Source organism: Kitasatospora purpeofusca (assembly GCF_036010405.1).
GTDB lineage: Bacteria > Actinomycetota > Actinomycetes > Streptomycetales > Streptomycetaceae > Kitasatospora > Kitasatospora purpeofusca.
In genome coordinates this window covers 3,262,058-3,376,358 of the sequence record NZ_CP108561.1, presented here as the reverse complement: position 1 = coordinate 3,376,358, position 114,301 = coordinate 3,262,058, and the positions used below count along the sequence as shown (strand labels likewise).

Annotated in this window: 109 protein-coding genes, 1 other RNA gene and 5 pseudogenes (2 of these 115 cut by a window edge); 47 read left to right on the top strand and 68 right to left on the bottom strand. The window is 70.1% G+C overall.

Annotated features, from left to right (window positions below; translation table 11 throughout):
* A protein-coding gene (lanL, locus tag OG715_RS14665) for a class IV lanthionine synthetase LanL (RefSeq protein ID WP_266269192.1) crosses the window boundary here: on the bottom strand, nt 1–515 show its 5' end (the start). It extends 2,953 nt beyond the left edge of the window; only the first 515 of its 3,468 coding nucleotides appear in the window; its start codon is at nt 513–515; its stop codon lies off the left edge, out of view.
* Nucleotides 516–1,137: 622 nt separating this feature from the next.
* Between lanL and OG715_RS14660 the strand changes: the two genes are divergently transcribed.
* From OG715_RS14660 to OG715_RS14650, 3 genes are read left to right on the top strand one after another with little or no spacing between them, the layout of a single operon-like run.
* Complete coding sequence (locus OG715_RS14660; RefSeq protein WP_266269191.1) at nt 1,138–1,974, top strand: Nif3-like dinuclear metal center hexameric protein; 837 nt, start codon at nt 1,138–1,140, stop codon at nt 1,972–1,974.
* Nucleotides 1,975–1,997: 23 nt separating this feature from the next.
* Complete coding sequence (locus OG715_RS14655; protein WP_266269190.1) at nt 1,998–2,741, top strand: zinc ribbon domain-containing protein; 744 nt, start codon at nt 1,998–2,000, stop codon at nt 2,739–2,741.
* Between the two features lie 4 nt (nt 2,742–2,745).
* Nucleotides 2,746–3,903, top strand: coding sequence for a bifunctional RNase H/acid phosphatase (locus tag OG715_RS14650; protein ID WP_266269189.1), 1,158 nt, complete (start codon nt 2,746–2,748; stop codon nt 3,901–3,903).
* 108 nt (nt 3,904–4,011) lie between these two features.
* Here the strand turns inward: OG715_RS14650 and yaaA are convergent, their stop codons facing one another.
* Nucleotides 4,012–4,797, bottom strand: a complete 786-nt coding sequence (gene yaaA / locus OG715_RS14645; RefSeq protein WP_266269188.1) for a peroxide stress protein YaaA — start codon at nt 4,795–4,797, stop codon at nt 4,012–4,014.
* A 41-nt stretch (nt 4,798–4,838) separates the two neighbouring features.
* Nucleotides 4,839–5,312, bottom strand: coding sequence for a DUF3995 domain-containing protein (locus OG715_RS14640; RefSeq protein ID WP_266269187.1), 474 nt, complete (start codon nt 5,310–5,312; stop codon nt 4,839–4,841).
* Between the two features lie 175 nt (nt 5,313–5,487).
* Between OG715_RS14640 and OG715_RS14635 the strand changes: the two genes are divergently transcribed.
* The 3 genes from OG715_RS14635 (at nt 5,488) to rnpB (ending at nt 8,931) form a co-directional block, all read left to right on the top strand.
* Nucleotides 5,488–6,990 (top strand): RNB domain-containing ribonuclease, encoded by a 1,503-nt coding sequence (locus OG715_RS14635; protein WP_266269186.1) that lies wholly within the window; start codon nt 5,488–5,490, stop codon nt 6,988–6,990.
* A 45-nt stretch (nt 6,991–7,035) separates the two neighbouring features.
* Nucleotides 7,036–8,520, top strand: coding sequence for a DHA2 family efflux MFS transporter permease subunit (locus tag OG715_RS14630; RefSeq protein ID WP_266271673.1), 1,485 nt, complete (start codon nt 7,036–7,038; stop codon nt 8,518–8,520).
* A 13-nt stretch (nt 8,521–8,533) separates the two neighbouring features.
* Nucleotides 8,534–8,931: RNase P RNA component class A (gene rnpB / locus OG715_RS14625), an RNA gene on the top strand.
* A gap of 309 nt (nt 8,932–9,240) precedes the next feature.
* Here the strand turns inward: rnpB and OG715_RS14620 are convergent.
* Nucleotides 9,241–10,929, bottom strand: coding sequence for a DUF6119 family protein (locus OG715_RS14620; protein ID WP_266269185.1), 1,689 nt, complete (start codon nt 10,927–10,929; stop codon nt 9,241–9,243).
* A 169-nt stretch (nt 10,930–11,098) separates the two neighbouring features.
* On the opposite strand from OG715_RS14620, the gene OG715_RS14615 reads away from it, so the two are divergent.
* The 5 genes from OG715_RS14615 (at nt 11,099) to OG715_RS14595 (ending at nt 21,138) form a co-directional block, all read left to right on the top strand.
* On the top strand, nt 11,099–12,832 hold the full coding sequence (locus OG715_RS14615) for an N-6 DNA methylase (protein WP_266269184.1): 1,734 nt from the start codon (nt 11,099–11,101) through the stop codon (nt 12,830–12,832).
* Nucleotides 12,829–14,859 carry a type I restriction-modification system subunit M gene (locus tag OG715_RS14610; protein ID WP_266269183.1) on the top strand — a complete coding sequence of 677 codons (2,031 nt, stop codon included), beginning with the start codon at nt 12,829–12,831 and terminating at the stop codon, nt 14,857–14,859. The genes OG715_RS14615 and OG715_RS14610 overlap by 4 nt, the downstream gene beginning before the upstream one ends.
* 190 nt (nt 14,860–15,049) lie before the next feature.
* A complete protein-coding gene (locus OG715_RS14605) occupies nt 15,050–16,189 on the top strand; it encodes a restriction endonuclease subunit S (protein ID WP_266269182.1) in 1,140 nt (379 codons plus the stop codon).
* Nucleotides 16,190–16,200: 11 nt separating this feature from the next.
* Complete coding sequence (locus tag OG715_RS14600; protein WP_266269181.1) at nt 16,201–19,422, top strand: type I restriction endonuclease subunit R; 3,222 nt, start codon at nt 16,201–16,203, stop codon at nt 19,420–19,422.
* A 75-nt stretch (nt 19,423–19,497) separates the two neighbouring features.
* The gene (locus OG715_RS14595) at nt 19,498–21,138 is read left to right on the top strand and encodes a protein kinase domain-containing protein (RefSeq protein WP_266269180.1); all 1,641 of its coding nucleotides are present in this window, start codon (nt 19,498–19,500) and stop codon (nt 21,136–21,138) included.
* Between the two features lie 856 nt (nt 21,139–21,994).
* Here OG715_RS14595 and OG715_RS14590 read toward each other — a convergent pair.
* Nucleotides 21,995–22,904, bottom strand: a pseudogene (locus tag OG715_RS14590) (IS5 family transposase).
* 469 nt (nt 22,905–23,373) lie between these two features.
* Between OG715_RS14590 and OG715_RS14585 the strand changes: the two are divergent.
* Nucleotides 23,374–24,516 carry a hypothetical protein gene (locus tag OG715_RS14585; RefSeq protein WP_266269179.1) on the top strand — a complete coding sequence of 381 codons (1,143 nt, stop codon included), beginning with the start codon at nt 23,374–23,376 and terminating at the stop codon, nt 24,514–24,516.
* Here the strand turns inward: OG715_RS14585 and OG715_RS14580 are convergent.
* Nucleotides 24,510–25,022 carry a hypothetical protein gene (locus OG715_RS14580; RefSeq protein WP_266269177.1) on the bottom strand — a complete coding sequence of 171 codons (513 nt, stop codon included), beginning with the start codon at nt 25,020–25,022 and terminating at the stop codon, nt 24,510–24,512. The two genes, OG715_RS14585 and OG715_RS14580, sit on opposite strands and share 7 nt — an antisense overlap.
* Before the next feature lie 63 nt (nt 25,023–25,085).
* Between OG715_RS14580 and OG715_RS14575 the strand changes: the two genes are divergently transcribed.
* From OG715_RS14575 to OG715_RS14560, 4 genes are all read left to right on the top strand, one after another.
* Nucleotides 25,086–25,718: a hypothetical protein gene (locus tag OG715_RS14575; RefSeq protein ID WP_266269176.1), complete on the top strand. Its 633-nt coding sequence runs from the start codon at nt 25,086–25,088 to the stop codon at nt 25,716–25,718.
* On the top strand, nt 25,715–28,816 hold the full coding sequence (locus OG715_RS14570) for a hypothetical protein (RefSeq protein WP_266269175.1): 3,102 nt from the start codon (nt 25,715–25,717) through the stop codon (nt 28,814–28,816). The genes OG715_RS14575 and OG715_RS14570 overlap by 4 nt, the downstream gene beginning before the upstream one ends.
* Entirely contained in the window at nt 28,813–30,096 is a 1,284-nt protein-coding gene (locus OG715_RS14565; RefSeq protein WP_266269173.1) for a hypothetical protein, read from the top strand. Before OG715_RS14570 ends, OG715_RS14565 begins: the two co-directional genes overlap by 4 nt.
* Before the next feature lie 332 nt (nt 30,097–30,428).
* On the top strand, nt 30,429–31,265 hold the full coding sequence (locus tag OG715_RS14560; RefSeq protein ID WP_266269172.1) for a class I SAM-dependent methyltransferase: 837 nt from the start codon (nt 30,429–30,431) through the stop codon (nt 31,263–31,265).
* Nucleotides 31,266–31,276: 11 nt separating this feature from the next.
* Here OG715_RS14560 and OG715_RS14555 read toward each other — a convergent pair whose 3' ends face one another.
* The gene (locus OG715_RS14555) at nt 31,277–32,017 is read right to left on the bottom strand and encodes a phytanoyl-CoA dioxygenase family protein (protein ID WP_266269171.1); all 741 of its coding nucleotides are present in this window, start codon (nt 32,015–32,017) and stop codon (nt 31,277–31,279) included.
* Nucleotides 32,018–32,447: 430 nt separating this feature from the next.
* Here OG715_RS14555 and OG715_RS14550 point away from each other — a divergent pair, with 430 nt between their 5' ends.
* A complete protein-coding gene (locus tag OG715_RS14550) occupies nt 32,448–33,221 on the top strand; it encodes a TauD/TfdA family dioxygenase (RefSeq protein ID WP_266269169.1) in 774 nt (257 codons plus the stop codon).
* 190 nt (nt 33,222–33,411) lie between these two features.
* Here OG715_RS14550 and OG715_RS14545 read toward each other — a convergent pair whose 3' ends face one another.
* Entirely contained in the window at nt 33,412–34,782 is a 1,371-nt protein-coding gene (locus OG715_RS14545; RefSeq protein WP_266269168.1) for a transcriptional regulator, read from the bottom strand.
* A 329-nt stretch (nt 34,783–35,111) separates the two neighbouring features.
* On the opposite strand from OG715_RS14545, the gene OG715_RS14540 reads away from it, so the two are divergent.
* The 3 genes from OG715_RS14540 to OG715_RS14530 are packed head-to-tail and all read left to right on the top strand — an operon-like array spanning nt 35,112 to nt 39,577.
* Entirely contained in the window at nt 35,112–36,533 is a 1,422-nt protein-coding gene (locus OG715_RS14540) for a putative PEP-binding protein (RefSeq protein ID WP_266269166.1), read from the top strand.
* Between the two features lie 32 nt (nt 36,534–36,565).
* On the top strand, nt 36,566–38,035 hold the full coding sequence (locus tag OG715_RS14535) for a Gfo/Idh/MocA family oxidoreductase (protein WP_266269165.1): 1,470 nt from the start codon (nt 36,566–36,568) through the stop codon (nt 38,033–38,035).
* A gap of 30 nt (nt 38,036–38,065) precedes the next feature.
* On the top strand, nt 38,066–39,577 hold the full coding sequence (locus OG715_RS14530) for a glycosyltransferase family 4 protein (RefSeq protein ID WP_266269163.1): 1,512 nt from the start codon (nt 38,066–38,068) through the stop codon (nt 39,575–39,577).
* A gap of 186 nt (nt 39,578–39,763) precedes the next feature.
* Here the strand turns inward: OG715_RS14530 and OG715_RS14525 are convergent, their stop codons facing one another.
* From OG715_RS14525 to OG715_RS14450, 16 genes and pseudogenes are all read right to left on the bottom strand, one after another.
* Nucleotides 39,764–41,086, bottom strand: a complete 1,323-nt coding sequence (locus OG715_RS14525; RefSeq protein WP_266269161.1) for a UDP-glucose dehydrogenase family protein — start codon at nt 41,084–41,086, stop codon at nt 39,764–39,766.
* 148 nt (nt 41,087–41,234) lie between these two features.
* Complete coding sequence (locus OG715_RS14520; protein WP_266271860.1) at nt 41,235–41,441, bottom strand: hypothetical protein; 207 nt, start codon at nt 41,439–41,441, stop codon at nt 41,235–41,237.
* A 52-nt stretch (nt 41,442–41,493) separates the two neighbouring features.
* Nucleotides 41,494–41,643 (bottom strand): annotated as a pseudogene (locus tag OG715_RS14515) (HIT domain-containing protein); the annotation flags it as partial.
* Nucleotides 41,644–41,645: 2 nt separating this feature from the next.
* The gene (locus OG715_RS14510; protein WP_266269160.1) at nt 41,646–42,986 is read right to left on the bottom strand and encodes an NUDIX hydrolase; all 1,341 of its coding nucleotides are present in this window, start codon (nt 42,984–42,986) and stop codon (nt 41,646–41,648) included.
* Nucleotides 42,987–43,285: 299 nt separating this feature from the next.
* The gene (locus OG715_RS14505; RefSeq protein ID WP_266269159.1) at nt 43,286–45,211 is read right to left on the bottom strand and encodes an ABC transporter ATP-binding protein; all 1,926 of its coding nucleotides are present in this window, start codon (nt 45,209–45,211) and stop codon (nt 43,286–43,288) included.
* Nucleotides 45,212–45,444: 233 nt separating this feature from the next.
* Nucleotides 45,445–45,933 carry an NUDIX domain-containing protein gene (locus tag OG715_RS14500; protein WP_266269158.1) on the bottom strand — a complete coding sequence of 163 codons (489 nt, stop codon included), beginning with the start codon at nt 45,931–45,933 and terminating at the stop codon, nt 45,445–45,447.
* A gap of 65 nt (nt 45,934–45,998) precedes the next feature.
* Nucleotides 45,999–46,583, bottom strand: coding sequence for an AAA family ATPase (locus OG715_RS14495; protein ID WP_266269157.1), 585 nt, complete (start codon nt 46,581–46,583; stop codon nt 45,999–46,001).
* The gene (locus OG715_RS14490) at nt 46,580–47,020 is read right to left on the bottom strand and encodes an NUDIX hydrolase (protein WP_266269156.1); all 441 of its coding nucleotides are present in this window, start codon (nt 47,018–47,020) and stop codon (nt 46,580–46,582) included. The genes OG715_RS14495 and OG715_RS14490 overlap by 4 nt, the downstream gene beginning before the upstream one ends.
* 307 nt (nt 47,021–47,327) lie before the next feature.
* Nucleotides 47,328–49,223, bottom strand: a complete 1,896-nt coding sequence (locus OG715_RS14485; protein WP_266269155.1) for a glycoside hydrolase family 15 protein — start codon at nt 49,221–49,223, stop codon at nt 47,328–47,330.
* A 31-nt stretch (nt 49,224–49,254) separates the two neighbouring features.
* Complete coding sequence (locus OG715_RS14480) at nt 49,255–49,740, bottom strand: TIR domain-containing protein (RefSeq protein ID WP_266269154.1); 486 nt, start codon at nt 49,738–49,740, stop codon at nt 49,255–49,257.
* Nucleotides 49,737–50,687 (bottom strand): helix-turn-helix transcriptional regulator, encoded by a 951-nt coding sequence (locus OG715_RS14475; protein WP_266269152.1) that lies wholly within the window; start codon nt 50,685–50,687, stop codon nt 49,737–49,739. Before OG715_RS14475 ends, OG715_RS14480 begins: the two co-directional genes overlap by 4 nt.
* 76 nt (nt 50,688–50,763) lie before the next feature.
* Nucleotides 50,764–51,009: a hypothetical protein gene (locus OG715_RS14470; RefSeq protein WP_266269150.1), complete on the bottom strand. Its 246-nt coding sequence runs from the start codon at nt 51,007–51,009 to the stop codon at nt 50,764–50,766.
* Nucleotides 51,006–51,521 carry a helix-turn-helix transcriptional regulator gene (locus tag OG715_RS14465; protein ID WP_266269149.1) on the bottom strand — a complete coding sequence of 172 codons (516 nt, stop codon included), beginning with the start codon at nt 51,519–51,521 and terminating at the stop codon, nt 51,006–51,008. Before OG715_RS14465 ends, OG715_RS14470 begins: the two co-directional genes overlap by 4 nt.
* Before the next feature lie 30 nt (nt 51,522–51,551).
* Nucleotides 51,552–53,090: a Mur ligase domain-containing protein gene (locus OG715_RS14460; RefSeq protein WP_266269147.1), complete on the bottom strand. Its 1,539-nt coding sequence runs from the start codon at nt 53,088–53,090 to the stop codon at nt 51,552–51,554.
* 85 nt (nt 53,091–53,175) lie between these two features.
* On the bottom strand, nt 53,176–54,285 hold the full coding sequence (locus tag OG715_RS14455) for a type I glutamate--ammonia ligase (RefSeq protein WP_266269145.1): 1,110 nt from the start codon (nt 54,283–54,285) through the stop codon (nt 53,176–53,178).
* 64 nt (nt 54,286–54,349) lie between these two features.
* On the bottom strand, nt 54,350–55,330 hold the full coding sequence (locus OG715_RS14450; RefSeq protein ID WP_266269143.1) for a hypothetical protein: 981 nt from the start codon (nt 55,328–55,330) through the stop codon (nt 54,350–54,352).
* Between the two features lie 250 nt (nt 55,331–55,580).
* On the opposite strand from OG715_RS14450, the gene OG715_RS14445 reads away from it, so the two are divergent.
* Nucleotides 55,581–56,915 carry a helix-turn-helix domain-containing protein gene (locus OG715_RS14445; protein ID WP_266269142.1) on the top strand — a complete coding sequence of 445 codons (1,335 nt, stop codon included), beginning with the start codon at nt 55,581–55,583 and terminating at the stop codon, nt 56,913–56,915.
* Here OG715_RS14445 and OG715_RS14440 read toward each other — a convergent pair.
* The 4 genes and pseudogenes from OG715_RS14440 to OG715_RS42405 form a co-directional block, all read right to left on the bottom strand.
* The gene (locus tag OG715_RS14440; RefSeq protein WP_266269141.1) at nt 56,893–58,509 is read right to left on the bottom strand and encodes an alpha/beta hydrolase family protein; all 1,617 of its coding nucleotides are present in this window, start codon (nt 58,507–58,509) and stop codon (nt 56,893–56,895) included. The genes OG715_RS14445 and OG715_RS14440 overlap by 23 nt on opposite strands.
* A gap of 323 nt (nt 58,510–58,832) precedes the next feature.
* Nucleotides 58,833–59,516: a RibD family protein gene (locus tag OG715_RS14435; RefSeq protein WP_266269140.1), complete on the bottom strand. Its 684-nt coding sequence runs from the start codon at nt 59,514–59,516 to the stop codon at nt 58,833–58,835.
* A 42-nt stretch (nt 59,517–59,558) separates the two neighbouring features.
* Entirely contained in the window at nt 59,559–60,614 is a 1,056-nt protein-coding gene (locus tag OG715_RS14430; protein ID WP_266269139.1) for a DNA-binding protein, read from the bottom strand.
* Between the two features lie 183 nt (nt 60,615–60,797).
* Nucleotides 60,798–60,974: pseudogene (locus tag OG715_RS42405) on the bottom strand (helix-turn-helix transcriptional regulator); the annotation flags it as partial.
* A gap of 184 nt (nt 60,975–61,158) precedes the next feature.
* Here OG715_RS42405 and OG715_RS14425 point away from each other — a divergent pair.
* From OG715_RS14425 to OG715_RS14365, 13 genes are all read left to right on the top strand, one after another.
* Nucleotides 61,159–61,299: a hypothetical protein gene (locus OG715_RS14425; protein ID WP_266269138.1), complete on the top strand. Its 141-nt coding sequence runs from the start codon at nt 61,159–61,161 to the stop codon at nt 61,297–61,299.
* Nucleotides 61,300–61,312: 13 nt separating this feature from the next.
* Nucleotides 61,313–62,503: a cupin domain-containing protein gene (locus OG715_RS14420; RefSeq protein WP_266269137.1), complete on the top strand. Its 1,191-nt coding sequence runs from the start codon at nt 61,313–61,315 to the stop codon at nt 62,501–62,503.
* Nucleotides 62,500–63,345 (top strand): aldo/keto reductase, encoded by an 846-nt coding sequence (locus OG715_RS14415; RefSeq protein ID WP_266269136.1) that lies wholly within the window; start codon nt 62,500–62,502, stop codon nt 63,343–63,345. Before OG715_RS14420 ends, OG715_RS14415 begins: the two co-directional genes overlap by 4 nt.
* A complete protein-coding gene (locus OG715_RS14410) occupies nt 63,326–64,174 on the top strand; it encodes a hypothetical protein (protein WP_266269135.1) in 849 nt (282 codons plus the stop codon). The genes OG715_RS14415 and OG715_RS14410 overlap by 20 nt, the downstream gene beginning before the upstream one ends.
* A 3-nt stretch (nt 64,175–64,177) precedes the next feature.
* Nucleotides 64,178–65,008, top strand: a complete 831-nt coding sequence (locus OG715_RS14405; protein ID WP_266269133.1) for a hypothetical protein — start codon at nt 64,178–64,180, stop codon at nt 65,006–65,008.
* 52 nt (nt 65,009–65,060) lie between these two features.
* Nucleotides 65,061–65,780: a class I SAM-dependent methyltransferase gene (locus OG715_RS14400; RefSeq protein ID WP_266269132.1), complete on the top strand. Its 720-nt coding sequence runs from the start codon at nt 65,061–65,063 to the stop codon at nt 65,778–65,780.
* A gap of 541 nt (nt 65,781–66,321) precedes the next feature.
* The gene (locus OG715_RS14395) at nt 66,322–67,452 is read left to right on the top strand and encodes a radical SAM protein (protein ID WP_327064143.1); all 1,131 of its coding nucleotides are present in this window, start codon (nt 66,322–66,324) and stop codon (nt 67,450–67,452) included.
* Nucleotides 67,449–68,255 (top strand): aldo-keto reductase family protein, encoded by an 807-nt coding sequence (locus tag OG715_RS14390; protein WP_266269130.1) that lies wholly within the window; start codon nt 67,449–67,451, stop codon nt 68,253–68,255. The genes OG715_RS14395 and OG715_RS14390 overlap by 4 nt, the downstream gene beginning before the upstream one ends.
* Nucleotides 68,256–68,373: 118 nt before the next feature.
* The gene (locus OG715_RS14385; protein WP_266269128.1) at nt 68,374–70,086 is read left to right on the top strand and encodes a carbamoyltransferase family protein; all 1,713 of its coding nucleotides are present in this window, start codon (nt 68,374–68,376) and stop codon (nt 70,084–70,086) included.
* The gene (locus OG715_RS14380) at nt 70,083–70,889 is read left to right on the top strand and encodes a hypothetical protein (protein WP_327064142.1); all 807 of its coding nucleotides are present in this window, start codon (nt 70,083–70,085) and stop codon (nt 70,887–70,889) included. Before OG715_RS14385 ends, OG715_RS14380 begins: the two co-directional genes overlap by 4 nt.
* Before the next feature lie 114 nt (nt 70,890–71,003).
* Entirely contained in the window at nt 71,004–71,450 is a 447-nt protein-coding gene (locus tag OG715_RS14375; RefSeq protein WP_266269124.1) for an NUDIX hydrolase, read from the top strand.
* A gap of 439 nt (nt 71,451–71,889) precedes the next feature.
* Complete coding sequence (gene serS, locus OG715_RS14370; protein WP_266269123.1) at nt 71,890–73,176, top strand: serine--tRNA ligase; 1,287 nt, start codon at nt 71,890–71,892, stop codon at nt 73,174–73,176.
* 149 nt (nt 73,177–73,325) lie between these two features.
* A complete protein-coding gene (locus tag OG715_RS14365) occupies nt 73,326–73,895 on the top strand; it encodes an HD domain-containing protein (RefSeq protein ID WP_266269122.1) in 570 nt (189 codons plus the stop codon).
* On the opposite strand, the gene OG715_RS14360 is transcribed toward OG715_RS14365, so the two are convergent.
* The gene (locus tag OG715_RS14360; RefSeq protein WP_266269121.1) at nt 73,883–74,356 is read right to left on the bottom strand and encodes an NUDIX hydrolase; all 474 of its coding nucleotides are present in this window, start codon (nt 74,354–74,356) and stop codon (nt 73,883–73,885) included. The genes OG715_RS14365 and OG715_RS14360 overlap by 13 nt on opposite strands.
* Complete coding sequence (locus OG715_RS14355) at nt 74,340–75,113, bottom strand: XRE family transcriptional regulator (protein ID WP_266269119.1); 774 nt, start codon at nt 75,111–75,113, stop codon at nt 74,340–74,342. The genes OG715_RS14360 and OG715_RS14355 overlap by 17 nt, the downstream gene beginning before the upstream one ends.
* Before the next feature lie 95 nt (nt 75,114–75,208).
* Between OG715_RS14355 and OG715_RS14350 the strand changes: the two genes are divergently transcribed.
* Together OG715_RS14350 and OG715_RS14345 are read left to right on the top strand one after the other, a co-directional pair.
* Nucleotides 75,209–75,907 (top strand): HAD family hydrolase, encoded by a 699-nt coding sequence (locus OG715_RS14350; RefSeq protein ID WP_266269118.1) that lies wholly within the window; start codon nt 75,209–75,211, stop codon nt 75,905–75,907.
* A 53-nt stretch (nt 75,908–75,960) separates the two neighbouring features.
* Nucleotides 75,961–76,479 (top strand): GNAT family N-acetyltransferase, encoded by a 519-nt coding sequence (locus tag OG715_RS14345; protein WP_266269117.1) that lies wholly within the window; start codon nt 75,961–75,963, stop codon nt 76,477–76,479.
* 402 nt (nt 76,480–76,881) lie between these two features.
* Here OG715_RS14345 and OG715_RS14340 read toward each other — a convergent pair whose 3' ends face one another.
* From OG715_RS14340 to OG715_RS14330, 3 genes are all read right to left on the bottom strand, one after another.
* Nucleotides 76,882–77,505, bottom strand: a complete 624-nt coding sequence (locus OG715_RS14340; RefSeq protein WP_266269115.1) for an HAD-IA family hydrolase — start codon at nt 77,503–77,505, stop codon at nt 76,882–76,884.
* A gap of 214 nt (nt 77,506–77,719) precedes the next feature.
* Nucleotides 77,720–78,979 (bottom strand): MAB_1171c family putative transporter, encoded by a 1,260-nt coding sequence (locus OG715_RS14335; protein ID WP_266269114.1) that lies wholly within the window; start codon nt 78,977–78,979, stop codon nt 77,720–77,722.
* Nucleotides 78,980–80,122: 1,143 nt separating this feature from the next.
* Nucleotides 80,123–80,998 (bottom strand): helix-turn-helix domain-containing protein, encoded by an 876-nt coding sequence (locus OG715_RS14330; protein WP_266269113.1) that lies wholly within the window; start codon nt 80,996–80,998, stop codon nt 80,123–80,125.
* Nucleotides 80,999–81,542: 544 nt separating this feature from the next.
* On the opposite strand from OG715_RS14330, the gene OG715_RS14325 reads away from it, so the two are divergent.
* The 9 genes from OG715_RS14325 (at nt 81,543) to OG715_RS14285 (ending at nt 88,529) form a co-directional block, all read left to right on the top strand.
* The gene (locus tag OG715_RS14325; RefSeq protein WP_266269112.1) at nt 81,543–81,857 is read left to right on the top strand and encodes a transcriptional regulator; all 315 of its coding nucleotides are present in this window, start codon (nt 81,543–81,545) and stop codon (nt 81,855–81,857) included.
* Nucleotide 81,858: 1 nt separating this feature from the next.
* Nucleotides 81,859–82,908, top strand: a complete 1,050-nt coding sequence (locus tag OG715_RS14320; RefSeq protein ID WP_266269111.1) for a hypothetical protein — start codon at nt 81,859–81,861, stop codon at nt 82,906–82,908.
* On the top strand, nt 82,908–83,615 hold the full coding sequence (locus OG715_RS14315; RefSeq protein ID WP_266269110.1) for an ATP-binding protein: 708 nt from the start codon (nt 82,908–82,910) through the stop codon (nt 83,613–83,615). Before OG715_RS14320 ends, OG715_RS14315 begins: the two co-directional genes overlap by 1 nt.
* Before the next feature lie 109 nt (nt 83,616–83,724).
* Complete coding sequence (locus OG715_RS14310) at nt 83,725–84,297, top strand: WhiB family transcriptional regulator (RefSeq protein WP_266269108.1); 573 nt, start codon at nt 83,725–83,727, stop codon at nt 84,295–84,297.
* Nucleotides 84,294–85,358 carry a DUF2637 domain-containing protein gene (locus tag OG715_RS14305; RefSeq protein WP_266269107.1) on the top strand — a complete coding sequence of 355 codons (1,065 nt, stop codon included), beginning with the start codon at nt 84,294–84,296 and terminating at the stop codon, nt 85,356–85,358. Before OG715_RS14310 ends, OG715_RS14305 begins: the two co-directional genes overlap by 4 nt.
* An 83-nt stretch (nt 85,359–85,441) precedes the next feature.
* Nucleotides 85,442–85,666: a hypothetical protein gene (locus tag OG715_RS14300; protein WP_033817820.1), complete on the top strand. Its 225-nt coding sequence runs from the start codon at nt 85,442–85,444 to the stop codon at nt 85,664–85,666.
* Between the two features lie 179 nt (nt 85,667–85,845).
* The gene (locus OG715_RS14295) at nt 85,846–86,271 is read left to right on the top strand and encodes a MobC family plasmid mobilization relaxosome protein (RefSeq protein ID WP_266269106.1); all 426 of its coding nucleotides are present in this window, start codon (nt 85,846–85,848) and stop codon (nt 86,269–86,271) included.
* The gene (locus OG715_RS14290) at nt 86,268–88,016 is read left to right on the top strand and encodes a relaxase/mobilization nuclease domain-containing protein (protein ID WP_266269104.1); all 1,749 of its coding nucleotides are present in this window, start codon (nt 86,268–86,270) and stop codon (nt 88,014–88,016) included. Before OG715_RS14295 ends, OG715_RS14290 begins: the two co-directional genes overlap by 4 nt.
* 114 nt (nt 88,017–88,130) lie before the next feature.
* Nucleotides 88,131–88,529: a hypothetical protein gene (locus OG715_RS14285; RefSeq protein ID WP_266269103.1), complete on the top strand. Its 399-nt coding sequence runs from the start codon at nt 88,131–88,133 to the stop codon at nt 88,527–88,529.
* 59 nt (nt 88,530–88,588) lie between these two features.
* On the opposite strand, the gene OG715_RS14280 is transcribed toward OG715_RS14285, so the two are convergent.
* The 10 genes from OG715_RS14280 to OG715_RS14235 form a co-directional block, all read right to left on the bottom strand.
* Nucleotides 88,589–88,945 carry a hypothetical protein gene (locus OG715_RS14280; protein ID WP_266269102.1) on the bottom strand — a complete coding sequence of 119 codons (357 nt, stop codon included), beginning with the start codon at nt 88,943–88,945 and terminating at the stop codon, nt 88,589–88,591.
* Nucleotides 88,946–88,984: 39 nt separating this feature from the next.
* Entirely contained in the window at nt 88,985–89,215 is a 231-nt protein-coding gene (locus OG715_RS14275; protein ID WP_266269101.1) for a hypothetical protein, read from the bottom strand.
* 26 nt (nt 89,216–89,241) lie between these two features.
* Entirely contained in the window at nt 89,242–89,472 is a 231-nt protein-coding gene (locus tag OG715_RS14270) for a MarR family transcriptional regulator (protein ID WP_266269100.1), read from the bottom strand.
* 101 nt (nt 89,473–89,573) lie between these two features.
* Nucleotides 89,574–89,903: an esterase gene (locus OG715_RS14265; RefSeq protein ID WP_266269099.1), complete on the bottom strand. Its 330-nt coding sequence runs from the start codon at nt 89,901–89,903 to the stop codon at nt 89,574–89,576.
* Between the two features lie 94 nt (nt 89,904–89,997).
* A complete protein-coding gene (locus tag OG715_RS14260; RefSeq protein WP_035800215.1) occupies nt 89,998–90,210 on the bottom strand; it encodes a hypothetical protein in 213 nt (70 codons plus the stop codon).
* Between the two features lie 56 nt (nt 90,211–90,266).
* Nucleotides 90,267–90,542: a hypothetical protein gene (locus tag OG715_RS14255; protein ID WP_266269098.1), complete on the bottom strand. Its 276-nt coding sequence runs from the start codon at nt 90,540–90,542 to the stop codon at nt 90,267–90,269.
* On the bottom strand, nt 90,542–90,925 hold the full coding sequence (locus OG715_RS14250; protein ID WP_266269097.1) for a hypothetical protein: 384 nt from the start codon (nt 90,923–90,925) through the stop codon (nt 90,542–90,544). The genes OG715_RS14255 and OG715_RS14250 overlap by 1 nt, the downstream gene beginning before the upstream one ends.
* A 97-nt stretch (nt 90,926–91,022) precedes the next feature.
* Nucleotides 91,023–91,385 carry a hypothetical protein gene (locus tag OG715_RS14245; protein WP_266269096.1) on the bottom strand — a complete coding sequence of 121 codons (363 nt, stop codon included), beginning with the start codon at nt 91,383–91,385 and terminating at the stop codon, nt 91,023–91,025.
* 138 nt (nt 91,386–91,523) lie between these two features.
* Nucleotides 91,524–91,991: a hypothetical protein gene (locus OG715_RS14240; protein ID WP_266269094.1), complete on the bottom strand. Its 468-nt coding sequence runs from the start codon at nt 91,989–91,991 to the stop codon at nt 91,524–91,526.
* Nucleotides 91,992–92,035: 44 nt separating this feature from the next.
* Nucleotides 92,036–92,383 carry a DUF317 domain-containing protein gene (locus tag OG715_RS14235; RefSeq protein ID WP_266269093.1) on the bottom strand — a complete coding sequence of 116 codons (348 nt, stop codon included), beginning with the start codon at nt 92,381–92,383 and terminating at the stop codon, nt 92,036–92,038.
* A gap of 196 nt (nt 92,384–92,579) precedes the next feature.
* Here OG715_RS14235 and OG715_RS14230 point away from each other — a divergent pair, with 196 nt between their 5' ends.
* The gene (locus OG715_RS14230; protein WP_266269091.1) at nt 92,580–92,843 is read left to right on the top strand and encodes a hypothetical protein; all 264 of its coding nucleotides are present in this window, start codon (nt 92,580–92,582) and stop codon (nt 92,841–92,843) included.
* A 9-nt stretch (nt 92,844–92,852) separates the two neighbouring features.
* On the opposite strand, the gene OG715_RS14225 is transcribed toward OG715_RS14230, so the two are convergent.
* From OG715_RS14225 to OG715_RS14105, 25 genes and pseudogenes are all read right to left on the bottom strand, one after another.
* Entirely contained in the window at nt 92,853–93,596 is a 744-nt protein-coding gene (locus OG715_RS14225) for a helix-turn-helix domain-containing protein (RefSeq protein WP_266269090.1), read from the bottom strand.
* On the bottom strand, nt 93,593–94,441 hold the full coding sequence (locus tag OG715_RS14220; RefSeq protein ID WP_266269088.1) for a DUF317 domain-containing protein: 849 nt from the start codon (nt 94,439–94,441) through the stop codon (nt 93,593–93,595). The genes OG715_RS14225 and OG715_RS14220 overlap by 4 nt, the downstream gene beginning before the upstream one ends.
* Before the next feature lie 19 nt (nt 94,442–94,460).
* Nucleotides 94,461–95,309 (bottom strand): DUF317 domain-containing protein, encoded by an 849-nt coding sequence (locus tag OG715_RS14215; RefSeq protein ID WP_266269087.1) that lies wholly within the window; start codon nt 95,307–95,309, stop codon nt 94,461–94,463.
* A 17-nt stretch (nt 95,310–95,326) separates the two neighbouring features.
* Nucleotides 95,327–96,118, bottom strand: coding sequence for a DUF317 domain-containing protein (locus tag OG715_RS14210; protein WP_266269086.1), 792 nt, complete (start codon nt 96,116–96,118; stop codon nt 95,327–95,329).
* 114 nt (nt 96,119–96,232) lie between these two features.
* The gene (locus OG715_RS14205) at nt 96,233–97,054 is read right to left on the bottom strand and encodes a winged helix-turn-helix transcriptional regulator (RefSeq protein WP_266269084.1); all 822 of its coding nucleotides are present in this window, start codon (nt 97,052–97,054) and stop codon (nt 96,233–96,235) included.
* Between the two features lie 15 nt (nt 97,055–97,069).
* Nucleotides 97,070–97,918 carry a hypothetical protein gene (locus tag OG715_RS14200; RefSeq protein WP_266269083.1) on the bottom strand — a complete coding sequence of 283 codons (849 nt, stop codon included), beginning with the start codon at nt 97,916–97,918 and terminating at the stop codon, nt 97,070–97,072.
* On the bottom strand, nt 97,915–98,574 hold the full coding sequence (locus tag OG715_RS14195; RefSeq protein WP_266271672.1) for a hypothetical protein: 660 nt from the start codon (nt 98,572–98,574) through the stop codon (nt 97,915–97,917). Before OG715_RS14195 ends, OG715_RS14200 begins: the two co-directional genes overlap by 4 nt.
* Nucleotides 98,574–99,092 (bottom strand): hypothetical protein, encoded by a 519-nt coding sequence (locus OG715_RS14190; protein WP_266269082.1) that lies wholly within the window; start codon nt 99,090–99,092, stop codon nt 98,574–98,576. Before OG715_RS14190 ends, OG715_RS14195 begins: the two co-directional genes overlap by 1 nt.
* Nucleotides 99,089–99,829: a glycosyl hydrolase gene (locus OG715_RS14185; RefSeq protein ID WP_266269080.1), complete on the bottom strand. Its 741-nt coding sequence runs from the start codon at nt 99,827–99,829 to the stop codon at nt 99,089–99,091. Before OG715_RS14185 ends, OG715_RS14190 begins: the two co-directional genes overlap by 4 nt.
* Nucleotides 99,826–100,416 (bottom strand): DUF4913 domain-containing protein, encoded by a 591-nt coding sequence (locus OG715_RS14180; protein ID WP_266269079.1) that lies wholly within the window; start codon nt 100,414–100,416, stop codon nt 99,826–99,828. Before OG715_RS14180 ends, OG715_RS14185 begins: the two co-directional genes overlap by 4 nt.
* Before the next feature lie 143 nt (nt 100,417–100,559).
* Nucleotides 100,560–101,264 carry an HAD family hydrolase gene (locus OG715_RS14175; protein WP_266269078.1) on the bottom strand — a complete coding sequence of 235 codons (705 nt, stop codon included), beginning with the start codon at nt 101,262–101,264 and terminating at the stop codon, nt 100,560–100,562.
* A 28-nt stretch (nt 101,265–101,292) separates the two neighbouring features.
* Entirely contained in the window at nt 101,293–102,504 is a 1,212-nt protein-coding gene (locus tag OG715_RS14170; protein WP_266269077.1) for an MFS transporter, read from the bottom strand.
* A 159-nt stretch (nt 102,505–102,663) separates the two neighbouring features.
* Complete coding sequence (locus OG715_RS14165; RefSeq protein WP_266269075.1) at nt 102,664–103,677, bottom strand: DNA cytosine methyltransferase; 1,014 nt, start codon at nt 103,675–103,677, stop codon at nt 102,664–102,666.
* Nucleotides 103,673–103,861: pseudogene (locus OG715_RS14160) on the bottom strand (DNA cytosine methyltransferase); the annotation flags it as partial. The pseudogene OG715_RS14160 and the gene OG715_RS14165, both read right to left, overlap by 5 nt.
* Nucleotides 103,858–104,472 carry a hypothetical protein gene (locus OG715_RS14155; RefSeq protein WP_266269074.1) on the bottom strand — a complete coding sequence of 205 codons (615 nt, stop codon included), beginning with the start codon at nt 104,470–104,472 and terminating at the stop codon, nt 103,858–103,860. The pseudogene OG715_RS14160 and the gene OG715_RS14155, both read right to left, overlap by 4 nt.
* Nucleotides 104,469–105,665 (bottom strand): DnaB-like helicase N-terminal domain-containing protein, encoded by a 1,197-nt coding sequence (locus OG715_RS14150; RefSeq protein ID WP_266271671.1) that lies wholly within the window; start codon nt 105,663–105,665, stop codon nt 104,469–104,471. Before OG715_RS14150 ends, OG715_RS14155 begins: the two co-directional genes overlap by 4 nt.
* Nucleotides 105,665–105,898, bottom strand: coding sequence for a hypothetical protein (locus tag OG715_RS14145; RefSeq protein WP_266269073.1), 234 nt, complete (start codon nt 105,896–105,898; stop codon nt 105,665–105,667). The genes OG715_RS14150 and OG715_RS14145 overlap by 1 nt, the downstream gene beginning before the upstream one ends.
* A gap of 168 nt (nt 105,899–106,066) precedes the next feature.
* On the bottom strand, nt 106,067–106,558 hold the full coding sequence (locus tag OG715_RS14140) for a hypothetical protein (RefSeq protein WP_266269072.1): 492 nt from the start codon (nt 106,556–106,558) through the stop codon (nt 106,067–106,069).
* Nucleotides 106,555–108,346 (bottom strand): annotated as a pseudogene (locus OG715_RS14135) (type IV secretory system conjugative DNA transfer family protein). The gene OG715_RS14140 and the pseudogene OG715_RS14135 overlap by 4 nt, the downstream one beginning before the upstream one ends.
* 95 nt (nt 108,347–108,441) lie before the next feature.
* Nucleotides 108,442–109,086 (bottom strand): hypothetical protein, encoded by a 645-nt coding sequence (locus OG715_RS14130; RefSeq protein WP_035800249.1) that lies wholly within the window; start codon nt 109,084–109,086, stop codon nt 108,442–108,444.
* A gap of 42 nt (nt 109,087–109,128) precedes the next feature.
* Nucleotides 109,129–109,776 (bottom strand): hypothetical protein, encoded by a 648-nt coding sequence (locus tag OG715_RS14125; protein ID WP_266269070.1) that lies wholly within the window; start codon nt 109,774–109,776, stop codon nt 109,129–109,131.
* A gap of 33 nt (nt 109,777–109,809) precedes the next feature.
* Nucleotides 109,810–111,051 (bottom strand): hypothetical protein, encoded by a 1,242-nt coding sequence (locus OG715_RS14120; RefSeq protein WP_266269069.1) that lies wholly within the window; start codon nt 111,049–111,051, stop codon nt 109,810–109,812.
* Nucleotides 111,052–111,235: 184 nt separating this feature from the next.
* A complete protein-coding gene (locus OG715_RS14115) occupies nt 111,236–111,733 on the bottom strand; it encodes a hypothetical protein (protein ID WP_266269068.1) in 498 nt (165 codons plus the stop codon).
* A 33-nt stretch (nt 111,734–111,766) separates the two neighbouring features.
* The gene (locus tag OG715_RS14110; RefSeq protein WP_266269067.1) at nt 111,767–112,525 is read right to left on the bottom strand and encodes a hypothetical protein; all 759 of its coding nucleotides are present in this window, start codon (nt 112,523–112,525) and stop codon (nt 111,767–111,769) included.
* A 94-nt stretch (nt 112,526–112,619) separates the two neighbouring features.
* On the bottom strand, nt 112,620–113,741 hold the full coding sequence (locus tag OG715_RS14105; protein WP_266269066.1) for a hypothetical protein: 1,122 nt from the start codon (nt 113,739–113,741) through the stop codon (nt 112,620–112,622).
* A gap of 350 nt (nt 113,742–114,091) precedes the next feature.
* Here OG715_RS14105 and OG715_RS14100 point away from each other — a divergent pair, with 350 nt between their 5' ends.
* Nucleotides 114,092–114,301, top strand: partial view of a hypothetical protein gene (locus OG715_RS14100; RefSeq protein WP_266269065.1) — the 5' portion only. 6 nt of this gene lie beyond the right edge of the window; only the first 210 of its 216 coding nucleotides appear in the window; the start codon lies at nt 114,092–114,094; its stop codon lies beyond the right edge, outside the window.

Sequence of the window (114,301 nt, the reverse complement as noted above, 5' to 3'; positions counted from 1 at the left end):
TGCAGCGCGGCGGCCAGCCGACGGAACTGCGGTTCGCCGACCGGGTAGACGGTGATGAACTTGCCGGCCGAACCCTGTTCGCTGTGGCGCGAGTTGAGTTCGTGCAGCTGGGCCGGGCCGGTCGCGAAGCGGAACGCGCACGGGTCCTCGGCGAGCACTTCGGTGACGGCCGCGAGCACCGCGCCGCCGACCGTCGAGGCGGCGCTGACGTGCAGCTTCCAGCCCTCGTCGGGGAGTTCGCCCGGGGTCGGTCTGGCCGTGGACCAGAAGCCCTCGACGTCCACCCGCCAGTCGGTCCGCCGGTGCCGCCCGTCGCCCTGCTTGTCGTCCTGCCCGTCCTGCCCGTCGGCCGGCGGGCCCCCGGCGGCCAGGGCGGTCCGCGTCATCCCGGGCCACCGGCCGCCCTGGTCCGTCCCGCCCTGGTCCGGCCCGTCCGGGTCCGTCCCGTCGCCCGTCGGTCCGTCGCCCGCCGGGTCCGTGCCACCGGCCGTCCGCAGCGATGTGTCCGCCCGCATCCGCCACCACATCCCTTCGTCGGGTGCCGGCGCGCCCGTCCCGGTGCCCACTGCTCGGGCACCGGGACGGGCGGCCACGGCCTGAAATCGGTTCCTCGGAAGGCCCGGGCCCGCCGCCCCGGCCGCGGTCCGCACCGCCCGGCCGGGTCCGGCCCGTTCTGCGCACCCGGGACCGCGCCTCCGGTCGACCGCCGTCCCGGCGCCCCGGCCGGGGCGACTCCCGCTGCTGCGGCAACTCCCGTTCGCAGAAGTGAAGTTACTTTCGGTAGCGAGCGATGCTCAATCCGAAGCCGGTCACTTCACTCGTAAGGGTGATCCGGGTGCCATTTCGAATTCGTGCGAGCCGAGGGGTGTGCGCGACGATCCCCCGGTCACCCGGTGCGAACCGGGCCCGGGCGCCGGTCGAACGGGGCGCCGCCCGCCCGGGGGCGCCCGCGCCACGGGTTGACGCGCGCCCGCGCGCCCCCCGGCGGGGCCGCCCGCCGGGCCCGGGGCCGGTCCGGGCCGGTCCGGCGGATGCTCGGCCGGGCCCTCGTTCGGGCGCGCGGGCGGCCGGGCGGGCAGTGGGGCGGGCGGCCGGGCGGGCGGACGGCTCCCCCCGTGCGCACGGTAGTCTCGACAGGTGCCGAAACTGTCCGACGTCATCACCGCCCTCGAAGAGCTGTACCCGCCGCAGTGGGCGGAGTCCTGGGACGCCGTCGGCCTGGTCTGCGGAGACCCTCAGGCCGAGGTCCGCCGCGTGCTGTTCGCCGTCGACCCCGTGCAGGCGGTCGTCGACGAGGCCGTCGAGTGGGGGGCGGACCTGGTGGTCACCCACCACCCGCTGTACCTGCGCGGCACCACCACCGTGGCCGCCACCACCTTCAAGGGCCGGGTCGTGCACACCCTGATCCGCGCCGGGGTCGCCCTGCACGTGGCCCACACCAACGCCGACCACGCCGACCCGGGTGTCTCGGACGCGCTCGCCGAGGCGGTCGGCGTGACCGTGACCGGCCCGCTGGTCCCGGACCCGACCGACCCGCTGGGCCGGCGCGGCACCGGGCGGGTCGGCCTGCTGGAGCCCCCGCTGCCGCTGGCCGCGTTCGCCGCGCGGGTCGCCGCCGGCCTGCCGGCCACCGCCGCCGGTGTCCGGGTCTCCGGTGACCCGAACCGGCTGATCAGCCGGGTCGCGGTGTGCGGCGGCTCGGGCGACAGCCTGTTCGCCGAGGTGCGCGCGGCGGGCGTCGACGCCTACCTGACCGCCGACCTGCGCCACCACCCGGCCTCCGAGGCCGCCGAGGCGGCGCCGGTCGCCCTGGTCGACGCCGCGCACTGGGCCACCGAGTGGCCCTGGCTGCCGCTGGCCGAGCGGGCGCTGCTCGGTACCGCCGAGAAGCGCGGGTGGACCGTGGAGACCAGGGTCTCCCGTACGGTCACCGACCCGTGGACCGCGCACGCCCCCATGTCCTTCCCCGCCTGACCCGATTCACAGGAGCTCTCCGCTTGAACGCCGCGCCCGCCGACCAGATCCGCCTGCTCGACCTCCAGGCCTTCGACTCCAAGCTCGACCAGCTGGCCCACCGGCGGCGCAGCCTGCCGGAGCACGCCGAGATCGACAAGGTCAACGCCGACCACACCGCCCTGAAGGACCTGGTGATCGCCGCCCAGGCCCAGCACGGCGACACCACCCGTGAGCTGACCAAGGCCGAGCAGGACGTGGAGCAGGTCCGCTCCCGGGCCGCCCGCAACCAGCAGCGCCTGGACTCCGGCGCGATCACCTCGCCGAAGGACCTGGAGAACCTCCAGCACGAGATCGGCTCGCTGGCCAAGCGCCAGGGCGACCTCGAGGACGTCGTGCTGGAGATCATGGAGCGGCTGGAGTCCGCCCAGACCCGGGTCACCGAGCTGACCGCGCGCCTGGAGCACTCCACCGTCGTGCTGACCGAGGCCGAGAGCCGCCGGGACGCCGCGTTCGCCGAGATCGACGCCGAGGCGGAGAAGGTCCGCCGCGAGCGCGAGGCCGTCGCCGCCGTCGTCCCCGCCGACCTCATGAAGGTCTACGCCAAGCTGCGCGAGACGCAGGGCGGCGTCGGCGCGGCCCGCCTGTTCCAGCGCCGCTGCGAGGGCTGCCGCACCGAGTTCTCGATCACCGAGCTGAACTCCATCAAGGCCGAGCCGGCCGACAAGGTCGTCCGCTGCGAGAACTGCGGCCGGATCCTGGTCCGTACCGCCGATTCGGGCGTCTGACCCGGTGGCCGGGCGCAGGTTCGTCGTCGAGGCGGACGGCGGTTCCCGGGGCAACCCGGGGCCGGCCGGCTACGGCGCGGTGGTCCGGGACGGCGACACCGGGCAGATCATCGCCGAGGCTGCGGAGTTCATCGGCCACGCGACCAACAACGTCGCCGAGTACAAGGGGCTGATCGCCGGTCTGAGGGCGGCCCGGGCGATCGACCCGGCCGCCTCGGTGGACGTCCGGATGGACTCCAAGCTGGTCGTCGAGCAGATGTCCGGCCGGTGGAAGATCAAGCACCCGGACATGCAGCCGCTCGCGGCCGAGGCGCGCGAGGTCTTCCCGCGCGGGCAGGTGGCGTACAGCTGGATCCCGCGCGAGAAGAACAAGGACGCCGACCGGCTGGCCAACGAGGCGATGGACGCGGGCAAGGCGGGCCGCCAGTGGGAGCCCAGGGCCCCCGAGGCCGTCACCGCCGTCACTGGCGCCGACGAACCCGGACCGCCGCTGGAGACCGCCGCCCCCAAGGCCGGCTGGGCGGCGCCCGCCGACCTCGGCACCCCGACCACCTTCGTCCTGCTCCGGCACGGCGAGACCCACCTCACCCCGGAGAAGCGGTTCTCCGGCAGTGGCGGCACCGACCCGGAGCTGTCGGAGAAGGGCCGCTGGCAGGCCGAGCGGGCCGCCGAGGCGCTCGCCGCGCGCGGTTCGGTCCAGGCCGTGGTGGCCTCGCCGATGCTGCGCACCCGGCAGACCGCCGAGACCGTGGCCGCCCGGCTGGGCCTGGAGGTCCGGTACGAGGAGGGGCTGCGCGAGGTCGACTTCGGGGCCTGGGAGGGGCTGACCTTCGGCGAGGTCCACGAGCGGCACCCGGAGGACCTCGCCGCCTGGCTCGGCTCCGCCAGGGCGAGGCCGACCGGCGGCGGCGAGAGCTTCACCACCCTGACCCACCGGGTCGGGGTGGCCCGGGACAAGGTCCTCGCCCGCTACCCCGGGAAGACCGTGCTGGTGGTCTCGCACGTCAGCCCGATCAAGACGCTGGTCCGGCTGGCGCTCGGCGCCCCGCCGGACTCGCTGTACCGGATGGAGCTGTCCGCCGCCTCGATCTGCGCCGTCCAGTACTACGCGGACGGCAACGCCTCGCTGCGGCTGCTCAACGACACCGGGCACCTGCGCTGACGGACGCCGGGGCCGGTCGGATCCCGTCCGACCGGGCCCGGCGCGTCTCCGTCCGGGAACGCGTCCGGGAACGCGTCCCGGAACGCGTCCGGGGACGCTCGGTGCACCTCAGTGCACCTCGGTGACCACCACGTCCAGCTGCCACGGCTTGCGCGCGGTGCCCTCGGCGGCGACCTCCACCCGGTGGCCGAGCCCCAGCAGCGCGTCCAGCAGCTCGCCGGGCGTCTTGGGCTCGGCGCCCGCGACCAGCAGGTCACGGACCAGGCGGCCCTTGGTGGCCTTGTTGAAGTGGCTCACCACCGTGCGCCGGCCGTCGCGCTCCTGGAGCACCCGCACGGTCGCCGTCCGGGCGACGAGCTCGCCGGCGGGCTTCCAGGCGGCCGCGTAGGCGGAGGAGCGCAGGTCCAGCACCAGCCCGTCGGCGACCTCCGGCAGCACGGGCGCCGTCGCGCTCCGCCAGTACGTTCCGAGCGCCCCCAGCCCGGGGAGTTTCACGCCCATCGAGCAGCGGTAGGGCGGGATCCGGTCGTCGATCCGCACGGCGCCCCAGAGCCCGGAGAACACCAGCAGCGTCCGCACGGCCCGGTCGTAGGCCGCTTCGTCGAGCGTCGCCAGCCCGAGGTTGTCGAAGAGCACACCGGTGTAGACCTCCCCGGCCGGGAACGCCCCCGCGGTCGGCAGGCCCGCGTTGCGCGCCACCTCGCCACGCAGCCCGGGGCTCAGTCCCAGCACCTCGGCGGCGGTGTCCTCGTCGCCCCGGCAGAGCCCGACCAGCGTCTCCAGGACCCGGGCCCGGGCCGCCGTCAGCCCCGGCAGCGACAGTCCGTCGAGCGCCACCGGCACGCCGTCCCCGGACGCGGCCTTCCCCTCCGAGGGCGGCAACAGGACCAGCACGGCGGACTCCTCAACACTTTGTGGCGACGGACCCGGCCACCCTACGCAACCGGCCCCGGCTCCCGGTAACCCGTGACAGGCCCCTGAGCCGCCGCGACCACCGCCGCGCCGGTGCCGAGCGCCAGGCAGAGCGGCGAGTAGTACCGGGCGTCGAGGCGCCGGAACCGCTCCGAGCGCCGGGCCAGGTCGCCGCCGAAGAACATCAACCCGCCCGCACCGCGCGTCAGCAGCACCGCCGACACCGTCCACACCCCCGCCCGGCGCAGCCGCGCGGGCCCGACCGCCGGCGCCGCCCCGGCCTCTGCGGCCACCAGGTAGGCGGCCGTGCCGAGCAGCCCCGCCACCGCCGCGCACGCCGCCGCCGGGGGCACCCCGTCGCCGGTGCCGATCACGGCGTCCGCGAACTCCTCCGGGGTCCGCAACGGCCACGGCGTCACCGTCCACAGCGCGTGCAGCGCCCCCGTCCCCGCCAGTGCCCCGGCCACCGCCGTCCCCACGACCCGTACCGCTCGCATCGTCCGTTCCCCCTTCGCCGTCGATCATCAGCGCCTCCCACGCTACGACTCCTTACGCCGCGCGCCCGCGTGCCCGCCCCGCGTGCCAGCCCCGCTCGCGCCCCGCCCGGACACCGGCGCGCCGCCCGCCGCCGACGTCCGGCCGGAACCACCCGCCCGGCCCTACGCTGCCCCCATGCCCCGCCGAAAACTGCGCGTCAAGGCCGCCGACTCCGCCCGGATCAATGCCGAACTGGCCGAGCTGCGGGCCGCTCTGGAGATCCGCACCGAATGGCCCGAGGCGGCGCTGGCGGAGGCCGAGCGGGCCGCCGGGGCACCCCGGCTGCCCGACCACGACGCCACCGAACTGCCGCTGTTCACCGTCGACCCGCCCGGCTCCCGCGACCTCGACCAGGCGATGCACCTCGCCCACCGCCCCGGCGGCGGCTACCGGGTGCACTACGCCATCGCCGACGTCGCCGCGTTCGTCCGCCCCGGCGGGGCCATCGACGAGGAGGCCCGCCGCCGGGTGCAGACCCTCTACTTCCCCGACCGGCCGGTGGCGCTGCACCCCACCCGGCTCTCCGAGGACGCGGCCAGCCTGCTGCCCGGCGAACCCCGCCCCGCGCTGCTCTGGCAGCTCGACCTGGACGAGGACGGCGCCGTCGTCCTCGCCGACCTGCGGCGCGCCGTGGTCCGCTCGCACCGCCGGCTCGACTACGCGGCCGTCCAGCGCGCCGTGGACGCCGGCGGCGCCGACGAGCAGCTCGTCCTGCTCGCCACCGTCGGCCGGCTGCGCGAGGAGCAGGAGCGCGAGCGCGGCGGGATCAGCCTCCCCGTGCCCGAGCAGGAGGTCGAGGAGACCCCGCGCGGCTACGTCCTCGGCTACCGCGCGCCCACCCCCGCCGACGGCTGGAACGCCCAGATCTCGCTGCTCACCGGCATGGCCGCGGCCGAGCTGATGCTGGACGCCGGGGTCGGCCTGCTCCGCACCCTGCCCGCCGCGCCGCCCGCCGCGTTCGAGCGGCTGGGTCGTACCGCCCGCGCGCTGGACATCGACTGGCCCGACGGCCTGCCGTACCCGGACCTGGTCCGTTCGCTGGACCCGGACCGCCCGCTGCACGCCGCCTTCCTGAACGAGTGCACCGGCCTGCTGCGGGGGGCCGCCTACCGGGCCTTCGACACCGCCCGGGGCCGGCCGGCGCCCGCCGACCCCGGACACGTCGCGCTGGCCGCGCCGTACGCGCACTGCACCGCGCCGCTGCGCCGACTGGGGGACCGGTTCGCCCAGGAGGTCTGCGCGGCGGTCGCGGCGGGGGAGGAGCCGCCGGACTGGGCGCGCGAGGCGCTGGTGGACGTGGCCGCGCTGTTGACGGCGGGGGACCGCCGCGCCGGTGAGGTCGAACGGGCCTGCGTGGACCTGGTGGAGGCGGAGGTGCTGTCCGGCCGGGTGGGCGAGGACTTCCCGGCGGTGGTCGTCGACGTGGACGCGAAGCGGCCGGGCCGGGGCACCGTCCAGCTCCGCGAGCCGGCCGTCCGGGCCCGCTGCGACCGGGCGGCACCGGGACCCGGCGCGGGGACCGGCGCGGTGGCCGACGGTGAGTCACCCGGCACCGCCCTGCCGCTCGGCGGCCGGATCGCCGCCCGGCTCACCGTCGCGGACCCCGCCACCCGGACGGTCCGCTTCACCGCCGTCTGAGCCGGGTCCTGGTGGGAGGATCGAGCCGTGCCCGATGCGACCTTCATGAGTCCGCCGCCCGTCGCCGACCCCGGCCGGCGCCGCCGACAGCTCGTCCTGGCGATCTGCTGCATGAGCCTGTTCATCGTCGGGCTCGACAACACCGTGGTGAACATCGCCCTCCCGGAGATCCAGAAGGACCTGGACGCCCCCGCCTCCGGCCTGCAGTGGATCATCGACGCCTACACCCTGGTGCTGGCCTCGCTGCTGATGCTGTTCGGCTCGCTCGCCGACCGCTTCGGCCGCCGCCGGGTGTTCCAGACCGGCCTGGTGGTCTTCGTGCTCGGCTCGCTGCTCTGCAGCCTGGCGCCGAGCCTGGGGTGGCTGGTGCTGTTCCGGGCGGTGCAGGCGGTGGGCGGTTCGATGCTCAACCCGGTGGCGATGTCGATCATCACCAACACCTTCACCGAACCCCGGGAGCGGGCGCGGGCGATCGGCGTCTGGGGCGGGGTGGTCGGCATCTCGATGGCGCTCGGGCCGCTGCTCGGCGGCTTCCTGGTGCATGCCGCCGGCTGGCCCGCGATCTTCCTGATCAATGTCCCGGTCGGCCTGCTGGCCTGTCTGCTGACCGCCCGTTACGTGCCCGAGTCGCGCGCGCCGCGGGCCCGCCGGCTCGACCCGGTGGGGCAGCTGCTGATGGTGGTGCTGCTCGGCTGCGGCACCGCCGCGATCATCGAGGGACCGGACCACGGCTGGACCTCCCCGCTGATCCTCGGCCTGGCCGTGGCGGCGCTCGCCGCGCTGGTGGCCTTCCCGCTCTGGGAGCGGCGGGTCGCCGAGCCGCTGGTGGACCCGAGGTTCTTCCGCAGCGCGCCGTTCACCGGGGCCACCCTGACCGCCGTCTGCGCCTTCGCGTCGCTCGGCGGGTTCCTCTTCCTCAACACCATCTACCTGCAGGACGTCCGTCGGTACAGCCCGATGGAGGCCGGTCTGTGGACGCTGCCGATGGCCGTGATGATGCTGGTCTGCGCGCCGCTGTCGGGCCGGATCGTCGGTGCCAGGGGCCCCCGGCTGCCGCTGGTGCTGGCCGGTCTCGGCCTGGTCGCCAGCGGTCTGCTGCTGACCCGGCTGGCGGCGGACTCCCCGCCGGCGCTGCTGCTGGCCGCGTACGGGCTGTTCGGCTTCGGCTTCGGCTTCGTCAACGCGCCGATCACCAACTCCGCCGTCTCCGGCATGCCGCGGGCCCAGGCCGGGGTGGCGGCGGCCGTCGCCTCGACCAGCCGGCAGGTCGGCCAGTCGCTCGGCGTCGCGGTGATCGGCACCGTGGTCGCCTCGGCCGTGGTCGGCCCGGTGCTCACAGGCTTCGCGCCGGCGAGCCACGCCGGTTGGTGGATCATGGTCGGGCTCGGTGCGACGGTCCTGCTGCTCGGCCTGGTCACCACCTCCGCCTGGGGCACCGCCACCGCGGCCCGGGTGGCCGCCCACCTCGGCGCGGAGCCGCCGCCGGCCCGCCCCGGAGTACGGGAGGCTCCGCCCGAGCGGCTACCATGACCCCTACGGCGGAAGAGCCGGCCGGGCGGTCGCGACGGGTCCCAGGACCCGCCGAGGAACGTCCGGGCTCCACAGAGCAGGGTGGTGGGTAACGCCCACCCGGGGTGACCCGCGGGACAGTGCCACAGAAAACAGACCGCCCGCCGCTCCGGCGACGGGTAAGGGTGAAACGGTGGTGTAAGAGACCACCAGCGACCGGGGTGACCCGGCCGGCTAGGTAAACCCCACCTGGAGCAAGGTCAGGATCGGCGCCCCTGGGCGCTGTGCGCGGATGCTTGAGGGCTGCTCGCCCGAGTCCGCGGGTAGACCGCACGAGGCTGTCGGCAACGGCAGTCCTAGATGGATGACCGCCTCCCCGGCCCGCGCGAGCGGCCCGGGAGACAGAACCCGGCGTACAGGCCGGCTCCATCCGCCGTACCAGGGGCTTTGCCCCCGGAAGGGCCTCTGACCTGCGTCGGAGGCCCTTTCCGATCTTTCGGGGGCTTACCGTGTTAGGCGGCAAAACGTCCCTCGAAAGTCCCTCGGACAGAGCTGAAAGTCCCTGAAAAGTCCCTGGCGTGAGCCGTCGCCAGAGGTGTCTGGCCTGGCGCTTAGGAGGGCATCGGCCGTGGGGGCGGGGTGCCATCGGGTTGCCCGTGAGGAGGTGGGCACGAGCCTGTTCCAGGGTGAGGCAGCCGTAGGTCTCGAGTTCAAAGACGGCTCCACATGACCCGGCCATGCTCAGCGCCGGATCGCGAAGACCTCGACCTCTGCGTTCATCGCCCGCAGCCGCCGGGCCGACTGAAGGAGTGAGACCTGAGCGAAGGCGAAGAGGGAGTCGACGGTGATCTCCTTCCCGTCCTTGAGGAGGATGGCGAGGACCACCTTCAAGGTGCCGAAGTCGCTCAGGAGACGGTGGTCGGGAGTGCGGTCCGCAACCTGCCGGAGGAAGTCCCTGCGGATGGCTTCGTCACTGCGCAGGGTTTCGACGGCGGTCACGGCCTGAGCGAAGAGGTGGTTCAGCGGCGCGGTGCCAGCACTGCTGCTGGCCTTCTTGACACAGATCAGCTGGTTGTCCGGGCCCAGGACATCGCAGATCTCCAGCCCGCCGCCGTTGAACTTGTCGGTGACGACGTTCTTCTTGTCGAAGAGAAGGTAGCCGTCTTGATCGGCTGCTCGCTTGTTGTACCAGTCCTCGTCGTGAGAGTCCTGCCGCTTGCTGTTCGGTGCGCCCTTCGGCCACGTCGGCAGTTGCACACTCGATGGCTTGTCGAGCAACTGCCGCAGCTCGTCCTCGAGCGTCTCGAGGAATCTGGCACCCACCTCGTACCACTTCCCATGGCCATAGAAGTACCGCGTCGTTCCGACGGGGACGTCCGCGATGAGCCACTCCTTGCCGCTGGTAGCAGCGCCTGCTGGCGTCTTCAGGTCGTCGTCGCTGAACATGACGATGCGCACCTGGCTGAGCGCCTTCATGCGATCACCTTCGGCCTTGTCCGAGACGAACTGGAGGAGGACGCGGAGGTCGAGGTCGAAGACATCGTCGCTTCGGCTACCCAGGGTGATGCGGAATGCTTGCGCAGAGCCGAAGCCCTCTTGGCAGGCTTCGGGAACTCCCAAGGTCAGCCGGGGGTGGCTGGCATCAGCCAGCATGGCCTCCAAGGCGGTCTGGGCGTCCACCGCCTTGCGGCTTCGGTTGTCCAAGGTGTGCAGTCGGTCCACGAAGCGCAGTTCGGGCAGCGGGTCCGCTCTGGCGCACACCTCTTCAATCGCGCGCAGGTCGCTGAGGAACTCCTCCGGAGTGGTGGCCAGCGGCAGTTTGATGGTCGATTCCGAGCATTCGACCCGGACGTGCTTGGAGGTCCCGGAAGGCAGCGACGTCAACGCAATGCCGCTGACCGTTCCGCAGATGCGGCGGACGACCGCGCCGAATCGGTCGAGCCCGAAGCCGTCGATGCGCTCGCCACGGGCGACGGAATACTCATCAACACGCCCGCGGCCGTCCATGATCTGATTGCGGACCTTGATGATGCCGTCCTCGTCCAGGCATCGAGTGGCGAACTCCAGCCCGAACTCGTCGTCCCGGTAGTAGGGGTCGAGCATGTGCTGGCCGACGCCGTAGCTCAGGGCGTACAGGCCGCGCTCGGTCCGCATCAGGACGAGGCCGGCGGCGGAGTGGTTTCGTTCGTTGACCTCCAGGCCGGTGATCCGTTCCACGGCCGGGCACCAGTCAGCACGGTCCCGGGGGATCCCTCCGTTCACCAGCAGTCCGGTGACGCCCTCTCGGGAGAAATCGCGGACCTGGTAGCCCGGACGGCTGAGGTAGCGGGGGCGCACGAGGGCCCGGAGGTCTACCGGCCGCCCATCGGGAACGGTGAGCCGGTGCAGGGTGGACTTCCGGGTTCCGGTGTTTCGCTGCTTGGCATCCACGTCGTGCTCCTTGTCTCTTCGCTTCAGCGGACATGAGCTGCACTGCCTGTTGCACGCCGACCGGGCCCGAATGGCAGGAGCAGGTGACAATAGAAGCTAATCGGACTCTGTTGGCGCTGTCAACAGGATGTAACTTCAAGCCTGGCTCGCCATGGTGTACGGTGATGCCATGCTTGAAGACGACGCCCCCGACCCCACGGCCACGGCTGCGGAGATCGCACGGTTGGCCGGTGTGACGCGCGCTGCGGTCTCCAACTGGCGCAGGCGTCGCCCGGACTTCCCGGCGCCTGTCGGCGGCACGGCGGCCAGCCCGTTGTTCTCGCTCGTCGAGGTGCAGCGGTGGCTTGACGGGCAGCGCGAAGGCCGGGAGGTCAACAGCGAGGTCCGGTTGTGGCAGGCACTGCGCACCGCCTTCGGGTCGGAGATGGTCGAAGCGTTGGCGGCGGTTGGCGAGCATCTACTGGGGGAGGGCGCCGGGCTGAAGGACCGCGCTGCGTGCGAGGCGATGGAGGGACTGCTCGCGGAGAGAACTCCTGTCGAGGTGATGGACGGACTTGTCGCCCGTCTGTTGGATTCCACTGCCCGCGCCGCGTTGGACGGAGCTTCGACACTGCAACTCGCCCGAGCTGTGGGGGAGCTTGCCGGCGAGACCACCGGCACCGTCTTCGATCCGGCGTGCGGGATCGGATCCCTCCTGGTCGCGGTGGGTGGCGGCAACGTGCGCGGCAGGCTGGGCCAGGACATGCAGGCAGATGCGGTTCGTCTGGCCCAGGCGCGTGTGGGCCTGTCCGCCGCCTCGTGGGCGGTACCACCTCGGTTGGCGGCGGGCGACTCGCTTCGGGCTGACGCCTCTCCGGACCTTCGCGCGGACCTGGTCGTGTGCGAGCCGCCGACTGCCGTGGCCGACTGGGGCCGCGAGCAGCTGCTCGTCGATCCGCGTTGGGAGGCTGGGGTGCCCTCGCGTGGAGAGAGTGAGCTCGCTTGGCTCCAGCACTGCTACCACCACACAGCCCCTGGGGGGAGGGCCGTGGTCGTTTTGCCGGCGTCGGTCGCCCACCGCCGATCCGGTCGGCGGATTCGCGCAGAACTGGTGCGTCGCGGCTGTGTCACCGCAGTGGTGGCTCTGCCGCCGGGACTCGCCGCCAGCCATGCCCTCCCGCTGCACGTGTGGATACTGAGCCGGCCTTCCGCTCCCGGAAACAGCGCGACGACGGTACGCATGGTGGACCTCAGCGCCAGCAGTCCAGACGGACCGTGGCAACCGAAGCCGCACCAGGAGGTCGAGGTGCCGCTGATCGATCTGCTGGACGATGACGTGGACCTCACACCTGGCCGCTATGTCCGCGAGCCAGAACCCGACTACGCGGCAGAGTACGTCGCGCTACGGGGCGAACTCGACCTGCACCTGCGTAAGCTGCGGAACCTTCTACCGGATTTGGCGGCACGGGCCGACGCGAGCAACTTGGACGAGGGCGTACCAGTAGCGGTGAGCGACCTGCTGGCCGCTGGCCTGGTCACCCTCGACGGCGAGGAACTCGCCTCCAACAACGACCAGTTGGACCCGGACTATGTGCGGGGCTTCGCGGCCAGTCCGGCGAACACCCGTCGCGGCACGTCGTCCTCGGGTACGTTCCGAGCAGACCTTCGCTCAGCGCGCTTGCCGCGTATGGACATTAAGGCCCAACAGCGTTACGGAAACGCCTTTCGCTTGTTGGGCATGTTCCAGCGCGAACTCGCCGAACTCGCCAGGATAGGGGACCGAGCCACGCAGCTCGCCCGCGACGGCCTCACCAGCGGCGCGCTCGACCCAGAGCCCGCGCGGGACTCTGGCGACAACAAGCAGCAGATCACGACGACCGACGGAGACGACGCAGTGCAGCAGGAAGAGGGCAGGACGCTTTGAGCAAAAACCAGGAACTGGCTGACTTCATCTGGTCGGTGGCTGACCTGCTGCGCGGAGATTACAAGCGCTCCGAGTACGGCAAGGTGATCCTCCCGCTGACTGTGCTGCGCCGGCTGGACTGTGTCATGGAGCCGACCCGTCAGGCGGTGTGGGACCGGGCCGCCTCCTACACCGGGGAGAACAAGGACGGGCTGCTGCTGGCTGCGTCCAAGCTGAAGTTCTACAACCTCTCCGAGCAGACCTTCGACACCATCAGCGACGATGCGGCCAACGTGTCGAAGAACCTCAGAGACTACATCCGCGGCTTCTCAGCTGAGGCCACCGAGATCATCAACCGCTATGAGTTCCACCTCCAGATCGACCGGCTGGACAACGCTGACCTGCTCTACCAGGTGGTACGGAAGTTCGCCGGCCTCGATCTGAGCTTCAAGGCTGTGGACAACCATGACATGGGCTACGTCTTCGAGGAGCTGATCCGCAAGTTCGCCGACGCCTCCAACGAGACCGCGGGTGAGCACTTCACCCCACGCGAGGTCATTGAGCTGATGGTCGAGTTGCTGCTTGCCCCGGATGACGAACGGCTGAACGGGGAAGGCCAGGTCGTCAAGATCCTAGACCCGGCCTGTGGCACAGGCGGCATGCTCTCAGCAGCCGAGGAGCACATCCGCAAGCTGAACCGGCGCGTGCGCGTCAACTTGTTCGGGCAGGAGCTGAATGCCGAGTCGTACGCGATTTGCCGCTCGGACCTGCTGCTCAAGGGGCACACCGCCAAGAACATCCGCTTCGGCAACTCCTTCAGCCAGGACGGCCATCATGGCGAGACATTCGACTACATGCTCGCCAACCCACCGTTCGGCGTGGAGTGGAAGAAGGTTGAGAAGGTTGTCCGCGATGAGCACACTCGAGGGCATGATGGCCGCTTCGGTGCTGGCCTGCCCCGGATCAACGACGGCTCGCTGCTGTTCCTGCAGCACATGATGAGCAAGATGCAGCCGTTGAAGAAGGACGAGGCTGGTGACGAGGTCGGCGGCACCCGGCTGGCCATCGTCTTCAACGGCTCTCCGCTGTTCACCGGTGGGGCCGGGTCGGGCGAATCGGAGATCCGCAGGTGGATCATCGAGCACGACTACCTGGAGGCGATCGTCGCCCTCCCAGATCAGCTCTTCTACAACACCGGCATCTCCACATACTTCTGGATCGTCACCAATCGCAAGCCCGCCGACCGCAAGGGCCGCGTGATCCTGATCGATGCCCGTGACCAGTGGTCCAAGATGCGCAAGTCGCTGGGTGAGAAGCGTAAGCAGATCACCCGTGCGCAGATCGGGCGCATCTGTGCCGTCTACCGCGATGCGCTCAGTATCGCCGACGACGAGACACACCCGGACCACGGGCGGGTGAAGGTCTTCGCCAATCGGAACTTCGGCTACCAGCGCATCACTGTGGATCGGCCGCTCAAGCTCCGCTTCGAGCTCACGGAGGATAGTCTCACCCAGCTCGAAACGTCTGCTGCTGTGAAGAAGGCGGTCGGGGGCGAGAGGGCGGTCGAGATGCTGCTCGCTGCGCTAAAGCCTTTGCTGGGGTCACGGTGGTCCACCAAGGCCGAGGCGTGGGATGCCCTGCGTGCGGCGATGGTGACCGGGGGCGTGATCTGGCCCCCCGTCGCACCGTTTCAGAAGGCCATGCGTGAGGCGGTGGGCATGACTGACCCGGAGGGTGAAGTTCAGCTCACCAAGGGCAAGCCCGAACCGGACCCCGACCTGCGCGACAATGAGAACGTCGCCCTCGGCGAGGACATCGACGAGTACCTTGCACGCGAGGTGCTGCCCCACGTCCCGGACGCGTGGATCTCGGAGATCCGTAATCCGAAGACGAAGCAGCTGGAACGGTACAAGCTGGGATATGAGATCCCGTTCACCCGATATTTCTATGAATACACGCCGCCGAGGCCGCTTGCGGAGATCGACGCAGAGCTGAAGACGCTTGAGGCTGAGATCCAAGAACTGCTTGGAGAGGTGACCAATGGCTGATCTGCCACCCTCGCTAGGGCATCGGCTAGTGCGCCTTGGGTACTTGTGCCGTCTGCAGGGCGGGCTGACGGTGGACGGCGCGCGAGAGCTCGATGGCGATGTGGTAACGCGCCCGTACTTGAGGGTAGCAAACGTCCAGGCTGGACGCTTGACTCTTGACTCCGTTTCGGAAATTACGGTTCCCCGTGCCATGGCGCAACGCAGCACGCTTCGGGCGGGTGATGTTCTCATGACCGAGGGGGGCGACCTCGATAAACTCGGGCGAGGAACCATCTGGCGCGAGGAATTGGATGGATGCCTCCACCAGAACCACGTCTTTGCCCTGCGCACCGATCCGCGTCGGCTCGATGCCGAGTATCTCGCGTGGGTCACTCAGTCTGCTTACGCTAGGCGCTATTTTGAGAGCACAGGCACCAAGACGACGAATCTGGCGTCCACCAGCAGTAGTAAGATTCTCGACTTTAGGGTTCCGCTGCCAGAGCTGAGTGAACAGCGCCGAATCTCTGAGTTCCTCGACTTCGAGGTTGCTCGAGTCGACCGACTGGTATCGGCCCGTCAGAAGCAAGTTGGAGTGCTCGACGAACTCGAGTACGCCGAGGTTACGGATGGCCTGATTCCTGGTTCTCTGACCTCCGCGTCTGGGGAGTGGCCCTGGGCCTGGCTGCCTGCTCAGCTCGACGGTTCGTCATTGGTGCGCCTTGGCTACGTTGCCAGAGTGCAAAGTGGACTAACTGTTGACGGGAAGCGAGATGTTTCGGGTGACGTCGTCACTCGTCCGTACCTGCGAGTGGCAAACGTGCAGGCTGACCGAATCCTAGTAGATAATGTCAGTGAAATCACTGTCCCGCCGGATATTGCTAAACGGAGCACGCTGCTTCCGGGTGATGTCCTGATGACTGAAGGTGGTGATCTCGACAAGTTGGGAAGGGGAACGGTGTGGCATGGTGAACTGAAGGATTGCCTCCATCAGAATCACGTATTTGCCGTCCGTCCTGATGTCCTGCGGCTGGATGCTGATTATCTGTCGCTTATGACTCGAACGCTGCATGGTCGCTGCTATTTTGAGAGTACGGGCGTCAAGACAACAAACTTGGCCTCCACAAACAGCAGCAAGATCCTGGGATTTCCGATCCCGTTGCCAAATGTCGAAACCCAGCGAGTGAGAGTCTTGGCCGTCCAGCGGCAGCTCGACGGGATCGCGCGGGCCAGGCGACGGCTGCAAGAACAGCTTGAGCTCCTCACCGAACGCCGTCAGGCTCTCATCACCGCTGCCGTCACCGGTCAGCTCGACGTCACCACCGCCCGCCCCACACACGACCGTGATTTCTGAGGGGGATTCAGATGAACGACGCCCGCGTGTACACCGAGAAGGCTTTCGAGAACGCCGTCGAGGCAGCGCTGCTGCGTAGTGGGTGGGAGCGCGGGCTCTCGAAGACCTACGACCGGGCTCTTGGGATCGATGACTCCCAGTTGGCCGCGTTCCTCAGGGCGTCGCAGAACGACGCCTGGCTTGCGCTGCAGGCCGCCTACGGCGAGGAGGGGCAGCAGGCCATCGCGCGGTTCGCGAAGCGGGTGGCGAGGGAGATCGACTCGCGCGGGCTGCTGGACGTCCTGCGGCGGGGCGTGAACGACCGGAACGTGAAGATCCAGCTCGCGTACTTCCGTCCCGCACACACGCTCGCTGCCGATGCCTTGGACGAGTACGACGCCAACCAGCTCACGTTCGTGCGCCAGTTCCACTACTCGGCCTCACGGCCGGCCGACACCCTCGACATGGCGTTCTTTCTTAACGGACTGCCAGTCGCCTCAGTGGAGTTGAAGAACGGGCTGACCGGCCAGACCGTCGAGGAGGCCAAGCGGCAGTACCGGCAGGACCGAGACCCGAAGGAGTTGTTCTTCGCGAAGCGGAGCCTGGTCCACTTCGCGGTAGATCCGACGCTGGCGTTTCTGACGACCCGGCTGGCCGGAGACGCGACCCGCTTCCTCCCCTTCAACACCGGCTCCGGTGGCCCCGGTAAGATCGGCGGCGCGGGCAACGTCCCGGCGGCTACCGATGGGTCGTACCCCACCTCCTACCTCTTCGACGGGGTGTGGGCGCGGGACAATTGGCTGGAACTGCTGCAGCGGTTCCTGCACGTGGAGGACGCCGCAGCGAAGGCTGGCCGGGCACCTTCGCACAAGCCGGGCAGCGCGCACACCCAGCCGTTGATCTTCCCGAGGTTTCACCAGTGGGACGCGGTCCGCAAACTCATCGCGCACGCTGCCCGCCACGGTGCGGGGGAGAACTACCTGATCCAGCACTCCGCCGGCTCTGGCAAGTCCAACACCATCGCCTGGCTGGCCCACCACTTGTCCAGCCTGCACACCTCTCATGACTCCGGGCTGATCGAGCCCGCCGCACTTGCCTCCGGCCTGAGGGCGAACAAGCTGGTCTTCGACAAGGTCATCGTTATCACTGACCGGCGGGTGCTGGACAAGCAACTCCAGGACACCATCTACCAGTTCGACCACAAGGCCGGCGTGGTCGTACGGATCGACGAGAACTCTCAGCAGCTCGCGGACGCGCTGACCGGTCCGACGGCCCGGATCGTGATCACCACGGTGCAGAAGTTCCCCTTCGTCCTGGACAAGGTCGCGGGGCTTGGTGGACAGCGCTACGCGGTGATCATCGACGAGGCGCACTCCTCGCAGGGCGGGGAGAGCGCGGCGGCGCTGAAGAAGGCGCTGGGCCGTCTTGGCTCGGACGCGGTAGACGAAGACGGCGACCCGCTGACGGCCGCAGCGCTGGCCCGCGGCAAGCAGCCCAACCTGTCCTTCTTCGCTTTCACAGCCACCCCGAAGGCGAAGACGATCGACCTCTTCGGCTCCCCTTGCCCCAACGTCGGCTCGGGGGAGCAAGAGAAGGGACCGTTCCACGTCTACTCGATGCGGCAGGCCATCGAGGAGGGCTTCATCCTCGACGTGCTCGGCAACTACATCACCTACGCCACCTACTTCAAGCTGCAGGAGGCCGCCGCCGACGCGGCCGAGCAGCAGGTGGATCCGCGTAAGGCCCGCTCCAAGCTGGTGAGGGCTGCGCTGATGTCGGAAGCGTCGATGGCTTCCCGCGCGAAGATCATCGTTGACCACTTCCGCTCACATTCGAGCCCGCGCCTCGGCGGCCGGGCCAAGGCGATGGTGGTCACCTCCGGCCGTGACCACGCCGTACGGCTGTACCAGGCCATGCGCGCCTACATCGATCAGCGCGGCTTCACCGACTGTGGCACCCTCGTCGCGTTCTCCGGGGCACTGACCCTCGACGGGATCGAGTACACCGAACCCAAGCTCAACGGCTTCCCCGAACGCGAACTGCCGACCCGCTTCGGCTACAACCGCGCTGACGACCCGAACCCGCCGTCCGTCCCCAAGCCCGAACACCGCATCCTCGTTGTCGCCGAGAAGTACCAGACCGGCTTCGACCAGCCGCTGCTGACCACCATGTACGTGGACAAGATCCTGGTGAAGCTGGCCGCGGTGCAGACGCTGTCCCGGCTCAACCGCACCCACCCCCTCAAGACCACCGAGGATCTGTTCATCCTCGACTTCGCCAACCGGCCCGAGGACATCCAGCAGGCGTTCCAGCAGTACTACGAGGCGTCGATCAGCGAGCCCACCGACCCGAACCTGCTGTTCGACCGCGAACGCGAGGTCATGGCTTACCAGCTCCTGGTGCAAGCCGAGATGGACGCGTTCGTCACGGCTTACTTCGCCGCCTTCCAGGGCGGGACGGCGACCGACACGGCCATCATGAAGGCCCATGCCCGGCTCTATGGCTACCTCCAGCCGGCCCTGGACCGCTTCAACGCCCTCAACGCCAGCGAACCCGACACCGCGGTCGAGTTCCGCCGCGCCCTGGAGTCCTACACCAAGGCCTACGGCTGGCTCTCCCACGTCATCGGCTTCGAGAACCTGGAGCTGGAACGGCTCTACCAGTACGGACGCTTCCTGCTGCGCCGCCTGCCCGCACCCGTGCGCAGCGCTGGCGCGGACATCGGCGCCGCAGTCCCGAGCCACATGCGCATCACGCAGACCGGTACCCCCGAACTGCGCCTGGAGGCAGCCGGCGCACAGCTCCTGCCAGGCTTGGTGCCCGAAGCCGGCGGAGCAGTGGCCGAGGCGGAGGAGATGTCGCTGGCCGAGGTGATCCAGTCCGTCAACGAGGAATACGGAACCGGGCTGTCCACCACCGACCAAATCCTGCTCGGCCAGCTGGTGGTCGCCGTCAGCGAAGACCCCGAACTGCGGGCCATCGCGCTGCACCAGGACCAAGACGTCTTCGGCGGGGAACTTGAGAAGGACCTCGACCGGATCGTCATCGACCAGGCGGCCTCCAACGACGCGCTCATGGTCCGCTACTTCGACGACGCCAACGTCAACCGCCTGTTCAAGCAGGTCGCGACCCAGCAGGCTTACCAGCTCATCCGTCGCCCGGTCCGGCGCGAAGCCGAGCGCCGGGCCACCGAACAGCGGGCCGCCGAACTGAAGTCCACCGGAAGCCGTCGCGCCGAGCCACCGACCGCATAACCTTTGCCGGACAGTAAGTCACATAAGAGGCCCGGCGGGGCGGTTGTGCTCCGCCCATGCAGAGAGGCGCCGAGCATGGTGCACGGCACGCCGTCCTCCGACCCCGGAGTGCCGGCCCGCGTCATCGCGGGCCGGTACCGGCTGCACACGCCCATTGGCGCGGGCGGTATGGGCGAGGTCTGGCAGGCGTACGACGAACGCCTGGACCGCCGGGTCGCCGTGAAGATGATGCTGGCCGAAAGCCCGGTTCCGTCCGGATTCCAGGGCGCGGCCTTCGAGGAGACTCTGCAGACCCGCCGAGCCCGCTTTCTGCGCGAGGTCCAGATCACTGCCGGCATCGAACACCTCGGTGTTCCCGCTGTCTACGACACAGGCACTGATGAGGCCAGCGGACGCCTGTTCGTGGTCATGCAGCTCCTGCAGGGCCGAGAGCTGCAGACCTTCATCGACGAAACCGACTACGAGAACGAGACGGTCCCCGTCTCCTGGGCCGCGGCCGTCGGCGCCCAGATCGCCTCCGTCCTCGACACCGTGCACCACCACGACGTCGTCCACCGCGACATCAAGCCCTCCAACCTGATGATCACCCCTGGAGGGGTGGTCAAGGTCCTCGACTTCGGCGTCGCCGCCCTGCGCGGAGTCGGCACCCTGCCTCGGCTCACCCAGGTCGGCATGACCGTGGGCACCCCGCCCTACATGTCACCCGAGCAGAGCTTGGCCAACGCCGTAGGCCCCGCCGCCGACGTCTACGCCCTCGCCTGTGTACTCCACGAACTCCTGACCGGGAAGCCACCCTTCACCCCCGACGACAGCCGCTCCCACATGTGGCACCACGTCCACACCCCACCCCCTCCCGTCCGCTCCCTGCGCCCGGATGTACCGGCGGACATCGAGAAGCTGCTCTTGGCGATGCTCACCAAGGAATCCGAGCAGCGCATAGGTGCGATGGAGGTCTACGACGCTCTGCTGCCCCTCGTTCGTGCCAACGCCGAAACCCTCGCTATGACCGGCGATGGTGTCCTCGACCCCCGACTGCCGTTCCTGCGGCCCTTCGGCGGTCGGGCGCGCAATGTCGGCGTCACCGCTTCCTACACGCCCACCGTGGTGGTGCCCTCGCCACTCGCAGTCCCGTCGGCGGCGGCGCAGGCAGGCTCCGTCGCACTGACCGAGCAGGAAGCTGACGCGATTTCGGACCGGGCAGCTCGGCTGGCTCAGAAGGGCCAGTTCACCCAGGCCGCCGACGCTCTGGACGAGGCCATCGCAAGGGCCACTGATCCAGAGCTCAGGGAAGGTATGCAGTTCAGCCTCGCCCAGGTGAAGTTCCTGGCCGGAAGCCACCGCGAGGCGCTCGCCCTGTTCGAACCGCTCGCCCACGAATACACCAATCGCTATGGCGACGGTGACGAGCAAGCACAGCTGTGCTGGTATTACACCGCGCAGTGTCGGATGGAACTAGGTGAGGCGAGCGCCGCCATCCGGGCTTTCGACCACGTCGCGGAGACCACACCTGCTCCCGACGACGAGGACGCCGTCAATCGCCACTTGGATACCCTCGCACGACTGATGAGCCTGTATGCAGCAGCGGAAGATCTCCCCCAGGCACTGGACATCGGCGACCGACTTCGGACGGAGACCTCCCATCTGCGGGGAAGCGATTGGCCTGGGCTGACACAGATCGACGCCTATCTCCGCCGCCTTCGGCAGGATCTGGGCTAAGTTCTGACGGGCAGTGGGTTAAATGACCACGTCAGGGCCTTGTCTCATGCCAAGAGCATCCTGGCCCAGCCCGGACGAGGCATTTATGAGAGGTGGACTCAACGTTCTTTCGGAGCCCGCATGCCCAGACGCCTGGAGCGAATATCGACTCGATCCCTCCAGCGACATCTCTTCGCTGAGAACTCCGGTGGCCGGACTGAACAGGCCCCGCTTCCGTTGGAGCCAGCCGCGTGCCTCCAGCGCATGGGTCAGCTCCTGCACGGTGACGGCACCTCCAGCCCGGACTCCAGGTCCTCCTGGACCCGCGCTTCCCAGACCTCCAGCAACGCGATCACCGACGGCACCCCGCACCTCCACGACCGGGCCAACCCTCCCGCAGGGACCATCACGGCTGAGCGGGTCCGCCGGTGCGACACCGTCACCTACTCCGTTGCAGTATCAGCGTGATCTCGGCCTTCCGAGGGGAGAGCCGCGCTACGGGACGAGCGAGTGCAAGACTCGTTCGCTGCTTACGGTGGCTGCCGTTCGCACTCGCGTTTCTGAAGATCAGCAGGAGCGGCAACTCCAGTCCTCATCTGCCAGTCTGAAGCACCGTCGGCTGCCGCCTGGACAGCCGTGTATCTGTTAGCGCCGGAGCAGCCTTAACTGTGAACGGCAGCTTCCTCCACTCCTCGGCTGCGCCCGGGTCGCCGTAACCTGTCCGGGTGCCCCGACGCGGTTGCGAGAGGAGACGGCACTCGACGAAGGCGCGAGAGTGACGCCGGCCGTCCTGCTCAGACGGGGCCTGATCGACCTGACCAAGGGTCAGGCGAGATGTTCTCACTCGTCGGAGCACCCGGCTCCTGGCATCCTTGACCTAAGGCCTGTCTGACAAATGATCATCTGGCGGGTTCGCGGAGCCAGAGGATCAGGGAGGCCAGGACGACTCCGGCGCGGTAGCGGTTGGCAAGCTTGTCGAACCTGGTCGCGATCGCGCGGAACTGCTTGAGGCGGGCGAAGCATCGTTCGACCACGTTGCGGTCTCGGTAGATCTCCTTGTCGAAGGTGGGCGGCCGGCCTCCGAGGCGCCCTCGGCGGCGGCGGTTGGCCGCCTGGTCGCGGCGTTCGGGGATCGTGGCGGCGATGCCCCGGCGCCGTAGCAGGTGCCTGAACGCCCTGCTGGAGTAGGCCTTGTCGCCGAGCACGCGGTCCGGTGTCGTGCGCGGGCGGCCCGTGACGGCGCGCGGGATGCGGATCCCGTCGAGGACGTCGGCGAACGCGGTGGCGTCGTTGACGTTTCCGGGTGTGAGCACGATCGACAGCGGCAGGCCCCGGCCGTCGACGGCGAGGTGGACCTTGGTGGTCAGCCCTCCTCGGGACCGGCCGAGGGCCTGGCGCGTCTGCGAGCGGCCCGGATCTTCCAGTTCGTCCCCGTCTGCGTCCCCTTTTTGCGGGCGCCGGCGGCGTGCTGGTGGGCCCGGTTGACCGTGGAGTCGACGGCGACGGTCCACTCCACCCGGCCCACCGCGTCGTCGCGGACCTGGACGTGTTCCAGCAGCTTCGCCCAGGTGCCGTCGGCCTCCCAGCGGGCGAACCGCTCGTAGACGGTCTGCCACGGCCCGTACCGCTCCGGGAGATCGCGCCACGGAGCCCCTGTCCGCAGCCGCCACAGCACCGTTGACCACCTGCCGATGATCACGCCACGGACGGCCACGCCCGTCCACCTGCGGCAACAGCGGCTCTATCCGCTCCCACGCCGCGTCCGTCAACTCGCCTCGACCTGCCACAAGATCAATTATCAGACACGCCTTAGGCCGGACGGGCCTGCGTGCGGGCCAGCCTGGCAGCCTGGCGGCCAGGGAGTGCTGGGCCGAGTTGGGCAGGCAGCGTTACGGCACCGCGAGGCCTGACGGCGTGGAAACCTCGGCAGTGATCGTCTAAGGAGGCCAGAGGTGGCATTCTCGATGCCATTTCGAACGCATATCTGAATTAAGGCGAGGGCTGTAGTCGAACTCTAATTCGATACGCCGGTTTGGAATGTCGACGTCCGCTTGGGGAGAGCCTTTCACTCCATGGTTGATTGTCAGAGGCGTCGGTTAGGTTCCGGGCATGCAGCCAATTGGAGTACCTGCGCAGCAAGACGCGGAAGGCCAAGGGCTCGATGGGAGCACTCTGCCGAGGCTGTCCGGCATCCCGCGGCAGGCCTTGGAGTTCCGCTCCGTCCGGTCAAGGAACGCTGCCGGAGTCTTCGGGCCGGTGATCGCCAGTGCAGCCGGCCTCAACCTCAGTGACATGGAGATCGACTGTGCCAAGGCGGTCTGCGATCTGCTGGCCGCTGGAGAGGACGACAGCGGCTTCCCCATCCGCGAGCTGTACGTCAGGCTGACCGGTCGCTTCGGTCGCGACACCGTTAAGGCCCGTCTGACCCAGCTGATTGCCACGGGCTCGGTCCGGCTGGTCAGAGGCAAGCTGCATGACACGCACGTGGAACTCGCAGATGCCGGCCACGTCGGGTTGCTTTTGTTCCCCATGGTGACGGACACGCTCAACCATCAGGTCCTGATGGAGGTCCTCACCTATTTCATGAACGGCCTGGAAGCCCCGGGAGCTGAGGCTGACGAACTCCGTCAGAAGCTACGTGCCTTCCGGGGGTTGGTCCACGGACGGGCGCGTGCGCTGCGCGAGGTGATCGTCCAAAACGATGTCCCGGCTGCCATCGAGCTCGGAAAGGTGGACACCAAGGACCTGGCCGATCGCATTGGGCTGGCATGCGCTCGAGCCGTCGACAACCTCACTAAGGTTCACGAGCTCGCCGACGACCTAGACCGCATGATCACGGCGGTCACGAAGTACATCGGGGTCCGCGGCGACCTGACGGAACTACTGCGCCGTGAAGCACGCCTGGACCGAAAGGCTGAACTCCACACCGCCGCCCTGGCCCGGGCTGCGAAGAGCGCCACCATCGAAGAGCTCGCTGCCCTTTGGGACGGCATCCACTTCGACAGCGTCCGCCCCTGGCTCGACCCGGCTGCCATTGAATGTGCGGTCGAAGAACTTCTCCTCGAACCGGCCGCCGACGTCATCCCGCAGCGCCCTGATAGAGACGCCGTCCCGCTCCCTGAACCACAAGACCACCTCTTACGGGCTATCGCGGACGAGCTGCTCGGCGAACACGACGAGATCGACTTGACGCCCATCCTTCTGTCCCGCCCGTGGCACAGCGGCTCCGAACTGTTCTGCAAGCTCATCGAGCTCTCGTCCCTCGACCCCCGATACAGGCTCCACAGTCGCAAGGAGCCCCCACAGCACGGTGATCCGGATCCTTTCAGAAGGCGCCCGTCCTGGGTCACGCCGATGAGCCTGCGCCGAGCCCCCGACCGAAGGGATCCTCTTCAGTGACACCGGACGGTACGGCCGTGGCCATGGCCCGCCTGCGTCATAGCGGCGGGATCCTCCCCACATCGCAGCTGTCGCTCACCGCCCTCGAACAGACTGCCACTGAGGCCGGACTGCGCATCCATCTGGTGGAGGAGGAAGGCGGCGAAATGCTCGCCGTCCTTGGCTGGTCCGGCGAAGAGCCGGCGGCATCCACGGACAATCCCCGCCTTCCTCGAAATCGCCTTAACCCCAAGGAAGTCGTGGCCTTCATTGCGGCTTACACCCTCCTGACCCAAAGAGACCAGCCACCCCAGCGCCCGCTCGCCGATGTTGTGGCTCTGCTTCGCGAGTGCACCGACAAACAAGCACACACCTGGGCCGTACCAGCACTCGAGCGCACCCTCCCGCATGCCGGGCTGCTGCAACTCCTCCCGCAGCGTGCACTGCGCCTCGGTCCTGGCGCGGCAACCTTCAGTCCTTCGACTCACGCCGTGCTTACCCACGCCGCCACACAGCTGCGACACCATCGTTCCTATCCCCACCGCGGAGACGAACGGCACAGCGCGCCGACCCCTCACACCCCGGAAATCGTGACTGCCAAGTCGTCATGGGTCGAGAACGACGTCATCGACTGCGTCCGGGCGCTGGAAGCCGCCGACGCCCCACTCCCGGCCCGCGACTGGGAGCAGTTCCAGGAGCCGGGGACCAGGAGAGAGGTCGAGCGACTTCTCGCCACCCTCGGCCGCACCCTCAACGAGGTCACCACCATTCGAGATAGCGGCCGATCAGAGGTGACCGGCTACATCAGCAGCTGGCACCCGTCTGTCCTCCCGACCTTCCGGGTGCCGCTCGCAAGCCTGACCACCACAGACCTCGCGGTGCTCGCACTCGTTTACCTCCATGACCGACTGATCCCCGAGTCCGGGGGCGCCGCCATACGCGGTCGAACGATGGAGAGCCGACTACGGGACCACAAGGGACCTGATGGCCGCCAATGCCTCAGCGTCAAGGACATAGCTGACGCCCTGCCTCGGCTGCGAACCCTCGGTCTCATCGACCACCGCAACCACCTTGAGGACTCACTCCTCCAACGGCTCACCCCGGAGCAAGCCAAGAGGCTGCGGGAGAACGCCATCATGCTCGCCGACCCGGACAGCCTCGTCGCAGACGAGCTGCGCCGACGTCACCGCGCTGAATCAGCCGACACAGGAGCCGCCGCGTGACAGACGAACCGCAACTCGCCATGCCACTCGAGGCATTGGGTGCCGTGGGTGCCAAGTCCCTGAGGCTGTTCCAGCTCGTGAGAATCGGCCGTCACCCCAGCACCGTCATCCCCGTGGGCAGGGCCGACGTCACCCTGCTGACCGGCACGGGACCAGAGGGCGGATCAAACGGGGTCGGCAAATCGATGATGGCGAGCGCCATCGCCCTGGCCAACGCTGACGCGGACTGGCTTCGCGGGGGGATCGGACACCACGCCCGCAACCTTCTGTTCAACCACAATGCCGCGGAGACCAACCAGGTCTCCGATGCGCCGCACGGCTTCATCGTCAGCGTCTACTGGAGGGACGGCGAACCCCGAACCACCGCGGTGACCGTCTGGATGCGCATTCAACGTACCGACCCGTTCGTTCAGGTCAAGTTCGCACCCGGGATCCACCTCGCAGCTGGCCCTACCGAGCAGGACTGCGCCACCCACGCGACGGAGGTGTGGAACAGTCTTGCCGGACCCGCTCTCACGTCCGGCAAGTATGCCGAGGCACTATTCGGCAACGGCACCCGGTGCCTCGCCTACCTCCGCAAGCGCGGCGAGAAGAGCATCGACGACGGCATCCTCGCCTCGGCCGGCCAGCCTCACAAACCAGAAGCCCTCGCGGACATGCTCATCAGCCTTGCGGGCAAGAAGAAGCTCCTGATCGACGAGCAGAGAACACGCCAGGAGATCTTCGAGCACAAGCGCGGTCTCGAAACCGACAAAGAGGCCTTGCGTCGACAGGAGCAACAGGACGAGATCACCCTGAAGGCGATCTCCCGCATGCTCGAAGCAAGCGCCAAGCTCGACGAGGCCGAGGCCGACTGGAACCTGTACCTCGCTGCCCGCATCGTCGCCGACGAACACAACAGCGAGGTCGCCTCGGACAGGGCACGAGAAGCAGGAGAGAAGCTGGAAGCCACCAGGCAGGAAATCGATGTCCTGAAAGGGCAGCTCGAGATCTGCCAGGACACCGATGAACTCGCCCGCCGAGTCAGGGAAACCAGCGTCCTTCTGCGTACAGCCGAAGCGAAGAGCACTGACCTGACCCGAAGCCTCGGAGGGATCGAGGCTGAGTGTGGATTGCTGCGACGTCGGATCGCGGAGATCACCGATCGGGCTGACCGAGGCGACGCCGGTGCGCTGGAGCAGGCCCTGGCCGCTCGGGCAGAGGCACATGAAGCCGCTGTCAACGCCCGTGACGCGGTACGGGACGCCGAGGCCAATGAGAAGGCATTACGTGCCGCCTACGAACAGGAAGCGAAAGGGCAATCGGGGCGGGCGGGCGAGATCGTCACCGCTCTCAAACGCGCCGACCTGTCGGCAACGCCGCTGCTGGACGCCATCAGCTTGGCTGACCTCCCGGAGCACGAACGCCACCAGTGGGAGGCGCGCTTCTCCGCCCACGCGGACACAGTCATCGTTCGGAGAACCGACCTGCGGGCCGTCGAGAAGACCCTTGCAGCGGCACAGCTCCTCCCAGGCTCCTCGCTGCTCCCGATGGACCAGCTTTCGCCACCAGGCGTGACCCTTCCTCTGGATCACGCCTTCCTGGCGGCTCTGGAAGCGCGGGTCCGTGCTGCGGATGGCCCTCATGCGGTGGAAGACGGACCTCTAGGTCTTCGCCTGTACGGCGGCTTCGAGGTGCCCATGACGGACCGGCCAGCCAGGACGGCCGCAGCACGGAAACGGCTAGAGGGAGCCGTTGGAGAGCGCGAGGCCGCGCAGCGGATGGAAGAACAGGCCAAGCGCGATCGCGAGGACGCCGACGCTTGGGAAGAATGCTGCCGAAACGCCGCGCTGATGATCGAACTCAGGGTGAAAGTCGCAGAGTTGAACGGCCAGACGGAAACAGTGCAGGCGGATATCGAGGACGCCAAAGTCGCTGAAACGAAGGCTCGCATCCACAGCACGAAGGCGGCGGACGCCTACAAGTCGGCCGCGCAGGACATCAAGTCCATCAAGGAGCGGATCGCGACTGCGGAGACCAAGGCCCTCGCTGAGAAGAAGGAGCAACATGACCAGCGCGCCGTCGTCGCGGGCTTGACGGAATCGCTGAGGCTGCTGGGAGAGGTCCTTCTCGGAGGCGCCACGACTGCCCACGCGCTCGTGAACTCCCAGGGCAAGCGGCCCTCAACAGAGGCTGCCTTCTGGGCCGCCCGGGACAAGATCGGTACGGCTCTGGACCTTGCGGGATGCTCACGTACGCGCCGAGAGGAGGCCCCGATGTCCGACCGCGTGGACGACGTGTCCTCAGACGTTTCCGCGCAGGTCCGAAAGGAAGCCGAGACCCTATTGGACTGGCTGAAGAGCGTTCCCGACCCCGGTGAGAGGGCACGGTCGTTCCACGACGTCTGCGCACCGGCCCGTCGGTGGATCGACTTCCACAGCGGAGGCGGCGAAGAGGAACTGCAGGCGATCACCGCCCGCAGCGAGCGCAGCCGCAAGGCCCTCGAAGCATCCGAGACCTCCATCGCCGAGACGATCAAATGGAGCGAGGGCAACAGGGAAACACTGATCAAGAACCTCCAGGCGCTCTTCGTGGAGGCCGAGAACCGCCTGAACTCGTTGCTCGACTCGGCTGGCCAGAGCCGGGTGAAGCTCAACGTACGTCACCGCGCACCCACCGCCCCAGAGGACCCCCTGCGATGGGAAGTCCGCCCTGAGTGGATCAAGCCAGGGTCTGACCCCATCCCCTATCACGGAGGGGACCGCAACACCGCCGAGTACGTCATCCTCCACGCTTTCCTCGCCGCCTCGACCCTCGTCGCCGGTGGCACACCGGCAGGACGCATGCTGATCATCGACGAAGCGGGGAACAACCTCGACACACGCAACGTCGGCGAAGTCGCCAAAGCCCTGCGCCGCATCGCGCGCGACTACGGGATCACCGTGATCCTCGCCGTACAGAGCCAGGACATCAACTCTCTGCGCCCCCACTGCTCGACGCTGATCAACCTGTCGCGCTACCCCGGCGACATTCTCAATGCTGAGCCCATGGTCATGAGCGACCTGGACGTCGACCTTCCCGCCATCTCCGGCAGCATCCCGAGGGAGTACATGCAGTGAGCACTCCCGAAAGCGAGAACGGCACCCGCACCGTGATCAGCACCTCGGCTGCCCCGGTCGAAGGCTTGCCGACGGGACTCGGCGCCTATCCCGTCTACCGCGAACGGTACGAAGACGGAGCTGTGAAAGGCCGCTCTCGCCTGGTAGCACTAAAAATCAAGCCCATTCGGCCACCGGCACCGGAAGCCGCGCAGCAGGCACTCGACTCCATGGACGACAAGGAACGCCGCTTCGTCCTCGCCTCTCCCACCAGACGAGGTGTCACAGTCACCCGCCGCTACCCCGCACTCCAGCAGCTCAGCTCTCTGATCCTCGCTGATGTAGTGACAGTCACCACCAAGCCGCCGGGCCTCGACAAACGGGCGGGCGACTTCGTGGAGTGGGAACAGACCCAAGCCACCCGTACCTACGCCGCCAGAGCCAAGGGCGACGCCGTAGATCGTCGAGCCGAACTCCAAACGGAAGCACTCTCGTTCGCACAGCAGATCCGCAGACAGGAACCAGAGGCTGCGCCACTTGCTGCCGCTCTCGAACTACCACGCGACGCGGGGCGGCTGGACCTCTATGTCGCAGCCGCTCGCGCCCTGCTGAGCGGCGAGGTCTTCCTCGGAGTACGGGACTTCTCCAGCCGACTGCGAAACGACACAAAGGCCGTCGATGCTGACAAAGCCCTGACCGACATTGGGGTGAACAAGGCCGTCCGCGAGCGACTCGGCGTCCTCAAGTACCCCGAACTGGCGATCTCGGGACCGTTGACCATCCGCCAAGGGCGCGGCCACCTTCAGATGCAGGGGCTCGGCGTGCTGGTCACGGTGCCGTTCACCCCAGATCCGATGGTGCTGAACACATGCGCAACTGAGCTGGTCGTCGTGGAGAACAAGGAGGCAGCAGCATTCCTGGCCCGGCACCTCCCAGATCACGTGGTCGTCTGGTGCAGTGGGTTCAGCGGTGAAGAGCTCCACCACGTGCTGTTGAATCTCGGTTCAACTTGCCCAAGGGCTTGGGTGGTCCCTGACGCCGACACCGACGGCGTCCATATCGCTAGTCTCGTGATCGCGAGTGTTCCACACGCAGTGGTTGTTGACGTCGGCTTGATGCCGGGTGCCAAAGCCCGGCGCGACCGGACGTATGCGGGATCCAGAACTCTTCGGCGGCTCATCGAGGACACTGCCGTCGCACCCCAAGTTCGACGCTTCGCAGAGCAGGTGGAAACACGTGGCTTCGAGGTGGAACAAGAAGAGTTCATGCCCGAGGTGCTCAGCTTCATCGTCGGGAGGTAAATCGCATCGCGCATGTTCGGCTCGAACCCGGCCAACCCGTGCGGGCAGGATGGTGTGTCGTGACGTCAGTGTCGCCGGGGCGGGCGCGCGGGTGGCTGGTAGTGCGGGCTGAGGGGCGTCTACGTAGAGGAGGAGCACCAGCCGCGCGACAGCCCCCGGACGGGTGGAAACCGACGAGCCGGGCACAAGCGCGTGGTCTGCAGCGACGGGGCCTTGCGCGGTGATGAGGACCTGGACAGGTCCATGTCCGGATTCCGGGTGAGGAGTTCGGCGATGGACGTGCCCAGGGTATCGGCGAACCAGCAACCCCGAGGCTGGTCGTCGGTGTAACGGTGAGAACACCTGCCAGAACGATCACCGCGTCGTCGGTGGTGAAACACACGGCCCTCGCTGGGGCGACCATTGCCGGCGAGTTCGCCGCGGCCTATCGGCCGGGCTACGACGAGCGGATGTTCACCCACGTCGCTGAACGCATCGGCCTTGACGGAACCGGGTGCGCATTGGATCTGGGCACCGACACTGGAGCGGCGGCCCTGCCCCTGGCCTGCCTGGTGAGCTCGGTGATTGCCGTCGATCCGCAGCCGGGCATGCTTGCCGAGGCCCGAGCGCTCGCCGCAGCCGCCAGCGTGACCAACATCGAGTGGCGTCTGGGCGAGGCGGCGCAACTGGCCAGCATGGACCTGCCGCCGCTACGGCTGGTGACCGTCGGAGCCGCCTTCCACTGGATGGATCGTGTCGCCGTCGCCCGGGATCTGGACGCTCTCATCGATGAGGGGGGTGCGATCGTACTGGCCTCCGGCGGGCCTCGGGGCGACATCGCGCCGCAGCCCTGGTCGGAGGTGATCAGGGAGGTCCGGGTTCGATACCTCGGCCCGGAGCGCCGGGCCGGGCGCGGCACCTACGCGCACCCGGCCGAGCGCCACCAGGACGTGCTGGCCCGCTCCCCGTACTCCCGGATTGAGACCGCACACTGGGACCGGACGATCACCCGGACCGCGGACGAGGTGGCCGGCCTGCAGCTCTCCTACAGCTACAGCAGCCCGCGCCAACTCGGCCCGGATACGAAGGCGTTCGTGAACGACGTCCGCGAGGCCCTGCTGGCCTTCGACCCGTCTGGCACCTTCGAGCAGACGATCCGCACGGAGGCGATCATCGCGCGCCGCCCGTGACGAAGCCCCGACTAATCCGGCAGCGCGAACTCCGACAGCGGGTCCGTCACTGCTGCGCGCCAGCGCTCGCGATGGCCGACTGCGCGCAGCCGGAAGTACACGGTCTCACGGCGTTCGTCGTCGGCGGTGCCGAAGTGGCCGCCGATGTTGTGGGCGAGGAGGTAGTGGACGAGGACCAGGCTTCCAGCCGCGCCAGTCACCTGGAGCGGGGCGGGCAGGTCCACGGGCGGGTAGGGAGCGGCGTCGCGCAGTGCGTCCGCGCCATGGCGGCGCAGCCACGCTGCCGTGCTCAGGTGCGTACCCGGCCACACCCACAGATTGCCGCGGTCGTGCTGGCGCTGGTCGGTGAGTAGGAGGCCGGCCAGGACGGTGAATGTGCCGGGGCGGCCGTCGTCCTCGGTGGGGGTGAGACCGTCGATGTGTGGGGCGCCGGGGTGGCGTGGGTGCGGAGGCAGGGTGATTGCCAGCTGAGCGACCTCCGGGTCCGGCAGGGCGAGGTCGGGCCGCAGGAACGGGCGGACGGCGCTGTTGATGCCGCTTTCCTCGTAGAGGGCCCGCAGGGCGGCGTGGTGGGTAAGAGCCGGCCACAGGAAGTAGGGGCCGGTGAGCCCCGGCGCGGGCGGCTGGTCCACCAGATGGCCCGCGATCAGCGAACGCCAGCGGCGAACGTGCCCGGCGCTGAGGACGTCGGGCACGACGCAGTAGCCGTCACGCTGAAATGCCGCGCTCAGAGAGCGAGTTGTCGTCTCCATTCTGCAATGGAAGCGGCAGCGGGCTGGGGTGGGCAACAGGATTTCCACCGCTTGTACGGCGGCGGGCCGCCCGTCCGACCGGTACTGAGTTGGGTATTGCTCGCTCGGCAGAGGCCCCGTCTCGGCGACATCGGGCTCGTCGTTGCCGCCTGTTGCCCCCATCCGGCAGTTGACCGTTCCCGCCTGTCGTCTCGTGTTGCCTTCTATGTCGCGGCCGTTGCCCAGAGATGCGCCAACGCCAAGGCTGGGGTGGACGACGGTATCGGTGCCGACTACGTGACGGCCAGGCAGACCAAGCCAGTCCGTCCGCTCGCAGCGCTGGGCACCGCGAAGGGTCTGGCGCCCTGGACAGATCGGCCAAGAGCGCGCGATGTGTCCGACTCGAGACCGCCGCAGGAATCCCGCAGCACATGCAAGAGGAGGCTCGCACGTGACGGATCTTGAACTGATCTCCGAAGTGAATGAACGCGGGTACGCCGTCATATCGGCGCCCGCGCTGGAGGACGACCCGTTCAACGCGCACAGGGACATCGCCCGATCGCTGGGCCTGTCCGACGCCTACACGCCGGTTCTCTACAGGGATCCGGAGGTGTGTGAGGTGGTGGGCCAGGTGGGGCCGTACAACGAGATTCCCCGGGACAGTACCTCGGTGCTGCCGTGGTCCGAGATGACGGGCCAGCAGTTCCACGTGGACGGCCTGCTGGAACCCCTCGGTGGGATCAAGACGACCGTTCTGCACTGCCTGGAACAGGCGCACACCGGTGGCGAGACGGAACTGTTCTTCTCCTGCGAGGCGTTCCTGAAGCTGTCGGTGGTCGATGAGGAGGCGGCGCTGAGCCTGCAGCACTCCGAGGCGTTGACGCGATTCGCGACCATCGCCGTGGCGGACTCCGCGCGCCTTCGCGCCGCAGGGCCGGCCTTCGGCTGGGCCGATGGGGAGCTGGCCACCCGCTTCTCGGACGGGACGACTGAGCTGTGGAACACTCCGGGGAACCCCGCCCTGCAACGGGCGTTGGACTACCTGCGCGGGCCGGCGCTCGAAGGGCATTCCGCTCGCGTCCGTCTCGCACCTGGCGAGATGCTGATCTTCCGGAACGACCGGGTCTCGCACCGTGGCTGCGCCTACCGGAACGGCGACCGGCCGCGCAGGTTCACCCGCTCCATGTACAGCAGTGCTCCGTACCACCGGACGCTGGACAGGTAGAGCCGAGCCTGGTGCCCAACGCGGGTTTCGGACTGGCGGCGCGACTCCGGGAACAGGCGTTCAGCCGGAGTCGCGCCGGACGTCCAGGCGCGCACCCCATCTGATCGGCCGGGCTCGCGATCGTGCCGACAGACGGGTAAGCCTTCTGGACGTCCGGCGCCGTCGGCCCGAAGGGGCCAACAGCTTGAGGTCAGGCTGAGATGCTGAGGAACTCGGCGACGGTCGGGACGTGCCGGTGCCGGCGCAACTGTGTGCGCAGGTCGCCGAGTGTGCTGGTGGAGCGGGCTGAGTCGACACCGCCCATCGCGTCGATGACGTGGTGTCCGATGGCGACGGCGGCGTCGAGTTCGCCGAGCGCCAGATGGGCCTCGGCGCGTCGGGCCTCGTAGATGACGGTGCCGCGGATCTCGCGTTCGGTGTCGTACGGGTCTTCCTGGGTGGCGGCGGCGGTGAAGTGGTCCAGAGCTTTTCGAGGCTCGCCCAGGCTGAGCGCCGAGCTCGCGGCGACTTGGTGGATCTCGCCCCGTGACAGCCAGTACAGGGCGGGCAGGTCGGCCTCGATCGCCTCGGCGCTTTCGTATGCGGCGAGCGCCTCGTCGATGTGACCGTAGGCGGCGGTGCTCTCGCCGGCCTTGGAATGGGCTCGGGCCGCGCGGGCGTGGAGCATTGCCCGTACGCGGGGTGAGGAGATCTTCTTCCGGTCGGACATCGCCGCGTCGATCAGGTGGAGCGCGCCCCGGGGATCGCTCTTCTCGGCGTTGTAGCGGAGGTTGGCCCAGAACCCGAGCACGAGGGCGCCAAGAGTCGGGTCCTGGGCGGTGGCGGCGGCGCGCAGGGCGGTGACGAAGTGCCGCTCGGCGGCGGCGTGCCGGCCCTCGTCGTAGGCGCACCATCCGGCCAGCCGGGACGCCTCGGCTGCGGCGGCGAACAGCTGCCGGCCGGTCTCCTCGGTGTAGGTGGCGTTCTTGATCCGGTCCCGGATCATCTGCAGTTCGAAGACGGCGCCTTGGTAGACCTGTTCGGATCCCACGGTGTCGTCGAGGTGCCGAAGTGCGTTTAGGCGAAGTTCGAAGAGCTGGGCGTCGCTCGCGCCAAGCCGGCGGCCCGTGGTCGGGAGGGCGAGTGCGGGATCGGCGGTGGTCCACTGGGCGAGGATCGCCCCGAGCGCGCCGGTAGACGTGATGAGGAAGGCGCGCCGGTCCACGTGACCTCCTAGGTCAGTCAGTGAGAGGACCGTACCCGCTGCCGTCCAGGGCGACTCCAGGACGACGCCATCGTCGTGGAGCGCCAGGTACAGGAAGTCCGGCCAGCCATAACGGTCGACGTCCGCGAGGTCGATGCCGTGGTAACGGGCCATGGCCAGCAGTGCAGGCCGCTCGGGGGTCACGCCCTTTCGTGTCCACCGCGTGAGCTTCTCCCTGCGAACAGCCATCGCTCCGAAACCCAGTTCCTGGTGCGCCTGGTCAATCCGCGTGAGGTAGCGCGTGGCACTGAGCCCGTCGCGGACCAGCAACGCGGTGAGCGGGTGGATGGACTGCCCGACCTCGACCGCCTTGGCCACGATGCCCTCCCTGCAGTGGTGTCAGCTCCAGCTTTGACGATGCGTCATCACTGATCAAGTCCCGTGTACCCGAAGGCAACAGGGAGCAACACGAGGCAGCACGAGGCAACGCGCGGCGGCTTCCGTCACCACCCGGTGCGGGCGGACAGTAGCGATCCCGCCGACCTGCCGACCTGGTGGACCCGCCGCGCACGGAACTCGCGCGGCCGGCGGCCCCGCGCCAGTTTGCGGCCACAACGGTTCGCCGCAGCAGCGACCTTGCCCAACACCCGGTCGGTCGTACCGGCGCACCTCGGACGATCCCGGTTCCCGACGACGGAGGCACCGACATGAACTCCACAGCCAGCAGCAAGGACCCGACCCAGCCCATCGAGGGCGGCAGCGCCGAGGACCTGAGCGCGGACGGAGCCAAGGACAACCCGCTGGTGTTCTCCGGATCTGTCATCCGGCACGACGGAGCAGCTGGAACCCGCGGATTCGCGGTGGCCCCGGCGCGCCAACTGCACAGCCCTCAGCCCGAAGTCGACGGCCCCCACATCCTGATCGCCCACGACCTGACGCCCGCAGACACCTCCGCCCTGGACCTCACCCGGATCTCCGCGTTCTGCACGGCCGCCGGAGGTCCCACCTCCCACGCCGTGCAGGTCGCCTACAGCCTCGGAATCCCGACGATCGTCGCGGCCGGCGACTCGGTTCTGGCCGTCTCGGACGGGGCGATGTGCGCCCTCGACGGCGACACCGGCGCCCTCTACAGCGGGCTGTCGGGGAGCGACCTGGCCGCCGCGACCGCCCACCGCGACCGCCGCCTGACCAAGCCGCGAGCACGAGCCAACGCCGGGAACGCGCCGGTCACCCTCACGGGGACGATCACGCGGGCGTCCCAGGCTGCCGAGCTCGGTGAGGCCGGCGCCGACGGTCTCGGCTTGCTCGCCACCGAGCTGCTGTTCCTCGGCCGGGAACAGGACCTCACCGACGAGGAACAGCATTACCGCGCCTACCGTGAGATCGCCCGTGCCGTCGACGGTGCCCCCGTGACCCTGCGAACGCTGGACATCGGCGGCGACAAGGACATGCCGGCACTCGGCCTGCCCCGCGAGGACAACCCGTTCCTCGGCGTGCGCGGCCTGCGCCTGAGCCTGCGCCGACCGGACCTGTTCCTGCCGCAGCTGCGGGCCGCCTACCGGGCCGCCCGCGACGACGGAGCCCAGCTGCGCCTGATGTTCCCGATGGTCACCCGCATCGAGGAATTCCTCCAGGCCGCCGAGACGGCCCGCACGGTGCAGGCCGAGATGGATGCCCCCGCCCTTCCGCTCGGCGTGATGGTCGAGGTCCCGGCCTGCGCCCTGGCCGTCGACCAGTTCGTCGGACACGTCGACTTCCTGAGCATCGGCACGAACGACCTCGCCCAGTACCTGACGGCCATGTCGCGGACCAGCGCGGACCTCGCCCGCGACATCGACCCGCTGCACGTAGCCGTCACGCGCACCGTGCGGGCGGTGGCCGAGACGGGCGCCGACCACGGCATCCCCGTGTCCGCGTGCGGAGGGCTGGCGGGCGACCCGGCGGGCGCCGTTGTCCTGGCCTCGCTGGGCGTCACCGCACTCACCGTTGCCCTGCCCTACCTGCCCGAGGTGCGCGGCGCCCTCGGCCGCACGGACGCCGCCACCCTGGCGACGATCCGAGACCACGCCCTCAGCACTGGCGGCAGCCGGCACCTGCGGGCCCTGGTCACCGAACTGCTCGACCTCTGAGCAGACCACCCGCCTGCCCAGTCTCACTCCTGATGGGCCGCCACATCGTGGCGGCCCGGGAAGGCACCACCATGCCCTCACCTGCACCGCGGCCAATCAGCGTCCTGCTGGTCGGCGGCTGCGGCCACTGGGCCGCGGCCGAGAACCACATCCCGGCCATCCTCGCCCTCCAGAAGAACGCCACCCCCGTGCGCGTGGCCGCCATCTGCGACCCCCGCGACCCCTACAACCCGGCGCTCCTGGCCCACATGCCCGACCTCGACACCCTCGTTCAGCGGGACAAGCCCGCGTGGATCAAGCCCCGCACGGGCGAGACACCCGACCGGCTCGAGCACCGCCTGCAGCAGGCCCACCAGGAACACCGCTTCGACGCGGTCATCGTCGCCTGCGACCCCGTCGCCCACTACCCCTACCTCAAGTGGGCCACCGACCAGGGCATCCACGTCCTGTGCGACAAGCCGATCGTCTGCGTCGAGGACGCCGCCTGGAACCCCGAGCGCGCCGCCGAGATCCACCACCGCTTCGACACCCTGCTCCGAACCCACCGCGCCCGGCCCGGCCACCTGTTCGCGGTACCTCTGCGGCGACGCGCCAACGACGCCTTCCTGTACGTCGGCGAGCTGATCCGCGAAATCCACGACAACCACAAGCAGCCCCTGACCATGGGCCGCATCGACGTCGCTGGCGGCCACTTCCGCCTCCCCGAGGAGTACGCGCTCGGCAACGCCCACGGCTACACCCACGGCGTCGGAGCGCTCAGCTTCAGCAGCTACCACTACCTCGACGAGCTGACCCGCTACCTCCTGCTCGCCCCCGGCCAGATCAGCGCGCTGCGCCTGACCCTGCAGTACGTCCGCCGCGTCGGCGACCACCTGGCGAACGGCCAGAACGATGCCCTCGCCACCCTCCTGCGGACCCGCTCCGAGGCCGACATGCCCGCCGCGGACCTCCCCGAGCGCGTCCTCCTGGCCGAGATGGACTTCGGCTTCACCGTGGAACTCCTCGACTCCCAGCAGCGCTTCCACGGCGTTCTCACCTACACCTTCACCTCCAACTCCCTGTCCAACCGCACCGTCGGCACGCTCGCCCGCGACGTTCAGGACGACGTCGCGTTCCGCGAGAAGGGCCGCATGTCGCAGTACGTCATCGACCTGCACCAGGGCAACCTCCAGCACGTGCGGCTGACCAAGAACGACGCGGTCGGCGAGACGTACACCATCCGCGTCGAGAACCGGCGCAACCCGCTGATCAGCGCCACGGGTCGGCGGGAGACCGTCTACCAGGACGCCCACACCAGCAGCGCCGTCACCCCCCGCGACATCACCGCCGCCTTCCTGGCCATGGCCGCTGGCCGCACCGCCCGCGCGGAAGTCACCGACAAGATCGCCTTCCTCGACGGCCAGACCCTCACCCACCGGGTCTACGCCGCCATGTACCAGCTGATCGCCACCAACCACCACGACGCGATCCGCTGCCCGTCGATCCTCGTCGACCTGCCCTGACCAAACAGCGCACCACAGACAAGGAGCCGCATGAACCGCCTCGTCCCCGTCGATCACGGCCTCATCTTCTACCCCCGCGGCGGGTCTGCCCTCGTCGCCAAGAACCTCGCCGAACAGCTGCGCGCCCAGGGCCGCCCCGCCCGGGTCTTCGCCGGATCCCTCGGCGAGCCCGGGGACTACTCCCACGCGCCCACCTTCTACGACCCGGCCCACCTGGTCGCCTCCGACTACAACCTCGCCGCGACCGTCCCCGGGGCCGGCCTGGACCCCCTGGAGATGCCCGTCCCCCTGCACCCCTCCTACGAGGACCGCCCCGGCGTGCCGGACCGCGTGTTCGCCGCGGTCTCCCCCCGCACCAACGCGCACCTCGAGGACTACTGGACCCGGCAGTTCGCCGACCACGGCGCCGGCGAGGGCGGCCTGCTCCACCTGCACCACCTCACCCCGCAGCACACCGCGGCCCGCCGCCTGGAGCGCACCGTGGTGACGACCCTCCACGGCACCGACCTGAAGTTCCTCCGGGGCGCTCTGGACCGTGTGCGTCGAGCCGCCGCCACCAGCCTGAGCGTCGCTGAACTCGCCCGGCGCGAGGAGATGGCCGACGACCGCACCGCGAACCCGCCAGGCGAGCGCTGGCGCAGCTGGGCCCACGCCGAGGTCTGGATCCAGACCCTGCGGGAACACGCCCAGAGCAGCGAGCACATCGTCACCGTCTCCGAGCAGGACCGCGCCCTCGCCCACGAGCTCCTCCACATCCCCGAAGACCGACTCGAGGTCATCCCCAACGGCGTCGACACCAACCTGTTCCAGCCCCACCCCACCCTCGACGACACCGGCAAGCGCACCCTCCTGCACCGCTGGCTGGTCGAGGACCCGCAGGGCTGGCTGCCCGGCCACGGCCCCGGCACGATCACCTACACCCACTCCGACGTGGACCGCATGCTGCGCGACGACGCCGGCAACCGGCGCCCCCTGCTGCTGTGGATGGGCCGCTTCCTGGACTTCAAGCGCCTGGATCTGCTGCTCCACGTCTTCGCCGCCCTTAAGGAGAGCGCGCCGGTGCGCCCGGCCCTGCTGGTGCTGGGCGGCTTCCCGGGCGAGTGGGAGGGCGAACACCCGCACACCCTGGCCGAACGCCTCGGCATCGGCAACGACGTGTACTTCGCGGGATGGCGACCGCACGGCGGCCTGATCGACGGCCTCAACGCCAGCGACCTGTTCGTGACGCCCTCCGTAGACGAGCCGTTCGGGCTGGTCTGCCTGGAGGCGATGGCCTCCGCCACCCCGGTCGTCGCGACTGCCAGCGGCGGCCCCCTCGCCACCATCCAGACCCACGGGCCCCGGCCCACCGGGTGGCTCACCGTGCCGGGTGACGCCGAAGACCTGCACGCCACCCTGTTGGAGGCCCTCACCCGTCCCGGGGAGATCGAACGGCGCGGACGCCACGCCCGTGACTTCGTCGTCCAGCAATACAGCTGGCGCACCATCACCGACCGGTACGGCCACATGTACGACAGGGTGTTGGCGAGCATCCGCGCATAGCGACCAGCAAGCTTGGCCGACTGGGCGCAGTGGGTGGGTTCGACCGGGCGTAGGTGACTTGCAGGGCTGCGCATTCAGCTCCACCGGTTCCGTTCGGAGGACTGCCGCCCGGTAGCCACTTCACGGGAGGGCGAAACGCGATGGCCGGGGCAGCGACACTCGCTGCCCCGGCCATCGCGTTTCGGATCAGGCCGAACCTCGGACGGTCGTGCGACCCACACTCATGTAGGTGAGGCCGAGCGAGGCCATCCGCTGCGGGTCGAGGAGGTTGCGGCCGTCGAAGACCAGGGGACGCGCCATGAGGGCCGCAGCCTGGTCCCAGGCGACGTCCTGAAGCTCCGGCCATTCCGTCACGATGATCGCCGCGTCGGCGCCGGTCATCGCCTCCAGCGGGGTGGTGCAGCGCGTGGTCGACGACCAGGGCGCGGTGTCGAGCCGGCGGACCAGCGGATCCCAGCAGCGGACCGCCGCGCCCTCGGAGAGGAGCCGGGAGGCGATGATCGTGCTCGGGGCCTCGCGAACGTCGTCCGTTCCGGGCTTGAACGCGACGCCGAGCAGGGCGACGGTCCGGTTGTGAAAGGCGCCGCCCAGCTCGTCCTTCAGCCGCTGGATCGCGCGCCTCGGCTGCAGGTCGTTCACCTCGATGACGGAGGTGAGCAGCTGGAAGGAGTACCCGGCGTTGCCAGCCAGGGCCCGAAGCGCTCGGGAGTCCTTGGGGAAGCAGGAGCCGCCCCAGCCGACGCCAGGCCGCATGAAGTGCGGCCCGAGCCGGTGGTCAAGGCCGACCGCGCGGACCACGTGTTCGACGTCGGCGCCGGTGGCCTCGCAGATCGTCGCGATCTCGTTGGTGAAGCTGATCTTCGTGGCCAGCAGCGCGTTGGCTGCCAGCTTCACCATCTCCGCCGAGCGGACGTCCATCTCGGCGATCGGGCCGTCGACACCTTCGTGCAGCTGGGCGACCAGCTTGGCCGTCTCGGGATCGTCAGCGCCGATCACCACCCGGTCAGGGTGCATGAAGTCCCGCACGGCGTGGCCCTCGGCGGTGAACTCCGGGTTCGACGCGTACCCCACATGCCGGAGACCGGCGCGGTCCATCGCGGCCCTGACCCTGGCGCCGGTGCCCACGGGCACCGTGCTCTTGACCACCACCGCCGCCAGATGACGAGCATCCCGCAGGGTCTCGATCACCTGCCAGATCCTGGACAGATCGGCATCCCCGGAGGGCGTCGACGGGGTGTCCACGCACACGTACACGACGTCGGCGTTGCGAACGGCTTCTTCCGCGTCCAACGTGAACGTCAGGCGGCCGGCGTTCTCCGCGATCAGCGGCGCCAACCCGTCCTCATGGATCGGAACCCCGCCGCTCCGGAGGAGCTCGACGCGCTCCTTCTGGATGTCGCGAACGACGACGTCATGCCCCAGCTTCGCGAAGCAGGCGCCCGTCACGAGGCCGATGTAGCCCGCACCGAAAACCGCGATTCGACGTTGTCCCAGCATCGGTTCGTTCACCCTTCCGGCCCCGAGGCGCCTTGCCTGTCAGCCGCATCTGACCCTAGAGCATGTCGCAGGCTGCGTCCGTAGGATGACGAGCTGGCCACCCGCTACATCGGGCGGAGGCCCTGCCGCCGGCGCTCCGGCCAACCCGGAGCGCCGCCTACTACTTGCCCTTCCGCTGGCGCTTCGGTTGGCGCTTGGGCTGGACCCGCTTACCGACCGTGCGCACCGAGGGCTTCGGCGCCTGGGTGAGCGTGGCCGTGGCAGCCTGCAGCACAGTGAGAAGCTTGGCCTTGAGTTCCTCGGCCTGCTCGGAGGTGGTGGCGTCGGCGGGCGTTTCCAGCAGGTGCATCTTCAGGACGGCCAGCATGTCCCACTCCCAGGGGCCCCGCTGCCGCGGGCCGGGGATCGCCTAGGTCTTCGAGCGAGGGGATGTGCTGCTCCGGCACGACCACGATGTGCACCGGGTAGCTGGGCCGGGTGTGGTGGTAGGCCAGGACCAGGTCCGTCTCCTGGACGGTGTCCACCGACGTGAGGCCGTTGAGCACCTGCTCGCAGTAGAAGTCGGACATGGTCAGGCTCCGATCAGGCCGAGGTAGTGGGCGACGTACGGCGGGGTCTTGAGCGCGGCGACTTCGGCGAAGGGCACCCAGGCGATGCCCTGGCCTTCGTCGCCGAGCCGGATCGCGTCCTTCGGGCCGGTGTACACCGCGTGCAGGACGCGAGTCATCGCCGAGACGCGCTCGTGGCGGGGGCCGGGCAGCTCCCGGACGTCGGTGATGGTGATCCTGGCTTCCTCGAACACCTCCCGGGTCGCGGTCTCGGGCGGCGTCTCGTCGTGCTCACGCCACCCGCCGATCGGGGTTCGGAATCCCGGCCAGGCGATGCCCTCCTTCTCGTCCCGGTGGTGCACCAGCAGCTCGCCGTCCGGGGTGGTGACGAACACCACGATGCCCTCGAAGTCCTGGTGCTCCGGGGTCGGACGCTCGATGTAGAGCACCCGCCCGGAGCGGGCGGCGCGCAGCACCTGGAGGTCTTGCCGGTACTCCTCCGGAGTCATGAAGTGGCGCCAGTTGTAGTCCGTCTCGAAGCGGAACTCGCAGTGCTCGGCCGGGTCGAGGACGATGCGGGCCTGCTGCTCCTCGGTGAGTGTGCCGCCGTCGAAGATCCAGCCGATCGACGGCACGGGGCGGACGTGGTCGGCCTGCTGGTGGATGACGGCGATCAGCCGCTGTCGGCCGACTGGGTCCGGGTTCTCCGCGAGCAGGTCGAGGCCGATCTCCTCGCGGGCCTCGCGCAGCGCTGTGTCGAACGGGGACTCGCCGGGCTCGGAGTTCCCTCCCGGCCAGTCCCAGCGTTCGGTGTCCACTGAGTTGCGCATCCCGAGGATGCGGCCCTCGTGGTCGCGCACCAGGAAGCAGGCCCATGTCATCGGCCGGTCGATCGTGGCCAGGTAGCGGCTGGCGGGCTTCCAGCCGGCGGCGAGGCGGTGGGTGAGCCAGGCGATCACCTCGCGGTAGCCGTCGCTGGTCGGCGGCAGCTCGTCCGGGCGGAACCAGCCGAAGGCGTCGTGCTCGGAGAGGGCCACCGCGGTCTCGTCCGGGACGGTGCAGGTGAAGATGAACTGGCGGGTCAGGCGGCCTCGGGTGTTGACGAAGTCCAGGGCCCGCACGTACTCGATGTCGGCGCAGTGGATGCCGGTCTCCTCGGCCAGCTCCCGGATCGCCCCATCCCTGGGGTCCTCGCCGTCGTCCAGTCCGCCGGCTGGGTAGTCCCACAGGCCGGGCAGCACGTCGTCCTGCTTGCGGCGCAGCATCAGGACGCGGCCCTGCTGGTCGCGCACCACGGTTCCGGCCGCGAGCTTCTGGACGCCTTCGGCGAGGGCCTGTTCGGCGAGCAGTTTGTACGAGATCACTTCGGGGGGTTCTCCTTGCTGTCGTTCCAGCCGCCCCAGGGGGTGACTTGCGCAGGACCTCCTGCGCGTACGCGGGAGTCTTCAGGTTTCCCCAGATCAGGTCCGGGCTGTGCCCGACGTAGTCGCTGGTGGCGGCGGTGAGTTCGTGGAAGGCACGCTGGATGTGCTCGGTGCCGCGGGCCAGCAGGTCGTCCCACGAGGTGGCGGCGGACGGCTGCGGCCTCGGACGGGGTCGGTGCAGTCACTGGCTTCTCCTGCGGGCCGGATCGGCTCGGATCGGAGACGACCGAAAGAGCGGGTCAGGCACTGGCGGTCGTCGGGGCGGCCTGGTGGGGCAGGCGGTCGCCGAGGTCGTACTGGGCGGCCTGGAGGAGATACGACTCGCGGTAACGCGTGGCCGGTTCCTGGGCCATCAGCTCGGAGTGGCTCCCCTGTTCTACGAGGCGGCCGTGGTCGAGGACGAAGATGCGGTCGGCCTTGGCGGTGGCGCCGAGCCGGTGGGTGATGAGGATGACGGTGACGCCGAGGGCGGTGAGTTGGCGGATCTGCTCGAACGCCTCGACTTCGGTTTCCGGGTCCATCGCGGACGTCGGTTCGTCGACCACCACGAGGGCGGGAAGCCGGCCATGGGCGTCGGGCGTGGTGAGGCGCAGGTTGGTGCGGGCGAGGGCGACCTTCTGCCACTGGCCGCCGGAGAGGCCGACGCCGCCTTCGAAGCCCTTGGCGATGAGGGTGTCCCAGCTGTGGGGCAGCTCTTCGAGCACCGGGTGGAGGTCGGCGTAGTCGGCGGCGGTCTCCAGCTGCTGCTGGTCGCAGGGGACTTCGGGGCGGCCGAGGAGCAGGTTGGCGCGCAGGGTGAAGGACCAGCGTTGGAAGTTCTGGGCGAGGAGGGCGACGCTGCTGAAGAGTTGGTCGCGGTCGGCGGTCGCGGTGTCGATGCCGTCCCAGCGGACGCGGCCGTGGTGTGGCTGGTAGACCCCGCAGAGGATGTTGGCCAGGGTGGACTTGCCCGAACCGTTTGCGCCCACCAGGGCGATGACCTTGCCCTGGGGGATGGTGAGGGTGACGTTGTCCAGTGCGGGGGTGTCGCGGCCGTCGTAGGTGAAGGAGACGTCCTCGACGGTGATGGTCTCGGGGCGCTCGGGCAGGGGGGTGCCGCCGGTGGGGATGGCCCGGCGGTGGCCCTCGCGTCGTAGCTGGTCGAGGTCGCGGACGAACAGCGATTCCTCGTAGAGCCGGTTGATCTGGGAGACGAGGCCGCCGATGCTGGCCGAGCCGGTGCGGATGGCCACCACGGCAGTGCCGGCGGCGGCGAGCGGGATCGCCCCGCTCATGACGAGTGAGCCCAGGAGGGCGATGGCGCCGACGGTGGCGGCGCCAGCCAGCGTCGCGGAGAGCAGGTCGGTACGGGCCCGTGCTCCGGCGAGGCGGGCCTGTTCCTGCTCGGCGGCGCGGGCCATCTGCTCGTAGTGGTGGAGGATGAACGGTCCGCAGGCGTGCACCCGCAGCTCGGCTGCGGAGTAGGGACGGATCAGCATGTCCGCCAGCGCGGTGCTGGCCCGGGAGTGCTGGAGCCAGGCCCGCGTGGAGGCGTAGTGGCGCCGGGCGGTGCGGACGGCGCCCCAGCCGCGCGGGGCGGTGATCAGCAGCAGCATCGGCAGCAGGGCGGGGTGGAGGACGGACAGGACGCCGGCGGCGGAGACGAGGCCGAAGGTGGCGGTGAGGACGGAGGTGGCCTGGCCGATGATGTTTTGCAGGGACATTGCTCCCCAGCGGGCGCTGTCCACCTCGGCGAGGAACGCCGGGTCCTCGATCGCCTCCAGTTCGGAGCGGCCGACGATGCCCAGGAACTCGATGGTGGCTCTGCGGAACACGGCCGGTTCCAGCCGCCCTCCGGCCCAGCCCGAGGCTGCGGACAGCACCGAGGACAGGCCCGCGATCACCCCGACCGCCACGATCGCCGGCGTCGCGGCCTGCAGCACGTCGCCGACCTGGCCGGGGGCGAGCAGTGCGGCCAGCGCGTGGTTAGTGGCGATCAGCGCGACGGCGGCAGCCAGGCCGCGCAGGACCTCGGCGCCGACTAGGGTCACCAGCGCCGCGCGGTCGGCCTGCCACGCCATCCGCCCGGCCAGGCGCAGGAAGCGCGGCATCTGGCGCGCCACCGCCCAGAACGTCACCTCGCCGCTGGCCATCTCGTGCTTGGCCCAGCCGTAGCTATAGCGCATTGGCCCACCGAATAACAGCTGCTCGCTGTCCGGCACCGGTTCCGTCGAGGTCTTGGGTGTGCTGGTCACATACTCCCTTTCGCAGAGGGGGAACGCGGTTTTTTGGGGTCGGGCGCCAGTGCCGTCAGGGACCGGCGTAGCCGCAGGGCAGCCGGTGCGGACGGGCAGGGCCGAGCCAGCCGGCACCGTGCCGGGCGAGCACACTCGCCCGGCACGGTGCCAGCTGGCGTCGGTCACGTCTCGACGAGCTGCCGCTGTCCGGAGGCGGGATCGAATCCGTGGGTGGAGAACGCAGGCCCGCCGGCCAGGTACGCCTCCACCGCGGCCTTGGAGGTCGGGAACATCGGGCTGGGCAGGACGCCGGCGGCGGGGTGCCAGCGCACCTCCAGGTGCTTGTCCGGCTCGACGTTGACCAGCTCGCCCGTGAACTCGCTGGTGGCGAAGACGAACAGCAGGAACCCGCCGCGCCCGTCCCAGCCCTCCTTGGCCTGGATGGTGTGGACCAGGCGCAGGTCGGACGGCTTGGCGATGAGCCCGGCTTCCTCACGTAGCTCCCGGGCGGCAGCATCGGGGATCTCTTCCCCGGGGTCGACCTTTCCACCCGGGATCGTCCACGCGGGCCCGGGGGTCCAACTGCGCTGCCCGTACAGGAGGGTGGCGATCCGGTCGGTCTTCAGGTCGTGGGCGATGACGCAGACCGACAGCCTGCTCGTCTCGTGCATCAGGGGCTCCTGGTTGAAGGTTGAGGGGGCAATGAAGGGGAGGCGACGGTCGAGTAACTGCGCTTCTACGTGTCGCGCGGGGGCAATTCCGAAAGCGCGGTTTCGCGCATGATGCGGTCGACCGTGTCGTGGAGGGTGCTGTCGCTGCCGATGACGGTCTCGATGCCGCCGGGAAGGACGTCGTGCTCGCGGTACCAGTCGCGCAGTTCACGCTCGGTGACGGCCGTCAGGTACTCGCGATCGGCCTTCGAGGCGTGCCGGACCAGCGTCTCGTCGATCGGGACGTCGAGGTAGTAGCAGCGGGTGACGCCGCGGTGGTCGCCCACCAGGCGCGTGAGCATCTCGCCGTAGTGATCGGCGTACAGGATGCCTTCGATGACGACGTGGTAGCCGGCGCCCAGCGCGTACCGTGCCACCGTGTCGATCAGGCCGATGTTCGCGCCGCCGGGCCGGTCCCGTTCGCGCAGCACGATGCGTCGGAGGTTGTCCTGCGCGACGATGGCCAGGCCCCGGCCGAATCGGTCCCGGATGCCCGCCGCCACCGACGACTTGCCCGACGCCGAGTTTCCCCGGACGACTACGAGCCGAGTCTCCGCGCTCCCCGCGGGCGCCCCGGCCGACGGGAGTCCTGGGTGGCTCGTGGTGCTCATGCCGGCCATCCGACGACGGACAGCGGGCGGCCGGCGGTGATCTGCGCGAGCGCGTCGGCGGTGTAGCCGACGATCGGCTCCGGAAGGTCGTCCAGCGGCCACCAGCGGAGGGCGGTGCACTTGGCCGGTTCGCGGTTGGTGATCTTGCCGGTGTACGCGCGAGGGGCGAAGAACAGCTGGAGGCGTCCGGCACCGTCGTCGGCGTCGAGGTGGTGGAGGGTGTGCACCAGGTCGAGGTCCTCCTCCCGGATGGTGATGCCGAGTTCCTCGTCGGCCTCGCGGGCCATGCCGGCCAGGACAGACTCTCCCGCTTCGAGGTGGCCGGCCGGGGCGTGCCAGTGCTGGTCGGCGAAGGTGGTGTTGGCGCGCTGTCCGAGCAGCACCCGGTCGTTCTCGATCAGGACCAGGTGGACTCCCACAACCAGCGTGTGCGGCACGGGACGTCTCCTTCCCAGGGTGTGAGGGAACCGGCGCGGGGAGCGCGTCCGGTTCAGGGCATGGCGAAGCTGCGATCAAACTGGTGATCGTTCGTCGTACGTGAGTGCGTGGGCGGCTGTCCCACCGTAGGCGGCCCGGCGGGGCCGTGTCGGCGTGTCGCGGCAGAAGCCACACGATCCGGTGAACAGCCCCAACTCGTCATACTGGTAGGGCGGTTACGGGTCGAACAGGGCAGTTTGCCACGGGGGACTGACAAGCGCGCCATGCTCGGCGGGAGGCGGGCATTGCGCGCATCGCTTTTGCCCACTACGCCACCACAGCGGCGGGAAGCGCCTCGCCGACGGCGGCGCGCGGCCCGGGCAGCGCCGGGCACTGGGTTTGCAGCCTGGCGGCCAGGCGGACGGCCGCGTCCGCCAGGCTCCAGTGGGAGAACCCCTGCGGGTAGTTCCCGAGCTGCCGCCGGGCGAGGGGGTCGTACTCCTCGGCGAGGAGCCCGAGATCGCTGCGCAGGCCAAGCAGCCGGTCGAACAGCTCGCGGGCTTCGGCGAGCCGGCCGATGGCGGCAAGGCTCTCGGCCAGCCAGAACGTGCAGGCCAGGAAGGCGCCCTCGTGGCCGGCGAGCCCGTCCACGTTGCCGCTGGTCTCCCCGTGGGTGGCGTAGCGCAGCACCAACCCGTGCTCGGTGAGTTCGCGCTGGACAGCTTCGACGGTGCGGATGACGCGCTTGTCGTCCGGCGGCAGGAAGCCGACCAGGGGCAGGAGCAGCAGTGAGGCATCGAGGGCACGGCTGCCGTAGGACTGGGTGAACGTGCCGGTCTCGGGGTTGAAGCCGCGCGTGCAGACGTCGGTGTGGATTTCCTCGCGCAGGCGGGCGAGCCGGGCGAGGACGGCAGGGGCCGTGGTGGTTCGGCGTTCCAGCAGCCGCAAGGTCCGGTCCACAGCTACCCAGCACATGACCTTGGAGTGGGTGAAGTGCCGGGCCGGCCCGCGGATTTCCCAGATTCCCTCGTCGGGCTCGTGCCAGCGCTGCTCCAGCTGTTCGGCGAGCGCCAGGAGCAGAGCGTCGCACTGCGGGGATGGGGGGAGGCCGGCGTCCTCGGCGAGCAGCAGGGTGTCGGCGAGTTCGCCGTAGACGTCGAGCTGGAGCTGGTCGGCGGCGCCGTTGCCGATGCGCACGGGCTGGGAGCCGTCGTAGCCGGGCAGGTGGTCCAGGGTCTGTTCGTCGAGGTCGGCGTCGCCGTTGACGCGGTAGATCGGCTGAAGGCGCTCGGGGTTGACGGTGTCGACCAGCCAGGTGCGCCACTGGCGGGCATCGTCGAGGAAGCCGAGCCGCAGCAGCGCGGCGATGGTCAGCGCGCTGTCGCGCAGCCAGACGTAGCGGTAGTCCCAGTTCCGTTCGCCGCCGAGCTGCTCGGGCAGGGAGGTGGTGGGCGCGGCGACGACACCGCCGCCCGGGTGGCAGAGCGCCTTGAGAGTAAGGGCGGAGCGCACCACCGCCTCGCGGTTCGGGCCGCGGTAGGTGCAGCCGGCTGCCCACTGCTCCCAGAACTCCGCGGTCGCGTCGAGCTCGGAGAAGGCGTCGGGCGGGACGGGCGCCGGATGGTGAGAGGGAGCCCAGGCGAGGGTGAGCGCGACGATCTGGCCGGGGCGGACGGTGAAGTCGGCCCGGCACACGCCCCGCCCGTTGGCGGTGTGCTGGGGGCCGTCGAGCCAGTACGAGTCCGGGTGGGCGACCACCCGCAGCCGATGGACTCCACGGGCGACCCGCTCGACGCGCGGCCGGGTGGCGCCGTAGCCGGGACGAGGGCGGAAGACGCTGGCGACGCGGACCTCGCCGCTGATGCCTTCGACAATCCGGATGATCCTCGGCTCCGCGTGGTCGCTGACCGTTGGCGCCGGCATGAAGTCTGTGACCGCGACCGTACCGGCGAGGGTGTCCCACTCCTGGCGGAGGACCAGGGAGTTGCCCACGTAGTGGCGGCGGTCGGCCGCCGGGGGCGGCGCGCCGTCGTAGACTGCCGGGCCGACCCGCCACAGGCCATGGTCGGCGGTGCCGAGCAGCGAGGCGAACACCGCCGGCGAGTCGAAGCCGGGCAGGCAGGCCCAGTTGATGGAGCCGTCCGGGCGGACCAGGGCGGCGGCGACGGTGTTGCCGAGGAGCGCGTGGTCCTCGATCCGGGCAGGGGCGGTGACGGTGTGCATGGGGGCCTGACGTGGGTGGGTGGGTGGGTGGTCAGCGGTGAGCGGAGGCGCGGGCTGCGAGCGTGGCGAGGGCGGCGGCGACGGGGCCGGCGAGCGTGTCGGCCACCGGCAACCACGGCATGAGGTTCGCGAGCAGCACACGGTTGGCGCGCTGGACGGGGTCGGCCGGGTCGCAGCCGACGACCACCGTCCCGCCGTACGGGGAGAACAGGCCAGCCTCGTAGCAGTCGTGCACGCGCACGTGGCCGATCGGGTTCCAGAACAGGACGACGTCGGTGCGCCGGATGTTGCGGTCCTGCCAGCCGAACGGCAGCCACGCAAGGTAGGGGTTGGTGGCCGGGTTGCGCGATGGCCGGGGGTTGAGCACCGTGCCGTCGAAGCCCGCGATCGCGAACAGGTTGACCGCTTCGCTCTGCCAGTCCGGGCAGTCAACGGTTGCCCCGGCGAGGAACACCGCTGGGCGGCCGTCCGGGGCGTACGGCTGCGGCACCTCGAGGTACCGCAGCTGCGTGTTCACGACGTACCCGGGTCGCTGGCGGCGGCCTGCGCGGGGCGGCCCAGCAGGAGCATGGCGACGGCGTGGGTGCGGTTGGCTGCGCCCAGGTGCGACACGGCCTGTCTGATCAGCTGGCCGACCTGGGCTTCGTCGAGCCCCAGGGTGCGGCCGGCGGAGCGCGCGTCGTGGGTGGCGAGGAGGGTGAGCACGCGGTGTTCGGCCGGATCGAGGGCCGGGAGCTCGGCGGATATGGCCGCGCGCAGCGGCCCGGCGTCGATCAGCTTGGCGGCGATGAGATGGGCGATGGTTCGAGTGCGGTCGCTGAAACCCATGCGCCGGTTGAGGTTCCAGGCCGCGCTCGCGGTGGTCGCGGGGCGGCAGCCGAGGGCGGTGGCGGCCGAATCAGTGCTGTGGCCGAGCGCGAGCAGGTGCGCCAGCCGGCGCTCGGCGTCGGTGAGGTGCTCCGCCGGTGCGGCGGGTGCCAAGGAGCCGCCGGTGCTGACCAGCGTCGTGCGGGCACCGCTGGTGACGGCGTCGTTGGGCGACGGGGCGGTAGTGACGACCAGGCAGCGGCCGATCGGCTGATCGAGCAGGTCGGCGGCGGCCCGGTAGGGGTTGGTGCCGTTCGCGGTGTGCTCGGTGGAGCAGACAGCGGCGGACCACAGGTGCGCGACGCGCAGGTTGGCTAACTGCCGGGTCAGGTCGTCACCGAGGGAGGGGGCGATCAGGGCGCACGGCATCGCGATCGAGCGGGCGCGCAGCAGCAGCCGCAGCAGTGGCGCCGGGGTGGTGAGCTGCCCCGGGGCGCCGCTGACCAGCAGGGCGGGGTCACTGCCGGACAGTGCGGTTCGGGGCAGGTCGGTGAGCGAGGTGAGGTCGACGAGGACGGCGGCGCGGTTGCGCAGGTGCCCGTCGAGGTCTCGGCTAGCGACGGTGCCAGCTGCGCGGTGGTCGGGTGGGGTGTTCATCGGCTCTCTGTGGTCGAAAGGGGTGCGGCCCTGGCCCGGACGGCCGCCATGGGTGTGAGCAGCGTGGTGCGCGTTGTCACCCGGCCGGAGGGCACCGGGGCTCGGCGGCGGCGTTCTTCGGTGGGGTGCGGCGGTTGACCAGCCGGTCGACGGCGGCCAGCGTGGAGAACGAGACGGCGGTGAAGATCCCGAGGTACACGGGTTGGCCGGACTGGGTGCGGTGCTCCAGGAGGTAGAGCGTGGCGCCGCCGACGAGGACGCCGAGCAGGAAACACACCGTGGCCAGCGCTGCGGCGCGGGCGGCGGAACGGCGGATGCTCACCGCGCCGCTCCGCTGCCGACGGCCGAGGCGAGCGGTTCGGCGGGCCACGATGGGTCGATGTCGCTGAGCCGGACGAGGCCGGCGAGGACCCCGACGACGCCGGCCTGCGGCTGGCTGTCGACGCCGAGGTAGGTGAACAGGGTTTTGATGTAGCTGCGCATCGTCGTCGGGGAGATACCGAAGTCGGCGGTCAGCTCCGGGGTGGTTCGCCCACCGGACCAGCCGCGCAGGATCTGGGCCAGCCGCGGTGGGAGCTGAGGCTTGACGCTCAGAGCGCCGGTGGGGCGGACCGGCTCGGTGACGATCCGGTGCGCGGCGGCCCAGGCGGCGAGGTGCGGCACGGTGCGGGTGCCGGTCGTGGCGAACAGCGCCTGGATCGCCTCGCGGGCGGCTTCCGTGTCCTTGCTCGACCCGGGGGCAGCGGCGATCTGCGAGGCGCTGTTGCCCTGGGCGACGAGGGTGATCAGCTGGCGTTCCGCTTCGGAGAGTTCGGGCAGTGGGCCGACGGTCACGGCGTCCTCCTACGTGGTGGTTCGGGCGGGTCACAGCTGTTGGGGGATCGGTGCGTTGGGCGCGGCGAGATGGAACAGCAGCCGGGGACCGAGCCAGGTGGCCTCGTTGGTGCCGATGACCAGGACGAGGTCGCCGGGGGCGGCCATGTCGGCGATCTGCTGCTCGACGCCAGGCTCGCTCGGGCCGGAGCGGATGCGGTGGACCGTGCCCGCCCCGAGGCGCTGGAGGGCGGCCTGCTCGACGGCGTCCAGCGGGTCCTCGACGGCGTGCATGGTGGTCAGCTGGGTGCTGACCGGCAGCAGCACGGCCAGGTCGGCTTCGCCGAGCGCGGTGCCGAGGTCGTCGGCGTGCGCGCGGGTGCGGGCGATTCCGTCCGGTTCCAGGACGGCGATGACCGAGCCCTCGGTCAGCATGCGGGCGGCCATGAGGTCCTCGGTGACCTCGCGGGGGTGGCGGGCGCGGGAGTCGACCACGGTGATCTTGGCTTGGGTGCCGAGCGTGGCCAGCGAGCGTTCGGCTCCGGGAAAGGCATGGATGCGCTCGGCGACGGCTTGGGGGTCCTCGCCGAGGACCAGGGCGGTGGCGATGGCGGCGCAGGCGGCCAGAGCGTGGTGACGGCCGGCGATCGGCAGAGCGAAGGCGTGCTGGCTGCCTTGGTAGCGGATGGTGACGTGGTGCTCCTCGCCGGTCCAGCGGGGCACCATGATCCATACGTCGTCGGTGCGTTCGAGGCCGACGGTGACCACCCGCAGGCTGGGCCGACCGGGCCGACCGGGCCGAGCGGGCCGGTCGGTCAGGCGCTCGCGCAGGATCTTCGCGCTGCTGTCCCAGGTCGGCAGGACGACGACGTCGGCGAGGCGGGCCAGGTGCTCGGCGGCGTTCAGGCCCTCGATGTTGTCCTCGTAGTGGGGACTGTTCGCGCCGGTGGTGAGGATCAGCGCGGCGGCCAGCCGCGGCTGGCTGTTCAGGTAGTGCGGTGCGGGGCGGTGCTGCCACGCGCCGGGCGGGGCCGCCTCGTGGGTGGCAGTGTCGGGCGCGAGGTCGACCACAAGTCGGCCTTCCCCGGCATGCCCGGCGTGGCCCTTGCGGGCCGGGGCGGTCAGAATCCAGCCCGTCTTGCCGTCGTCCAGCACCGCAGCCAGGGCGGCTGCCGCGGTCGTGGTGCTGTGGCTGCCGCCGACCGCCACCGCCGAAGTCCCGGTCTGCGCGGCGACGGCCGCGAGCGCGACGGCCTGCCCGAGCACCGGCAGCCGCAGCACCTGCGCGCGGTCCAGCTCGGGATGCGGCCCGACGACGGCGCCCGACCACACCACCGCGGTGCGATCGGCTTGGACGTGGTCCTTCGCGAAGCCGGCCTCGACCTTTACCCCGGCCGCTCTCAGAGCGGCAACTGCGGGGCTGTCCTGGTGTTCGGGCGGGACGCTGCCGGTGACCTCGGCGCCGTTCCCGGCCAGCCACAGGGCCAGGCCCTGCATGCCGGGCGCCGCGACGTCAACCAGGTGCGGGGCCGACAGCAGCTCGGGCACGGCCGCGGCCGGACCGGTGGCGGAGCAGATGATGGTGTCCATGTTGGCCTCCAACGGGGAAGCGGGAAGTGGGGGTTGGTCCGGGCCGGCGGCGGGGAGGGGGATCGACCCGCCGCCGGCCCGGGGTTCATGCCTGGGCGAATCCGCGTTCCAGCTCGGCGTCGGTGACGCGGGCGGCGTGGTGCTCCAGGTCCAGGTGCGCGACGCTGGCCAGATGCGTGACGACCCGCTCGCCCAGCAGCTCCGCGGCGAGCGTGCTGCTCTCGAAGGCGGCGAGCGCCTCCGCCAGAGAGCGCGGTACGGGCCGTGGGTGGTGGTCCTGGTAGGCGTCGCCGGTGCTCACTGGCGGAGGCTTGAGTCCGGCCGCGATGCCGTGCCGAATGCCGGCGAGGACGGCCGCCACCGCGAGCACCGGGTTGGCGTCGGCGCCGGGTAGGCGCACCTCCAGCCGCAGGCTGTTGTCGTGGCCGACGACCCGCACCGCGCAGGAGCGGTTGTCGCGACCCCAGGTGAAGCGGTCCGGTGCGAACGAGTGCTCCCGCAGGCGCTTGTAGCTGTTCACGTACGGCGCCCACAGCGGCGCGGTGACGGGAAGCACGGTCAGCAGCCCCGCGACCGCCTGCTCGCCCAGCTCTGACAGTTCCTTCCCCGCGCCCGCGCCGGTGCCCAACACAGGGCCTCGGTCGGAGTGCAAGGAGACGTGCAAGTGCATGCCGCTGCCGACCCCGCCCGGCAGCGCCGCCATGAACGACGCCGCCATGCCCCGCTCGTCCGCCACGGCCTTGGCGGCGTGCTTGAACAGCACGTGCTGCTCGCACATGGCTAGGGGTGCCCCGTACGGGAAGGTGACTTCGGTCTGACCCGGGGCACCTTCCAACTTGACCGCCTCGACGGGGAGTCCGGCTTCGGCGAGGACCTGCCGAAGGCGCCTTCCGAACTCGGCGACCGCCCCCGGCTGGTCGAGTGCGTAGTCGCGGTTGTCCCACGTGGCGGGGCGAAGCCCCCGCCAGCCGGCCGCCGCCGCGTCTCGGGTGGTGCCCTCGTGAACGACGAACTCCGTCTCGACCCCGAGAGCTCCGAACAACGTCATGCAGCCGCTGAGCACTGAGATGACCGAGAAGCTGACGGCGAAGTTGCCGAAGGGGCCCATCCGGCGGACCAGTTCGGGCTCGTAGCCCAACGACCGCAGATGGTCGTCGTCCCCGCGGGTGGGAGCGGAGCGGTGGGACCGTTGCACTGTGAGACCTCCGTAGGAAGATGCGGCATGCGGGTGCCCGAGCGGGCGGCCAGGCGGAGAGGCGTCAGCGGGAGGCGGCGAACGACTGGGCCATGGCCTGGCGGAGCAGTTCGTTCGGCCGGTCCGTCAGGCTCACCCAGGGCTGAGAGGACACGAACGGGGTTAGGGCCGCGAACACCTCGGCGGCCTGCTGGCGTTGGCGGGTCGCCCAGAGCGCGTGAGCGAGGTGGTTCTCATCCACGACCGGCCACCGGCCCTTCTTGCCGGGCGCGGCCTGCCAGTGCTCATAGGCACGAAGCACCGTGGCGCGGACCGTTTCCTCATCCGTCCACTGGAGTTGGACCGCCTCCTTGCGCTCCGCCCGGTGGTAGCGCTCGACGTACAAGTGCAGCGGGAGGGCGTGAAGCGGTGAGCCGGTGGGCGCGCCGGGCAGATAGGTCGCCAGGAAGCTGGTCGCCGCGCCGCCTTCGCCGCGGGCGAGCCAGAAGCGGAGCATGCGGTGGAACGCCTCCCTGTTCCACGGGTCCGTTCGCCGGGCCTGGTCGAGCAGACCCCACGGGCCGGGCGGGAGCATCTGGTCGGGGGCCCCAACCCGATGCTCAGGACGGGTCTGGGCGAGGTCCAGCTGCGCGAGGGCGAGAAGGCTGATCCACGGCACGGGGTCGGCGGCGAGAGTGGAAGCCGCTCGCCAGCACCATTGCCGGGCCGAGTCTTCGAGGGCGGCCAGCTCCCGCGGGTCGGCCCGCTGCTGCCGGACCATGAGGACCAACTCGACAGCGGTACGGGCCTGAAGCGTGACCAGGCCGAAGCCGTTCGGCTCCTCGGCCGTCCAATGCTCAAGGATGTCTGTGCGGGCCGAGATCGCGCCGAGCGCCTGAGTGCGAGAAGTCCACAACGCTGGGTCGCCCCAGGTCCGGGCAAGCAGCGTCCGGGCCGACATCCACCGCCCGAGTTGAAGCTCCTCCACCGCTCCCCGGAGATCACCATCGTGTCCCGCCGGGTGCTGGACAAGCTGTCCCGACTGAGGGACGGATGCGGTGTCCATTGGCGGTCCTTCCTAGAGGGGGATGCGGGCAGCGCGCAGAGCGAGGGCGAAAGGCCAAATGGGGTGAAAGCGCGGCGTCGAAGCGAGAACTGGCCAGTCAGGAATGCCAACTTTCTTCGGCGGGTCATACAGAAGCAGCACGAACTGGCGGTGAACACGGCAAACTTGATGCGTAGTTGAGGCGTAGGTGATGCAAAGGGCGCTCTGGCCTGCATCTCTTCGGGCGTCAGGAAACTTGGGATGTTTGCCTATGGCTGTACGGAAGCGGTCAGCGCTCGCAGCGCGGCGGGCGGCGGCGGGCTACACGCAGGAGAGCTTCGCTGCTGCGATGTGCCTGGACCGCACCACCGTGGGCCGGTGGGAGCTAGGTAAGAGCGAGCCGCAGACCTGGCAGCGGCCGAAGTTGACGGAGGTGCTCGGTGTAACCCCTGGTCAACTGGACGAGATCCTGAGGCAGACCCAGGAGCAGGCGGAGAGGTCTGCTGGTTCTGCAACGGAGGATCCGGTCGGGAAGCTGGCGCCGCGTCCCTCGGCGCCCACTGAGGCGACCGGTGTGCGGCTCGACATCGGGGCTCCCCAGATCAGCGACTGGGCCGCCGTCTACGCGACGCCACCTGCCGATCTGCAGGAACGGCGGCAGTGGGTCACCGACGAGGAAGTGGGTGTCGCCGCAGGCATGCTCGCGATGTTCCGCCAACTCGATCACACTCACGGTGCCCGGTCGTTCGCGCCCCAGGTCAGGTCCTACATCGCCGGTGAACTCGACTCACTGCTCGCCCGTCCCGCAGCCGACGAGCGGGTCGCGCGCCATCGCGCCCGGGTTACCGTCGGCTTCCTCGAACTCGCCGGCTACCAGGCCGTCGACACAGGGAGCCCGGCGCAGGCACAGGCGTACTACCAGCGGGCACTGGCATTGACCACAGCCACGAACGACCAGGCGTACGGCGCCTACCTGGTGGCCGTGAACCTGGGCCACCTCGCCTTGCACTGTGACGAGCCACAGACAGCTCTGCGGTGGGCGTCCTCGGCTCACGCTGCGGCAGGCACTGCGACGAGCCCCGCGACCAGGTCGGCCATCACCGCAGTGGTCGCGCGCGCGAACGCCCGACTGGGCCGGGAGAGCGAGGCTACCAAGCTGATCCTGCAAGCCGAGGAGCTGCTCGGCACGGCGAATCCGCAGGAAGAACCCGACTGGATCCGCTACTTCACGCCCGCCTACCTGGCGGACGAGGTGGCGCACTGCTGGCACGACCTCGGCCGCGCCCCGGCCGCAAGGACCCAGCTGGCGGAGGCGCTCGACGGCGTCGGCCGGGACAAGGTCCGCCGCCTCGCCATCGACGCCGCGCTTCTCGCCTCCACCTGGCTCCGCACCGGTGACCTCGATCAGGCGTGCGCGACCGGCCTGGACGCCGTGGCGTACGCGGCCAGGACAGGCTCGGGACGGTGCGTGGAGCGCGTGGCCGGCGTCCTCGCCGAACTCGACGCCCACGCCGGTTACGCCCCTGTCCAGGATCTCCGCGAGTACACCCGGGCAGTCCTGCCGGAGGCGGACCGGCTCGCGCTCACGATGGCCCGCGGTGCATGATCCGCCTGTAGAACGCGATCTCCGCCTGGAGGGACTGCTCGCGTGACACAGGGTCCGAGAGGTAGTGGTCGCCGCCTTCGAGGAGGAGGCGCTGGTGTGCGCTGCTGGACCCGGCGAGCTGGTCGGCGAGCCGCATGGCGTCCTCGGCGGAGGTGATGGTGTCGGCCGATCCGTGGATCAGCAGGACAGGGATCTTCACGCGCTCGGGCCGTACCGCACCGGCGGGCCCCGCCAGGACGGCGGCGTGCGGGCGCTGGAACGGGGGCACCGACCGCTCCCACCGAGCGGGGTCGATGATGGCGGACGTCGCTGTCGCCCCGGAGAAAGGTCCAGGCCGGCAGGCCGCCTGGAGCGCGGTGTAGCCGCCGGCGCTGGCGCCGCTGATGAACACCGCATCGGCCGTCGCCACCCCGGCCCTGACGAGGTGCTCGGCGACGGTCGCGCAGTCCTCGACGTCGTAGTCACCCCAGTGGCCGTGCAGGGACTGCCGGAACGCGCGGCCCTGGCCTGTGCTGCCCCGGTACAGGACCTCGGCGACCGAGAACCCGTGGCTGACGAAGAACTGGGTGGTCCAGTCGAGACGCAGCGGGACGTCGTCGGTCGGCCCGGGATGGGCTCGGACGAGCAGTGGTCCCGGCTGCCGGTCGTGGGAGCGGTGTAGCAGATACCGCAGCGCGCCGTGCTCCGAAGTCACCCTCTCCACGGATGGCGGCAGCACGGCCCAGGGTGCGGGCTGGTGGCCTTCCCCGCCGACCGGGCGGGCGCCGCCGGGCGCGGAGGTGAGGTCGGCGGCCCAGACGGACGGCGGCCGGCTCGGGGTCGACCCGATCACGGCCGCGGTTTCACCGGAGACGGCCACGTAGGGCTTGATGGACGTGAGGTTCGAGGCGAGCCGACGCCTTACCGTGCCGTCGACCAGCAGCAGCTCGCTGCGGATGCCGTCGCTCGTGGTCAGGACGATTCCGCCGGACGAGGTGAAGCCGTACGACTGGTAGCCGCCCTCCCACGGCGCTGGCGCGCAGTCCGCGTCGACCTGCGCGATGGCCTCGACGACACCGTCGCGGAAGCGGTGAAGATTCAACCAGCCCGTGCGGTCGGACATGAAGTAGAGCGAGCCGCCCGGACCCCACAACGGCTGCACCACCGACTCGGTGGGGCTGCCCGCCACCACGGTGGCCAGACTCGACCGGCCTGGCCGGGCATCGGCCAGCAGGAGCCGGGAGCCGTCCCATGGCATTTCGTCGCGATTCCACTCCAGGTAGGCGAGGACACCTCCTTCGAGTCGCGGCGCGGCCAGGAATCCGGACGACCGGACCAGCACGCGGACATCCCCGGACCGGGAGACGGAGACGATCTCGTCGGCGGCCTCTCCGCCGCGGACCGCCAGAAGGAGGCTATCGGCGGCGAGGGCGAGCTCCCCGAACTGGACATCCCTTCCGCCGACAGCGACTCGTACCGGGGGCCCGTCCGCGCCGAGACCGAAGACGGATCGACCGTCGTCGCCGACGAACCACACCGTGTCCGGGCCGACCACGAAGGTGCCGCCGCCGTAGGCGTGGAGCTGACCGCCGACCGGGACCTGCGGTGAGGTCACGGCGCGGCCCGGTCCGGTGGAGCTCGACCGCATGATCCGGCGCACGCCGCCGTGGTTCGGATCGGACTGCAACCACCAGAGAGAGCCTTGCGCGAACCGGAGCTCATCGAACGCCACGAGTTTCTGAGCCACCCACGCGGGCGAAAGCCCGGTGCTGCCCTTGATGGTCATGCGGTCCTCCCGGCCGTCGCTGCCCGCCCCGCCGTAGGCTATCCGCCCGCCGGATGGCACGACCCACATGCGCAAGCCACTGCAGCCCCGGGCGAATCCCGGGGCTGATCTCCGGCGGTTGAGCGCACTCTGCGGGCAGGATTTCGGCCAGGTCAGGCGGTCTGAGCCTTCGGTGCGTAGCGCAGGACGACGACATCCCCGAGGGTCTGGACGCCGAGCAACATCATCCGGTGGGTGCTGCCGCCGGGGTAGTCGGCGGGGTGGAGGAAGCGCGGTGCGGCAGCGTCACCGACGAGCAGCGGGGCGATGGCGAGGTGGATCTCGTCCACCAGCCCCTGGGAGAGGAACTGGGTGTGGATCTGCCCGCCGCCCTCGACCATGAGGCGTTCGACGCCGCGGGCGGCGAGATCGTCGAGGAGCGCACTGAAGTCGACGGTGGGGCCGGTGCTGACGACGTCGGCCAGGCCGTCGAGCGTTTCGCGCAGCTTCGGCGCGGAGGCGTCGGTGGTGTAGACGACTTTCTTGTCGCCGAAGTGCCAGAACTTCAGGTCGCGGCTCAGGTCCCCACTGGCGGAGATGGTGACCTTGAGCGGGTACTCGGGCTTGCCGGCGGTTACCCGATCGGCGCGGCGCTTCTCACTGTTCACGAGCAGGCGGGGGTTGTCGCGGCGGAGGGTGTTGCCGCCGATGAGGATGGCGTCGGAGGCAGCGCGGACCTGGTCGACTCGATCGAAGTCCTCGGTGTTCGACAGCAGGAGACGCTCGGGCGAGGTGTCGTCGATGTGGCCGTCGACGGAGGTGGCAACACTCAGAAGGACGAAGGGGCGGGAGGGCATCAGCGGTCCGTTCTCTCAGCGAGCGGGAGCGGTCAGTGTTGATCACACTTCATGGAGCAGGTGGTTGTCGAGTGCCTGCCGGAACCGGGCCACCTCGGGTACGTGCCGCCACTTTCGCATCCGCCCGTCGAGGCTGGCCAGTTCGCTGAAGATCCGGGAGGACCCGGTGCTCGCGGCGATCGACAACGCCGCGTGCGCGGTTGTGGCTGCTTGCTCCGGGCCTTGTGCGGCCAGCTGAGAGATGGTCAAGCGGGCGAGATAGACGCCGCGGTCTCGACGGTAGTTGGCCGGCAGGGAACGGATCGCCCGTTCGAAGCCGAGCACTGCCTCGTGATGGCGGCCGAGCAGCGACAACGAGCGTGCGCGCTGAGCCTCGATGTACGCCGCGTCCAGCCATCGACCTCGGCCGTCGGGAGCCTCGGGCGGCCGTGCGAGCAGGGCCAGCGCCTGGTCGAAGGTGCGTTGGGAGGTCAACTCGTCGCCGAGAAGCGCGTGGCCGTGGGCGCCGTAGACCGCTCCCATGGCACTCAAGCGGCTCCCGGGCCGTGCCAGACGTTGCGCGTAGGCCGCGAGGTCGATGGCTTCGATCGAATCCAGCATGTCACCGGCGAGTTGGGCCTTCCTGGCCGTGATGTAGGCGGCAAGGTCCCGGTCTCCGCAGGCGTTTGCCCAGTCGACGGCACGGTCCGCCCAGTACTGGGCGGCGCGGTGGTCGCCGCTGTCCTGATACAGCCAGCTGCAGAACTCGGCGTATTCGGCCTGTACTTGAAGCAGACTCTGCCGGTCCTGGCCCGAAGCCTCACGGCGAAGATGCTGGATGAGGCGCACGTGCTCCTGAGCCGTCGTGACGACTTCGCGGGGTCCGAGCATGTTGTCGCACTCGACCAGAGACCTGCGGAGCGACCTCATGCTCTCGACCGGGTGGACGTCCGTGGACAGGACGGGCGGGAGTGCCTGGACCTCGGGCACCGCGAGACCGGACAAGAGCGTGACGCCAGCGGCGGCGGTGACGCCGCGAAGAAGGGCCCGACGCGGCATGCTCACGAAGATGATCCTCCCATCCGAGGTACGGCAGCCGACCCGGACGCTGCCGTCCATGAGCGCCATGGTCGCGGCACCAACTGCCGTAGTGGTCACACCACCTTCAAGGTCGGGCTTGTCCGGAGCCTGCCGCTGGACCCACTGTCTGCCGTCGTCAGGCAGCGATGCTTCTCGCGCGGTCGCCGGCCCATCGGCCCGGGCGGCTGGCTCGGGAGGACCCAGGAGCACGGCGAGGTCATTGTGACTGGTGCTCAGCAACGTAGAGAGCTTCGGTAGCTGCCACGGGCGAGGGAGGCCAGTGCCGCGCTCCCACCTGCCTACCGTCGTCCGGTCGACTCCCATTGCAGCTGCCAGGGTCTCCTGGGTGTAACCCGCGCTCGCTCGCAACGCGATGAACCGCTCTCGTCGTGCACCCATCACCCACCCCCCAAGATCTACTGGAAGATCCGCCGACGCTCGAAGCTGCCAGGCCAGCCGCCGGTTTGCCTCACGAATGCATCATCGATGCATCAATTCTGCTCTGTTCAGAAGCCGTTCGCAGCGATTCCCTTGGTCTCGCCGGACAGACCGGCGAGCACCAGAGAGAAGGAAGGTCAACGGCATGGAGATCACCACGCCCGCTGTTCCTGAGGACGACGGGGGCGGCCTCGTGGTCGCCGCCCGCAGCATCCGCGCGGCGCGTTCGCGGGCCGACGTGCCGTCCGACAACACCGGTGGCCGTTCCGACCAGAACGACACCTGAGAGACCGCCCACGATGCATGAGACCGCCTCGTGGGCGGTGCGCCTGGGTGGGGACCAGTTCCTCACCCAGGCGCTCCACCGCTCCTACGCCGTGATCCCCGCCGGGGGTGCCGACACCGCTCCCCTGTTGTCCTGGGACGATCTGAACACCATCCTCGCCACCCACCGCATCGACGCGCCGCGGCTGCGGCTGTCGATGGACGGGCAGACCGTTCCAGTCGGCCGGTACTCGACTCCGGCGACCAACCGGCGTGGGGTGACCTGGAATCGGCTCCACCCCGCGCAGTTCCACGCTCAGCTCGCCGAGGGCGCCTCTCTCGTGGTGGACGCGATCGACGAGATCCACCCGCCGATCCGCACCGCCGCCGAAGCGTTGGAGCGCTTCATCCGCACACCCGTGCAGACCAACCTCTACGCTTCCTGGACCGAGAAGGAGGGCTTCGGCCGGCACTGGGACGATCACGACGTGGTCGTGGTCCAGCAGTACGGAGCGAAGCGCTGGCGGCTGTGGGAGCCGACCCGGCAAGCCCCGACCTTCCGCGACGTGGATTCCCCAGAGGAACCCGAGGGCGAGCCGGTCGCGGACGTCGTCCTCGAACCGGGCGACGTCCTGTACCTGCCGCGGGGCTGGTGGCACAGCGTCACTGCTGACCAGGGCAGCGAGTCGCTGCACCTCACCTTCGGACTCGTCGCCCAGACCGGCGCCACGCTCCTGGGCTGGCTGGTGGACGAGCTGCACGAGAGCCCCGCCGTGCGGAAGGACGTGCCGCTCCACGCCGGAGCGGACGAGAAGGCCGCCTACCTGACCGATCTGAGGGCTGCGGTGCTCACCGCGCTGTCGGACCCTGACCTGATCGACAGCTGGGCCACGGCTTCTGGCACCACCCACTTCGGCCGACCGGCCCCGTCCCTGCCCTTCGTGGGCACCCTCCCCGCGGAGCCGGAGATCAAGGTGCGGATTACCACCCCGCGCGCCGAACTCACCAGCGACCCCACCGCCCAGATTGTCACCCTGTCCGCCGCCGGAACCGCATGGGACTTCTCCGAGCGGGTCGAACCCGCCCTGCAAGCCTTGCTGACCGGAGACCCGATCAGCCTCGGGGAACTCGCCGAAGCTGCCGGCCTGGAGGCCAAGGACGTGGCCAGCGTCCTCACCGTCCTCGTCCAGGGCCAGGCCCTCGCCGTGGTCGGGGTCGGCCGGTGAGCCCGGACCTCGGCCTGGGGACCTACCGGGTGCGCGCCGCCGGCGAAGCGGCGCGCACCGCCCTCACGGCCGGCGCGAAGTGGGTCGACACCGCCCCCAACTACGGCCACGGCCGGGCACACCGCGACCTGGCCCCGGTGCTCGCCGAGCACCCGACCGCCAAGGTGACGACGAAGACCGGCTTCTACCCGGACGGCCGCCACAGCATCGCTCCCATCGACGTCCGCACCCAGACCGAGGAATCGCTCGCAGTCCTCGGCCGTGCCGACATCGTCTTCGTCCACAACCCCGAACGGTCCAGCCACGACCGGCAGCAACTGCATCACAACCTCCGCGCCGCGTTCGCCGTGCTGGAGGAGTTCGCGAAGGCCGGCCGTATCGGGGGGTACGGCGTCGCCACCTGGGCCGGCTTCACCAACCAAGCGTTCACCGTCGCCGAACTGATCGCTCTGGCCGGCGAAGCATCCGGGTCGGCGAACCACCACCTCGCTGGCGTCCAGCTGCCGGTCAGCCTCGTCATGGCCGAGCCGATCACCCAGGCCCTCGACGGAGCCGGGCCGCTCGTTCAAGCGCGCGACGCCGGGATCATCACGTTCGCCTCCGCACCCCTGCACGGAGGCGAACTGCCGGACCTGATGACACCCGAACTGGTGAACCTCATCCAGCCCGGATCGACCCCGCACACCGCCGCGTTCCAGCTGATCGGTGGCTGCCCCGCTCTGGACGTCGTCCTCACCTCGACCAGCTCCCTCCAGCACTGGGAGGATGCCCGGGACGCTCTCGCCCAGCCGACCCCCGACGAACGACTCAGGACGGTGCTCGATGTCCTTTCAGCCGGATGACGACACCCGGCACAACCTGACGGCAGCGCATCAGAAGGCCGCCGGATTCCTCGGCCTGGTGTGCACCGGACCGCTGGTCTTCGGCACCTCCGGAACTACTGTCGGCCGCCGGGCCGGGGACGTCTGGCTCCGGGTCTCCAGGGGCAGCCGTCGCAGGGCGCCCCGGCCGACCGGCCAGGGCGCACTCGGCGCTGAACAGTTCCTCCCTGCCTCCGTCCCGCGCCCCCGGCTCCACGAGACCGTGGACTGGACCGCGGCCGGTTGGTTCTACCAGGCCGACGTGTTCGACCTGGTCGGGCCCGCGATCTCCTCGACCCCGGACCTCCGCGGTGACCCAGGCCTGGACGACAGCTGGTGGACCGGGCTGCGGAACGCGCTGGCGGCCATTGCGGAAGCGCCGGGCACGAAGATCACTCTGCGCCAGGCGTGGGTCGAAGAGGTCTTTCCGAAGTACCTCGGCATCCCAGCCCCGGCCGACGTCGAGCGGACCACCGGGCACGGTGATCTCCAGTGGGCCAACCTGACGGCCCGGCCGCTCAAGATCCTCGACTGGGAGCGCTGGGGTCTCGTGCCGGTCGGCTACGACCCCGCTGTCCTGTGGGTCAGCAGCCTCCTCGTTCCCCCCGTCGCGGACCGCACCCGCACGGAATTCGCCGACATCCTCGATACCCCGGCCGGACGCGTGGGGCAGCTCATCGCAATTGCGGAGATGCTCCAGGCCGTTGACCGCGGGTACTACCCGGAACTCGCCCCTCTCCTCGCTGACCAGGCACGTGAGCTGACCGGTGTCACCCCACCGCAGGGCACCGACGCCGGCCCCGTCCGGTAGACCATGGACCTTCGGCAGGAGCCCGTCGATCACGTCCTGGACCAGGTGGAGCAGCGCCTCGGCACGAGGCTGGACCGGACCAGCGTGGTACGCAAGCGCCGGACGGTCGGAGCCAGCACCGACCGCGGCAGCTGGACCCGGGTCGAACGCCGCCCCTGGGCGCGGGCGCGGGAACAGGGCTGGGGCGGATTCGAAGCCGCCGCGGTGTTGGCCGGCGTGGCGATGCCACGCTGGTCCGGGTCGGCGACGTGGCAGGACCCGGATGACCGGGCGATCTGGCACGTGGACGAGACCTCGTTGCTGCCCGAACTCCCGGTCGGGGCCGCAGTGGTGACCGTCGACCCGGAGCTGCCGGACGATTGGTGGCGCTCGCTGAACGCCTCGCTGGCAGTGCTGGCCGTTCAGCGAACGGCCCGGGTGGCGGCCCCGGACACCGAACGGATCACGCAGCAGCTGGTCGACAACACAATCAAGGCCGCCTTCCGCGGAGCGCACGACACTCGGGTGGAGCAGTGGTGTCCTGCTCACGCCGACCTGAACTGGGCGAATGTCACCGGTCCTGGTGAGTTCTGCATGTTCGACTGGGAGGACTGGGGAATGGCGCCACGCGGACTCGACTCGGCGTCGCTGTACGCCGCCTCCCTCGCCGTACCGGCGCTCGCCGACCGAGTCCGCAGGGAGCGCCGGGCAGACCTTGAGAGCCGCGACGGGGTGGTGATGCAGCTGTTCGTGCTGGCGAAGATCGCCGGACCACATGCCGGTCCGAACGACCCGCGAACGGGGCCGGCGCACCGGGAGGCCGCGCGGCTGATCCACGCTCTTCAAGGGGACTGAACGTCACCCTGGCTGCAAGGCGCCAACGTCAGCGAATAGGGAAGGAGAACGCATGGACCCCAACACGCGCCGTCCGGTCGGCCACGACGCCGAGGACATCGCGAGCGCAAAGGAGCGAGGCTGGAGCGACCTGGCACCCATCGACGACGCCTACCAGGCGGGCGAGATCACGGCCGCCGAGTGGCACGCCGCCGTCCTGGGCGTCATCGAACCGGCCTACCTCAACGGCGACAACCCGCGGGCCCAGTCCGGCCACAGCGGTGACGAGGCCCGCTGGCGAGAAGCCCGCGGCCTGCTCGTCGACCTGCTCCCGCCCCATGGTGGGACGTTCCTCGACATCGGATGCGCCAACGGCCACCTGATGGAGAGCCTGACCGACTGGGCGGCCGAGGCCGGAATCATCATTGAGCCCTACGGGGTGGAGATCTCCACCGCCCTCGCCGACCTCGCCCGTACCCGCTGCCCGAAGTGGGCGCGTCGAATCTGGACCGCCAACGCGATGGGCTGGAAGCCTCCATGCCGCTTCGACGCCGTTCGCACCGGTGTGGACTACGTGCCGACGGATCTGCGTGGAACGTACGTAGCCCACCTGCTGGACCATGTCGTCGCCCCGGGCGGCCGATTGATCATCGGCGTCTACAACGAGGAACGAGACCAGTCCACGACGGTGGACCTGCTGCGGTCCTGCGGCTACACCCCGGCCGGTGCCACCACAAGAGACCACCGGCACCCCAAGATCCAGTACAAGGGTCTGTGGCTGGCCAACGCTTGAGTGAGCGCACCGCTGCCGGTGCCGGGGCACGCGCCCTCCAGCGCCCTGATTGGCAGCGTGCTCTTCTCGGCAGGCCGGTGCCGTCGGCGAACAGCCAGACACCGCGCGTAACGCTGGCACGGAGGCCAGAGCCTGGCCTATGTCGGTGTCAAACTCGCTGTCTTCGTGAATGCCAGTTGGGCCTATGGGCGTAACGTCATCGCGCCCTGGTGGCTCGTAGCAATAGGCGGGACGACCAGCATTCACCTCCCTCGGTAGACCCCGATCGGGGTCCCGCCGTCGCTGGCCGTGCGGTGAGACTCGGCTCCGCGCTGCGATCCGCGCGGGAGCCAGGTAACCCCCACCGGATACGTCTCAGGACGTTCCCAGAACGTCCCGAAACGTGGTTGGAAGGCACCCAGTAGACCCGCCAGAATCGGGCGAATTCTCCATTCTGGCGGCGCAAGGTGCTCGCAGCCTGAAGAACAGCGCCCACTTCTGAAACCGGCTCAATTCGCGCAGCTCTCTTCCTCGAACCTATTCCCCTGAAAGGCAGGTGCCCGTGAAGCACGAAGCCAGGCAGACATCCCTGAAGGTGATGGACAACCGGTACTCGCCCGGCATGCGCAAATGGAACCTCCGGTTCGGCATCACGTCCCGCTGCAATATCCGCTGCCAGTACTGCCTGCCGGAAGGGAAGCAGGGAGTCATCGTTCAGCCTTCGTTGGAGGAGGCGATCGAGGTCCTGCAGGCCGGCTACGACATCGGCTTCCGGCGGGTCCACTACACCGGTGGAGAGCCGACCGTGAGGCGCGACTTCGTGGATCTGCTGCGCGCCGGCAAGGAGATCGGCTACGACCAGCAGATCGTCACGACCAACGGCTACCGCCTGCACCACTTCATCGAGGAGGCGGTCGACGCCGGCCTGACCCGGGCGATCGTCAGCATCGACACCCTGGACGAGCAGCGCAATCTGCTGATCACCCGCCGCGGCTTTCACAGTGACACCCTGCGCAGCATCGAGCGTTCGGTCGAGCTGCTGCCGACCCTGACGAAGATCTCGTGCGTGACGATGCGCGACACCCTCCACGAGCTGCCCGCCTTCATCGACTACGCTCGTCAGCTGAATAACAGCGGAGGAGCGGGCCAGCTGGCGATCAAGCTGAACCAGTTCTTCCCCTCGAACCCCGCCCAACTCGGCGCTGAGGGCGAGGCATTCTGGAAGAACCAGTTCGTGGAGGAGCAGGCAATCCTCGAAGCGCTCGCAAGAGCGGGTGAGCTGCGGTCGGTGCGGCGGGAGTCGATCGAGGGCGACAACCCGAGCTACAACTACTACGAGATCGGCGACACCGGGGTGAAGGTCGCGGTGCTCGCGATGTTCTCCTGGGACTACCCGTGCGGCGGCTGCTGGAAGCTGCGGATCAGCCCGAACGGGATGACGACGGTCTGCATCAGCCAGAAGAACCCCCCGGTCCTCTGGGGGATGTCCCTGGACGAGAAGCGTGAGACGTTCAAGCGGCTGACCGGCTACCGCGACAGCGAGCAGTTCGACATCGACAACCCGAACCGCAAGCACTACCGCGACCAGCTCGGCGAGCTGCGGTTCGACAAGGTCGTCGGCGAACAGAAGTCGATCGCGCACTTCCGCACCATCTTGACCCGCGAGGCGCTGGAAGCACGGGGCGAGATGTGACGGGCCTAGAGCGCCTGTGCTTCGGCACCTCGACGTTCGTCGCCGGCCGTCTGCTGCCCAGCAAGGACTCCCGGCCCGGACTGGAAGCGCTGCGTACCGCGCTGAAGGCTGGGGTCCGCACGATCCACTCCAACCCGCACCTCGGCACGCAGTGGGCGGTGCGGGAGGTGCTGGACGAGGTCGGCGCCGTTGCCGGGCTCCGCCACCTGGTCAAGGCGGAGTGCCCGCTGCGGGGGGATCTCGAAGCGCGCATCAACACGGCCATCGAGATGTCCACCGGCCAGCTGGGCATCGCCCGGATCGACGCGGTAGTACTCCAGGTTGACCTCAAGCGCACCGAGCGGGCCGAACTTCTCAACGACCACAAGGCGTTGAGGGATTTCTACCGGCACGGCTCCCGGGTCGCGTTCGCTTCCGGGCGGATCAGCGCGGTCTACGCCTACTGCCACGGCCCGGCCGCGGTCCGTGCCGCCCTTCGCGAGGAGTCGATCACGGCCGTCGCCGCCCAGTACCACCTCGCCTCACCCTGGCCGATTTCCCACCTGGCCCAGATCTCGCAGGCCGGCCGCAGCTTCGTCGGGATGTCGCCGCTCAACCGCGGCGCCCTGATCGACCCGCTCGCCCGCAGCGCCAGCACCAGACTCCGTCCTCTCACATGGGCGCTACGTGATCCGCGTGTGAAGACCATCGCCATCACCATGTCCTCACCGAAGCACGTCAACGAAGTGCTCGACACCGTCCGGAACTCGCAACGCTCAAGGCCCTCCGGTCCCCGCACCGGACTCAAGGAGGCCCTCCTGTGATGGACCTCGCCCTGCCACGAACGGCCCCCGAGAGCCACGTCCAGGCCGACAGCGTGACCCTCGCCTTCAGAGCCCTGCGCCCGTGCATGGGAGGCCGCGAACGGATCGGCAGGCGCTGTTGACTCTGACCCTGGGGCTGAACTTCGGTACCCACGACGCGGCGGCGGCCATCGTTCACAACGGGACGGTGGTCGCCGCCGTCGAAGAGGAGCGCCTGAATCGGATCAAGAACACGAAGGTGTTCCCCGAGCAGGCGATCCGGGCCTGCCTGAACCTGGCCGGCGCCCACCCGCAGGACCTCGACCAGGCAGCGCTGTTCGTCGACCCGAAACTCCACCTTCTCCTGGCGCCGTCGAACCTGCACTACGGCACACCGGCGTCGATCGGCTCGCTGCTGTCCGACCTGGACAAGTACCGTACCCGGCGCAGACTGCCCCACATGGTTCGCCGCAACGGCCTCTTACCGGGCAACCTGCCGCTCATACCCGTGCCGCACCACCGGGCGCACGCCGCCAGCGCCTACCTGACCTCCCCCTTCGACGACGCCGTGGTCGTCACCCTCGACGGCCGCGGCGAGTACGAGACCGCCGCGATCTACGACGGCACCGGCGGCCGGATGACGAGGCGCCATCACATCGTCTACCCGCACTCGTTCGGATACCTGTACAGCGCCCTGACCCGGTACCTCGGCTTCCGGCCGCAGAGCGACGAGTACAAGGTGATGGGCCTGGCAGCCTACGGAGGCCCCCAGTACTTCGACCGGATCAGGCGCCTCGCCTGGTTCGACCAGCGCACCGGCCGACTGCATCTGAACCTGCGCTACTTCGACCACCACCGCCGGCCCAGCGCCCAGCGCAACCTGTTCAGCCCTGCTCTGGTCGAACTCCTCGGGCCGCCCCGGCGCCCCGAGGACGCGATCACCGATCGGCACCGCGACATCGCCCGCGCCCTCCAGCACCTCCTGGAGCAGCTGGTCGGCTCCTACCTCGCCTTCGCCCAGCGCCTTGTACCGCGACGATCGCTCTGCCTGGCCGGCGGCGTCGCACTCAACTGCGTCGCCAACGCCACGGTGATCGCCTCGGGTCGGTTCGACCGGATCTTCATCCAGCCCGCAGCAGGCGACGCCGGCACCTCCATCGGCGCGGCGCTGGCCACTGCGGCCAGCCCAGTCCGGCGCCCGCTTCGACACGCCTTCCTCGGCCCCTCCTACGACGAGGAGACCATCCGCTCCGCCCTGAGCGGCATCCCTGCCTACCGGTACCGGGTGCGGCACACGGCCGAGCCGCACCGGGAAGCCGCCCGGCTACTGAGGGAAGAGAAGGTGATCGGCTGGTTCCAGGACCGCATGGAGTTCGGACCGCGGGCGCTGGGAGCCCGCAGCATCCTCGCCTCCCCCCAGCACGCCACGACCGCTTCCCGGATCAACGCCATGATCAAACAACGAGAGGCGTTTCGCCCGTTCGCGCCGGCCGTACTGGCAGAGCACGCCGACGACTTCTTCGCCCTGCCGTCCGCCGGCGCACTCGTCTACCCGTACATGCTGGCCACCGGCACGGTGCACCAGCAACAGCGGGATCGCATTCCAGCCGTGGTCCACGTGGACGGCTCAGCCCGCGTCCAGACCGTACACCGGGACACAAACCCGCTGCTGTGGAACGTCATTGACGCCTACCACGAGCTTTCGGGTCTACCCGTCGTGCTGAACACCTCGTTCAACGGCGCGGACGAGCCGATCGTCTGCACCCCGAGCGATGCGGTCAGCACCTTCCTGCGCTGCGGCCTGGACGCGCTCGTGGCCGGCCCGTACGTCATCGAGGAGACCACCCGTTGAACCACCCCGGCGGCATCATCCCCACCCCCTTACGCATAGCGGTGGAACGAGAGTTCGGCCCCGTCCTACACTTCGAGGAGCGCCCAGGAGGCCACACCCCCGGCATCAGCGCCGCCCTCACCCTGGCCCACCGACGCGTCTTCCTCAAGGCGATAGCCGTCGGCCACCCGCGGTCGAAGGACCACCAGCTGGAAGCCGGGATCAACTCCGTCCTGCCAACCGGCCTTGGGCCCAGGTTGCTGTGGACCGACACCGTGGACGGCTGGCTCGCCCTCATCTTCGAGCACGTCGACGGGCGCCACCCCGATCTGAGCCCGCGTTCACCGGACATCCCCATGGTCCTGGAGAAGATCACCACGCTGATCGACCTCCTGACCCCGAGCCCGTTCGCCGGTGCCGCTGCGATCAGCGACCACCGTGCCTACCGGACAGCGCCGGCGGAACTTCTTGCCGGTGGCACGTTGCTCCACTGCTCCCCGCGGCCGGACAACCTGATCATCAACAGCGAGGTCCACGTGATCGACTGGGGCTCCAGCCGCCTGGGGGCGGGCTGGTTGGTGACCGCGTTCATGGTGCCGCACTTCATCGTGGCCGGGCACAGCCCCCGCGGCGCCGAGGCACTCGTCGAGACCGTCCCGGCCTTCAACGCGGCGCCGCGCGAGGCCGTCACGACCGTCGCCCGGATCCTGGCGACCTACTGGAGCAGCCGCATCGACCACTACCCGCCCGGTGCGCTGTACGACTACCGCGTCCGGGCCGCCCATGCTGCCAGCCGATGGGCGGATCACCGCGACACGCCGTAGACGGACGGCTGGCCTGCGGCGGTCCCCGCCCTGGGCCAGCCAAGGCACGAGAATGACCCTCAATCCGTAACGGCCCCAGCTCACCCTGAGCGGTCCGGACCTGAGGAGCAGTGCATGTGCCGCAGCATCCCGCCGTCCGTCCTCGCCCCCGTGGAGGACGCTGCTCGTGACGGCATCGAGCGCTTCGGTGCAGGGTGCCTGATCCGCGACCGTGGCCGGGTCCTGCTCCTTCGACGGAAGCAGGGTGACTGCATGGCGGGCCAGTACGAGTTTCCGTCCGGAGGCGTGGAACCCGGTGAGAGCGTGGAGGAGGCCGCTCTGCGGGAGACCCTGGAGGAGTGCGGCCTGGCGGTGACGATCACGGGCTACCTCGGCTCCGTCGACTACACCAACCGCAAGGGGCAGCGAGGCCGGCAGTACGCCTTCACCGCCACCGCGCCGAGCACCGAGCCCATCATCCTGAGCGAGCACGACGACTTCATCTGGGCCAGGCCGAACGCCCTGCCGCCGAACGTCTCGGACGCAGTGCGCGGACTGATCGCGCTGGCCGAGCGGCGCTGATCAGGTTCGACGGCCGGCCCTCACGAGAACCGTGGCACGGAGGCCGCTGAGCCGGCAGTGCACTGATCCGTGCCCACAACCGAGACGTCACTCAGGGTGATCGGCCGAATCTGGACGGCGATTCTGCGTTGCTCGTGGCGCCCTGGGCGTTCTATCCTCTGGGCAACGCGCTGACGGAGACAAGTAGCCGCAGGGCACGCGAGCCGAGAGAGCTGCCGGCAGCTGGGAAGGCAGTCTCGCGTCCTGGGGTGAATCCCCTCCCGAGTGCGGGGAGGAACGGCCGATTGCGGCCCAATGCCCCGCCGGTTCGCTCCCGTTATCGAGCTGTCGAGGCCGTCATCTCCGGATGACGGCGAAGGCGTGGTGGCACCGCGAGTTCCCTTCTCGCCCACGCCCCCAAGGGATCACGTCGGACTCCGACTGATCGATGGGACCCGAAATGCTAGACATCACCGTGATCCGTGAGCACCCCCAGCGCGTCGAGCGCGCGCTGGCGAAGCGAGCCGTTCACATCGACCTCACCGCCTTCCTCGCCCTGGACGAGAAGTACAGGCATGGCACGACCGAGGTCGAGACGCTACGCGCCGAGCGCAAGCAGATCTCTCGCGAGATCGCGCGGCTCGACCCGGCGGACCCGGCCGCCGTCGCCAAGCGCACCGAGGCAACCGAACTCGGTACCCGCCTTGCCGCACTCGAAGAGCAGCTCACCGCCCTGGCCGGCGAGCGCCAGGCATTCCTCGACCAACTGCCCAACCTGCCCGACGAGGACGTGCCGGCCGGCGGCAAGGAGCAGAACCAGGTCGTCCGCGAGCACGGCACCCGGCCGGCCTTCGACTTCGAGCCGCACAATCACGTCGATCTGGCCCGCCGGCTGGGGCTGATCGACTACGAGCGCGGGGTCAAGCTCGGCGGCACCGGCAACTGGGTCTACCGCGGCAACGGCGCCCTCCTCGAATGGGCGCTGCTCAACTTCTTCATCGAGACCCACGTCCAGGACGGCTACGAGCTGATCCTGCCGCCGCACCTGCTGACCTATCAGGCTGGCTACGCCGCAGGACAGTTCCCCAAGTTCACCGAGGACGTATTCGCGCTCGAACAGGGTCCGGCCGGGCCGCAGCGGTTCCTGCTGCCGACCTCGGAGACCGCGCTGGTCAACCTCCACCGGGACGAGGTCCTGACGGAGGACGAACTTCCGCGCAAGTACGTCGCCTACTCGCCCTGCTACCGGCGCGAGGCCGGCAGCTACCGCGCCGCCGACCGTGGAACCCTTCGCGGTCACCAGTTCAACAAGGTCGAGATGTTCCAGTTCGCTCACCCCAACGCCTCCGACGCCGCCCACGAGGAACTCCTTACCAAGGCAGCCAACTTGGTTGAGGCACTCGGCCTGCACCACCGAATCACCCGGCTGGCCGCCGAGGACACCAGCGCCTCGATGGCCAAGACCTTCGACGTCGAGGTCTGGCTGCCCAGCATCGACGGCTACGTCGAGGTGAGCTCGGTATCGAACGCCCGGGACTACCAGGCCCGGCGCGGCAACATCCGCTACCGCCCCGCAACAGGAAAGCCCGGCTACGTGCACACCCTCAACGGCTCCGGGCTGGCGACCAGCCGCCTGGTGCCGGCTCTGCTGGAACAGCACCAGCAGCCGGACGGCACCGTCGCGGTTCCTCCGGTGCTGCAGCGCTGGCTCGGCTGCAAATCCTTGACCCCGGCAGCAACGAGGTAGTCGTACCGCCGGCAGGCCCGGAACAGCGCATCCGGGCCTGCCGTGCAGGAGAGGCCGCTGCCTGGGCCATCGCTACGGCGGTGGCCCAGACAGTGCGTGCCCTCCTGCAGCAACGCATGCACCAGGCGACAGGCGGGGAGGCTGACACCGTGACGGAGACCTTGCCACAGTGGGCGCGGCGGATCGCCGAGCAGGAGCTGGCGGACACCCTGCCGAGGCGGTGGTCGCACTCCCAGGGGGTTGCACGCCAAGCCGAACAGCTGGCCGCGGTCGCCGGGCCGGATCATGGCCTGCTGGTCGCAGCCGCGGTGCTCCACGATGTCGGCTACGCACCCCGCCTGGCGTTGACGGGCTTTCATCCCCTCGACGGCGCCCGATTCCTGCGGGACGAGCACGGCGCGGACGCGCGTCTCGTGCGACTGGTGGCCAACCACTCGATCGCCCTGCTGGAAGCTGGGGAGCGCGGGCTGCGCGAGACGCTGGAGGACGAGTTCCCGATGCTCGATGACCAGGTGCTGGTGGACGCCCTGATCTTCTGCGACATGACCACCACTCCCGACGGAGGGCCGACCAGCGCCCGTGACCGGGTCGCGGAGATCGTAAACCGGTACGGAGTCGGGACGCTGGTGGGACGGTTCATCCAGCGCGCGCAGCCGGAGCTCGAGGCGGCGGTGGCCCGCACCGAACACCGGCTCGCCGTCGCGAGTCAGCCGAGGTAGGGGTACCGGCCACTGAGGAAGTGGCCGATCTGCTGACGCATGCTCGGGTGGATGTCGTACTTGTCCAGGTCGACCGGCCGCACCCAGCGCACACCGTCGGCCTCTTCGTTGATCGTCGGGGTACCGCCGATCGGGCGGCCGATGTACGCCACCTCGAACTGCTGGCGGGCTTCGCCGTTGCTGCTGTAGACGACGATGTGCTCCGGGTTGGAGTAGACCCCAAGCAGACCGGTGATCTCCGCCTTGATCCCGGTCTCCTCCTCGCACTCGCGCACCGCGCAATCGGCGGCGGACTCGCCGATATCCTGCTTCCCGCCGGGCAGCGCCCACTGCCCGGTGTCGCGGCGGCGCTGCAGCAGGATCTCGCCGGCCTCGTTCTGCACGAGCAGGTTGCTCGCAGGGACCAGCGAGTTCGCCGCCGGTGCGTCCGGATCGCCGTAGTACTCAGTCCTGCCGGCCATGAGACTGGCTCCCCTCCGTGTCGTTGGTCCACGGCCGGGCGGAGCCCCAGACCGCGTCGAAGCTCTGAGCGTAGCCGTCGAACCAGCCCAACTCGCCGTCCTTCTGAAGGTGCAGCAGCGGGTTGGCGGACGCTGGTCGGCCCCAGACATGCGGGTTTACCAGCAGGTCGTCGTCGTAGCGGAACAATGAGCTGTACAACGTGGTGTCGTGAAGGCGGATCTCGCAGCCGGACGTGCCCAGCAACGGCCGGTAGTAGGTCAGCGAGGCGCCGATCTTCGCTGCGAGGGCATCGCCGATGCCCTCCTCACGTCCGCGGATCGCCACCGCGCGACCGTGCGGGTCACCGAAGCACAGCCGGACCTTCACTCCGGCCGCCGCGCGCTGCGCCAGCATCGTGGCGATGCGCGGGTTCGACTGGGCGAAGAACGTCCCCGAGAACACCAGCACGTCGATGCCCTGCTCAGCTTCCAGCAGCAGGGAGAGCCACAACTCCCGCGGAACGCTGGCACGGTCAGGGTAGGTGGCCACGAGGCCGGCGCCGGGACCGGTGACCTGCGCGGCTCGGGGACGGGGCTCCGGCCAGAGGAAGGTCTCGTCCACCTGGAGGTGATGGGCAACAGCCCACCGGTGGCGAGCATGGGGTACGCGACCGCCTAACCAGCGGATCACGGTCTTGGGGTCCACCTCGCAGACCGTAGCGAGTGCCGCGGGGGGCACGCCGCGTTGGGCGAGTGCGGAGCGCAATCGCTCGTTCACAGCCGATATCCAACCGGACCCCGCCGGGACTCGCAAGGACGTCTTGGGACGCGACGCGGCCGACGATTGCCCGACGTGCTGCCTACGCTGACCCAATGGCGCTCATCGTCTTGTGGGACATCGATCACACCCTCATCGACAACGGGGGCGTGAGCAAAGAGATCTATGCCAGCGCGTTCTCGTCCATCGCGGGGCACCCACCCGTGGCGCCGGCAGCGACAGACGGCCGGACCGACCGCCTGATCATGCGCGAGATGTTCCTCCTGCACGGCCTGGCAGTGCCGGAATGGCCAGTGGTGAATGGTGCCCTTGAAACGGCCGGGCGTCAGCTGACGGCCGCGCTGCGCCGCCGAGGGTGCGTCCTGCCAGGCGTGAGAGAGACGCTGGAGTCGGTCCAGCGTGAGGGGTGGCTGATCAGTTCCGTGCTGACGGGGAACATCGCCGAGAACGCCAGAACGAAGTTGTCGGCATTCGACCTTGATGGCCTTGTGGACCTGGGAGTGGGTGCCTACGGAGCCGACGATGTGGAGCGGCAGGCTCTCGTCCCGGTGGCTCGGCTCCGGGTGAGCCAGGCATGTGGGCTTCCCGTGTCAACCCCCGTCGTGCTGGTCGGCGACACTCCCCGCGACGTGGAGGCCGCACTGGCGAACGATACGGAGATCATCGCTGTCGCCACGGGCGTGCACAGCGCCGACCAGCTACGAGACGCTGGCGCCCACGTGGTCCTGGCTGACCTGACGGACACGGACTCGGTGATCGATCATCTTCACCTGATGGCAGCTGGACGCCGCTGATTCCTGTTACCCGCCTCGCCGAGGGGCGGGTAACAGACCGGAAGGACTTCAACATGCTGATCCGAGAAGCGGTCGCCGGCGACGGTCCAGCGCTGGCCCGAGTGCACCTTGATGCTTGGCTGGTCGGGTACGCCGGCCTCATGCCGCAGGGCCTGCTCGACGCGACGACGCTGGAGCGTCGCACGGCAACGTGGCAACTGACCTTGAGTAGGGACCGTGACCCGAGAGAGAAGATCTTGGTCGCTGAGGTGAGCGGAGCTCCACTGGGCTTCGCTCACGTCGGTCCTGGCCGCGACGCGGACGCGGACGGCGCGGGAGAACTCTGGGCGCTGAACGTGGCACCGCAACAATGGGGGAACGGCCTGGCATCCAATCTCGTCCGAGCAGCTCACGACGTCCTGCACCGCGACGGGTTCGACAAGGCGACGCTGTGGGTGCTCACCGCCAACGCCCGCGCGCGCAGACTCTACGAACGGCACGGCTGGTGTACCGACGGCATCACCCGCGAAGAAACGATCAGGGGCTTCACCATTCCCGAGCTGCGGTACACACTCGACCTACGATCGAGGTGAGTTGTCACATCGCAGGTAGTGGACGCCGAGCGCTGCCGGCACCGGTGTGCTCGCCTAACCTGGCCGATGCCGGCGGCGAGGCGCCCGCAGGCCAGGTCCGCTAGCCTCCGCTTGCTAGCGGACCTGTCCGGCTTGATCGAGCACCGTCGTCGGCAGGAGCCAACCCGGGGTCAACCGCCGCAATGTCAGCAGCATCGCTGCCAACGTCGAGACGAACTCATCGCCGCCTACGGCGCCAATCCCGAAGACCTGATTGCAGTCGGCACCGAGGCCCGCGTCTACGCCTCGGCGACGACCGGTTGCCGGTACGACAGCGAGGGGACCGTAGCGGTGCCCCGGCAGGGGAACAACGCCGCGGTCCCTTCGCTGTTCTTGACCTCGGACCTCCGAGGCGCCGGCCTACTACGCGGTGAGGTCCACGCCGAGCAGGTCGGAGAGAGTGGCGACCGTCCGCGTGGGGTCCTGGTTGTGCACCCCTGCAAGGCCGAGCTGCTCCGCTGCCTGCACGTACGCCTCAGTGTCGTCGACGAAGATGCACTGCTCGGCCGGCAGGTCCATCAGCTTGAGCGTAACCTCGAACAGCTCCGGGTCGGGCTTGCGCATCAGGTGCTGCTCAGAGATCACCACGACGTCGTACAGCCGCTCAAGCTCGTAGCCGTCGTACAGGTCCCAGGGGGCCAGTCCCACGCTGTTGGACAGGATGCCCACCTTGATCCCCGCGCGCCTCGCTGCAGCAGCCGCGTTGATCAGCCGCGGCTCGGGGCGCAGGTCGCCGAAGATGCGGCCCATGAGGTTGTCGGGGGACACGCCCAGCATCTTGCCAGCGAACTCGTTCCACTCAGTCTGGGAGACCGCGCCACGCTCAAGGTCACTGGTGATCCGGACGCCTGTCTCGTCCTTGTACAGGGCCGTAAGACAGGCGCCCTGCGGCAGGCCCTCGCGCTGCTCGAAGGCGAGCACTGCCGGAAGCAGCGGCGTGGTGAGCACTCCGCCGAAATCGAGGATGAGGCCAGTGCGGTTGGACATGCGGGAACTCCATTGATTGCTGAGAATTCGGACGCCCATCCAGAAAGGACGGCATCACAGCCCCGGCTACATATGGTGACGATAGCAACTGTGCGTCGCAGGCCAGGGCGCACCTACGGGCGGATGAAGACCTACTAGCCCGCCCACCCACGGTACCAAACCAGTCCACGAAGCGGATGGTGCTAAATCTCACTCTCCGACCCGTTCAAGATCGCTACGTTGCGGGCCGGATCATCTTGGGGCATTCTTCTTCGAACTCCTCTCCTGCCGCGTACACGAGAAGCTCCTGCGCCTGGTCCTCAGTAATATTCGAATAGGCCGCGCTGACGCGTGCGAGCCACGCCGCTTCGCTGTCGGTATCAACGAAGGGCTTCTCTCGCAGAGGGACGGAGGCGTCCACACTTGCAGGTGCGGTGTCAACGGCCTTGAGTGCGGCCTTAATCCAGTACGCCTCTGCGGTCGGCTCAGGATCGGAATGCGAGGCGGTAAAATCCTCTGCGGCGAATATCAGGCCCCGTGGAGCGTAATAGCGCAGTTTCTCACAGGCGTCAGCAATATCCTGAGTCCACCGATCGAGGCGGACGTCAATCGGAACGCGCACTTGCATAAATTCCGTGAGGCGCTTCCCAGGTGGATACAGGCTCGTCCCAGGAAATGCCTCCGCCAGGTCGAACCAGAGCGGATAGATCCGGTTCAGGGTACGCCACGTCTTCCATCGGCCCACTACCGCGCGACTAGTGGGAATGCTCGCTCCAATAGCGACGATAAGGAAAAGTAGGTCCATCCATAGCGATTCGGCGTCTACGACGAGCTGCACTGTGGAGGGACTCAGGGGGAAGATCACCGCGACCCACAAGAGTCCGGGACGGGCCAGTGAATGGACAAGCCCCATCCACATCGCGACCGCCATCAAAGTCAGCCCGATGCGCATGCTCGCACACTCGGCCTGCCGCGCCGCTCTCGTCCACTGGTAGCCGCAAACTGCAGCCGTGACAAGCGGGAAGAAGTAGAAGACGCTCATATAGACCGCGACGCCCCACTGCCCAGCGTGGTCGATGAGGAAATCTTGGCTCTGCACCCTGCGGTCCACCACCGTGAAAAACAGGACCGTGAGCAAAACGACGCCAACAGCCCCAGCCCTATAGGACGCACGGGCGATCCACCGCGAGACCACTACGTGACGGGGCACAACTGCCTCCGTGCTCTTCCCGTAGCTAGTGGAGACGTAGGTCAGGGCTGCGATGGTCGCTGCAGTGCTGGCAAAATGTCTCAGCAGGGCGTCTAGATCCACCACGGGAATGCGATCTACGGCACTCATTACTGCTGGCGTGTACAGCCACAGGGCTACGGCGAATCCTGCATAGCCGCCCCACAGTGCCCGGCGGTGAAAATCGCCGTAACGAACCGCAGGGAATCGCCATACGGCGATTGCGGCCATCACTATCGCAGTCAGGTATTTAAAGTACTCGAACATGTAACCAGTGGTTGTCTGTGCAGACTGCCTACTTGCCGACCGGAAGGTCGACTGATGACAGCCTTAATTGCCAGCAGATGGACTGTTTGATATGGAGTGAATCGCAAGGCTGGCGTTCTCGCCTCCGTGGTCGCCGCGCGATCGCGGCTAGCGCCTGCGTCGTGGCGGAGCAACTGGGTGGGCGAGCGAGGACTCAAGGAGACTAACCATGTCATCTCCCGCGATCGACTGGCGGCGAGCCAATCGCTTTATCAGCGAGGCTGAAAGCTCGGCCTGCTGCTCCTCGGGGCTGCCAAAATCTACGCGCCCTTGCACCAGAGTTGACGGGAAACGACGAATTACCTCCTGGCGAATCCGCTCAGGGACGTATCGCTCAACCTCCGCCGCCGTCAGGGTAGTCCCGTGGTCCAGCCACTCATGTGCGAGCTCATGGAGGATGATGTGCTCGGTTTGATTTCGACTTGTACGGCGACGATAGAGAATGATTGTGAACTCCGGCGCCTTGACGCGGAGGCCACATGCCGTGCCCAGCCCCCCATCGGGGTCATCCAGCGGCACTAGCCGAATCTGGCGACCCAGCGCTCCCTCCATCTTTCGCACCAGCGCCTCGATGCTGAATGGAGCTGGGGTGGGGAGGTCGGCGAGCAGTTTCTCGCATTCCTTCACAAGTGCGCGCCGTGAAGGGTCTCTACGCCAACGCATAGTCGCTCCATTGAAATGCCACAGGTTTTCACCGCCAGCCCCATCCTGATGCTCGTACGCGAGGCGCTAGTAGCTAGGAGAACTGTGCTTGAGGTGTACTAAAGCCGATCGGCGGCCTGACCCAGAGCTAATCGTACAAGGATCAACGTGTGATACGACCGGACCGGCATGTTGCGAAGATCGCACTACTTAGCGTGATAATTCCAAGATCGAAATTGCACGGCGGAGTCTTAATTGATCTTTGAATACTTCTGACGCGAGACCGGTCCCACCGCGCCATCCGGCTGCTGACCGGGTGGCCTGTTCGCTTCCAGGACAAGCCCGTTGTCCGCGTACTGCGGCAGGGCTCAGCTGAGTCGCGCCCGTTGGTCGGCATGTCGAGGAGGGCGCCGGCAGCGCGCGTGGGGTGCTCCGGGTTCGCCCGGCGGGCGCAGCTCGGCGTCAGTCCCCGTCCTGCACCTCGGGCAGCTTGTGCCGCAGCTCCCCGACGAGATTGTTGATCGTGGCCATCATCTCGGTGGACAGGCCCCCGCCGTTGCCGCGTGCAGCAAGACCGAGGATCTGTCCCCGTTGGATCGAACCGAGGAAGCGGATCGCCTCCAGGAACTCGCGAGCCGCTGGGTTGACCTCGGCATCGTCCTGGAAGAGGGCGGCGTCGACCTGGAGCGCGTCGGCCAGGCCGGCGCGCACCGCATCGGAAGCGTCGGTCGTGGCGCCCGTGCGCAGGGAGGCGATGTCCTCGACCGTAACGACTGCCTCGCCCGCGTGAGCGTTCACGGCGCGCGCGATCTCGTCGTCAGACGGTGCCTCCTGGCCCGCGTATCCGTGCTCCAGGAGATAGTTGATCTTCTCGCCGATGGTACGGGGGGCCGGTGCCTGCTCGTGACGGGAGGCGGCGGGCCGAAGGCCGAACGAGCAGTCCTGGGCGGCTAGCAGCACCGCCTCGGTCACCCCGTACGCCTCGGCGAGCGGTAGCACGTAGGCATCGCTGAGCCTGCGCCGACCGGACTCCGCGTTGCTCACTGGTGCGCGGCTCGTGCCGATGATCGCGGCGGCTTGCGCCACACTGAGGCCGGCATCGCACCGCAGAAGCTGCAGGTCCGCCGGGCCGTCATGGGGGAAGAGAACATCGAGCGGCTGACCGAGCGCGGCTGCAATCGCGGGGAGCTTCTCGCCCTTGGGGTGGTCTTCGCCGTTCTCCCAGCGCGAGACGGTGGGCCCACTGACGCCGACCTCGGCGCCCAGCTCATCCAGGTTAAGGTCCATGCCCCGCCGGGCAGCGCGTACGCGCTTGCCGTCGAATTGACGTGGGGGCACATGAACTCCAGCGGGGTGATGAGCGGGCAGGTCGGGGCGGTGTTGAGACCACTGTAGCCCAGGCTTGATACATCTGCGCAACTAACGTACGTTTCTGTATCGCGCCGCTGGAGGGGCTCCGCCTCTCCAAGGCGCCAGCCTCTGGCGACCCGTGTGCATGCTCCCTTGTTGCGGTCACTTGCGCAACGGGCCGCCGGATTCGGCAATCACGTGGCGCCGACCGGTCGTGGAACGACTCCCGACACCGGCCGTCGCGAGCCCGGCCCGACCCGTACTGCCCTGCGGAGTAAGGGATGGACTTGCCGCACGCGTCTACGTATGTTCGTCGTCCCCGCAGGGCGGCGCCCAACGAGCAGAGGGGAGAGGCGGTGCCGCAGAGGGCGAGCCCTGCACGAATCAGGGCGAAATGAGACCGGCGCCCCGGAGCTACCAACTCCTGGACGCCGGGCCAGCACCCGAGGGTGCCGATCACAACTCGCGAGCGGCGGGACTTCTTTTGCACGAGAGACCGCCGCGCGCGCTCCTACGAATCCAGGAGTATCGCATGCCCAGTCTTTCAGGGGAAGCCCGCTACGCGGCGCCCAGCCAGAGCCAGCAGCGGCTTGGCGTCCAGCTCGCGGACATGATCCCCGGCGCGGCCAGCGTCCACGTCAGCCTGGCCGACCCGAAGCGCCGGTGGCCCCACCCCTACACGGTGGCGATCGACGAGCGCGGCGAGCAGCTCGAGCTGAGTCGCACCACCACCAAGGTCGCGGCCCGCTGGGTGCAGCGGACCTGGCCGGAGGCGGACTGGACCCGCCCGCACAGCGTCGACCTCGCCACCGGGCAGCTCGCTGTCACCGCGGTCCGGGGCCGCTGACATGGCCCGCATCCGATCGGTCAAGCCGGAGACCTGGGTCTCCGAGACGCTGGCCGAGGTGTCGATCCCGGCCATGGTCACCTTTCTCGGGATGACCAACCATGCCGACGACCACGGCCGCCACCGCGACAACGCGGCGATCGTCTACGGCCTCGTCTGGCCGATGCGCGAGGAGATCAGCCGCGCAGACGTCGAGGACCACCTGCAGCAACTCGCCACCGCTGGAGCGGTCTGCCGGTACACCGGTTGCGACGGGCGGCGGTACTTCCACTACCCGACCTGGCGCAACCACCAGAAGATCGACAAGCCGTCGCTCAGCCGTCTGCCGGCCTGCCCGCACTGCGAGCCGGAGCGGTGCGGCGTCTGCAAGGGCTCCTGCATCCAGCGGGCCGCCCTCGCCGACACCCCGGGCACGGTGGCCGAGGCCGCCGCGAGCGCTCCCCGAGTGTTCGCCGAGGCTTCGACGAACACTCCCGCAGCCCTCCAGCAGCCGAACGAGCCCCTCCCGGCTGCCACCGCGCAGACGGCTCCCGCCGCCACCAGAGCAGCCGCTCCGGCGATCGACGCCGAGCCGCAGCCCGTCCCGACCTCCCAGAAAACCGCAGGTCAGACGGCATTCGCCGAAGCCTCCCCGAAGGCTCACCGAAGCCTCCCGGAGCCCTCGGCGCCTGGATCTAGGATCTTGGATCCTGGATCTTCTTTCCCTACGGGGCGCCAGGCGCCCGACGCGGACACCGTCTCGGCAGGCCAGCTGGTCGGCGAGTACGTCGCCGCCTGCGCCGAGCGCCCGCCGGGCAGCGTGATCGGCCACCTCGGCAAGGTCGTCAAGACCCTGCTGGACGAGGGCATCGCCGCCGACCACGTCCGCACCGGGCTGCGGCGCTATGCCGAGATCCAGGGCCACCCCTCCCGGCTCCCGAGCCTGGTCAACGACGCCATGAACGCACGAGGCGCCGGTTTGGCGCGGCCGGGATTCCGGCCTAACGTGCCCGCTCACCAGGCGTGGACCAACCCGGTCGACGCAGCCACCGCCTACGCCGAGGAGCTGTGATGCGCACCCACCGCGACCCGCAGACCCTCGCCGACGCCCCCTCGGTGCTCGACCGGATGGCCCGCATCCTCGCCGCCCGGGGCATCGACCAGCACGCGGTCGACGCCCTGCCGGACGAGCCGGAGCCCTACTCGGCGGAGGAGGCGCTGTCGGCCGGACTGCCGCCGCGCTACCGCGACGCGCTCGCCACACACCCGCAGGTCCTGGCCTGGGTACGGCAGATCGCCGCCCAGGCCACCGCCCCGAGCACCGGCGCCCGCCGCCAGGTAACCACCGGCCCCAGCCTGCTGATGGCCGGAGTCGTCGGCGCGGGCAAGACCCACGAGGCGTACGGCGCCGTACGCGCCCTCGTGCAGGCCGGCATCGGCGTGCGCTGGCGCGCCACCACCGCTGCCGACCTGTACGCCGAGCTTCGGCCCAGCTCGGACACCGACTCCGAGCGGGTCCTCGCCGCCTACAGCCGGGTGCCGCTGCTGATCCTCGACGACCTCGGCGCCGCCAAGTCGAGCGAGTTCGTCGAAGAGCAGACGTACCGGCTGATCAACCGCCGGTATAACCACATGCTCCCCACCCTGATCACCACGAACCTGCAGATCAGGGATCTCAAGGCCCACCTCGGTGACCGCGTCACCTCCCGGCTCGCCCAGATGACCACCCGGGTCGAGTTCGAGCTGGTCGACCGCAGACGCCTCCAGCGCGCCGCCTGACGGCCGCAGTGCCCGGCCGCCCTACGGCGCGCCGCCAGACCTTCACCGACCCAGCGCCCTCTCCGCCGACGCCGACCTCGCGCGCGGAGAGCGATCGGAGCAACCCCGCATGACTACCACGACCAGCCCTGCCCGCCACCGCTCGCTCGGCGACCACACCTGGCAGGACCAGGCCGTCTGCACCCCGACCGAGTACAACCCCGTCGACCCGGAGACCTTCTTCCCCGGGCCGGAGGAAGCCGACAAGATCGCCACCGCCAAGGCGTTGTGCGCCCAGTGCCCGGTCGCCCGCATCTGCCTGGATGCCGCCCTGGAGACAAGCGACACCCACGGAATCCGGGGCGGCTACACAGAGGAGGAGCGCGAACCCCTGCACGCCAAGATCAACGACCGCCTCGACTACAGCCGCGTCAACGCCACCCTGGCCGGGCGCGACATCTCCCTCACGAAGGCCGAGCGCCGCGCGGTCGTCCTCGCCGGGTACCGCCAGGGCGTCCCCGTCGACCGCCTCGCCCGGCTCCTCAAGATCAGCCCGGAGCACGCCCTCAAGCTCTACCGCGAAACCCGCCGCGCGATCCGCCACCGCCAGATCGCCGAGGAAGCCACCCGCGCCGCCTCGGCCGCCCACGGCACTACCAGCACCGCGCAGCTGACCTGCGCCGACTTCGGGACGGCCGCATGAGCACCGCCACCGCCACCGCCCCGACCGCCGCCCGCGTCACCGCCTGGGACCGGGCCGTCGTCATCGCCCTCGGCGCCTCCGGCTGCGCGCTGAGCTTCTCCGCCCTCCAGCAGATGGCCGTCGCTATCCACGTCCGAGGCTTCCTCACCTACCTCTTCCCGATCATCGTCGACGGCTTCATCGCCTACGGGGTCCGCGCGCTGCTGGTCCTGCGCACCGCACCGCTGAGGGCCCGGATCTACGTGTGGACGCTCTTCGGCGCGGCCACCGGTACGAGCCTGTGGGCCAACGCTCTGCACGCCGTCCGGCTGAACGAGCAGAACACGACCGCCGGCCTCCGGCTGGGCGACACGGTGGTCGCGGTGCTGTCCACCATCGCTCCGCTCGCCCTGGCCGGGGCCGTCCACCTCTACATCCTCATCGCCCGAGGACCGGTCAGCCCCACCGGCCGGGACGGTCACGCTGACCGACCGGCCGAAACTGACCGGGGTCAGGACACCCCGGACCGAGGTCAGGTCACCGCCGAGGAGACCGGACTGACCGGGCATCCGGTGGCTCTGGCCGCTGGTCAGGACAGCGCCGGTCACCCCGCCCCCGGTCAGCCGGTCAGCGGCCCGGTCACCGCCACGGTCAGCCGCCCGGTCACCGACCTGACCCCGCAGCCGCAGCTGACCCCGGTCAGCGCGGTCAGCCTGACCAAGCCCTCTGACCTGGGCGGTCACCCGGACACCGGCCAGCCGGTCACTGACCGACCGCCAGTCGAGCCGTCGGTGACCGCCCCGCCGGTCAGCCCCGCCGAGGCCCCCGGTCAGCCGGTCGAGCCGCCGGTCACCGCCCCGCCGGTCACTGGCCGGGACGCTGACCGCCGCCCTGACCTGGACACCGAGGATCTGCTGAAGATCGCACGGCAGGCGGTCAGCCAGCAGGACAAGCTGACCCGCAAGGTGGTCGCCCAGGCGATCCGCGGTCAGCAGATCCCCCTGTCCTCCGACACCCTGACCCAGCTGATGGCCCAGCTGCGCGAACAGCACGGTCAGCCGGCCGCGGCCGACCGGAACTGACCAACCGCCTGACCGCCGGAGTGACGACCAGGTCATCCCGGCGGTCACCCACCCGCCCCACCGCCGAACGGGAGCACCCCACCATGCGCACCACCCCCGCCACCTGGGCCGAGGCGGACTCCTGGCTCGCCGTCCTCACCCAGCGCGGCCACGTCCACCGCGTCGAAACCGGTCCGGACGGTGCCCGCAGCGTCCAGCGAGGCCGGCACTCGCGCCCCTGGACCCTCCACCACCCCGTCCTCGCCCTCGACTTCGTCGAGGACCTCCTCCTCGAAATCCGCCAGCGCGACAGCGAGGCCAGCCGGTGACCGCCTCCGACCAGGACGGCACCACGCAGGCACCGGAGAGTGACCGTGATCAGGCTCCAGGCGGAGCAAGTTATGGGGTAAGGAGTCCTTACCCCGCCTCCGCCCCGAACGGGGCGGAGGCTCCCTGCTCGGTGGCAGACCCAGGGGGGCCTGCCACCGAGCGGGGAGTCGGCCCAGGGGTGCCGACCACAGAGGAGGAGGAACCGCTGCACGTAGCGAGCTCCGAGACCGCCCGCCGACGCTCTCGCCAGAGCGTGCCGCGCACCAACCGTGTCTGCCCCCGATTCAGCGACGCCGAGTGGGCGCTCCTTCAGCAAGCAGCCCAGCAAGCCGAACTCGCCCCCGGCGGCTACACGGCCGCCGCCGTCATCGCCGCCGCCACCAGCAACGACCCGACCGCCGCCGTCGCCGACTACCGGCGCGGCATCCAGGAACTCATGGAGTCCAACCGCCAGCTCGGCGCGGTCGGCAACAACCTGAACCAACTCGCCCACTACGTCAACGCCGGCGGCCAGCCGGGTGCCGGCCTTCGGCAGCTGCTGGCCCGCGTCGGAGCCTCCATCGACGCAGTCGACGAGGCGGTGGCCTGGATGGTCCGCCGGTGATCCCCAAGATCCGCATCGGCACCGACCGCAGTTTCCCCCTCGTCAACTACCTCTTCGGCCCCGGCAAGGCCAACGAGCACACCGATCAGCACCTCGTCGCCTCCTGGAACGACTTCGCACCTGACCCGGGCCCCAACCCCGAACGACACCAGGTCGCCAAACTCGCCGATCAGCTCGACCAGCCGGTGAAGGCCCTCGGCGACCGCGCACCAGCCAAGAAGATCTGGCACTGCTCCCTCCGCACCGCCCCCGAGGACCGCCACCTCGACGACGCCGAGTGGGCTGCCATCGCCCGCCGCATCGTCCACGCCACCGGCATCGCCCCAGAAGGCGACACCGCCGCGTGCCGCTGGGTCGCTGTCCGCCATGCACCCGACCACATCCACATCGCCGCCACCCTGGTGCGCCAGGACGGCCGCCTCGCAAACCTCAGCTTCGACCGGCCCAAAGCTCAGGCCGAGGCCCGCCTTATAGAGAAGGACTACGGCCTGCGTCAGCTCACCCCTGGCGACGGCACCGCCGCCCAGACCCCCACCAGCCAGGAACGATGGAAGGCCGAGCGCACCGGCCGCACCGAGACCCCTCGCGAAACCCTCCGCGAAGCCGTACGCCAGGCCGTCGCCGGAGCCGCCACCGAGGATGAGTTCTTCACCCGACTGCGCGAGGCGGGCCTTCGCGTGAAGCTCCGACATGCTCCCTCCGGCGACGTCCTCGGCTACAACGTCGCCCTCCCCGGAGACCGGAACGCCAGCAAGGAGCCCATCTGGTTCTCCGGGTCCAAGCTCGGCCCCGACCTCTCGCTCCCGCGGATCCGCCGCCGCCTGACCGACGGCCCCACCCACGGCGAGCCGCCGCGCTCCGGCACCAGCCGCAACGGCCCGTCAGCACCCGCCCGGAGCAGGCGGGACGCCGCCGGCATCGCCGAGCGCGCCACGGCCGTCCTCAACGAAGACGACGACGAGGCCGCCGCCCAGCTCGTCGGCGCCGGAGAACTCCTCGACGCACTCGCCCAGACCTCCCCGGCCGCCAGCCGCGCCGCACTGCGGGACGCCGCCCGGACGTTCGAGCGAGCCACCCGCTCCCACGTCCGAGCGGAGAACGCCGACATCCGTGCCCTGCGCTCGGCCGCCCGCGGAATAGTCCACGCCGGCGGGGCGCTTGGTCGTGGAGAGGACGGCGGTGCCACCGCCATGGTGCTCTCCACCCTCGTCCTGCTCACGCTGGCCGCTGCCCGCTGGCACTCCGCCCGAGGACACGCCCAGCAGGCAGCAGCCTCCAGCCAGGCAGCCGACCACCTCCGCGCCGCCTACCAGCAGACCGCCACCACCCCCATGCGGGCGATGCGCGAGAAGGGCCAGGCATTGCCCGAGCCCGAACGGCGTCGTCACGAAGCCACCATCCGAGCCGCCCTTGGCGAACCGGAGAGTCGCACTGGCACAGACCGCCGGTACGACGCTCTTGCCGCCACCCTCGCCGAAGCAGAGAAGGCCGGCCACGATCCGAAGGCCCTGCTGGAGGAAGCCACCTCATGGCGGGAACTCGACACCGCTCGCAACACCGACGACGTGCTGGTCTGGCGAATCCGACGCATCGCCGACCTGCCCTCGATCCCCAGCTCCTCCGACAAGCCGAAGACCGGTGCCAGCCAGGAAAGGCCGGTAGCCGGCCGCTCGAACACCCGCGCGGCTAAGCCTGCACCCGCCCGCCCGGCCGCTGACCCCCGACGTCCGGCCCCCCGGCGCTGACCAGCTCGCCCGGCGGACACCCTCCGTCCGCCGGGCCGGCACCCAGAAACCCCTCGACACCCACTTCCACCGGGTGTTAGGGAAGAACCTGTACTGCGAACGGAGAGCCAGCCCGTGCCCAGAACCGCCGAACAGCCCGCCAGCACCGTCCCGGCCGCGACCGTCGTTCAGCCGGCGGCCAGCGACCCCCTGCTTCAACTGGAGTACGAGACAGAGCCGCCCAGCGGGCCAGACGCGATCCGCGGAGCGCAGTGCCCCCACGAGCTGGCCCTGCGCGGCATGCCGGTGGTCTGCTCCGGCTGCCGGGCTCGGCGCGACTGGCTGCTCATCAACCACCGCCGCAACGTCTGGGTCCGCTGCCGCTGCGGCCACCAGTGGCTGGAACCCGAGATCACCCGCAAGGACTTCGACGCGATGCTCACGGACCCGAGCTGGACGTACTACCCCACCCTCGCCCAGGGTCAGATCGCCCTCGGGTTCGACGGCACGTTTGCAGGGCTCTACGTCGAGTAGGGCAGAGCGAAGGGGACCGCCACCAGGCCGGTGGCGGTCCCCTTTCGCAGCGGAGGCGATCAGCGCTCGATGTCGGGCGTGCTGCCGGACATGGGCAGGCTGCCGTTTCGGCTCAGCCGGTGGAAGCTGAGCCGGACGGCGGCCGGGCGCAGGGCAAGCTCGACGGCCAGAGCGTCGGCATCGAGGGCGGGCTCCCGTCGGAGCCGCTCGAGGACGAGCTGGTCGGTCCTGGCGTCACCTGCTTGCGCAGTCCAGTACGCGGCGAGGGCGGCTCCGCCCAGGACGGCCAGGCCGAGGGCGCACATCGCGTAGGAGGCGGAGAGCGCCGCGACGATCGCGGTGGCTGAACCCAGAACGGCGAGGAGGCCGTACGCCACAAGGGCGTACGGCCGAGGTCGGGACGGGCGGTCGGTCATGAGGCTGAGTGGTCCTTCCAGACCGGGCCGCAGCCGTTGTCAGCTGCGGTGGGTCGACTTGGGCAGTTCTCCCCGGAAGTCACAGCCGGGGCACTCGTCCTCTCCCTGGATGTGGCCTTCGTACCAGCCGTGCACGGCGGCGTGCAGGATCGCCTCCTCGATGGTGGCCTCGCCCGTCTGCACCGAGGCGACCGCGTTGGCGACGACCAGCTGCAGCACGGCGGAGTCCGGAGACGGGAACGGCGGGGAGGGCATCGAAGAGGCGCTCATGGGTGGAGAGCGTAGAGCTTGACGGGTTAGCTGGCAGCCGGGTCGGCGGTCTCGGCGGTCAGGTCGCTGCGGTAGCCCTGGCCCCGCGGTTTCCAGGCGGCGAAGGTCGCGGGCTTCCAGCGCGGGCGGTCCGGGATGCTCTCGTCGTCGGGTGAGGGCAGGGCCCCTCGGCTCTTGCGGCTGCGGGCGGCTCCGACACTGATCCCGAGGTGCGCGGCGACCTCGGCGTAGCCCCAGAGCTGCTGGTCGTCGGCCATGGTGTTCCTCCTCGGTGTTCCGGTGACGAGGGTACGCGGGATGGGCGGGCGTACGGCAAGGCCGCCCTGCCGGTGGCGGGGCGGCCTGCTACGGGGGCCGGTCAGAGTTCGGCGAGCCGGTTGGAGAGGTTGAGAGCGGCGGTGGCGACGGCGAGGGCCGAGCACAGGCCGGTGACCTCGCGGACGGTGGGGCGAACGAGGTGCGGCCAGTCGTCGGGGGCGGCGTGCCAGGAGCCGAGGTGGACCTCGGTGGTAGCCAGGCCGAGGCGGGCGGTGACGTCCCAGCCCGCGCAGCTGGCCTCCTCCCACCGCAGGCTGATCCGGCCGAGGGGAAGACGGGGAGCATCGGCGGGCAGCCACAGGACGCCGACCGGGTGGCTGGGGTTGGTGGGTGCGCTGCGGACGAGGGCACCGCGGACTCCGGCCGGCATCGGCCGAAGGGCGAGACTGTCGAGCGGGTGGGCGGTTCTGGGGACGTTGCGAGAGGTGATGCGGTCCTCCTGGCTCGGTGCTGGTCGGGGGTGGTCAGGCCCAGGCGAGGTGGTTGCTGACGGCGTGCGGGAGGTAGCCGTCCTGGCCGTCCTCGCCGATGTAGGCGATGCCGTCGTGGACGACGACGTCGGTGCCGACGTAGTGGGCGAACGGGAAGTCGGGGTTCACGGCGAGGCGGATCCGCAGGTTCGGGTCGAGGTTCTGGAGCTGGGCGAGCAGGTCGCGGACGGTGAAGTACTGGGGCACGGCGGGTCTCCAGGCAGATCGAGGGGCGACGGTGGGCGTGGGTGAGCCGGTGGCGGTCACGGGAGGTCGAGCCGGAGCAGGCCGCGCAGGACGGCCGGTCCGGTCGGGGCGGGCGGGGTGTGGGTGGCGAGGTGCCGCTTGCGGGATTCGTTGACGTAGCCCTTGGCGGAGCCCTTGAACTCCCAGGCGCCGCACGTGCAGATGGCCTGGGAGTAGCTGCGGCCGGGGCAGTCGGGATGCAGCGGCTTGCCCGAGCTGGTGTGCCTGTGCTCCGGCGGGCAGACGGAGTTGTCGGGGTGGTGGTTGGTCAGCGGTGCGCGGTGGGCGGCCATCAGGTCATCTCGGTCGGTGGTGCGGTTCGGTGGGCAGCAGCCAGACGGCGGCGGGGCTGGATCAGGACGAGGTCGTCGGCGGGCCACGGGTCGCAGGTGTCCCACGGGTGGCCGGTGGTGAGGACGACGGTGCCGTCCGGGCCGTGGACCTCGGGGAGACCGCAGACGCCGCAGCCGCACGTCGGGTCGTACGGGCTTGGCCGGGCACGGTAGGGGCCGGAGGCGAAGTAGCTGCTCCGTGGAAGCCGTGCGGGCTCGGCGGGGTCGAAGGCGGAGACGATCAGGTTTCCGGCGCGGACCTGGTCGGCCCGGACGATCCGCAGGCTGTCGCTGGGGATGATGAGGCGGCTCGCGGGGTGCTCGGTGGTCGCGGTGACCACCACCGGGTGGAAGTCGGCGTGGTGGGTGTGCGTTGCTCGCTCCTTGGCAGTTGGTGGTCTCTCCGTGGGCCGTGGGACCGGGGCGGTCCTGGTCAGTGATTCAGTCGGCGAGCCGGTAGGAGCGCATCGGCAGGGACTCGCCCTCGGCCTCCTGGACCACGAGGCCGTCGGCGGTCAGGCGGTTGAGCGATCTGGCGACCGTGCGGTCGGGCAGGTTCAGCGCGTTTCCGATCTGGCGGACGCGGGCACCGTCGGAGGCCTTGGCGAGGTGCGCGACGACCTTCCGGTCGCGCCGCAGGCCCAGCTCGTGGACGTCGTCGAAGGTCAGCAGCAGACCGCTCGTGGTCAGGGCAAGGCTGAGGATGAACGCGGTGGAGTCCGGCTGGACAGAGAAGGCATTGAGCGTGCCGAGCGCGGCGATGGCCGGTGCGGGGATTCGGGTGACGTCGATGCTGAGCTTCACGCGGAGGCCCTTTCGGTGGTTGCGGTATGCCCGAAGACGGGAGCTGCTGGTGACGGCCGAGGGAGGATCCGGCGGCTGGGCGGATGCCCGGCGTGGGCCGGGCATCCGGGCAGTGCGGTGTCTTGCTGGTGGTGTGGCTCAGCTGGCCAGGACGAGGGAGGCGCTGGTGACGTCGGCCGTGGTGTCGAGACCGACGGCGAGCGGCCCGGACGTGGCGCTGGCCTGGTGGTCGGCGAGCCAGCGGGCGACCGAGTCGGCGCATGCCCTGCGGTCGTCCTCGAAGGAGAGGCTGCCGTCGCCGAAGTAGACGTCTACGACGTCGTCCTCGTCGGGGTCGAAGGGCGATGTCGCCGCCGGGTAGAAGCAGGCGAGCCAGGCGTGGTGGTCCTCGGCGGGGCGCGCGATCTGGCCGTCGTCGTCGGTGATCAGGAGTTCGCCGCCGGGTACGAGCAGGGACAGGGCGAAGTAGCCGCCACCGGTGTGGACAGGCTCGAAGGCGAGGCCGCGCTGCCGGAGAGTCTGGTAGATCGCGCGTCCGGCGACCGGGCTCTCGCTGGCGGGCAGTTCGTCGGTGAGAGCGGACTCGATGCTTCGAACGAAGGTCAACGCGGCTTCTCCTGGGGCTGGTTGGACGATACGAGTGGGGGAGGTCAGCGGGCGTGGGTGGCGATGAGTGCGGCGAGGAACCCGGCGACGGCCTCGGCCGGGGTATGGATGCCGAACTCCTGGGTCCACGGCTCGGCGTCGGCCGGGCGGACCTGGACGCGCCAGACGATGCCCCGCTGCCAGGCACCCGGGTCTTCGGGCAGCCAGCCGACGTAGACGCGCCCGTCCGGGCTGGTGCAGTGCACGTTCGCCTCCGGGGTGTCGACGGTCGGCCAGCCGAGCCCGACGAGAAGCGCGAGCACGGGCTCCGCGCAGTGGTCGGAGGCGAGCCAGGAACGGTCCTCGACGGCGGGGCGGACGGTGGCGGGCAGGAGGCTGCTGGGCGCGTTCACGGGGGCTGGTCCCTTCGTTGACCTGCGGTTTCGGCGACATGAGAACTTTGACATGCGCCATGCCGAAGTCCGTAGTCATTTCCGGGATCAGTTCGGTCTGCCGTGGGCGAACCGGCGGGAATGGATCGCCGGTGCCGGGTGCTGAAGGAGAGTTACGGCGCGCGGCCGTACACGGGCCCAGAGGGGGAGGACGGCAGTGGAGCCGAGCAGAGGCCGCGACATGGCGGCACTGGAGAGCAAGATCCGCAGCGCGGGACGGCCGTGGACGATGGGCGACCTCGTGATGATCGCTGACGGCCAGTGGGCCGTGCCCACGGCGGACCGGGCCGGGCGGTCGAACGACCAGGTGGTCCGAGCCCGGCTGCGGGACGGCCAGCGGGTCGAGCTGACGGTGGAGGAGCTGGCTCGCGCGGTGGGTGTCGCCGACCCTGGCACCCACCGCGACCGAGCCGAGGACTGACCTCGGGTCCTAACGGTGAGCCGCGGGAGCCGGCGCACGAGCGGCGGGTGCCTGCGGAGCGGGCCGGTCGGCGGGCAGTCCCAGCGGCCGTGAGGGCGCGGTGCGGGCGGTCGCGGCTCGGACCCGCTCGGCGTCCGGGCCGCCGTCGGCCTTGAGCGCGTACTCGCGGGCTTCGACGAGGTGGATGATCGCACTCAGGGCGGTGTTGCTCTCGGCGTACGCGGTCCGCAGCGAGCTGGCCGCAGAGGTGATCCGGTCGAGGTCGTAGAAGGCCGGCACGTGGCCGGGCCGCGTCAGCGCGTGGAGGCGGTCCTGGTGCACGACGGCGGAGTTGGAGACCACGGCAAGGTGGCTCCTGGTGTGCATGACGGCTCGGAGCAGGGGGTCCTCGACGGGCTGGCGGACCGATGCCTTCTCCAGTTCGGCGATCGGCCGGGCCCAGGCTTTCTCGATCAGGGCATCGGCGTGGTCGAGGGCGGTCGGGTCGGACACGGTGTTCTCCGGTGGGGCTTGCTCGGTGGGAGCGAGTGAGGTGGCGGCCTGGGCGGCCTGCTGCGCGGAGTAGAGCTGGACGGCGTGGTCGTTGGTACGGGCGCCCAGCTTCCGGCGGGCTCTGGCGGCGCTGCTGTGAAGGGGCGCGGCCTGGGTTCCCTGGCGCCGAGCGACTTCGGCGATGGTGTAGCCCTCCGTGAGGTAGCGCAGGAGGGTGGCCTCGGCGGGGCTGAGGGGTTGGCCGTGCAAGGGCTTGCTCAAGGTCGGCTCCTTCGGGGAGTTGCGGCGGTGCCCGCACCGACTGGAGCGGGCGCCGGGGTCGGTGGGGTCCGGCTGGTGGAGGAGGCGGAGGTCGAGCGGGCGGTGGCGGCGCTGATGCGCGCGAACTCCAGCGGGGTCGGTGCGGCCGGCGTTGCGGTGGCCCCGGCGGCGAGGTGCTCCAGGTCGATGCGCCGCATGGACCGGTGGACCGGCGCCGGGTCGCTGACGGCGGTGGTCAGCGCCTGGAGGAGGTGCTCGGGCAGGCGGGAGGAGGCCGTGGCGTACCAGACCCGGCCGGGCGCCCCGGCCTCGAACAGCCACCGTTCGGTGGTGCCGGTCATCTCGGCGCCGTGCTCCAGGGGCTTGTCCCGGACGTGGAGCCGGACGAAGCGGTCCGGCGACCGGTAGGTGAGGAACGGGGTGGTCGGATCCAAGCTCCACTCGCCGGCGAGGAGCCCCAGGCACGTCTCGACGCCGACGGTTCGTCCGCCGTGGTCGAGGTAGGCGCTGGGGCCGCTGGCGTAGGCGTCGGCGAATGCGGTGGTGAAGTCCGCGACGACCTCGGGCGGGGCCTGGTAGTCGAAGGTGACCAGCCACTCCGGCGGCGCGAAGGCGTCCGGGCCCGCGCTGATCTTCCACAACACCGGGCCGTCGCCCTCGGGAAGGTGCGCCAGGCGGGCGCGCAGGTCCGCTGAGATGACGAAGGTGTTCCCCTCCTCGTCCCGGCTCTGAGCCCACCCGGCGGCGAGCAGCGGCTGGACGGCCTCGGACCCGTCGGAGTCTGAGTTCGCCAGGTAGCGGGGGGCGATCTGGTACTGGCGAGGCTTCTCAGGAGTGTTGGGCATGCCCGGTCCTCGCGCCGGGTCAGCGGGCACGGCCGGCGAGCGCGGGCGCCGGGAGCGCCGCGGGCCGGGTTGTGGTGGTGTAGGCGAGCACCGAGGCGTTCGCGCTCGGTACGGGGGCGGAGCGGGCGGTTGCTGCTCGGATGCGCGCGACCTCCAGCGGGCTCGGGGCGATCGGCGTAGCGGTTGCCTGCGAGGGCAGGCTCGCCAGTTCCTGCTTGCGCAGGTACCGCTGGACCGGTGCCGGGTTGGTGACAGCGGTGGTGAGGGTGTCCAGGAGGTGGTCGGGGAGGTTGGTGGTGGCGGTGGCGTACCAGCGGTGGCCGGGCGGCCCGACTTCGAACAGCCAGCGCTCGGTGTCGCCGGCCATCTCGGCCTCGGGGTCCAGGTAGCCGAGCCGCCGGTGGAGTGCCACGAGCCCGTCGGGCGAGCGGAAGACGGCCGTCGCCCGCTCGGCCTCCAGACGCCAGCCGTTCTCGCCGAGGAGACGGTCCGTCACGTCGAAGCCGCCGCCGGCACCTTCCCGCACGGAGTTCGGCGCCGCAGAGTAGGCAGAGGCCAGGGCAGTGGTGAATTCGCCGACGATCTCGGGTGGGGCGGACAGGTCGAGAGTGACCTGCCAGTCGGGCGGTGCAAAGGCGTCGGGGTGGGCGTTGATCATCCACAGGTCGCCGCGCTCGCTTTCGGGGAGGAACCCGGTGCGGATGGTGTGGTCGGGCGAGGCGACGAAGACGTTGCCCAGGTCGTCGCGGCTCAGGGCCCAGCCCGCGTCGAGCAGGGGGACCAGGCCGGGGTCGCCGGTGTGGGTGGAGTCGGCGAGGAAGCGGGGCGCGATCTGGTACTCGCGCGCCGGGGCGGTGATGTTCGGCATGGACGGGGCCCCTGGGGTCAGCGGCGCCGCGCTGCGGGCGCGGGCCGGGAAGCGGGCGGTGTGGAAGGACCGGGCCAGGCCGGCGGCATCGGGCGGGTGGGGGTGCTCCGGGAAGGGTGCCGTACGGTCACGAGGGCCAGGTGGCGGGTCGGTATGTCGCCGACGAGCCGCTGCACGGGCGCCGTGTCGCTGAAGGCGCGGGCCGCGTGCACGAGCGGGTAGAACGGCACGCCGATCGTGAAGTCCGCGCGCCACGACGGGTGTTTCGGATCGCCGGCGAGCATGCTCCACGACGGCGGGGCAAGGCCGGCGACCTCGGCGTCGTGGGACTGGTATCCGACGCGGTGCCGGTAGACGGCGGTGTGGTCCGGCGCGACCTGGTCGTGGAAGCCCTTGGGAGCCTGGTCAGGTCGCCAGCCGCGGTCGGCCAGGACGGAGGCAGGGGTGTCGGGATGGTAGTGCCGGCCTCCGCGCAGGTAGTCGCGGTGCTGGGTTCGCAGGCCGTCGGCGAGGACGGTGACGAACGCGGCGGTGATCTCGGCGGGGGTGCCGGGGCCGAAGCTGGCCCGCCACAGGGGTTCGGAGCCGGGACTGGCGTACCCGCGTACGGTCCAGGCCCCGGGCTGGCCGGTGGGCCCTTCGCCGGTGAGGACGGCGGTTCGGTACGGGCTGGTGAGACGGGTGGCCCCGTCAGGCGCGTGGTCACGGGACCAACCGTGGATGTCTGCCAGCGCGGTGACGGCGAGCAGGGGGTCGCCGGGACCGGCAAGTCGAAGCGGCTGGACAAGCAGAGGGACTGTGGAGCGCACCGGTGGTTCCTTGCACTGGTGGGGAACGGGCCCGGCCGTCGAACGAGTCGGCGCTCCGGCGTCCGGGCCCATGGCAGGGGAGGTGGGCGAGTCTGCGTCTGGTGATCACGGCGTTCACCGCCTGCGGGCAGGGCTGGCGGCGGACGGGGCAGCAGGGGTGCGGGGCTGGGGCTGGGAGGAGTGGCTGAACAGGGCGGCCGGCACCGCGCTTCGGCGGAGCGCCGCTGCGGTGCGGATGCCGTCGCTGCCGCGGGCCGGGGCGGGGAGGGTGCGAACAGCGGTCGGCACGGGAGCAGTGGGTACAGCCGTGTGGCGCTCTTCCCAGCGCTGGACGGAGGCGTAGACCGGCCCGAGTGCCTGTCCGGCCTCGGTCAGGGTGTACGGGTCGCCGTGCCGGGTGCCGGTCCGCGTGACCAGGCCATCCTCCTGGAGCCGGGCGAGCCGGGGAACGAGCAGCGCCTCGTAGACGTCGGCGGCCTCGGCGAGATGGGTGAAGCGCAGGCTGCCGTGCTCGGCCAGCAGTTGGACGACTGTGGTGGTGTGGCGCGGCTGTAGGCGACTCAGCGCGCCCTCGATCCGCTCGGACCGCCCCTGGGGGCTCCGGTCGATGTGCTCCGACGACCACTGAACCAGGGACCGGTACACGGGGCCGAGGGTGAGTGCCCGCTGGCTGAGGCGGTAGGGCGCGGTCCGGTCGAACTCGGCGTCCCGCCGGAGAAGGCCGGCCTCGTGCATGGTGGCCAGCCGCTTGCTCATGAAGGGCGCACCGACCGATGGGAAGTACGGCGCGAGGTCGCGAACCCGCATCTCCGGGCCGTACTTGGCGATGGTGTGGACGATTCCTGTGGTCCACTTCGGGGCGAGCTGGCGCAGGGCGCCTTCGACGCGCTGCGGATCGGCACCCGAGATGGTGGCAGTGGCGGGCTGAATGGGCATGATCGTTTCTCCAGGTCAACGGGTGCGGGCAGGAGGGGCCGCCAGCACGCCCGGGGCCGTGCCCGGCGTGGGCTCGCTACTCGGGTCGGAGGCAGCGCTGCGCAGAAGCGCGGCGTGCATCCGTCGGCGGTCGGAGGTATGCGCGGCATCGAGTGCTGTCTCGCCTCGCTGCGTCAGAGAGAGCCGTTGGCCCGGCCGATACGAGGCAGTACTGGTGTCGGTGGCGATCAGGCCGGCAACGATCAGGTTCTCCACCGTTTCGAGGTGGACGGGTGCACCGCCGCCGTCGGTGTAGTTGATGTACTTGTCGCCGTGGACGGGGCTGGTGCTGAGACAGAGGTCGCCGCGATTGACGTCCCGCAGCGCCTCCCGCTCGAAGCCCTCCGGGTCGGGGCGGGCTGCTGCACAGAGATCGGTCGATCCGTTGGCCGGCGACTGGCCGGGCGTGACGGGTGCGTTGTCCCGCACTCGCTTCCGTTCTGGCGCCGTCGACGGTGGTCCGGCTTCGGCGCATCGCTCGTAGGCGTAAATCGCGCGGGTGAGCTGCTGATAGGCCGCGCCTCGTCGAGCGGCGAGCAACTCGACCTGGAAACCGGTGGATTGGATGACGCCGTTGGTGCCGCGCATGGCGGCGTGGTCACCGCGGGCGATCGGCTCCAAGCGCTCGATCACGAGCTGGGCACGGGTGGTGAGGTCGCGGTGGAGGTCGTCGACGTCGCGGGAGGTGGTGGCGATCATCTGGGCGAGGTGGGCGATCGGGCTCTCGTGCAGGTGCCCTGCGGCCAGGGCCTGGGGGTCTTCGGCACCGAGCCGGTCGAAGACGAGGTGGGCGCCGGGCTTCTTGAGCGGGTCGTGGGGGTTCACTCGGCCGCCTCCATGCGGGCGAGCAGGGAGCGGACCAGGGTGGGGAGGCTGCCGGGGCCGTCGCTGATCCGTACGTCGCTGGTGGCCTCGTCGACGATGTACTGAGCGTCCTCGATCAGGCCACTGCTGATCTCCATGCAGGCGTCGGTGATCGTGGCGGCGGCCCGCAGGGCGTCGGCGAGAACCTCGACGTAGGCGCTGGGCGTCATCCCGGCGGCGTCGGCAGCGGTGCGGATCGCGGCCAGCTCCAGCGCGCTGAAGGAGTAGTCGAAACCCTCGTTGTCCTCGCTCGGATCGAGGACGGCCTCCGTCCCGGGCTCCAGCGCAGGGATGCCGGCGCGGGTGCAGATCGCGTCCACGGCCGTCGTGAGCTCTGCGAGAGATTCGGTCAGCCAGCCTAGGGCGGAGGCGTAGGAGGCGAGGGCGAACAGGCCGACGGGGGTGGCCGGCAGCGGTTCGTCGAGCAGGTCCTCCAACCGGAAGTTCAGTTCTTCGACTACGCGGGGCCCGGCGGCGAGCGGCCCGAGGACCGGGTGGAGGTAGGAGCGGGTGGCCGGGGTGGAGTACTCGGCGGTGAGGATTCCGGCGACGTCCTGGGCGGCGTCGGTGAGCCAACCGGCGAGGTCGGAGCGGGTGGGCGTGCTGTTGGTGGTCATCATCGGGCCTTCCGGGCAGAGGTGGTGGGGGCGAAGCCGGGCGAGGCGGTCGTGTATGCGGTGCCAGCGGGGCTGCGGTTCTGCGGGGGCCGCGCGGAGCGCGCACGGGCCGCCTGGACCCGCGCCTCCTGCGCCGCCCGGACGCTGGCCTCCTGGGCCGGGTTCATGCCGGGCGCGACGGTGAGACCGGTGCGACCCAGCCGGTTCTGGGCTGAGCGGTAGACCGCGTAGTCGAGGCGCGGGCCGGCGGCGACGAGGTAGACCTCGCGGGCGTGCTTGGAGGTGGGCGGTGCCTCGCGGAACTGCACGACCAAGCGGTGGGTGGCCCAGTCGCCACCAGCCCCGAGGACGACCTTGTGGCAGCCCTCCAGGCGTCCGTCGAGGCGGCTGGCGACGCGCTCGCCGTGGACCATGTCCTGGAGGTGCAGCAGGGCCTGGTCCCTTATGGGTTCGGGCAGTTGGCGCAGGTCGGCGATGGCGTCGGGGTGCGCGGCGAAGGCGAACTTGGCGCGGCTCACAGTGACCTTCCGAGGGACTGCGGGGGGTTGACGGGGGTAGCAGGCGCGGCCGGGGCGGGGCCGGTCGGGCAGAGTGGAGCGGAGCGGGAGAGCGCTGCGCTGGTCCGCAGGGCCTCCGCGTCGAGGCGGTACTCGGGCGCCTCGGGCAGCGGGCTGGAGCGCTTCTCCAGCCAGTTGTCGGCGGCGGCGTGGTCGGCGAACGCCCCTTCGCGCACCGTGTAGGTGAACTGGTCAGGCTGGAGCGTCTCCAGGAACAGCCGGACGGGTAGGTCCTTGTCCTGGCGGTCGACGGCGATGCTCCAGCCCTCGACATCGGATCCGTCGATGACCTGGTAGCCGACGACCTCAAGGCGCTCGCCCGAGCGCCGGATGCGGTCCTCGACCCGGACCGAGAGATCGTCGGCAGGGGTGGGAGCAACGATGGTCGGTGCGAGTGCGTCCGGCGGGCAGCCGCGGTTGACGAGCCAGTTCTGCGCGAACGCGAAGGTGGCGTGCTCGGCGCGGCGCATGCCGAAGGCGGCCTGGCTGCTGTCACGGATGATGTCGAAGGAGACGATGTTGGGCATGTTGGGATAGCCCCACGTCGCCGAGGCGTCGAAGGCGATGATGAAGCTGCGCTCGCCCGCGTCGTGCTGGGAGAGCGTCTTGAAGTCGCCCACCCAGGTGCAGTCGTAGAGGTCGGCGCTGAAGTCGTCGGCGGGTTCCAGGCCGTCGAGCCGGAAGTCAGTGGCCTTCATGCGGCGAGCCCCAGCTGGTCGGGCGACGCCAGGACACGGTGGTTGGGCCGGGCCGGGCTGGTGGTGCATGCGGCGAACGGTCCGTCCGGGGCACGGAGCTGGAGGAGCGTGTGGTCGAGATGGTCACGGTGCCAGGTCGACGGGCCCGTGAGGCCGGCCTCGGTGTCGGTCAGCTGTTGCCACGCGAGCCAGAGCCCGTGGAGGCGGGCGACGGCCTCCTGGTGCTCGTACCAGCGCGCGCACCAGGGCCGGGTCGAGCCGATCTCCCGCCCGTAGGTCGGCAGGAGCACGTGGGTAACCCAGTTGCCGAGGGCGGCCAGCTCGGCGGCGTACTCCGTGCCGCCCATGGCCAGGATGAACACCGACGCCGGTCCGTCGGCTTCGGCCTCGGCGGAGCCCGCCTCCGGCTCATCGTCGCCGAGGGCGGTGCTCGGGTCGGGCTCGGCGCCGAGGCGGTCGAGGAGGACGCCGTGCTGGCGGACCTCGGCGATGGTCCGTGCGAGGGTGCTGGCGAGGTCGTCGAGGTCCTCGTCGGGGATGCGGATCGGCTCGGGCTCGGGGGAGCCCGTGGTCGTGGCGTCGGACATGGTTCATCCAGGTGGTTCGGGCGGGCAGGGGACGCGGGGGAAGCCGAAGAGGGTCTTCTGCAGCGGGTCAAGGGCGTGCTCCAGGGGTGCGGGTGGGAAGAGGATCCGCGGATTCGGCGGTTTGGTACGGCTGCCAATTCGTGCTAGGAGCAGACCGGTTGGGCGGTCCGGGCGATGAGCTGCGACCCGAGGGCGACGGCGTCAGCGAGGGTGTCCGCCAGGGGGTGGCCGGCGGCGGCGAGCTTGGCGGGGTGGTGGAGGCCGCCGGTGTGGAGGACCGCGTGCGCGCCGTTGGCGTGGGCGGCGTCCGCGTCGTCCAGGGCGTCGCCGACCAGCAGCACCCGGTGGCCCTGGTCGGCGAGGCCGAGAGCGTCGAGGTGGGCGGCCAGCGGGGCCGCCTTCGTGCCCCCGGACGCACCGGTACGTCCGTCGATGCGGTCGAAGAGGTGCCCGATCCCGGCCTCGTCCACCTCGGCCAGCAGGGTGTCGTGCGGGCAGAGGGACAGCAGCGACTGCGTGTGGCCGGCCTCGTGCAGCGCCGTCATCAGCTCGACGGCACCGTCGCGGACCCGGACGGGCTGCGCGCGAAGGTGCTCCAGGAACGCGCCGTCGCTGTCCAGCCACTCCTGCTCGGTGATCTCGCGCCCGAGCAGCCGAGCGTAGAAGTTCGGGATCGGCACGGTGTGCTTGGCCCGGTAGGTATCCCGGTCGACGAGATCACCGCCGAGGGCGGGAAGCGTCGCGTTCAGCGCGTCGACGTGGTCGTCGAGGTCATCCTTGACCGTGCCGTTCCAGTCCCACACAACGTGCATGGTGGGGAGGGGAGTTGTGGGGGTAGTGGTGTTCATGGTGGTTCTTTCGGCTGGAGCGGGATGGTCAGGCGGAGAGCAGGTGGTTGAAGCGGCGGAGCAGCCAGAGCGCGGCGCTGGCCCCGGCGAGCGGGACGAGGGCGACGAGCAGCGGGCCGCCAGTGCTGGCGAGGGAAGCGAGGCCGGTGCCGGCGGCCTGGCCGACGCCGATGCAGGCGATGAGCCAGGCGAACGCCTCGGTCGATTCGGCGTCGGGAGCGAGGCGGTCGACGGTCAGGAAGCTCGCGGTCAGCAGCGGGGCGAGGAAGGTGCCGGGCAGGACGGCGCCGAGCGCGGCGATGGCGGGCACCGGGTCGGGCAGCAGCACCATCCACCCGGCGGCGAAGCCGATCGAGGCGGCCACCAGGTGCCGGGCCGGGGCGCCGGGCCAGACGCGGCGGCCGTAGGCCAGGCCGCCGAGCATGCTGCCGACGGACAGCGCGGCGGGCATCACCCCGGACAGCCATCCGGCGTGGTGGCGCTCGGCAGAGGCGAGGGCGAGCACGTTCACCGCGCCCAGGGCGACGCCGGTCCCGGTGAGAGCGGCGAACAGGACCCGCAGACCCGGCACCCGAAGCGGCCCCAAACGGTCTGCCCGCTCGGCCGTGGTGTCCGGCCTCCACCTTGCGGAGGGCTTACTCGTGATCACCAGGCCGGTGCCGAGCAGGCCGAGCGCCGCGGTCGCCGTCAGTGCAGCAGGGGCTCCGGCGCCGGCAGCGAAGCCGGTTGCCAGCAGTGGGCCGACCACGAACACCAGGCCCTGCGTGCTGCTGTCGAGCGCAAGCGCGGCACGCTGGCGGTCAGGGTCGGGAAGGACGTGCGGCCACAGCGCCCGAAGACCGGCCTCCAGCGGCGGAGTCGCGAGGCCGGCCACCAGGACGGTCAGCGCGCCGAGCACCGGGTGCCGGGTCGGGCCGGTGCACGGAAACAGCAGGAAGGCCGCGCTCGCGGCCGGGGCTGCGGTGTAGAGGACCACGGTCTGGCCGCAGCGGTCGACCAGGCGGCCGAGCATCGGCTGGCCGATCGCGGCGGCCAAGCCGTACAGCGCACCGAGTAGTCCGGCCAGGGCGAGCGAGCCGTGCTCGGCTCGCACCAGCAGAAGGATCGCGACCGGGGCCATGCCGGTGGGCAGCCGTCCGATCAGGGTGCCTGAGAGGAGGCGGGCGACGTGCGGGGCGCCCAGGACAGCCCGGTAGCTGCTGTCCTGGGCTTGGCCGGAGACGACGGGGGTGGTGCTCAAGGGGGAGTCCTTCGGTCGTGCGGTCGGCGGCGCGCGGGCGGGTGCCCGGCGGGCCGGGGAATGCGCAGGCATGGCAGCCCTCTCGGTTCGTGCGGCTGCCGGGAGAAGAGTCCGGAGAATCCGCGATTTGGTACGGCCGCGAAAAGCAGGTAGAAGCCCCTACCGGACCCGACACATCAGGCAGTGGGACATCGGTGGCCCCAGCAACTTCAGAGCCCTGGCGGCCTGTTGCGGGACAACGCCATTGCCGAGAGCGGTGAGCTGTGCCGGTCGACCGAGCCCGGGGGTGGCGGTTACCCAGCCAGCCGGAAGCCCTTGCATCCACTCCACGAACTCGGCCCGCAACCGTCCGCCTTCGTCGGTGGCCGGCGGCGCGGGGCGGGTGAGGGTCTCCCATCGGGCGATGGCGGAGGCGTACTGTCCCCACCGTCCATGGTCTGCTCCGACGGCGGGTTCGCCCAGAGCGGCAGGACCACCGCCGACAGCGGCGGTCGCCAGCCCTTCCCAGGCCGCCGCCCCGGGGTGCCCGTGTCGGAGGCCCTCGGCGTCGGCAGCAAAGAGGCGGCTGCCGAAGGAAGGGTCAGGTCCCCGTTCCCGTGCCGCTGGTTCGGCGACCCCTTGATCCCGTCGCTGGCCTTCGGCGTCGGCAAAAGCCACTCCACCTCGTCGGCCAAGTTCGGGCCGTGGCCGCCGCTCTTGCGCTTGGCCGGGTGCTGGCTGCCGCCGTTCTTGGCGATGTTGCTGGTCGGCGTCTTCAGCACCGTGGTCGGCGGGCCAGGCAGTGAGGAAGACCCGGGCCCGGTGGTGGGGGGCTCCGACGTCGGAGGCGCGAAGAACGAGCCACCGCGCGTCGTACCGGAGCTGGGCCAGGGTGCCGAGTACGGCGCCAAGTGCCCGCAGAGGAGGGAGGGTTGCATCGTCTCCCAAACACCACGGGCAGGGTTCCAGGTCGCCAGCGGAACCTGGGGAGGTGAGGAGTCCTCGTACATTCTCGACCACCAGGAGGCAGGGGCGGAGGACTTCGACAGCGCGGGCAACGTGCAGCCAAAGCCCTGATCGGGTCTGCGAGTTGAGGCCGACTCGACGGCCCGCGACCGAGACGTCTTTGACAGGGGAAACCGGCTGTGAGGACCCCGACCCGCGGAACGTTCGCCCAGTCCACCGCCGTGACATCACCGAGGTTCGGCACGCCGGGCCAGTGCCTGGCCAGGATCGCGGACGGGCCGGGCTCGATCTCGGCGTGCCAGGCGAGCTGGCCGCCGAGCACGCTCTGGACGCCGAGGTCGAGCCCGCCGTACCCGCTGCACAGACTCCCGATCAGCGGTCCGGGCGGGAACTGCGGTATCGAGACCGTCATCGCCGGCCTCGTATGGTGGCCGAGGCCGCGACGGGGGCTGCCTGGTGGACGGCCGGGGCGGAGACCGGGGCAGCGGTGGTCGCGGTCGGCGGCGCCCCGGAGGTCGAGGGAGCCGGAGAGCGGGCGAGGGCGGCCTGCCTGAGCTGGACCGACGGCGGGGAGATGGCAGAGGCCGCCGTTCGAAGAGTCTTGGCCGCCTCGGCGAGGTCGTCGCGTGCCGTCTCGACGGCGAACTCGACGGTCTCGCCGGCGATCGTGTGGGCGTCCTTGTAGGCAGGCTCACCACGCTTGCTGGCTGTGCGGGCGACGAAGGCGAGCTGCTGGGCGACCGTGCCGAGGGCGGAGGCCGCCTGGGCGACGCTGCCGATCGCGTTGGCGAACGCCTCGGCCGCGAGCACGGTGTGCTCCTGTGGTGCGGACACCTCTGCGCGGAACAGGTACTCGTCGCCCATCTCGACGATGGAGCCGCCGAGTTCGGTGATCTGGCGACCCACAGCGATGGGGTCGGGCAGGCGGAACGGGGCGTGCACCTTGGGCAACTTGTCACGCTGGGCGTCGAGTGCCGTTGCTGTGGCGTGCAGCAGCAGGGTCTCCGACATAGGGCTGTTCACGGGGTGCTCCGCGGGTGGAAGGAGGGAGAAGTGCGGCGGTGTGGTGCGGTGCCCGACCGGGCAAGGGGAGCTGTCGACGGGGCGGCCTTCGCGGTCGCTGGCCGTGGGGAGCTGCGGGCCAGCGCCGCGTGCACCCGGGCCGCAGGATCGGAGGGTTCCGCCGGGCCGGCCTTATCGGTGCCTGGAGAAGGGCGCCCGTTGGCCGTGCGCCAGCGGGCGCGCACCTCGTCGAGCGGGCCGAGGGCATGCAGGGCCTGGCCGATGAGACGGCCGGGTGCCATGGCCTCGTTCTCGGCCAAGGACCTGATCGTGCTGGCGGCCCCGGCGGCGGTGCGGACGACCGAGGAGCGGATGACCCGATCGCCCAGCCACTCGGCCGAGCCTGCTCCCGGCCCGCCGAAGACGCTGTCGAGCTGCTCGTGCGAGAGGGTGCCGTCGGTCAGCAGGCCGCGCCGCTGGACCTCCCACAGGGCGGTGACCTCGTCGATCGGCTCGCCCCGGTGCTGGAGGGCCCCCAGACACCGGTAGACCTGGCCGTTGCCGGGCTCGGCGAAGTCGCCAGGCCGCAGCCAGTCGTAGACCTCGGCCATCGCCGCGGGCTGGCTGACGAGGACGGCCAGCAGGAACTGCTCGTCCTCGGCCTGCGCGGGTGCGACGGGCGACGGCGTCGCCTGCGCGAGTCCCGCAGCGGTGGGTGCCGGAGCGAGTGGCCGGGGCTCGGTGCCCCATCGGCGGGCGAGATCGCCGAGCACACCCGCCAGGACGTCGGCGTGGTGCAACACGCCGTCGACCTGCTGCTGCTCGGCATCGACCCGGGCGACGTGTTCGAGGCGAACAGCGTGCTCCGTCACGGTCCGGTGGATGGAGCCTTCGAGCACCATCCGGCCGTAGACCGGAGCGTTCTTCGGACGCGGGCACGCGGCGATCAGGGTGTGCGCGTACGAGGCGCTCAGCCCGCGCACGTGGCGGCCGGCCTCGGTGACGGTGCCCGTCAGCCAGGACATCGGCACCGTGCCGTCCGCCTCCCGTCCCGGCCGCTCCTTGGCGTTGATCGTCCGCATCGCGGCGAAGAGGGCCTGGTGGGCCGGTCGGTAGAAGTCGGCCGGCGTCAGCCAGGACAGCCTGTCGAGCTGGGCCGGGTCGAGCAGGACCGCGCCGAGGACGGCCTGCTCGCCCTTGAGCAGGGCGTGCATCACGGTCCCTCCTTCCGGGCGGCTGCCCGCTCGTCCCGGATCCGGGCGACCTCGCGGTCGGCGGCGGCCATGGCGGCGGCGAAGCGGTCCAGCTCACCGGTGAAACTCGGGTCGTTCGCCAGGATCGACCCGGTACTGCTGACGAGCCACCACTGGCCGCCCCGACGGACGACCGGAGAGCCGGCCAGCCGCTCGGAGCGGGGGACACGAGACGAAGAAGTGCTTTCGAACATGGCAACTCCAGGACTCGACAGGGGGGTTTAAGCAGCGAGCGCAAGGTCGCCTACCGCGGGAGCACCAGACCGGCAGGACCACGGGGAGCAGCCGTCGGCCTCGCCGTTCTCCAGCTCGACGTGTGGTGACGGGCATCGGAGTAGGACCTTCGGTGAGGGAGGGGGCGGTCAGCGGCGGGCGGCGGATGGTGGCGCCGGGCGCGCGGGCGGCGGTGGAACGGCCAAGGCAGGAGATCGTCCGGGGAGGGCGTCGCTGGGCGAGGCGGCGGTGGCCGCGTGGACCCTGGCCTCGTCCGGTGCGGACCGGCTGCCGTTGCGCAGTGCTTCGGCGGTTCCGGCGAAGCGACGCTGCGAGGCTTCACGGCCCGACGGCGGTGCCCAGCGGGCGGCGTTGGCGGCGAGTACTGGTGCGAGTGCGCTGACCTCGCTGGCGGTGGCCGAGCCGTGGGCGAGCAGCCGGTTCTGTGCTGACCACAGGTCCAGGGACCAGCTCCCGTTGTCCAGCAGGCCAGCTTGCACACGGGCAGCCCCGGGGGCGTTCTGGTAGACCCATGTGCCGCGTCGCACGTGGCGCCAACTCGGCCCGGCGAACGCAGGATCGGGCTCCGTGTCCTTGGACAGGCGGTCGGGCCACCGGCTGGTGGTGCGCCTGGTGCTCACGACGCCAGCCCGAAGTTGTCGCGGTCAGCGCTGGCCTTGGCGAGGGCACGCTCGGTGATGGCCTTGGTGGCGCGCGAGGAAGCCGGGCCGATCTCCTTGGCGGAGCGCTCCTTGTACCAGGGCTTGAGGTCGAGCATCGCCACCCGCATGCCGGTGGCGAACAGCAGGATCTTGCCCTTGGGCAGCGCGCGGATGGCGTCCGGCGGCAGGATGCGCTCGGTGCGCATCGACACGGAGGTGGACTTGCCGCCGTCGCTCGTCGACACCGAGGTGGTCTGGACGTCGTGCTCGCCGATCTGTCGGGACAGCTTGTCCGCGAAGTCGGCGTCGTCGATGCCGCTGCCGATCACCTTGACGGTGGCTGCGGACCAGAGGGCGTCCATGCCGGCCTCTCCCCAGCAGCGCTGGCCCTGCCGGTAGCTCTGCAGGATGGTCATCGGGATGACGCCACGGCTGCCCAGGTGGGAGTAGAGATCCGGGAGGTCGCTGATGCGGCAGACGTTGGCGGCCTCGTCGAGGACGCACAGCGCGGGCGGGTCGAGGCGTCCGCCGGAGCGCTCTGCCACGATGACGGCCGCCCGCATCACCGCGTCGGCCGCCGCTGCGATGATCGCGCTGGCGCTGCCCCCGCCGTCCTTGCTCAGCAAGTACAAGGTGTCGCGGGAGGTGGCGAACTCGAACGGCTTGAACTCCGGCAGGCCAGGCGTCGGGGTGACCCACGCGGCGATCTCCGGGTCCAGCAGGCAGCTGGCGTACTGCCTCGCGGTCTCGTAGATCCCGTCCCGGGTCTCCGTCGCGCCGGAGACAGTGCCCTGGAGCTGGGCGGCGACGGCGTGGTGGCCGGAATCGGAGAGCAGGTCGACCGGGGTGCGGTCGGCCGGAGAGGCCAGCCAGGCAAGGACGTCGGTGATCGGTCGGCGGTGGCTTGAGGCGGCGAGGAAGAGGGCGCCGAGCGTGTTGCTCGCCGCGGTCGACCAGAAGTCCGAGCCGCTGGATTCGTCCACGGACGCGGTGACGAAGTGCCCAGCGAGTCGCTTCGCGCCGGCGAGGTCGCGGGCGTCGGCGAGGATGTCCCACCACATCTCGCGTGGGTGGTGGGCGATCTGCTGCGGGTCGAGCGTCCAGACGGTGCCCACCTTCGACCGGGCGTCCACCGTGGTGGTGTAGGCGTCGTTGGCCGCCTTGTTCGAGGTGAGCAGAACAGGACCGGGTGCGGCGAGAATCGCGGGGATCGCCAGTCCGGAGGTCTTACCGGAGCGCGGCGCCATGATGGCGACGAGGACGTCCTCCCAGGAGGCACGGACCTCGGCCTTGCCGGGGGAGAGCGTGCCGACCAGGATGCCCCGGTCGTTGGGCTCGACCTCTTTTACACTCCCGGTCGTTCAGGCTCGGGCGCAGGCTGCGGGCCTTCGCGGTGACTTCCTTGTCCAGCAGCGGGGCGAGGTCGGCCTTGCGGGCGAGGCCGGTCTTCGCGCCGCCGCGCCAGCGCATCCACAGCACCAGGCCCGTGATCGTCAGGACGATGGTGAGCAGGCCGGGGATGACGCGGGCGCCGACCAGCAGTGCGGTGGCGCTCAGGTGCGGCCACAGTACGTCGGGGTGGAGCAGAGCGTCGGTGGCCCGGAACGGGGCCCACGGTCCGCTGCCGACGAAGTAGTTGGCGAGGTTGCCGGTCACCCAGGCGAGTGAGCCGAAAGCCAGGGCGGCGCCGAGGACGCCGTAGAGGAGGTAGAGGAGCGCGTCGGACCCGGAGGTGGTCGACGGCGCGCTGGTACGCGGGGCAGGCAAGGGGGTTCCTGGTGTGTGCGAGCGGGCAGGGGCGGGGCGCGCTCGGCTCTCGTACGGTTCACGGGCCTGCTCCTTGCGGATCTAGAGGGAACGTTTCAGCTGGTGGCGGCCGGAGGCGGGACAGCGGACGGCTGGTCGGCGGACACGTTGTCGTGGAGGTCGAGGAGGTTCTCGCCGATGAAGCCGTAGACCGAGGTGATGGTGTCCAGACGCCGGGAGATGCTGAGGAACTGGTCGGCGATGGCTCCGGCCTCCTCGGTGTCGAAGGCGGCCAGCTTGTGCGCGGCGGTCCGCGCGAAGTTCTCGACGGCGACCAGGACGCCCTCGCCCTCGTTGAAGATCGTGTCGGCGATGCGCGCAATGTCGGCAACGTCCTCGCAGCGGTACAGGGAGTCGGAGAGCTCCTCGATATCGGCTTCGAGGGACTCGGTAGGACTGAGCCGGTAGGTGAACCGCTCGGCGTGGCCGTGGATCGTCTTCAGCTCGGGCGGCATCGTCGTCACGTACCGGGCGGCGCTGAGCATGTGGTTGGCGTAGGCGAGCGCCTGGCGTGTCGGTTCGAGCCCCAGATCGGCGGGAAGGGAAGGGAATTCGTAGGGGATGTCGGCGTCGCCGGTGAAGCCGGCATGCGCGAGGAGTTCGGCGACCAGGCCGGGGTTGAAGTCGGCGTCGGCAGTGATGTTGCCCTGGGAGTCCCGCGTGAACGTGACCACGGGTGCGGGGGTGAGTGCGGAGTACATGGAGCGTTCCTGTTCGAAAGGGGTCGGGGAGGCAGGTAGGGCTCAGCGAGTGCGGCCGGGAGTTGGCCCGCCGACGTGGGGGGAAGGCGTCGCGGCGGGTGTAGCGGGTCGGGCGCCGGACGGGGCGTGGGCACTGGGCGATCCGGCGATGGCGGCCTGCCGCCGCTTCGCCTCGGGGTCGGGTTCGGGATGGCCGGCCCCCATCACGTCGTGCAGCAGTTCCCGGGTCCGCAGGACCTTGACGAAGTCGTGGTTCCGGGAGGCGCTCACTTCCGCAGGCAGCGAGGCGATGCCGTCGAGGGCGGCCTCCAGGTCCTCCTGGACCTGGGCCAGCATCCGGTGGGCGGAGGCCAGTCGTGTCCACACCTCGAAGGCGGGGTTGCTGTGCGGGGCGTCGAAGTCGAGCCGGGCCCTGGCCCAGTCGGCGGACGCGGCGACCAGTTCGGTGAGCTGCGGCAGCGGACCGACGAGGGCGCTGGTCGCTTCCTCGACGATCCCGGCGACGTCCTGTGGGTTGGCCGTCACTTCGAGCCGCGCGATCATGCCCGGCATCGAGTAGGGGTCGGCGGCTGGCGGAGGGAAGTACCGGAGCTGGAGGGGCTGGGCGGGATCCGGTCCGTGGGCGAGGCGGATGTTGTGCTGCATCGCGGCCCCGATCGCCTCGCCGATCGACGGGTAGTGCTCAGGCATCGGGCCAACTCCACTGAGGTGTAGGGGTGGTGGTCACCGCGTGCGGCCCGGCGTCCGGGGCCCCGCAACGGCCGGCGGTGCGGTTGCGGTCGCCACGGTGGCGTTCACACCGCGGGCGGCGACGGCCGGCGAGGTGGCGCGGGCCGCGCGGACTGCGGCTGAGTAGGAGGCGGAAGCCCGACGGTCGGCGGCACCTTCCGTGTGGGACTTGGCGCGCTGCACCTCGTCGACAGCCCCGGCCAGTTCGGCCTGGGCAGCGACGAGCTGGTCGGAGGCGACGCCGAACCGGTCCGAGAGTTCGTACTGCTCGGGGTCGAGGTCAGTGATCTGCTCGGAGGCGATCTCCAGGGCTTCCTGAAGGCGGACGAGCGCTCCGTCGTCCGGGTCGAGCAGGTTGTCGAGCACGCCGGCGAGTTCGTCGAACTCGGTGGCGGCGCGGAGCTGGTCGGTGAGGTGGAGGAGCTGCTGCCCCGCGGTGTTGAGTGGCTCGATGTCGAGTTGGGGGTCGATGTCGACGTCGTACCGGGCGGCGCGCAGCATCTCTGCCGCGTGGGTGGCGATGGCGGCGCTGTCGGGGCGGGCGGTGGAGCTGGGAAGTCGGTGGCGGCGGCCGTGCCAGTCCTCGATCTGCTTGAACCCTGCGTGCTTGAGCAGGGCGGCGGACAGGTCGTCGCTGGAGCCCTTGGCGACGACGCTGCCGCTCGGTTCGAGGCTGATGGCGATCACGGGTGCGGGTATGCGGTAGTCCTTGGCGGTGGTGACGGAGGGCGCTGACCGGTTGAGGTGGCCGAGGTCGGCGGCGATGCGGTGGCATTCGGCCTGTGCGTGGAAGGCGTCCCGGTAGGTGCCGTGGACGCTGCCGTCCTCGCGGACGACGGTGGCGACGATGTGCACCGAGCGGTCGAGGGTTCGGATCGCGGCCCATCGGCAGCCGTCCGGGTCGTCTGCGGGGGCGAGTCCGGTCGCGGTGACCAGACGTCGGGCGACGGCGGCCCACTGGGCGTCGGTCAGGTCCGGGTGGCGCGGGTCGGAGCGTACGGAGCACATCCACACCGGGCGCTCGGGTGCCCGGGAGCCGATCCGGGTGGCGGGGGCGTCCAGGACGCCGCCGCCGAGGACTTCCTGCGGGTCGCCGAAGAGGGGGAGCTGTTTGCCTGCTCCGCGGTAGTCGGCATCGATCAGCCGGGGCTGCAAGCGGTAGCGCGGGTCATTGTGCCCGTAGAGGGCGGGAATCAGCGCGGCCGTGGTGGTGGCGCGCTGCAGGTGGGCGATCACGGCGTCCCCTCTCGGACGGGCGGCGGGGCCCGGCGGGCGGGCTGGCAAGGAGAGGATCCGCAGATCCGGCGGTTTGGCCCGGCCGGAGATCGGTGGTAGGAGCTGGCGGCCGGAGCAGCCTGGTGTCGGCGTGGCGATGCCGTGCTGTGGCCGGTGCCCTGCGCCGGGGCAGGGCACCGGCAGGTCACACGAAGGGGTTCTCGGTCGGCCGGTCTGCGTCCACGGCTGCGGTCAGCAGTTCCTCCAGGTCGCGGGGCTCGGAAGCTCGCTGGTCGATCCACCAGCCGGCGCGTGTGACCGTTCGGGCCCGCTCCTCGATCTGCTCCCAGTCGGTCTCGGACAGGCCGTCCTCCTGGACGAGGACCGTGTAGGCGGCGGCCAGGAGCTGGTGGCGGCAGCGCACGCCCCAGGCCCGGCCCTTGTCGGTGCCCTCCAGCGGCGGCATCCGGTACTGCTCGGACCAGGCGTCCGACTCCGCCTGCTCGGCGGCGCGCTTCGCCTCCAGCCAGGTGGCCTTGTCGGTTTCGTCTCCGTCCTTCGCCGCCCGCCAGCAGTCGGTGCAGTCCTGCTTGGCGAGCCAGTCGGCGAACCCGGCGCGGCGGTCGGCCGGGCGGTCACCGAGGTCACGCTCGCTCTCGTGCCCGCACGAGTGCGAGATCTTCCATACCTTCTTCACTGCCATCTCGGGTCCTTCGTCTGATTAGGGGGGCTGGGGTCAGCGGGCACGGGCGAAGGCAACTCGCGGATCTGCTGCAGTAGGTGGCGGGCCCGACGGAGCAGCGGCCTTCGCGGTGGTCACCGAGCGGGCCGCAGGGCTCTTGGCGAGCGCGGCCTCGTCGACACGGAACCTGCGTGTGGTGAACGCCTCGGTGGCCGGGGCCCTGCGGGCGGCGACGGAGTCAGCGAGCTGCGGATGCATCGCCACCTGGTAGTTGCCCCGCTGCAACGCCACCGTGGTCCTGGCGACCGCGTCGAGGGACTGCGCCCGGGTGGCGGCCGGCGGGGCGAGGTAGATGTCCAGCTCGCGGTGGTGGCGCCAGCCGTCGGTCTCCAGGAAGACGGCCGGGCTGAGCGGCTGGTTGCCGCCGACGGCGGCGACGACGCCCAGCCGCGGGTGTTCTGCGAAGGCGACGTCAGGGCCCGTGTCCACTTCGTGGGCCGGTGGTTGGAGGGGCGCGTCGATCCGCGTCCGCGCTGTTTCGGTGGCGTTCGTGGGCGCGAGGGCCAGGTCGGTGTCGACGCGGTAGCCGGCTCCGTTGAGGAGCTTGGCGGCCCAGGCTGCGCGCTCGGTCGGTTCGCGGTGCTGGTCGGTCAGCGCGTACAGGCTCGGGTGGCCGGGGACGGGCTGGAACTCGAGCCGCTCCAGGAACCACTGGGCGGCGGCCGACTGGGTGGGCAGGGCCGCGACGATGCCGTGATCGGGGTGGCGGCCGAGGGCGACGTGGGGCAGGAGGTCGGGTGAATCGGCAGACATGAGGGGGCTCCGCTTCGGGGCACGGGCGGTGGTCGGTTGACGGGGCGCGGTCTGCTGGTACGAGGCATGTGGTGCTCCTTCCGGGCGGTGGTGGTCAGCGGCGGGGCCCGGCCGGGCGCACAGCGGCGGCAGCCGCAGCCAGGGCGGGCTCGGCGGGGTGGCCCGTGAGGGTGCGGGTTGCCGTCGGGGAGGCGGCGAGGGCGGCGGCAACCCTGGCCTCGTCGGAGGCCGTCGCGCAGACGGGCGGGGGTGCCGACCGGGAGCGGCCGGGATGCGGGGCGTGCCGGTCGGCGAGGTCGCCGCGCATCGCTCGGACCTCCCGCACGTAGCCCCCGACGTGCTCGGAGATGTAGCGCAGGCGCGCGGCGTAGTGCGGATCAGCGGCGCCGCCGAGGCCCTCCCACCACTCGGCGGTCTGGTCGAGGACACCGATCACCTGGTCGAGGACGCCGTCGCCGGGGGCGGTCAGCTCGCTGAGCGCCTCGACGACCTCCCGCGTGTGGCCGGCCTCGGCGATCGCCCGGCCGACCGAGGGCAGCGAGACCCCAGGCTGGTTGCGCGGGGCTGCGGTGGGTCGCGGATCCACAGGGCGCAAATCAGCGGGGAAGGCGTAGCCGTACCCCTCGTCGCGCAGGAGGTCGAGAGCCCGGCCGAGCGCTGCCTGCCGTTCGCCGGGATCAGCCATGCCAGCGGGCAGCCGGTGGTAGCTGTCGTGGAAGCGGACGACGGGGACGAAGCCAGCCCGGTGCAGTAGCGACTCGGCGCGCTGCTGCAGCGCCGCCGCCTGCTCCCGTGTCGCGACGCCCAACTCGTCGAGGCGGGCGTCGACCCCGGCCAGCAGGTGCGGAACGCTCCCCGCGTTGAACTGCGCCGGGCCGCCGGCCTGGCTGTCGTAGACGATCTCGAACAGGTCGGGGTCGTCGGGGTTCGAGCGCGTCACCAGCCAGCCCGGAGGAGTGTCGTCTGGGTAGTCGGACTGCTCCGGGGAGATCGTCAGATGGCTGCTGTCGGGAAGTTCCGCGTTGACGATGTAGTCGTCGAGGCCGAAGTCCACGGTGCAGTTGAGTCCCCGCTGTTCGAGCGGGACGGTGATCTCGGCGTAGCGCTGGCGGTTGGCAGTGTCTCCGGGCTTGTCCGAGGTGAAGGGCCCGAAGACGCGGGCGTTGATGCCTCCGCCCTTGTCGCTGAACAGCACGGTTACGCAGTCGGGATCCACGGGCTCTCCTTCGAGAGGGCGGCCTGGCGGAGCGCCGGGGCCGGCGGGCGGTGAGGGGGCGAGGACGAGGATGCGGAGATCCGCCGGTTTGGCGGGGCCGTGATCCGGTGCTAGCGCCGGTCAGGGCGAACGGCGGCGTCCGGGCGAGGCCGCAGCGATCGGCGGCTGGCTCCGGGGTGTCCTCTGACAGGTGATCTTGACCGATTGCCAAGAGATCTTGACGGCCCGCAGGTCTCTGTCACTTGATCTTGACTGGAGCCTGATCGCTGCCGCGCCACCCGAGGCGGCCCATACCAAGAGGGCCGGAAACCTGTCGCAACCGCACCGCGTCCTCGGGAATGCTCGGCCCCATGCGCATCAATTTCGATGGAGTCACTCCAGTGCCGCGGCTGCTGCTCCTTAGCGAGTTCCAGCTTCACTGCGACTTCCATGTCGACCTGGACAAGCCGGTGTTCGTCGCGGCGGGCGACCGGGTCTCGTACGAAGACGGCGCCGTCGTGGTGACTCGCCCGACCGGCGAGCGACACAGGCACTCGACCCGCAACAGCTACTGGATCTGC

Excerpts from the sequence above, each read along its gene's own strand:
- OG715_RS14640 (WP_266269187.1), bottom strand. The coding sequence starts at position 5,312 with ATGCGAGCGGTACGGGTCGTGGGGACGGCGGTGGCCGGGGCACTGGCG.
- OG715_RS14635 (WP_266269186.1), top strand. The coding sequence starts at position 5,488 with ATGCCCCGCCGAAAACTGCGCGTCAAGGCCGCCGACTCCGCCCGGATC.
- OG715_RS14630 (WP_266271673.1), top strand. The coding sequence starts at position 7,036 with ATGAGTCCGCCGCCCGTCGCCGACCCCGGCCGGCGCCGCCGACAGCTC.
- OG715_RS14615 (WP_266269184.1), top strand. The coding sequence starts at position 11,099 with ATGCTTGAAGACGACGCCCCCGACCCCACGGCCACGGCTGCGGAGATC.
- OG715_RS14605 (WP_266269182.1), top strand. The coding sequence starts at position 15,050 with ATGGCGCAACGCAGCACGCTTCGGGCGGGTGATGTTCTCATGACCGAG.
- OG715_RS14600 (WP_266269181.1), top strand. The coding sequence starts at position 16,201 with ATGAACGACGCCCGCGTGTACACCGAGAAGGCTTTCGAGAACGCCGTC.
- OG715_RS14595 (WP_266269180.1), top strand. The coding sequence starts at position 19,498 with ATGGTGCACGGCACGCCGTCCTCCGACCCCGGAGTGCCGGCCCGCGTC.
- OG715_RS14580 (WP_266269177.1), bottom strand. The coding sequence starts at position 25,022 with ATGGTGTCGCAGCTGTGTGGCGGCGTGGGTAAGCACGGCGTGAGTCGA.
- OG715_RS14555 (WP_266269171.1), bottom strand. The coding sequence starts at position 32,017 with ATGGAGACGACAACTCGCTCTCTGAGCGCGGCATTTCAGCGTGACGGC.
- OG715_RS14540 (WP_266269166.1), top strand. The coding sequence starts at position 35,112 with ATGAACTCCACAGCCAGCAGCAAGGACCCGACCCAGCCCATCGAGGGC.
- OG715_RS14535 (WP_266269165.1), top strand. The coding sequence starts at position 36,566 with ATGGGCCGCCACATCGTGGCGGCCCGGGAAGGCACCACCATGCCCTCA.
- OG715_RS14530 (WP_266269163.1), top strand. The coding sequence starts at position 38,066 with ATGAACCGCCTCGTCCCCGTCGATCACGGCCTCATCTTCTACCCCCGC.
- OG715_RS14520 (WP_266271860.1), bottom strand. The coding sequence starts at position 41,441 with ATGCTGGCCGTCCTGAAGATGCACCTGCTGGAAACGCCCGCCGACGCC.
- OG715_RS14505 (WP_266269159.1), bottom strand. The coding sequence starts at position 45,211 with ATGCGCTATAGCTACGGCTGGGCCAAGCACGAGATGGCCAGCGGCGAG.
- OG715_RS14500 (WP_266269158.1), bottom strand. The coding sequence starts at position 45,933 with ATGCACGAGACGAGCAGGCTGTCGGTCTGCGTCATCGCCCACGACCTG.
- OG715_RS14495 (WP_266269157.1), bottom strand. The coding sequence starts at position 46,583 with ATGAGCACCACGAGCCACCCAGGACTCCCGTCGGCCGGGGCGCCCGCG.
- OG715_RS14485 (WP_266269155.1), bottom strand. The coding sequence starts at position 49,223 with ATGCACACCGTCACCGCCCCTGCCCGGATCGAGGACCACGCGCTCCTC.
- OG715_RS14475 (WP_266269152.1), bottom strand. The coding sequence starts at position 50,687 with ATGAACACCCCACCCGACCACCGCGCAGCTGGCACCGTCGCTAGCCGA.
- OG715_RS14460 (WP_266269147.1), bottom strand. The coding sequence starts at position 53,090 with ATGGACACCATCATCTGCTCCGCCACCGGTCCGGCCGCGGCCGTGCCC.
- OG715_RS14450 (WP_266269143.1), bottom strand. The coding sequence starts at position 55,330 with ATGGACACCGCATCCGTCCCTCAGTCGGGACAGCTTGTCCAGCACCCG.
- OG715_RS14445 (WP_266269142.1), top strand. The coding sequence starts at position 55,581 with ATGGCTGTACGGAAGCGGTCAGCGCTCGCAGCGCGGCGGGCGGCGGCG.
- OG715_RS14435 (WP_266269140.1), bottom strand. The coding sequence starts at position 59,516 with ATGCCCTCCCGCCCCTTCGTCCTTCTGAGTGTTGCCACCTCCGTCGAC.
- OG715_RS14430 (WP_266269139.1), bottom strand. The coding sequence starts at position 60,614 with ATGGACGGCAGCGTCCGGGTCGGCTGCCGTACCTCGGATGGGAGGATC.
- OG715_RS14425 (WP_266269138.1), top strand. The coding sequence starts at position 61,159 with ATGGAGATCACCACGCCCGCTGTTCCTGAGGACGACGGGGGCGGCCTC.
- OG715_RS14420 (WP_266269137.1), top strand. The coding sequence starts at position 61,313 with ATGCATGAGACCGCCTCGTGGGCGGTGCGCCTGGGTGGGGACCAGTTC.
- OG715_RS14410 (WP_266269135.1), top strand. The coding sequence starts at position 63,326 with ATGTCCTTTCAGCCGGATGACGACACCCGGCACAACCTGACGGCAGCG.
- OG715_RS14405 (WP_266269133.1), top strand. The coding sequence starts at position 64,178 with ATGGACCTTCGGCAGGAGCCCGTCGATCACGTCCTGGACCAGGTGGAG.
- OG715_RS14400 (WP_266269132.1), top strand. The coding sequence starts at position 65,061 with ATGGACCCCAACACGCGCCGTCCGGTCGGCCACGACGCCGAGGACATC.
- OG715_RS14375 (WP_266269124.1), top strand. The coding sequence starts at position 71,004 with ATGTGCCGCAGCATCCCGCCGTCCGTCCTCGCCCCCGTGGAGGACGCT.
- serS (WP_266269123.1), top strand. The coding sequence starts at position 71,890 with ATGCTAGACATCACCGTGATCCGTGAGCACCCCCAGCGCGTCGAGCGC.
- OG715_RS14360 (WP_266269121.1), bottom strand. The coding sequence starts at position 74,356 with ATGGCCGGCAGGACTGAGTACTACGGCGATCCGGACGCACCGGCGGCG.
- OG715_RS14350 (WP_266269118.1), top strand. The coding sequence starts at position 75,209 with ATGGCGCTCATCGTCTTGTGGGACATCGATCACACCCTCATCGACAAC.
- OG715_RS14345 (WP_266269117.1), top strand. The coding sequence starts at position 75,961 with ATGCTGATCCGAGAAGCGGTCGCCGGCGACGGTCCAGCGCTGGCCCGA.
- OG715_RS14340 (WP_266269115.1), bottom strand. The coding sequence starts at position 77,505 with ATGTCCAACCGCACTGGCCTCATCCTCGATTTCGGCGGAGTGCTCACC.
- OG715_RS14335 (WP_266269114.1), bottom strand. The coding sequence starts at position 78,979 with ATGTTCGAGTACTTTAAATACCTGACTGCGATAGTGATGGCCGCAATC.
- OG715_RS14325 (WP_266269112.1), top strand. The coding sequence starts at position 81,543 with ATGCCCAGTCTTTCAGGGGAAGCCCGCTACGCGGCGCCCAGCCAGAGC.
- OG715_RS14320 (WP_266269111.1), top strand. The coding sequence starts at position 81,859 with ATGGCCCGCATCCGATCGGTCAAGCCGGAGACCTGGGTCTCCGAGACG.
- OG715_RS14315 (WP_266269110.1), top strand. The coding sequence starts at position 82,908 with ATGCGCACCCACCGCGACCCGCAGACCCTCGCCGACGCCCCCTCGGTG.
- OG715_RS14310 (WP_266269108.1), top strand. The coding sequence starts at position 83,725 with ATGACTACCACGACCAGCCCTGCCCGCCACCGCTCGCTCGGCGACCAC.
- OG715_RS14305 (WP_266269107.1), top strand. The coding sequence starts at position 84,294 with ATGAGCACCGCCACCGCCACCGCCCCGACCGCCGCCCGCGTCACCGCC.
- OG715_RS14300 (WP_033817820.1), top strand. The coding sequence starts at position 85,442 with ATGCGCACCACCCCCGCCACCTGGGCCGAGGCGGACTCCTGGCTCGCC.
- OG715_RS14280 (WP_266269102.1), bottom strand. The coding sequence starts at position 88,945 with ATGACCGACCGCCCGTCCCGACCTCGGCCGTACGCCCTTGTGGCGTAC.
- OG715_RS14275 (WP_266269101.1), bottom strand. The coding sequence starts at position 89,215 with ATGAGCGCCTCTTCGATGCCCTCCCCGCCGTTCCCGTCTCCGGACTCC.
- OG715_RS14270 (WP_266269100.1), bottom strand. The coding sequence starts at position 89,472 with ATGGCCGACGACCAGCAGCTCTGGGGCTACGCCGAGGTCGCCGCGCAC.
- OG715_RS14265 (WP_266269099.1), bottom strand. The coding sequence starts at position 89,903 with ATGCCGGCCGGAGTCCGCGGTGCCCTCGTCCGCAGCGCACCCACCAAC.
- OG715_RS14255 (WP_266269098.1), bottom strand. The coding sequence starts at position 90,542 with ATGGCCGCCCACCGCGCACCGCTGACCAACCACCACCCCGACAACTCC.
- OG715_RS14220 (WP_266269088.1), bottom strand. The coding sequence starts at position 94,441 with ATGCCCAACACTCCTGAGAAGCCTCGCCAGTACCAGATCGCCCCCCGC.
- OG715_RS14215 (WP_266269087.1), bottom strand. The coding sequence starts at position 95,309 with ATGCCGAACATCACCGCCCCGGCGCGCGAGTACCAGATCGCGCCCCGC.
- OG715_RS14205 (WP_266269084.1), bottom strand. The coding sequence starts at position 97,054 with ATGCCCATTCAGCCCGCCACTGCCACCATCTCGGGTGCCGATCCGCAG.
- OG715_RS14195 (WP_266271672.1), bottom strand. The coding sequence starts at position 98,574 with ATGACCACCAACAGCACGCCCACCCGCTCCGACCTCGCCGGTTGGCTC.
- OG715_RS14185 (WP_266269080.1), bottom strand. The coding sequence starts at position 99,829 with ATGAAGGCCACTGACTTCCGGCTCGACGGCCTGGAACCCGCCGACGAC.
- OG715_RS14180 (WP_266269079.1), bottom strand. The coding sequence starts at position 100,416 with ATGTCCGACGCCACGACCACGGGCTCCCCCGAGCCCGAGCCGATCCGC.
- OG715_RS14175 (WP_266269078.1), bottom strand. The coding sequence starts at position 101,264 with ATGAACACCACTACCCCCACAACTCCCCTCCCCACCATGCACGTTGTG.
- OG715_RS14165 (WP_266269075.1), bottom strand. The coding sequence starts at position 103,677 with ATGTCACGGCGGTGGACTGGGCGAACGTTCCGCGGGTCGGGGTCCTCA.
- OG715_RS14150 (WP_266271671.1), bottom strand. The coding sequence starts at position 105,665 with ATGCACGCCCTGCTCAAGGGCGAGCAGGCCGTCCTCGGCGCGGTCCTG.
- OG715_RS14145 (WP_266269073.1), bottom strand. The coding sequence starts at position 105,898 with ATGTTCGAAAGCACTTCTTCGTCTCGTGTCCCCCGCTCCGAGCGGCTG.
- OG715_RS14130 (WP_035800249.1), bottom strand. The coding sequence starts at position 109,086 with ATGTACTCCGCACTCACCCCCGCACCCGTGGTCACGTTCACGCGGGAC.
- OG715_RS14125 (WP_266269070.1), bottom strand. The coding sequence starts at position 109,776 with ATGCCTGAGCACTACCCGTCGATCGGCGAGGCGATCGGGGCCGCGATG.
- OG715_RS14115 (WP_266269068.1), bottom strand. The coding sequence starts at position 111,733 with ATGGCAGTGAAGAAGGTATGGAAGATCTCGCACTCGTGCGGGCACGAG.
- OG715_RS14110 (WP_266269067.1), bottom strand. The coding sequence starts at position 112,525 with ATGTCTGCCGATTCACCCGACCTCCTGCCCCACGTCGCCCTCGGCCGC.